We start from the raw sequence: 113771 nt of genomic DNA on the forward strand, positions 1-113771 counted from the left end.
ACGGCGAGTTCGGTCAGGTCGACGTGGTGCTGGTGCTCGGCGCGAACGACGTGGTGAACCCGGCAGCAAAGAACGATCCGAAGTCACCGATCGCGGGCATGCCGATCATCGAGGCGTACAAGGCGCGCACGGTCATCGTGAACAAGCGGTCAATGGCGGCAGGCTACGCGGGCCTCGACAACGATCTGTTCTACATGGACAAGACGATGATGGTGTTTGGCGACGCGAAGAAGGTGATCGAAGATATGGTGAAGGCGGTGGAGTAACGCCGCTTCGGCGGTTCGCCGCTTGCCTTGGGGCGGGCGGCGAACCGTCGGTCATGCAAGCCTGGACACGTCTGCATCCTTACCGCGGCTTCGCATTCACGTGCCGCAGCCAATCCGCCAACCGTCGTCCTTCCTGATCCGGATACGTTTCGAGCACCTGAAGATCCCGGATCCTCTCCAACCCGAAATTGCGGAAATCGCTGCGCAATTCGCACCATGCGCCAAGTGTCCAGCGCGCGCCCCAATAAGCCAGTGCCAGCGGCCACACGCGCCGCTCGGTCGCCGCGCCATTCGCATCGGTATAGGCGAAGCTCGCCACCTGACGTGCATCGATCGCCCGATGCAGCGCGTCCACCTTCGCTGAAAAATCCGCCTTGATGTGAAACGACGGCGCGAAGATCGCCAGACGTTCGAGCGTTGCGCGCTTGTCGGCGGGCATCGCCGAGGCGATCTTCGCCAATGCCCCGCGCGCACCGCTCGCGAAACCGGCGCCGCCCCACGATTCGAGCATCCGCGCGCCTGCTGCGAGCGCGGCCAGTTCATCGGCGGTGAAGGTGAGGGGCGGCAGGCTCGCCGCGCGGCTCAACCGATAGCCGATGCCCGCCTCACCTTCGATTGGCACGCCTGACAGTTGAAGATCGCGCGTTGTTGCGCGTCGCGTTCGAATACGGACAGACGACGTGCGCCTTGTCGATCAGAGCTTGCGCCTGTTCGCGGTCCATACCCGGCAGCGAGATGATGAGTTCGACTTCGATGCCGAAGCCAAGGTACAACACGGCTACCCGCGCTTCCGGACGACGATTCGGATCGGGCCGGCGAGCGTTTACGCGTTCCGTGCGCCCCGAGGTACACGATCCTCATCGCGCGCATTTGAACTAGACTTGGAACACGTGCTGTGCTGGCATTGCGCCGGGCACGCGGTCATGATCGCTCGCCATATAGGCGGAACGGAAACCTTGAACTGGAGCGTTAGCCATGAGTGAACCGTGCATTATCTCCGTTGCCATCACTGGCTCAGTTCCACGCAAGAAGGACAACCCGGCTGTGCCGATCACGATCTCCGAGCAGATTGAAAGCACGCACGAAGCGTACGAAGCCGGCGCATCGCTCGTTCATCTGCACGTGCGTGACGAACAGGAGAACTCCAGTTCCGACCGGTCCAGTTTCGCCGCTCTCCAGGAGGGCATCCGCAAGCACTGCCCCGACATCATCATTCAGTTTTCGACAGGCGGTCGTGGCCGTTCGTTCGAGCAACGCGGCGCGATGCTCGATCTGCGCCCGGATATGGCATCGCTCGCCACGGGTTCTGTCAATTTTCCGACTACGGTCTATGAAAATCCGCCGGACTTTGTGCGTGCGCTTGCGCAAATGATGCTCGACTACGATGTCAAACCGGAAATCGAGATCTTTGATCTGGCGATGTTGTACAGCACTGTGGACCTCGTGCAACAAGGGCTGCTGAAATCTCCTGTACACGTTCAGTTCGTGATGGGTGTAAAAAACGCGCTGCCCGCGCGTCGCGAGATTCTTGAGTTCGAGGTGCAACAACTCAAGGCACTCCTGCCGCATGCAACGTGGACCGCCGCGGGTATCGGACGGCATCAGTTGGAAGTCAATTACTGGACGCTTGAAATGGGCGGGCACTGCCGCACGGGTCTGGAAGACAATGTGCGCTGGGACAAGGACACGCTGGCGAAGAGTAATGCGCAACTGGTCGCGCGGGTGGCCTCATTGTGCGGCGAATATGGCCGGCCGGTGGCGAGCGCTGCCAAAGCGCGTGACATGCTGGGTCTTCCGGCCAGATAGGCCGCCGGAATGCGCCACCGTCTCGCCCAGCGTCCGGTCGCACGGAATGGCGCGTTCAATGCTCGAACAGTTCAAGGTGCCGGGCGTGGTATTGTCGCGTGAGACCCCCCTCGCGTGAAACGCGCGATCGCGTCAGATTGTGTGATCAGACTTTCAGGAGACAACATGGCCGCGCCGTTCAACATGCCGGATGAGTTCGTCCAGGGATTCTTCAAATCGGGGCAGACGCTGCTGCGGGCCTACACCGGCGTAGTTGGATACGCCGGCGACGCGCCGTCCGTCCCCGCAAGTCAGCCGGCGCTCGCGCTCGCGCAGGCCCAGGCGCATTACTGGCAACAGCAGATGGCGCTTTATATGGGCATGATGGCGAGAGCCACGGGCGTGACCCCGGAGCCCACCGTTGCGCCCGAGCGCGGCGACCGGCGCTTCAGTTCGGACGCCTGGCGCGACAACCCCTGGTACAGCCTGCTCAAGCAGACGTATTTGTTGAATTCGCGACTGCTGAACGACATGGTCGAAGCGGCGGGTGTCGGTGAACAGGAGAAGCACAAGCTGCGCTTTTACGCGCGCCAGTTCATCGACTCGATGAGTCCCGCCAACTTCGCCGTCACCAACCCTGACGCTATTGAGGCCGCCGTCGAGACGCAGGGCGAAAGCCTGCGCGCGGGCTTCGCCAACCTGCTCGAAGACTTGAAGCACGGACGCATCTCGATCACGGATGAAAGCGCCTTCGAAGTTGGCCGCAATGTGGCGGTGTCGAAGGGATCGGTGGTCTTCGAGAACGAGCTTTTCCAGTTGATCCAGTATGCGCCGCTCACGGACAAGGTTGCCGAGCGGCCGCTCGTGATCGTGCCGCCTTGCATCAACAAGTTCTATATCCTCGATCTGCAGCCGGAGAACTCGTTCGTGCGCTTCGCGTGCGAGCAAGGGCAGACGGTGTTCCTCGTGTCGTGGCGCAACCCGGATGCGGAACTTGGCCACACTACGTGGGACGATTACGTCGAGAGCGGCGCGATCAAGGCGATCGAAGTTGGCCGCGCGATCAGCGGCGCCGACAAGGTCAATGCGGTCGGCTGGTGTGTCGGCGGGACGATATTGTCGTCGGCGCTCGCGCTGCTGCGTGCGCGCGGCGATGAATCGGTGGCGAGTCTCACGCTCCTCACAACGATGCTCGACTTCAGCGATCCAGGCGACCTCGGCGTCTTTATCGATGAGCAGGGTGTGTCGCAGCGCGAGCAGACAATTGGGCGGGGCGGTATCTATTCTGGCGGCGAACTCGGTTTCGTGTTCCAGACGCTCCGCGCCAACGATCTGATCTGGCCGTATGTTGTGAACAATTACCTGAAAGGCGGCGCGCCGCAGGCGTTCGACCTGCTCTACTGGAACGCCGACAGCACCAATCTGCCCGGCCCGATGTATGCCTGGTATCTGCGCAACATGTATCTGGAGAATAACCTGTGCAAGCCGGGCAGGCTCTCAATGTGCGGCACGCCGGTGGATTTGGGCCGTATCGACATCCCGAGCTATGTCTTCGGAACGCAGGACGATCATATCGTGCCGTGGAAGGGCGCGTATCGCTCGACGCAACTCGTCGGCGGTGACACGCAGTTCGTGCTAGGCGCCAGCGGACATATCGCGGGGGTGATCAACCCGGCATCGAAGAACAAGCGCAGCTACTGGACCGACGGCGAGCTCGGCACCGATCCGGATGCGTGGCTCGAATCGGCGAAATCGCAGCCGGGCAGTTGGTGGACGCACTGGAGCAACTGGTTGAAACCGCATGCGGGCAAGGAAGTCGCGGCGCCGAAAAAACTGGGCAATGCGAAGTACAAGCCGATCGAACCGGCGCCAGGCCGTTACGTGGCCAAGCATCCGCCGGAATTGACGGACGCCTGAAAGACGAGTTTCCGCGTCGCGGCGACCACGTCCGGGAGGCCGCCATAGTCAGTTTGATCAGGGTTGGCCCGCCTGCCGTTCGGTCGACGTCGTCATTTCGCCCGGGCGGCGCAGCATTTTGTCGACTTCGCCCGCGTGCATCTCTTCGATATGGATCATCTGACGGGCGAACTCCTCGAGTGCCACGGAGCGGTCCTCGACCAGCGCGAGCAGTTCGCGATAAAGCGCCAGCGCGAGGTTCTCGGCTTGCAGCGACTCGCGCAGGATCGACGCGATATCGAATGTGTGCGAGTCGAGGAGGGGGCCGATCGCAAGCGACGGATAGGCGCCCAGTGTGGTGATCCACTCTCCGACCTGCTGTGCGTGCAACAGCGATTCGTCGGCCTGCTCGCGCAGCCAGGAGATGATCGGAATGCGTCCGAAGCCGAAAACGAGAAACGAATAGTGCGTGTATCGAACGACGCCGGCTAACTCGGATTCGAGAATCCGGTTCAGCACGGCAACGACATCTTCCTTGTCGATCTCTGCCATTTGGTATCTCCTTTTATGGCACCGCAACAGACGCACTCCGCCACTCGCCCCTCGCATCACGCCATAGGGTTTTGGCGGATATTGATTAAATGTAGTCCCGCAAGGCGATTGCGCAAGGGGTTAATTCATGGGTCAGCCGGTGTCACCACCGGCTACTGGCAACACCGTGCCCGTGATATAGCTTGCCTCGTCTGAAGCGAGGAACAGAATCGGCGCGACCTGTTCGTCGATGCTGCCGTAGCGCTTGAGAAAGGTTGATTCAGTGACCTGCTTCACCGCGTCGCCCATCCAGGCCTTTTCCTGCTCGCTGTCGCCGGCGGTATTGCGAGGGACGCGTCGCGGCGGTGCATCGGTCCCGCCTGGCGCGGTGGCGACCACACGGATGTTGTGCTCCGCGTACTCCATCGCCAGCGACTGCGTCATCGCGTTGACACCGCCCTTGGCCGCCGAATACGGTACGCGGCGGATACCGCGCGTGGCGTTTGAGGAGACGTTGACGATGGTGCCACCGCCACGCTTGAGCAGGTGCGGCAACACAGCATGGCAGGCATACAGCGTGGGCATAAGTGAACGGCGAATTTCCGCGTCAATCTGCTCAGGTTCGAACTCAGCGAATGGACGCATGCGAATCGCGCCACCGACGCCATTGATGAGGATGTCGATGCCGCCAAACTTGCGCACGGCAAAAGCCATCGCCGATGCCGCGCCTTCGTACGTCTCGAGGTCGGCGACGAAGCCTGCCGTCTCCGCGCCACTTGCTTCGGCAGCCACTTCGGAGACGAACTCGGCGCGGTCGACGAACAGCACCTTGCCGCCTTCAGCGGCCGCACGAAGCGCTACGGCGCGACCAATGCCCTGTGCAGCGCCGGTGACGACCATGACCTTGCCGGCAAATCGTTGCGTGCTCATACGGTCCTCGGTGCTGCGTTAGGAGTGAACTTCTCGTAGTGGAAGCTGTTGGGCTTCACGCCGTTATCGTCGAAATGCTTACGCACTGCATCGACCATCGGTGGCGGCCCGCACAGGTAAACGTCGACATCACCCTCATTCAAGATCTCGGCGGGCATGTGCTGCGTGACCCAACCTTTGCGGGGATGGGTCGAATCCGTGTCGGCGACGACGGTCGAGTAGGTGAAATTCGGCAACTTCGCCAGGTACGCTTCGATTGCATCGACCTGCACCAGGTCGAGGTCCCGGGTCACGCCATAAATCAGGTGGACCTTCTGCTGCGAATCAGCACGCGCGAGCACTTCCAGCATCGACAGGAACGGCGCCAGACCCGTACCGCCAGCGAGGAACAGCAACGGCCGCTCCACGGCGCGCAGATAGAAACTACCGAGCGGCCCGGTCAGTTCCAACTTGTGGCCTGGCTGTGCGGAATCGAGCCAGGTGCTCATCACGCCACCGGGAATCCTCTTGATCAGAAAACTGACTTTCGATCGCCCCGGTGCCGATGAGAAAGAATACGAACGATGCTGGCCGCTGCCGGGAACATCAATGTTGACATACTGACCCGGCAGGAATGCCGGCGCGCTCGCATCCACGTCCAGTTCGAGCACGACGGCCGCATCATTGTGCGGCTCCACCTTCGATACCGTCGCGGCGAACCTGCTCTGTTCAGTTTTGCACGCGGTGGAAGAGGCCGGCACTGCAATCACACAATCGCTTTGCGGCACCATCTGGCAGGTGAGCACAAGGCCACTGTCTTTTTCGTCTTCGCTCAGTGCGTCGTCGATGTAATCGTCGCCAAGGTCGTAGGCGCCGCTTTCGGCGCGGCACTTGCAGGTACCGCACACGCCATCGGAACAATCCATTGGTAGGTTAATTTTCGCGCGAAAGGCGGCATCAAGCACCTTCTCGCCCGGCTTGCATGCGACGAAGCGGGTCACGCCGTCCTCGAAGTTCAGTGCAATGTTGTAGCTGGACATGTTGTCTCCTCTACTTCCAGTTTCCTCCCGCCGCTCGACATCAAACGTGGTAAATGTCGAGCACCTGGCGGATGTAGTCGTTCTTCAGCACAATTTTCTTGCTGGCAATCAACAACGCATCGTCGACCTTTCGCAAAGTAACGAACATCGTGCCGAAGAAATGGTCGTTGATTCTGTAGCGGTGGCTGAGCGTGTTGAAGTTGTAGCGCACGTCCACTTCGTTGCCGCGTTCGGCCAGCACTTCCACATTGGTGATGTTGTGGCTGGTCCGCGGTTCTGGCATCGACGCACTACTGCGTTCGGTCTTGATGCGGAACACCCGGTCTTCCAGGCCGCCACGGTCCGGGTAATACATCAGCGAGATCTGACTCTCGTGGTCATCGGTAAGCTGGTCGTCGTCATCCCACGCCGGCATCCAGTAGGTGACGTCTTCGGCGTAGCAGGCGAGCCAGTCGTCCCACTGGCGGTCATCGAGCAGGCGCGCTTCGCGGTACAGCACGGCGCAGATTGTCTGGTAGTCGAAGCTCATGCCAAGGCCTCCTCTTGTTCCTTTTTCAGTCCGTCGCGCATCACTTGCACCCAGTATTCGTGCTGGCACACAAACAGGCCTTCGTCTTCGCTGCGCTCGCCTGAGATAACCGGCTTGATACCCATAGTCTTCGCATTCTCGTCCGGGCCATCGACCCACAACGGCGCCCCGCGCGAAAGGTCGTTCCACATCGCCGTGGTGCCGGCATAGCCCGCCTGGCAAGCGCGGAACTCTTCAAGGTCATCCGCGGTGCCCATTCCCGTGACGTTGAAGAAATCCTCGTATTGGCGAATGCGGGTAGCGCGGTCGGCTGCGCTCTCACCCTTTGGGGCAAAGCAGAAGATGGTGACCTCAGTCTTGTCTACGCTGATCGGGCGTACCACGCGAATCTGGGTGCTGAACTGGTCCATCAGGAACACGTTCGGATACAGGCACAGGTTTCGAGTCTGGTTGACAATGAAATCCGCCTTTACTTCGCCGACGCGTGCCTTGATTTCTTCGCGGTACTGATAGACCGGTCGCACCTCCGGGTTCATCGTCTTGGTCCACAACAGAATGTGGCCGTGGTCGAACCCGTACACGCCGGCTACCGACTTGCTCCAGCTGTTCGCATCCACAGCCTTCGTGCCATCGACCTTGCGGCGGTCCATCGTCGCGGCGTAGTTCCAGTGCACGGTGCTGACGTGGTAGCCGTCGCAACCGTTCTCCATCTGCATCTTCCAGTTGCCGTCGTAGATGTACGAGGAATTGCCGCGCAACACTTCCAGCCCGTTCGCGGCCTGGTCGACGATTTGATCGATGATGACCTTGGTCTCGCCGAGGTAGTCCTCCAGCGGTACCGCGTCTGCGTTGAGGCTACCGAACAGGAAGCCGCGGTAGCTCTGGAAACGCGCAACTTTCTTCAGGTCGTGCGAGCCGTTGGTATTGAACTGCACCGGGTACTCGGTGGTCTTCACGTCCTTCACTTTCAGCAGCTTGCCCGTGTTAGCGAAACTCCAGCCGTGGAACGGACAGGTGAAGGTGCCTTTGTTGCCGTGCTTTTTCCGGCAAAGCATGGCGCCTTTGTGGGCGCAGGCGTTGATGACCGCGTGCAGTTCGCCGCTTTTGTCGCGCGTGATCACGATGGGCTGGCGGCCAATCCAGGTGGTGTAGTAGTCGTTGTTGTTGGGAATCTGGCTTTCGTGCGCCAGGTACACCCAATTGCTCTCGTAGATGTGTTTCATCTCGAGCTCGAACAAATCGGCGTTGGTGAAAATATCGCGGCGGCAACGGAATACACCGTTTTGCTTGTCGTCCTGAACGGCTGTATGCAGCAGTTCATCCAGTTGCGAGGCTTTGTCGATAATTGCAGACATGAGTACTCTCCCTACGCGTGCGCCAGGTGATGGAGCACGCGCATCGGTGTCGAAAGATTCTTGCGAAAAATTGAGCGGCAGCAGGGGTGCGACGTAGCAGCCGCGTTCAGCGGTCAGGCGGTAGCAGATGCACGCAGGCGATGGACGACCTGATTGTCCTTGCCCTGAACCAGCGGAGTCAACTCGATGTTGAACTCGATTTCCTTGTACGCATCAGCCTTCATACCCAACGAAGGGCCGCCGGTCTTTTCGACGACATGCGGAATCAAATCCTCGCGGGTGGCGTAGGCGAAGTCATCCCAGATCAGCGGGTCGCCCTCGATATTGATTTGCGTCGTCAGCTTGCGGTACTTGTCGGTGGTGACGAAGAAGTGCACGTGCGCCGGACGGTTGCCATGGCGTGCGAGCTTGTTCAACAGCTGCTGGGTCGCGCCCTGCGGCGGGCAACCGTAGCCCACCGGCATGAGCGTACGGAATTCGTACTTGCCGTCGGCACCGGTGCTGACCGCACCGCGCAGGTTGAACTCGCTCTGTGCGCCGGTTGGGTCGAAGTGCGAATAGAAGCCTTTTGAATTAGCGTGCCAGCATTCGACCACCGCACCTGCGACGGGGTTGCCGTCCGGGCCGGTCACGGTGCCGCGGATGACCAGCGGGCCCGCATCCTCGTCCGGATTGATATCAATCTTCGATATGCCATCGCGCACTGGCGCACCGGCGACATACAGGGGACCTTCGATGGTACGCGGCGTGCCACCGATGTCGGCCTCCTTGTCCGCGGCATCCATGCGAATGTCGAGATACTTCTCCAGACCGAGACCTGCGGCAAGCAACGCCGCTTCGCCGTCCTGGCCGAGCTTGTTGAAATAATGAACGCCGGCCCAGATTTCGTCGGGCGTCATGTCAAGGTCGTCGATGGCCTTGAACAAATCGCCCAGCAGGCGATGGACGATCTGCTGGGCGCGAGGACTGCCGTCCTGGCTACCGACGTTAGCCGCCGCCTTCAGCAGGTCCTGCGCTTCCTTCGTATCGAACACTTTGACGCTCATGTCTGCTCCTGAATCTCTATTTTCTTTGGGGTAAACCCTTGTTTTTGCGCCCGCTTGAATATGCTTGAGAGGTATAATGGGTGCTGAAACAGAGTGTGAATGCAGAATAATGGACGCCGGAAGGCCCCGTCCAACACTGATTTAGTATCGGTCTATATCCACGAGGTATTGAAATGGAGCTGCGGCATCTGCGCTATTTCGTCGCCGTAGCCGAGGAACGCAATTTCACGCGCGCGGCTCAGCGACTGAACATGGCCCAGCCGCCTTTGAGCCGTCAGATACAGCAGCTTGAAGAGATTCTTGAGGTGCAGCTATTCCAGCGCGACTCGCGCCCGTTGAAGCTAACGGAGACGGGTAAGTTCTTCTATGCTCATGCCGTTCAATTGCTGGCTCAGACGTCGGAACTCGAATCAATGACGAAGCGCGTGGGCAACATTGAGCGCAGCCTCTCTATTGGTTTCGTGGGTTCGACGTTGTACGGCATGCTGCCCAAAATCATTCGGCGCTTCCGCGACGAGAACACGACAGTCGAACTCAGCCTCCACGAGATGTCGACGATGGACCAGATTCGAGCGCTGAAAGACGGTCAGATTGATGTCGGGTTCGGCCGTATCCGGCATGAGGACGCAAACATCCGTCGGGTGGTTCTTCGCGAGGAGAAGATGATTGTTGCATTCCCGGAGGGCCATGCACTCTCGTTGGGCAAGCCCGTCCTCGCGCTCAGCGATCTGGTCAACGAGACCCTGATTATTTTCCCTAAGGCGCCGCGGCCCAGTTATGCAGACCAGGTGCTGTCGGCATTCGCAGACCGTGGTCTCAAGCCTCGCCGGATATATGAAGTACGAGAGTTGCAGATTGCGCTAGGCCTCGTCGCAGCGGGGGAAGGAATTTCTGTCGTTCCGAGTAGCGTGTACGGCCTGAAGCGAGACGATGTGAGTTACAAAGAACTGGACGACCCCACTCTGGTTTCCCCAATCATCATGAGCACGCGAATGCTCGACGAGTCGCGGGACCTTCAGGAAATGCTTGAACTCATCTATCGGCTGTACGAGGAGGAAAAGATAACCTATGCGCCCCGCAACGACTTCGGGCGGTGATACTCACTTACCGTCCGACGCCCACGAGCATGAATCCTTCCAGATAGCCTGAAACGATCGACCGGCGTGTACTAGAGTGTACTTACGACGCCTTCAACGGAGTTTCTTCCATGGATACTCATTCGATTCTGGGCATGATTCACGCGGAAGAGGCTTTACTGGTCTCCATCGTGCGGTCGTTACCACCGGACATCAGACGCGCGGTCGCCAACGATTTCCATGAGCAAGTTGAACTCGCCGGGACTTCGCATCTGAATCCGACAACCGATCGAGAAGCGAGCGACGCGTTCAAGGCTCACCTCAAAAGATTGTCGATCATGCTTGCCTCGCTGTCGTGAGGAGAAGCCGATCAGTCCGAGGCGCCACGTGTGGCGTGCGCGCGCGAATTTAATGGTTCGCTGCACATTGCGAGGCAGGCGTTGAAGGGCCATTAGCCACTTGAAAAGCGCGCACGGCTCATGCTGATCCTTTTCATTGCTCCCGCTGGTTTGTTTCGCGATGGCGTCGCGCGTCTGCTCGGCGACGTGGCCGACGGCGCCGAAGTGAAATGCGCCGACTACGCGTTGAGCCCTATCGAGAGCGGGCAAACGGTCGACATACTCGTGCTCGACGGTGACTACCTGCCGGAGGCGCTCACTACCGCAAGCGCTTCTCATCACGGTGCACCGAACCGGCCCATGCTTGCACTGCTGACATCGGTCGATCCTCAGACCGTCGAGCAATTCATTTCGGCTGGCGTAGCAGGTCACCTGGGTAAGTCGGAGTCCAGCAATGCACTGGTCGGTGCACTGCGCCTCCTCGCTGCCGGCGGGCGATATCTGCCATCGGCCATTCACTGGTCAGCGGCCACCGCGGCTACCGCTTCCATCGACGCGCTGCAAAGGTCCGCCGTCGCAGCCGATCCCGATCCCCACTTTCTGACGCCTCGCCAACTGCAGGTGCTGGCGCTCGCGGCGCGCGGCGATTCGAACAAGTCGATTGCGCGACAGTTGAACATTACGGAAGGCACCGTAAAAGTGCACTTATATACGGTGTACAAAGCACTAAAGGTCGGAAGTCGGGGGCAGGCGAGCGTTGCCGCAGCGCGCTTGCAGAAGGTCGGCGATGTGCAACTTCACCAGGCGCTCGACGGCCAGCTTTCGATCAGCCGGCTGCTGGCTTATACAACGCCCACCCGTTTTCAATCCGGCCATGTCCTCTTTCACAAAGATGACCGAAGCGATGCGCTTTACTACGTGGTGCGCGGAACGGTCATGCTCGAGGAGATCTGCACCGAGGTGGGGCAGGGCGCGATTCTGGGCGAAATCGGGCTCTTCTCTCCGGATCATCGGCGCACGTGCACGGCGCGTTGCAAGTGCGAATGCGAGCTGCTGGTGGTCTCGGCGACCGACGCGATGCGACTTTATTATCAGGACCCGGAATTCGCCACCTATTTGATCCACTTGATTACTCGCCGATTGGAGGCCGATAAGCTGCGCACGAGGTGTTAATCGCGACTGCCGAACGTCTATTGCGGAGTCGGTATTCCAATGTGATTCGACTTTGTCCGATATCGACTGACATAAAGCGGATGGCGGGTAAAGAAAGCCGTTTTTCCAATGCTTTTTTGACCTATAACACATACCAATCGCCAGTCTGCTGAAGACGTCGGGCGCGCGTTCGCCTCGCCCTGTCAGGCGGCGAGATTCACTATTTCGAGCATTTCGGCTCAGCGCTGAAAGGTTGCGCATGCGTGGCCGCGGCTCTTCTGACGTGACATTCGAAAGCATGCGCAGGGGCGGTGAAGTCCGTTGCGTATAAGACCCGTGCACGCCAAAAAATGGCTTGAATAAAAGTGATGGCAGATTTCCCCCGTTCACCGGATGGACTGGTTTGTGTCGTTCGCGCCGTGCTGTTTATGGATCTCGTTGAATCCTGCAGGCTGATGCAGGATAACGAGGTCGAAGCAGCGGGGCGATGGCGCGCGTTCAAGGCGCAGATCGAGAATGAGTTGGTGCCTGTGCATGGCGGCCGCCTGATCAGAACTGAGGGCGACGGACTCATGGTCACGTTCGTCCGCCTGCAGGATGGACTCGCCGCGACCTTTGCGATCCAGCGCGCGTCGCGCGAGGTCAACGCAGGCGAGCCGGCGAGCAAGCACATGCTCTTGCGGATGGGCTTGCACATCACGGAGTTGTACGAAGACGAGCGTGACGTGTACGGCCGCGGCGTCAACCTGGCTGCGCGCCTGTACACGCTGGCGGGACCCGGAGAGATCGTGGTGTCCGCGCAGGTACGGGATCAGCTGACTTCCGAACTGGACGCGGAAATCGATGACCTCGGCGAATGCCACCTGAAGCATTTCGAGAATCCGGTGCACGCCTATCGGATCGGTCCGCCCGGTCCACATCCGCTGATCGAGCGTGGGGCCGCTTTTTTGCCAGAGCTGCGGCCCACCATTGCGGTGATTCCGTTCGTCTTGCGTGGCGGCGACGTCGAACAGCAGATGCTCGGCGAAGTGCTCGCCGATGAGATCATCTCCTCCTTGTCTCGCACGGCCGAGCTTCAGGTGATCTCGCGTTTGTCCACGACCGCGTTTCGCGGGCGCGGTGCGTCACTCGACGAAATCAGCGGGTTTCTCGGCGCGCGCTACATACTGTCGGGCGCATATCGAACGTCGGGAGATCAGTTCGTGCTCGTCGCCGAGCTCGCCGAGGCCAAATCGCGTCACATTCTGTGGACTGAGAGCATCCGAGGCCGCACTTCCGAGATCATGCTCGGCGAAGACGAACTCATTGGCCGGGTGGTCGGCGAGGTCAGCAATGCGATCATCAATCGCGAACTGCATCGGGCACGATCGCAGGCGCTGCCCACGCTCGAAATCTCGACACTGCTGATGAGCGCCATCGTGCTGATGCACCGCGGCGTGGCGTACGACTTCAACCGCGCGCGGGACATGCTGGAAGTGGTGATCGAACGCGCGCGCAGACAGGCCTTGCCGCATGCATGGCTCGCCAAGTGGCATGTCTTGCGCTTCAATCGCGGTTGGACCGATGACCGCAGCGGCGAAGCCAATGTGGCGCTCGAATGCACGCGACGCGCGCTCGACGCCGATCCTGAGTGTTCGCTCGCGTTGACCATCGACGGATTCGTGCACACGAATCTGCTCAAGCAGTTCGACGTCGCGCAGCAGCGCTACGCCCTCGCGCTCGCGGTCAATCCCAACGAATCGCTTGCATGGCTGCTCAAAGGCACGCTGCACGCATTCGAAGGCGAGGGCGAGGAAGCTGTCGACGCAACCGAGCGTGCCCTCAGGCTTTCGCCGCTCGATCCCTTGCGCTATTTCTACGAATCGCTAGGCGCAACGGCCGCGCTATCCGCAGGCCGCTACGAACGCGCGGTGGAACTGGCGCAACGGTCCCTGCGGGTGAACCGGACCAACACGTCCACGTTACGCGCGTTGGCGATCGCGCAGTCGCTGCTCGGCAACCTCGAGGCGGCGCGTTCGACGGTCGGCGAAGTGCTAGCCATCGACCCGACGCTGACGGTGCAACGTTATCTCGAGCGCTCGCCTAGCGGCGCATACAAGACCGGCAAGATCTGGTCGGAGGCACTCCGTCAGGCGGGATTGCCTGACTAGATAGAAGAAGCAATGAATGCGGTGCTGGATCCCTGAGAGAGGAGACATATCGTGAGCGGACTTGGCGGTGCGGGTGGGGCAGGCGGTGCGGGCGGCGCGGGTGGTGCGGGCGTTCCGCCCGGTGGTGGCGGCGCGGGTGGCGTCTATGATGCGGGCGGCGGCAATGCGGGCGACGCGCGGCTTCTCGCGGAAGCGCTGATTGGGCACCGGGACGGGATAGTGGGCAGTTGGCGGCTTCCGGAACTGGTCACGCTCAACTTGGATAATCAGAAACTGCAGAATCTCCCCAAACCGCTGGCGCTCGACGATCCGGCTCAACTGTGGCGATGGGAACCCTGGGTGCGCGCGACGGTGTTCGATTTCGAACTGCTGACCAATCTGAATTTTTCGTCTCCCGACCCTTCCATCGCCATGCTGTCTCACCGGGCAACCGCAGCAACCGCGGCAACCGCGGCAAGCGGCAAGGACGTGGAAATCGTCTCCTTGAGCAGGCCGGGCGTGGACGTCTTCAAGAAACAACTCGAATGGTTGGATTTCTATTCGGACCTGCGCGAGGACCGTACTGCGGAGATACTGTGTCAGATGGGTCCGCAAGTGGCGTTCTGGAGCACCCTTATCTATCTGCAGCCGAGCCGCACGCCGAAGACGCTCGAACTGCTCGATACCGTCGTGCGATTCGCGATTTTCGTGGAACTTCGCTTCAAGCATGCGATAGCGGCGCAAAGGGCCATCGAGTACTCGACCCAAGTCCAGCCGATGATTCAGACGCCGGGTCATGGCTCGCTACCGAGCGGCCATTCGACCCAGGCGTTTATTATCGCGGTGGTGCTGTGCGCATTGTTCGATGCGCCGCCCGGCTCCGTATTCCGTCAGCAGGCGATGAGGCAGGCGTACCGCGTCGCGGTGAATCGAACGGTGGCGGGTGTGCATTTTCCGATCGACAGTATCGCGGGGCACGTGCTCGGCACGTCGCTCGGGGAATACTTTGTCGCGCGGTGTAGACGCAAGGTTGACGGTGGCGGCACGATCACTTCCCGCCAATTCAAGGGCAAGGATATCGACGCCAATGATTCGCGCGGCAACCCGGATTTCGACTATCACGAGCCGCTGAGCGACAAGGATGTCACCACCTATATCGCGAACAAACCGGGTATGAACGAGGAACAGGCGCGAGCCTACTTCTCATTCATCGGCTGGGAGTCTAAGGAAAAGGACGTGGATGGATCCGACATTCTGTGGTGGCTATGGAACCAGGCGAAGAGCGAGTGGACGGGTAAGAGTCTCGAGAACACGCGTTAGCCGTAAGCGTGCCGATGCGTGCAGAAAGGGTGGCATACGAGGTGACATATGAGCTGGAAATCCTGGGCGGGCGGCGGCGCGTGGAGTGGGCTCAACTGGACCGGACGCCCCGCTGACAGCGCCTGCGCCGACCCCTATCTGGCGTGGGCGGACACAACGGCATTTGCTCATCTCGGAGGGGAACGCACGTGGGTACGCGTCATCCTCGAACTGGAAGCGCACTGGCCAGTAGATGGCGCTCTGCCACTTACCGCGCAGACGTTCGCGGAGAGTCTGGAAAAAGAGAACGTCGCGTGGAAGGATTGGATTCGGGTATCGACCGTCTATCGCTTTCCGCCGCATGATCTGGAAGCGTCGCGCTTCCTGACGGCCATCGTGGCCAGGAAGTTCTTCACCGAAATCGATGGCGCCATGAAGGGTGTCGTGAAGCGCTTCGAACTCGGGATGCCGATCGCTCCTGACGACGCGGCGCAGTCTTTGGCTCCCGGTCCCCAAGCGCCTGTGCCGGGAACGGCGCCCGTCTTCGGTCCCGCCGCACAACCCGGTGCCGCGTCTACTGACGCTTCGGACCAGCCGCACGCCGTGTTCATGGGTGTCATGGACGATGGACTGGCGTTCGCTCACGAACGCTTTCGTTGCATCGCCGATAATCCATCGACCCGCATCGAATACTTCTGGAATCAGGATGACGCGGCGGCGGGGGCGCTCGACGAGCACTACGGGCGTGAGCTAGACCGCGACAAGATAAACGGCTTGCTTGATCGATGTGTGCGCAAGGGCCTCCTGGATGAAGACGCCGTGTACCGGCTCAACGGTTACGTCGGTGCACGCAAACGCTGGGCGCACGGCACGGAGGTCATGGATCTCGCGTGCGGTGTGAGGCCCAACAAGATCGAGGCCGCCGCGTTGACCCTGAAAGGGGAGCGGACCGGAACAGTTCAACCGCCGCGTATCCTGTGCGTCCAGTTCAAGACGGCAGGGCGAACGATTCGCGACACGTCCGGGCTCTGGTTCGCCGTTCACGCACTCGACGCGATCCGCTACCTCCTGCGTCGCGCCGACGATCTTGCCAAAGGCGCGGAGCACTCGGTTGTACTCAACCTGAGCTACGGCTATATGGCGGGTCCGCACGACGGCAGTTCGATCATTGAAAGCGCGATGGACGAACTGATCGGCCTGCATCGCGATCTATCCATCGTCGTACCCGCAGGAAACAGCAACCTGCTCCGCTGTCACGCGACACTCCCGGTTGATAGCGGAACGTTGCGCCGGATCACGTGGCGCGTCTTGCCCGATTGCGCTACGCCTGGTTTTCTCGAGATATGGTTGCCGAAGGATGCCGATACATCCAGCGTGACCGTTCAGATTACTCCACCATGGGGAGACAGGAGCCCCGTGTTTCCCGTCAAGAATCTCTATACATGGCAACCGGGGCGCAATGTGCTGTGCACGGCGGTCTATCTGGAGCGCGTCGCGACGGGGGACCGCAATATGATCCTGATCGCACTCGCCCCCACGACGATGAATCAGCCCCGGCGGGATCCGGCGCCGGCGGGCAACTGGACCGTGACGCTGACGAACGGGTCGGGTGACGATCTGGAGATTCATGCATGGGTGCAGCGGAATGAAACGGCCTACGGCTATCCGCTGCGGGGTCGCCAGTCGCGCTTCGAGGATCCGGCGTACAAGCAGTTTGTTTTCGGGGCCCACGTCCGGGACTTCGACGAAGGCAATCAGCTGACCTGGATCAAGCGTAGTGGCACGTTGAGTTCCATTGCGACCGGCGAGCACACCGTCGTGGTAGGTGGCTATCGCAGGACTGACGGACGCGCTGCGACCTACTCATCGACTGGACCTTCTCTTCGGCAGACGAAGCGATCCGGCCCGGATGCGGCGGCTGTCAGCGAAGACTCCGTCGCATGCGCAGGCGTGCTGGGCGCGAGTACGCGCAGCGGCTGTCTCGTTGCGCTGAGCGGAACCAGCGCAGCGGCTCCGCAGGTGGCCCGCTTGCTGGCGAGGCAAAAAATCATCGCGTACGCGAATGGATTGCAGCCCAATGTTTTCACGCCTCAGCTTTCCGCTCGTGCATGGGTCGCACACGAGGCGGACTCCCTCGATCCGGTGCCGGACGCGCCGGTCCCTCACCTGCTAGGCCCATGCTTCGGCACGTTGAATCCACCGCCGGTACCGATCCCTCAACATGCCTATGTGCCGCGCCCGCCTGAGATTCGGACAGGCTCTGGCAGGTTGCCTTCGCCGCGCTGGAAGAAAAGAGGTATCAAGCTGTAGCGAAGCCATAACGCGTCGAGGACCGGGTCTTCTTCACCCGGCCCTCGTCGTGTGTCACGTGCGTTCGCTGCCGGGATCCGGAGCGGACAGAAAGGTCATTGACCTCCCTTGAAAAGCTGCTGGAGCCTCGCCTGTTCTCCGTTGTGCTGCGAGCGCACGAGGTCCTGATAGACATCGGCGCGGGTTTTGCCCTGTTGAACCGCGGCGCCGCCCGACATCGAGTTGGTCGACATGTCTGGTCCTTCCGAACTGTTCACGATTTCGGCTGCCGTCGGCGGCTGTTGCGTGGTGGTTTCCTGCGCGTTTGCCTGCCATGAGCACGCGCAGAGCACGCCGCTGACCAGTAGAAGTGCTGTCTTCATTTTGACTCTCCTTTAGAAATGGCGGCGCATGGACCCGCTGCGCCGAACCGAAGCGCCGAGGTGTGCCGTGTCCAGGGAGAAAGCGGGTCGCTCCGTGGAACGGAGTGAGTGCAATCGGGCGAGGTTGCAGAGACGCCTAGGTTGATTGCAGTATGTGTGTCGGGCGCGGGCTCGGCTATATGGCATTGGTGATAGACGACGAAGGACGGTGGATCGCTGATCGCAACCCCATGACCTTCTGCTGCGGCAGTGAGCGTCAATTCAAGTCGAGCTTCGAGTGCGTCGATGTGTTCGAGTTCGACGCCAACGGACTGGTCGAGCGCATGATAATTGTGTACGACACTTGATTTAAGCCAACGGCACGAGAAGGGTATGAAGTGCTGGACCGGGCTACATCAATTCCGAGGCTCCACGTTCGCCGTTGCGACTGCGACGTGCGCGATACCCGCGTGGCCGATTTTGGCGAGCAGATTCGCAACAGTGCCGAATGGTTGGCTTTGATCGGAACGCAGGTTCACCACAGTCAGGTCACTTCGCGCGGCGATGCGCCGGAGCGTCGGCTCCAGTTGGTCCGCGGCGATGTCGCGGCCGTCGATCGCGAGCTTGCCGTGCGCATCGAGGCTGACTGTCACCGCGTGATCGCGCGCTTCGGGCGCGCCGGCTGCGACTTTCGGCAGATCGATATGCAGTGTTTTGGTCAACATCGGAGCCATGACCAGAAGAATCACGACGAGTACCAGCATGACGTCGACAAGCGGCGTGATGTTGATTTCAGCGAGCGGCTCGTTCGTGTCTTTTGCGTTCGAACGGGAAATCATGTGAGTACCTCGGCCCGATGAGCGCTGGTCACCGCGCGAAAGCCATTGCGTTGTGCCACGTTGACCAGATCCGCGGCGTAGTCTTCGAGATCGGCAATCGAGATGTGAACGCGGCGCACAAAGAGGTTATAGGCCAGCGCCGCGGGGATGGCGACGGCGATCCCGATTCCCGTCGCAGTCAGTGCTTGCCCGACCGGGCCGGCGACTCCTTCGATCCCGCTCGCGCTGCCTACAGCGACCGCGTGCAGTGCATGGATGATGCCGAACACCGTGCCGAACAGCCCGATAAACGGCGCGGTACTGGCAATCGACGCAAGCAGTGTCAAGCCCCGTTCAAGCGCACGCCTTTCTCTCTGGATCTGCTGGTTCAGGAAGCGATCAAGCAGTTCGTGGCGGTCCCAGGCCACGAATTCCGCATTGGCCACCGTCGTCTCCGCGGGGGCGGTTCCCGACCATGCGGCGAAGCCGGCGCGCGCCACGCGCGCCTTCGGACACTCCGATGCGTGTGACGGACTTGCGGGCATGCCGGACGGATCGCGCTCGGCGGCGCTCCAGAAAAGCGCTGTGAAGCGCCGGTTCTCAGAAGCAAGATGCCAGTACGCGCAGCCTTTGTACAAAATCAGCAACCACGTCAGTAACGAACAGGCCGCGAGCAGGCAAAGCGAAGCGTCGACAATGAGCTGTGTGGCGAAGTCAGACATGTTCATAGTCAGGTTCCAAGTTTGAATTCGATGGGTACCTGGACCCATCCGTCGATCGCCTGATCGCCACGTCGGGCCGGCGCAAAACGCCAGTTGGTGACGGCTTCGAGTGCGGCGTCATCGAGCGACTCGTGCCCGCTCGATGACGCAAGTTCGACGTGGTCTGGCCGGCCGCTGGCCAGCACGTGGACCCTGAGTCGCACGGTGCCTTGCCAGCCGTGTTGTTGAGCCACGCCTGGGTAGGTCGGTGGAGGATTGCGCAGGTAAGCAGCGCCGAAGCTGGGTTCGGTGAGCGGTTCCGGCGTCGGCTGGGCGTCCGGTGATTTTGCGGGCGAGGCATTGAGTGGTTCGGGACCGGCATCGGTGGACACCGGTTGTGGCGTCGTAGTCGAGGGCGCGGGCTGCCACTTCGATGCATCGTTCGGCGCGATCTTCGCGAGCGGTTTTGATGGCGACGTCTGAGCGGTGTTTCTCGGGGCGGCTAGTTCTCTTGCACGGCGCGGCGAGATCGAGCGCGGTGGGACGGGCGATGGCATAGCCGGCGCCAGGCCGGCGGCGCGTCCCGCAGGTTGCGTTGAAATCATGACCGGTGGCGGCACGGCAGCACCTACGTCGAATTGCAGGTCGAGCGCATGCGGCGCCGTGTACGCCGGATTTTCCACAGACACTCGCCATGCCTTGAGCGCAACCGTGCAATGGACGGCAAGCACGACTAGCGCAATGGCATGCGCGCGCGCTCCTCGAAGGTCGTCGAATGCGCGGGTGGTGTGCGGTGGCAGTCGACACGCTGCGACGCGCACTGGCGGGTTCGCCGCCGCGGCACGCTGCAGGCTGCGCACCCTGCGCCGTACCGCGTTTGCACTTTTCAGCGTTGAAGTGATCATGCGTGCCACCCCCAGATTCTGATTGCCAATTGGTTCGCAACATGCGTGCCGGTCGTGGGGACGCGCATGCGGCCATATTTCGATCAGGCGCGGTTCGAAGGTGTGCGTTCAGTGTCCCCGTTCGGAACACCGCTGTACCAATTCGACACAGGTGTCACGTGAGCAAAGACAAACGCGGTACAGCGTTCGACATCGCATCGCATAGCGTCGATGTCCGGCATCGATGTTGCTTGGGAGTGGGCACATCGCAAACCGCAGTCAAAGAACATACCGCGCACGTCCATGAAGCCGATGCGCGCCACGGAGGAGACACATGAAGTCGCATCGCGACGATTGGCGGCGCACGCGCATTGCCGCCGCCATAGCGGGCATGCTCGCTATGGCCCAAGGTACTTGCGCAGTGGCGCAAGACGAACCCGCGTCGTCGCCCTCGCAGGTGATGCCGGTCGTGACCGTGGTCGGCACGGCGCCGCTAACCGGGCTCGGCATGCCGCTCACCGAAGTGCCCGCCGCCGTGCAGATCGTCAGCGCGAAGGACATCGACGCGCAACACCCGAATACCATCACGGCCTATCTGGAGAAGAACGTCACAAGCGTGACGCTCAATTCGAGTCAGGGCAATCCGTATCAGCCGGACGTCAACTATCGGGGCTTCACCGCTTCGCCGCTTCTCGGCACACCCCAAGGCCTGTCGGTGTTCCAGGACGGCGTACGGGTCAACGAGCCGTTCGGTGACGTGGTCAACTGGGACCTGCTCGCACAATCGGCGATCGAGCGCATCGAGGTGATGCCCGGGTCCAATCCGCTATTCGGTTTGAACACGCTAGGCGGAGCGATCGCCATCACCACCAAAAATGGCCGCGACAACCCTGGCGGCAGCCTCGAAGTGGAGGGCGGCTCGTTCGGACGCAGGAGCGTGGTCTTCACGCAAGGCGGCCAGCTGGGACACTTCGACTATTTCGTCACCGCCAACGACGAAGCCGATCAGGGTTGGGCCGACCATAATCCAAGCCGCGTGAAGCAACTGTTCGGCAAAGTGGGTTATACGGACGCGCGCACCACCGTCGAACTGAGCCTCACCGCAGCCGACAACCAGTTGCAGGGAACGCAGACCATTCCGCGCTCGTTTCTCGACAATTCTCGCCAGGCGTACACGTATCCCGACGAGAACCAGAATCGCGCGATCATGCTGGACCTGTCGGGCAAGCATGACTTCAGCGATGCGTTGCAGCTCTCCGGCGATGCGTACTATCGGCACTACAACAACGACAACCTCAGCAGCAACGTCAATGGAGATTACGGTTCCATCGATCCGGCGACGGGTGCGATCGATACGGTACCCGGGCAAAACGTGCACTCCGTGATCGCGCAGGACAGTTATGGATTCGCACTGCAATTGAGCGTCACGGGAAAAGTCGCGGGGATGGACAACCAGTTGATGGCAGGCGTCAGCGGCGATTTTGCGAACACCGGCTTCACCCAGTACTCGCAAGATGCGGCGTTCACCGCGGATCGTCAGACCGTTGGGACCGACGGTTACACGTTACAAACCGACGCATCCATACGCAACAGCAATCTCGGTGTGTTCGTGACCGACACGCTTTCGTTGACTCGCACGATCGCCGTGACGGCCTCTGCGCGCTACAACCACGCTAGTGTCGATATCGAGGATCTCAGCGGCATGCAGCCCCTGTTGAATGGCTCGCACAGTTTTTCGCGGATCAATCCCGCGCTAGGGGTGACGTATAACCCGGTTCCCTGGCTGACGGCTTATGCCAACTACAGCGAGGGCATGCGTACGCCGACCGCTATCGAGCTGGCCTGCGCCGACCCGGCTGCGCCCTGTTCGTTGCCGAACGATTTCATTGCTGACCCCGCGTTGAAACCGGTCGTATCGCGGACGTTCGAGGCGGGCGCGCGTGGAACGCTATCGTCGGCAATTCATTGGAGCGCGGCATTGTTCCGCACCGATCTTCAGGATGACATAGAGTTTGTCAGCAGCAATGGGGCTTCGACCTCGACCGGCTATTTCCAGAACGTCGGCACCACGCGGCGGCAAGGTTTTGAACTCAACACACGGATGCAGACAGGCCCGCTTACCGTGAACGCAAGCTATACCTATCTGCGCGCAACCTATCAGAGCAGCTTTGTCGAGCAAAGCGCGAGCAATTCGAGCGCCAACGCTCAAGGCAACATTACGGTGCACCCGGGCGACCGTATCCCCGGCATTCCGGACAACACGTTGAAGCTGCGTGTGGATTATGCAGCTACCGCAAAATGGAACGTGGGTGCAAACATTCTGTATCGCAGCTCGATATTTGCCCGTGGAGACGAGGACAATCAGGACAGCAATGGGCGTATCGCAGGCTATGCGACCGTCGATCTGGACACGAGCTATCAGGTGACGAAGCAACTGCAGCTGTTCGCGCACGTGAACAATCTGTTCGACAAACGCTACGCCGACTTCGGCATCCTCGGGCAGAATGTTTTCAATGGCCCCGGCCATTCGTTCTCGCCCGATGCGGTGTCCAACGAACAGTTTCTCGGTATGGGCGAGCCGCGTGGCATATGGGTTGGATTGCGCTATGCGTGGAAGTAAAGCGGAGATGGTGGCTGGCGTATATAAATCACTTGTCTGGAGCGGGCCTCACACCACTCCAGATCCGTACTGCGTTAGAAGAAACCCAGCGGCTGCTCACTATAGCTGACGAGCAGATTCTTGGTCTGCTGATAGTGGTCGAGCATCATCTTGTGCGTTTCGCGACCAATGCCGGACTGTTTGTAGCCACCGAATGCCGCATGCGCCGGATAGGCGTGGTAGCAATTCGTCCACACGCGGCCTGCCTGAATCTGGCGGCCGAAGCGATAAGCGCGCGTGCCGTCGCGCGTCCACACGCCGGCGCCGAGACCGTATAGCGTATCGTTGGCGATTTCGAGCGCCTCCTCTTCGTTCTTGAATGTCGTCACCGACACCACTGGACCGAAGATTTCTTCCTGGAAGATACGCATCTTGTTGTGACCGCGGAAGACGGTCGGCTTCACGTAGTAGCCCTTGCTCAGCTCGCCGCCGAGCGTGCTGCGTTCGCCGCCGATCAGACACTCAGCGCCTTCCTGCTTGCCGAGATCGATGTACGAGAGGATTTTTTTGAGCTGTTCCTGCGAAGCCTGCGCACCGATCATGGTCTTCGTGTCGAGCGGATGCCCTTGCGTAATCGCGGCAACGCGCTTCAAAGCACGTTCCATGAAGCGGTCGTAGATCTTTTCATCAACCAGGACACGCGACGGGCACGTGCACACTTCACCCTGATTCAAGGCGAACATCGCGAAGCCTTCGAGCGCCTTGTCGAAGTAACCGTCGTCGCGATCCATCACGTCGGCGAAGAAAATGTTCGGGCTCTTGCCACCGAGTTCGAGCGTTACCGGAATGATGTTCTGGCTCGCATACTGCATGATCAGGCGGCCTGTGGATGTTTCGCCCGTGAAAGCAATCTTCGCGATGCGCTTGCTCTGCGCGAGCGGCTTGCCGGCTTCGAGGCCAAAACCGTTGACTACGTTCAGCACACCCGGCGGCAACAGGTCCTGAATCAGTTCGATCAGAACCAGGATCGACGCAGGTGTTTGCTCGGCAGGCTTGAGCACGATGCAGTTCCCGGCAGCCAGCGCAGGCGCCACCTTCCACACGGCCATCAGAATCGGGAAATTCCACGGAATGATCTGACCGACTACACCGAGCGGTTCGTGGAAATGATAGGCCACGGTATCGGCATCGATCTCGGAGATCGTCCCCTCCTGCGCACGAATGCAGCCGGCGAAATAGCGGAAGTGGTCGATCGCGAGCGGGATGTCGGCAGCGAGCGTTTCGCGGATCGGCTTGCCGTTGTCGATTGATTCGGCAAACGCGATGCGCGAGAGGTTCTGCTCCATGCGGTCCGCAATGCGGTTCAGGATCGTCGCCCGCACGGCCGGCGCGGTATCGGCCCAGGCTTTGCGGGCGCGGTGGGCCGCATCGAGGGCGAGTTCGATATCTTCTTCTGTTGAGCGCGGGATCGACGTAAAGGGTTCGCCGGTGATAGGCGATACGTTGTCGAAGTATTCTCCGCGCACCGGCGGAACCCATTGGCCGCCGATGAAATTGGCGTACTGCCGCGCATACGGAAATTCGACATCGAGAAACTGCATATCTGCGTGGTTCATGCCTGACTCCTCCAATGATTGTGTGACGGGTGTCGATGGAGAAGGCCCGCGTTGGCTCGACGTATCCGCCGTGCTGACGCTCTTCATCGTGCGGAGCGTTCAGCGAGAAGCGTGCCATTCGGTCCCGTCCGCGCCGTGGCGGGCGTCAGGCGCATACGGATGCCGAGCACCACGCGCGACGCATACGTCGCCGCGAGTGGATTGCCCCCACGAACCGTTTGCTACGTCCGTCGGGCAACTGTCATTTTTAGCAACACATCCTTGCTCGACTGCGCCAGCGTGCAACACCGGATGTCACTCCGTCACGACTGCGCAATCGCGTAGCGGCGCCCGTCCTTATGAGCCGCGACGGCGCGCGGCGACGTCACGGCCAATGGCACGCGACTTGCCTTGAATGGTCAGCAGCCAGTCTGCGTTCACTAGACGATGGCGCCGCCGCACGGGCCTCGCGTCGACAACTCAACAGGAGACAAGGATGAAAGCACGTTTAAGTTCGGCGACGCGGCCCAAGGCGCTTGCGATGGGCGTGGCCGCCGCCGTCAGTCTGATACTCGGGTCGGCCGCGGTGGCCGACGACTATCCCCCCGTCACCTACGAGCGTTTGACGGCCGCACAAAGCGACCCCGGTTGGCTCACGTATTACCGCACCTATAACGGTCAGGCGCATTCACCGCTCAAGCAGATCGACGCAACCAACGTCAAGAACCTCAAGCAGGTGTGGAGCTACAAGTTCCCGGCGGATTTGCAGCAGGGTTTCGAAGCGACTCCGATCGTCAATGGCCGCTACCTGTTCGTCACCACGCCGAAGGACAACGTGTATGCATTCGATGCCGTAACCGGCAAGCAACTCTGGAAGTTCGAACCGAAGCTCGGCGCGGAGTCATTCAAGACGGCATGTTGTGACGTCATTAACCGCGGTGTGGCGTTGTACGGCAAGAACGTCTATGTCGCGATGCTAAGCGGCGATGTCGTCGCACTCGACGCAAAGACAGGTGCGCTCGCCTGGCGCAAGCAGATGTTTGAGCCGGGTCTGGGTTATGCATTCTCCCTTGCGCCGCTCGCGCTCGACGGCGCGTTGGTGGTGGGCAGTGCGGGCGGGGAATACGGCGCGCGCGGCTTCATCGCGGCATTGAATCCTGACGATGGCAACGTACTGTGGAAGCGCTTTACGATACCCGGAGCCGGCGAGAAGGACGGCGACACATGGCCGAACGGCATGCAGGAACATGGCGGTGCGCCGGCCTGGCTGACGGGCACCTATGACGCCGCATCGAAAACGCTTTACTGGGGCGTCGGCAACCCGGGACCGTGGCTCGCCGATCTGCGGCCGGGTGACAACCTGTATTCCGATTCGCTGCTCGCACTCGACCCCAAGACGGGCAACATGAAATGGCATTACCAGTACACGAAACATGACACATGGGACTACGACGGCGTCAATACACCGGTGCTTGCCACGATCAAGTACCAGGACAAGGAGTACGACGCCATCATCCATGCGGACCGCAACGGCTTCTTCCACGCGATCGATCGCACGACCGGCAAGCTGATCTACGCGAAGCCTTTCGTGACAGCGAGCTCGGTCACTGGCTATACAGCGGATGGCTCGCCTATCCAGGATGCCTCGAAATATCCGAAGGCCGGCACGACAATCGAAACCTGTCCGAGCTTCCTCGGCGGCAAGAACTGGTGGTCGGTTTCGTACGATCCGGACAAGCATCTCGCGATCGTTCCGGCGTTGCATGCGTGCATGTCGCTGTCCGGTAAGTCGGTGAACTACATGGAGGGGCTGCCTTACCTTGGCGAAGGGTTCGAGATCAAACCGGAACCTGGCAGCAAGGGGTATGGCGAACTTCAGGCTATCGATGTCAATACCGGCAAGAAAGTCTGGAGTCACTGGAGCAAGCTGCCGTGGAATGGCGGCGTAGCGACCACGGCGGGCGGACTTGCCTTTAGCGGCTCGCTCGACGGCCACCTGTATGCATTCGACGAGGCGACCGGCAAAGTGCTGTGGCAAAGCCCGAAACTCGCCAGCGGGATCATTGCTCAACCGTCGGTGTTCGAAGTCGACGGTCAGGAGTATGTCGCCATTCTTGCCGGTTATGGTGGTGCGAACCCGATCTGGGGCGGCCCGATGGCGAAGGCTGCGGAGAAGGTCCCACGCGGCGGCACGCTGTACGTGTTTGCGCTCAACCACGGCTGATGTTCACCTGGCTGCCACAACAGTTTGCCCAACGCGACATTTGCGCAAACCGTCCAGCCGTGGCGGCCCGGCCTTTCCCGGAAGCAAGATCATGAAGACTCGACTTAATTCGTTCGCTCTCGCCGGTATGCTGCTGGCTACGGGCACACTCACGCCAGGACTCGCTAACGCGGGGGTGCGCGTTTGCACGTTTCCCGGCAGTCCATCGGCCGCGCTCGACGAGGCGGTGGCGCGCGAAGCGTTTCACACGGCGGGTATCGCGCTGTCGCTTGCACCCGGAGGATTCGACGGGAGTGACGACGACGGCGTGTCGCTGAAGGAACTCAACAAGGCGCTTGCGCACAAATGCGACGTCGTTGCCGGATTTCCACGCTCGACAGTCGCCGACGGCTCCGGCAGCAAGCTGACCTTCTCGCGCGGCTATCTGCACTCCGGCTACGTCAGTGTCACCACGCGTGAATCGTCGACGCAGGCCGGCGGCGCGGAGGTGGTCGCGGCAACCTATGCGAGCCCCGCCCAACTGATCGCCGTGCAGCAGCCTAACGTCAGGCTCGATCTGGAGAACACGGCGGCACTCACCGTTGATGCGTTGGCGAGCGGGCATGCGCAACGCGCGATCGTCTGGTATCCCGCGGTTGTGGCCTATACGATTACACATCCGGAGCAGCACTTTCAGATCGCGAGCACTGTCTCGCCGTATGCCGACTGGCATCTGGTGTTCGCGTTTGGGAGGAGCGGCGCAGCGTTACAGCCGCGCATCGACGCCGCGTTGGACAAGATGGCGTCCGATGGCAGACTGGCAGCATTGACCCGCAACTGGACACTCCCCGAGGCGGCTCAGGCCGCGCGGCCGTCCGCGGCCACGTTTGCCTATCGCGACGGCCCCGGCCGCAGCGATGCGGCGTGGCGAATGACCTTGGCAGCCGATCACGGGTCGCAGCAGGGTCGCTTCATCAAGGTCGATGCGAGCGCGACAGCCGACGCCCCTGGTTTCGACCGCGCGCAGGTGGCGCACGGCAAGACCCTGTACGCGAGTGCGTGCGCGAAATGCCACGGTCCCGGCCTGCAAGGATTGAATGCGCCCGCGTTACGCGGTCCGGCCTTTGCGCCGGCGGCAAACGCGAAGCTGACCATCGGCGGGGTGTACGGATACATGACGAATAATATGCCGGCTGATCGCCCCGGCAAGCTGAAACCGCAGGACTATGCTGACATCATGGCATTCCTGCTCTATTCGAATGGCTATAGCGCCGGCGCCACCAAGCTGACGGACGACAATGCCAAGGCGTCGAAGACGCCGCTCAACGCGGGCACTTCGCAATAGTTCGATCGCTTCAACAGCCTTGATTGGCGTCATTTGATTGACGCCATAAAAAACCCGGCGATTCTCCGTTATTCACGGGAATCACCGGGCTTTCTCGAACCCGCAACCTAATCCAGAATCATCCCAAACGCAACGAGTTATCCCTGCTGCGGAAAATCAGCGGATGTACCTCGTCGTCACGTGCCGGCCGCCGAGCCAGCGTCACCACCTGCTCGATTTGCCCGTGATGCGCCGACTTTGCGCACACCGGGTCCGCGGCCGCGGCGTCTCCTGTCAGCAGATACGCCTGGCAGCGGCAGCCTCCGTGATCGGTGTCGCGCTCGTCGCAACTCCGGCACGGCTCGCGCATCCAGCCATCACCACGAAACGCATTGAACGCATGGCTGCGGTACCAGATTTCCGCCAGTGAAGCGTCCTGCACGCGGGGCAGGTCCAGACCCGGCAGCGAGTGTGCCGCGTGGCATGGCAGCGCAGTGCCGTCCGGCGCGATGCCGAGAAACACTGAACCCCAACCGTTCATGCAGGCCTTGGGCCGTATCTCGAAATAATCAGGGACCACGAACAGGATCCGGCAGTGATCGCCGACGCGTTCGCGGTACCGGTTGACTGTCGCCTCGGCCTCCTCCAACTGCTCACGGGTCGGCATCAACTGGTCGCGATTGAGCATCGCCCAACCGTAATACTGTGTGTTCGCCAGCTCGAGGTAGTCGGCGCCCATCTCGAGCGCCATGTCGATAATCTGCCCGACGTGCGGCAGGTTATAGCGATGCAGCACGCAATTGAGCACCATCGGGTAGCCGTGCGCCTTGATCAGGCGCGCTACGCGGTGTTTCAACTCGAAGGTCTTCGTGCTGGACACGAAATCGTTCAGTTCACGCGTCGAGTCCTGGAAGGAGAGCTGGATGTGGTCCAGCCCCGCCTCTTTCAAACGGGCGATGCGCGTCTCGTTGAGCCCGACACCCGAGGTAATCAGATTCGTATAGAAGCCTAATCCTCGCGCATGCTCGACCAGCGTTTCGAGATCGTCACGCACCAGCGGCTCGCCGCCGGAGAACCCGATCTGCGCGGCGCCCATGCCGCGCGCCTGCGTGATCACGTCGCGCCAGGTGTCGGTATCGAGCTCCGCGCCGTGACTGGCGAAGTCGACGGGGTTGTAGCAGAACGCGCAGTGCAACGGGCAGCGGTACGTGAGTTCCGCCAGCAGCCACAATGGCGGGGAAGGGCGAGCGCCTGGGAAGTCGATGGTGGTTTCCATGTCAATCCAGCCAGCCGCGTTGCCGCGCATGGTCAATGAAGCGATACACATCGGCGGCAAGGTCCGACACACTGAACAGGTCTTCCAGTTCGTCGATGATGTCATCCAGTTCGCGGGTGCCGTCGCAGCGCGCCAGAATTTCGCCCGCACTCGGATTGAGTTTGACCATGCCTTCTGGATACAGCAATACGTAGGCATCCTGTGCGTCTTCCCATTGCAGGCGAAACATCGGGCGCAGATGCGGCCGCAGGCTGGCGTAGTGGTCGGGGTGTGGGGCGTTCATACGGGGTACGCCTTTTCAATGGCGTCGAGCATCGACCAGAGAATGTCTAGCTTGAAGCGCAGGATGTTGAGGGCATGCTGTTGGGCGTCCGGGGTCTTGAAGTGATTGAGCGTGACGTCGAGCCCGTGCTCGACATCGCGCTGGGCAAGCGGAATACGGCTGCGAAAGTACTGCAACCCGTGAGCGTCGATCCATGGATACAGGTCGGGCCAGCCGGCCAGACGATCGCGATGAATCTGCGGCGCGAACATCTCGGTGAGCGAGGAGCAGACTGCCTCCTGCCACGGCGCCCGCCGGGCGAAATTGACATAGGCGTCGACTGCGAAACGCACACCGGGCAGCACGTGTTCGAGCGACCACAATGTGTCGCGGTCGATGCCGACCGCGTCGGCGAGGTGCGCCCATGCTTCGATGCCGCCGGGGTTGTCGCCGTAGCCATCGTGATCGTGCAGCCGTTCGATCCACAAGCGGCGGGTCTGCCGATCCTCACAATTGGATAGGATCGCGGCATCTTTCAGCGGGATGTTGATCTGGTAATAGAAGCGGTTGGCGACCCAGCCGCGAATCTGCTGAGGCGAACACTGGCCACTGTTCATCCGCTGATTGAAAGGATGATGAATATGATAGTGCGCGCCGAGCGCGCGTAGACGCGCTTCGAACTCGTCCGGCGACCAGGGGACGGTGTGGGTAACAGCGGTAGGCAGCGGGGCGTTCATGGCTATACCTGGAATTGCATTCCGTCGTGTGCCACTTCGATACCGCGTGCGCGTATCACGGCATGTTCGGGGGAATGCGGGTCGAGAATTGGGTTGGTGTTGTTGATGTGAATCAGCACCTTGCGTGTCGCGCTGGGCAGCGCGTCGAGCAGTTGGACCATCCCTGACAAACCGCGATGGCCGCACTGTGCGAGATGGCCCATGTCGGCCGCGAGGTGGGTCGACAGGCCGAGGTCGATCATCTCGGTCGCGGACCAGAACGTGCCGTCGACCAGAACGAGTTGCGCGGAGCGCATCGCGGCGAGCACAGGTTCCGGCGCGCTCGCGAGCCCCGGTGCATAGAAAACGCGTGCACCGGTAGCAAGGTTCTCGATCAGCAGTGCGATGTTGTCGCCGGGTGCGGCTTCGGCGCGGCGCGGCGAATAGGGCGGCGCCTTGCTCTCGATCGGCAATGCGGTGAAGCGGATGCCCTCCACCGGCTCGACCGTGAACGGTTGATCGAGCGCGATCTCGTGGCGCTCGACGCCGCAGTAATGGTCGAGCAGCGGAACCAGCGGCAACCCGGTGGAGAGATCGGCGAGCACCGGCGCACAGGCATACAACGGCAAGGGCGTGGTGCGTTCGCGCAGCATCAGCAGACCGGTGACGTGATCGATCTGCGCGTCAATTAGCACGACGGCGGCAATGCCGCTGTCGCGAATCGAGCGGGCGGGTTGCAGTTCCGGATTCGCACGCAACTGTGCGAGCAGATCCGGCGAGGCGTTGATCAGAATCCAGTCTATGCCGTTATCGCTCACTGCAATCGACGACTGGGTACGCGGCAACACGTCGCCGGTCTGATAACGGGCCCGGTTGCAGTTCGCGCAGTTGCAGTTCCATTGCGGCAGTCCGCCGCCTGCACCCGAACCGAGAATCTTGATTTTCATGAGCCGTGCTCCGGGCGCCGCCGCGCACACTGACTGACTGCGACAGGCGGGCGGCGCTTCATCGTTGCTTCAGCGATTGGCGATATACATCGTGATTTCAAAACCGAAGCGCAGATCGGTATAGGCGGGGGTGGTCCATTGCATGGCTGTCTCCTTGGATACGACATGTGATTGAGGAACCGCATAGAGAAAGCGGTCATATCGATCAAATGCAAGGTCTGTGCCGGGCTTGTCAGGCGCTGCGTTCGGCGCACCCGACGCACGGCCAGCGTTTTGCATCCCGAACGAATGCATTGTTTGACGTCGATGCACGGTTTGCCGCGCGGAAATTGACTAATTCGTCTGGCGAGTGGAACAGCGCGCTGTTCAGTTCGAGGACACCACTGTTGCAAATTGGAGCATCTGTGACGCAAACGGTCAGACCGCGTCGTCGGCGTTGTCCACACCGTGCAGCGGCAGTTTGCGGTAGATCGTATTGCGCGACACGCCGAGTGCGCGGGCGGCGGCCGACACGTTGCCGCCATGCTGCGCAACCGCCTTGGCGATGGCGTTGGCGGCAACGTCTTCTAGCCGCCCGCTTGGTAGCGGTAAGGTGTCCGTGGTGCCCGCAGGCGCGGCGGCAGCGCTGCGCACGTCGTCAAAGAAGTCGTCGGGCAAATGCTCGCGCCGGAGCTCGCCGTCCGCATCGACCATGGCGGCGGCGGTCCGCAGAAGATTGCTGAGCTGACGAAAATTGCCGGGCCACGCGCATTGCTCGAACAGCGCCATCACCTCGTCGGCGACGCTTAGTCGTTGCCCATCAGCGCTTTCGGATGATGCGGATTGCAGCATCTTCTGGATCACCGCGGACAGATCCGTGCGCTCGCGCAGCGGCGGCAATTTCACCACCAGTCCATTCAGGCGGTAATACAGGTCCTCCCGAAACCGGTTCTGCACGATCATGTCACGCAGGTCGCGGTGAGTTGCACAAATGATGGCGACATCGACCGGTATCGACTTCGAGGAGCCAAGCGGATTGACGAGGCGCTCCTGCAGCACGCGCAGCAAGCGCACTTGCAGCGGATAGGGCATGTCGCCGATCTCGTCGAGAAATAGCGTGCCGCCGTTGGCCTGCAGCAATTTGCCGATGGCGCCTTTGCGCCGCGCACCGGTGAAGGCGCCTTCTTCATAGCCGAACAACTCGGATTCGATCAGCGTTTCCGGTATTGAAGCGCAGTTGACCGCAACGAACGCACCCGATCGGCGCGGCGAGTCGTTGTGGATCGCCTGGGCGAGCAGTTCCTTGCCGGTGCCGGTCTCACCGGTGATCAGGATCGGGATGTCCTTGCCGATTACCTTGCGGACTTTGGCGACGACCGCCGCGATCTGCGGGTCGCCGGTGTCCAGATAGCTGAGTTTCGACAGCGCGCTCGCGGCCGGGAGGGATGGCGCCATGCGTTGCGCGGGGCGTGACTCGCGATGCTCCTCCGGCGGCCAGGCATGATCGGCGCGCGTGGCACGCCGGAATTCGACGTGTGCGCATACCACCGCACCGTTGCATAGGTTCAGCGACAGATGCTGGTCCCGGCTGACGCGCAGACGGTCGATCAGTTGCGCGCTGGTGAGGCCGAATAGCGAGGACAAGGTATGCGCGCGCAAACCCGTGAGCGGCAATCCCAGTTGGAATTGCGCACTACGATTGGCCGACAGGAAGCGGCCATCGCAGGTAAACGCGGCGATGCCTTCCATCAAGGTGCCGAGAAATTCGGGCCTGCCGTGAAAGGCAATTTGCAACGTCTCGCGAAAGGTATTGGTAAACAGATGATTCTCGATCATCTGTACGGACATCTTTGCCAGCGCCATGGTGTGCTGGTGATAGCTGCGATGGTCGCCGGTCACGTCGAGCACGCCGATCAGATCGCCGTACGGATCGAGGATCGGCACGCTGGAGCAGGTGAGAAAACGATTGGCAGCCAGATAGTGTTGTTCGCCATGAACGACCGTCGGACAGCGCTCGGCGAGCGCCGTGCCGATTGCGTTCGTGCCTTGCCGGTCTTCCGCCCAGTTCGCGCCCGGACGCAGCGCGACTTTCTCGGCTCGCCGGAGAAAATCATCGTCGCCGATCGAGTGAAGAATCAGCCCTTCGGCGTCGGTCAGCACGATCATGCTCTGCGTGTTGACGATCTGCTCGTGCAGCGTTTCCATCACAGGCGTGGCATGCGCGCACAGGACGCGGCTTTGCTCGAGTTTTAACGTGAGTTCAGCCGCCGGCAGCACGTCATAGTCCGGTCGCATCGCGGCGCTCAAGCCGAAAGTTTCGGAGCGTTCGTGGGATTTCTGAATCGACGGCGTGAGCCATCCGGCCTCACGAGCCGCCATGGGCGTTACGGCGTGACTGACATCATCGCGCATTGTCTCCTCCTGCTGGTCAGCCCCGGTCGCCTCGCCGGGGTCGTACTGGTACAACAATAAGCAAATCCTGAGCCAGGTTGGCGGTCATCGCGCGCCGGCAGCGTGTCATTGCCTATGTGGTTGCGCCGTGGCGGGGCGGTCGGTCTGGCCGGTTTGCCGCAGCCGCTCAGGCGATGCGAGATTACGCATATTCATCCCGATACGCCTAAGCGGCTTGATTTGAATCAATGTTGGTGAAATGCGTTGCCGTCTTCGAGAAACGTCGGGTTCGCGGCCAGTTACGCCAGCGACAGCGTGTGCGCCATTGATACAAATCAATTCACGGGTGAGGCAAGCGCAGATGATGAATGTGCGACTGCCGTCAGCCTGGGCGTGGCGCGCAGTCAGTGCGGCTCGAACAGACGTTGCGCCGACAGCGCGGTTGATCCGCCATGACGAGCGAATTCGTAATCGACTTACCAGAGAGGGTGGTCATGTACAAAGATATTCTGGTGGCACTGGATGGCAGTCACGCGTCGAAGGGTGCGCTAAAGGAAGCGATCCGCATGACAAAGCTGGCTGGCGGAACGATGACGGCGGTGTACGTGCTCGACCGTTTCGCGATGTTTGCCTATTCGGCCAATTACGACCAGTTTGCGATGGTCGAGGCACTACGCGCTGAAGGCGATCGAATACTGGCGGAGGCGCATAAGGAGGCGACTGAGAGCAACGTTGCGTGCAAGGTCGATACCGCCGAGACGGACAACATCAGCGAAGACGTCGCGAGTTGCTTGCTGCGGTACGTACAGGGGCACAGCGTGGATCTTGTCGTGATGGGCACCCACGGACGTCGCGGAATGCGGCGCATGACAATAGGGAGTGTCGCTGAGCGATTTCTTCGGTCCTCGACCTGCCCGGTGCTGCTGGTTCGTGACGCGATCGTTGAAACCCGGTCGAACGGCGCGAAATAAGGGCATCGCGAAAAAATACGCTACCGGCGCTGCGCGAGCATATCGTCGACGACCGGAACAGCAGCGAGAGTAAGCAGTACGAGCGCAAGGGGAATGGTCGCTACAAATCCCAGCTGCTTGAAGCCTACGGCGCCTGTCAGGCCGCCTGCGAGGAACGACAATAAGAGCGATCCGAGGATGCGCAGTTTCTGGCGATCTGCTCGGACTGCGCTCCCGCTCGTTGCGCCAACGTTCCAGTAAAAGAACTTGCCGAGTTCGATGCCGATGTCCGTCACGAGGCCGGTGACGTGCGTGGTGCGGATCTCCGCTTTTGAGATCTTGGTGATCATGGCATTCTGCAAACCCATCACATAGCACAGAAGACAGACGGTCGCCGGTACGAAAAGGACGCGATGGGTCTCGAGATGGGTGCCAAGCAGCCCAAAGCAGAGGAGCAGCGTAGCCTCGAGCATCAACGGCATGGCATAGAGGCTGCGCAATTGCCGGCGACGCCCCCAGTTGATCAGGATGGCGGACGTGGCGGCCCCGAAAAGAAACGACAACAAGGCGCTCAATCCCGCAACAACCGAATTGATTTCGCCGAGCGCAAGGTTGTCGGCGAGCGACGACACAATACCGGACATGTGAGAGGTGTACTGCCCCACAGCGAGGAATCCGCCGGCATTGGCCGCACCGGCGACGAAAGCGAGCGATCGTCCGAGGCGCAGATTCGCCGCGTCGCTGCGCTCGGGTTTCGTGAATCCTCGAAGATAGTTGATCGGCATGCCGGCATTTTATCAGTGTGAGCGGCGGCGAGATGGCCGCCGCCTGCTTTCAAGCGCCTCGGAGTCCCTCGGTGACCGTGATGGTCAGGTCGATCTTCTGAACGACGGTTCCCACCGGCAGCACCGTGTGCCCATGAGTTTCGTTGATGATCTCAGCCGCTGACAGGTAGAAAGCCAGCAGCGCCGTCAGCAGACCGAGGTAACCGCCGGCGTGGTGCAACCACACAAGGCCGGTCCATTCGCTCGCTGCCAGCACGAAGAACGTGATCCACAGAGACAGAAACACCAGTTGCAATGCGCGCGGCGCACGCCGTGTCGCGACCCACATATAAAGCGTGAACATGCCCCACAGGAACAGATACCAGCCGACGAACGCCGCAGGCACAGTACCGTGCAGGAACAGCACGAAGAGGGCGAGCGACCACCAGAACGCACCGTAGCTCAGAAAGGCCGTCGCGCCGAACGTATTGCCGCGCGGTATTTCCATGAGTCCGGCGAGTGCCTGCGCGGTACCCCCATAAGCGAAAGCGACGGCGAGCACCATGCCCATCGAATCGCCGCTGAACCAGCCGGCGTTGATCATGCTAAGCAACCAGGTCGTCAAGGCAAAACCGGCGAGGCCGAGTGCCGCGGGATTAGGGGCTTTGATATTCATGATGAATTCCTCATGCAAAAAACAGAAGTAGACATAGCTTGCGCGACTGTCGTGAAGACTAGCGCCGCGCAAGGGTCACATCGCAATCGAACGCTGCAGCGCCGGAGCGCCGGACCGTTCAGATCGAATCGGCGAACTGGGAAATGACGGCGGGATTCTCGACAGTCGACGTGTCCTGCGAAATTGCTTCGCCTTTCGCGACTGAGCGCAACAACCGGCGCACGACCTTGCCAGAGCGCGTCTTGGGCATGGCGTCGCCGAACCGGATGTCTTTCGGCTTTGCGATCGGACCGATTTCCTTGGCGACCCAGGCGCGCAACTCGTTCGCTATGCGCTTCGCCTCTGCGCCGGTGGGCCGCGCCGTTTTCAGAACAATGAAGGCGACGATGGCTTCGCCGAACGTTTCATCCGGACGGCCGACGACCGCAGCTTCAGCGACCAGCGGATTGGCCGCCAGCGCCGACTCGATTTCCATCGTGCCCATGCGGTGGCCGGACACGTTCAGCACGTCGTCGATACGACCGGTGATCGTGAAGTAGCCTGTGTCCCGGTCGCGAATCGCGCCGTCGCCGGCGAGGTACAGCTTGCCCCCGAGTTCGTCGGGGTAATAGCCGTTGCGAAAGCGCTCAGGATTGCCCCAGATCGTGCGGATCATCGACGGCCACGGCTTGCGGATGACGAGCATGCCGCCTTGTCCGTTGGCCACTTCATGGCCGGTTTCGTCGACGATCGCCGCATCGATGCCCGGCATCGGCAGCGTGCACGATCCCGGCACGAGCGGCGTAGCGCCCGGCAACGGCGAGATCATGTGGCCGCCTGTCTCGGTCTGCCAGAACGTGTCGAGCACCGGACAGCGGCCACCGCCGACATGTTCGGCGTACCAGTTCCATGCACTCGGGTTGATCGGCTCGCCGACCGTGCCGAGAATGCGCAAGCTGCCCAGGTCGAAGCTGCCAGGATGCACAGCGGTGTCAGCGTCGGCGCTCTTGATGAGAGACCGGATGGCGGTCGGTGCGGTGTAGAAGATGCTGACCTGATGGCGCTGGATCATGTCCCAGAATCGGCCCGCATTCGGATAGGTGGGCACACCTTCAAAGATGACCTGGGTTGCACCCACTGCGGTCGGGCCATAGCAGATATACGTGTGACCGGTGATCCAGCCGATGTCTGCGGTACACCAGAAGACATCGGCCGGCTTGATGTCGAAGGTCCATTTCATCGTCACGGCGGCCCACAGCAGATAACCGCCGGTGCTGTGCTGAACGCCTTTGGGCGCGCCGGTCGACCCTGATGTGTACAACACGAATAGCGGATGTTCAGCGCTGACCCATTCCGGCTCGCAGGTATCAGGTTGGTTTCGTTCGAGCTCGTGCAACCACGCGTCGCGCCCCGCGATCCAGGGGATCCGGCCGCCGGTACGCCGATAGATGATGACCGTTTTAACGGCTTCGGCGCCGCCCATCGCAAGGGCTTCGTCGACGATCGTCTTGAGCGGCAGTGTCTTGCCGCCGCGCACCTGTTCGTCGGCCGTCATCACGGCCACCGCGCCGACATCGACCATCCGTTCATGTAGCGATTTGGCGGAAAAGCCGCCGAACACAACGGAGTGCGGCGCGCCGATGCGTGCACACGCCAGCATGGCAGCGACGCCTTCCACTGACATCGGCATGTAAATCACCACCCGGTCGCCTTTCTTCACGCCGCGCTCGCGCAGCGCGTTGGCGAGTCTGCACACGCGGTGATAGAGCTCCTGATAAGTGACGCGCGTGATCTTGCCGTCGTCCGCCTCGAACACGATGGCCGTTTTGTCGGCGAGTCCGTTGGCGAGGTTGCGATCCAGGCAGTTGTATGAAGCGTTGAGTTCGCCGTCTTCGAACCATTGATAGAACGGCGCGTTCGCCTCGTTCAGGACTTTCGTGAAGGGCCGGCGCCACTCGAGATGCTCTCTGGCAAGGCGCGCCCAGAACGCTTCGTGATCGCGTTCGGCCTCGGCCACGAGCGCATGGTAAGCCTCCATGCCGTCGATGCTTGCGTGCTTGAGCGCGGGGATCTGTGGCGCCGTAGTCCTGGGTTGGTTAAGTTCGATGGTAGACATCCGGTGTCTCCTCACGTGAAAGTCAAGGATAGGGCGAGGCCTGAAACGGCGAGTCGCTTGAAGGAAGGCTCTTGATGGCCGTGGTGCAGATGCGTGCGTGCAGGTCAACTATGACCGCGCGGCCGATCGTGCGGTTGATGCACATCAAGGGAAGGACTGAGGGGGAGAGCGGCCGGTGCTTGATGCAAATCAGCCGCAATACCTCCGGCGGGGCGATGATGAGTTCGTCATTGACTGTTCGCGAATGTCACGCCGGTACGCAATCGCTTCATGCTGGTGGCAGTGTCGACAACGCTCACGGGTCATCGTGGGCGGCGAAGATGCCGTCTTCCGGCTCCGTGTTCTCGTGGTCGACACATTGCACGTGCCAATGGCCCGCCATCAGCGATCTGCTGCCCGCATCCGGGCACCATTGCGCGCGTCCGGTTTCGCCCTCGAATGGCCCGGACGTGGCGTTCAGATCGAGCCCTTCGAGTACGCAGCAGGGCGTCGAATCGAGCGGCCCGCAGATGAGCGTGTTGCCGCAATCGACGTGCAACGCGCCCCATTCGGGCAGTTCGAGGCCCATATGACCCTCGCGTGACCATTGACGTGTTTCATTGTCGAGCCACAGGATGGCGAATGCCATCGGATTGACACGATCGAAGGTGTCGAGGTGGATGGTGAGGCGCATGAGGTTCTCCGTACATTTCACAAACATGTGCAAACCAACTGGGTGGCTATTGACTCAACACCCACTGGACCAACGTGTGAGCATCTTCCGGTGTCAACGGGCCGCCGCGATCCGCGGGCAGCGGCATGGCCATGTCGCCCCAGTGCGCCTTGCCGCCGAGTCGCAGCTTGTGCTCGAGCATCACGCCGGCGTTTGACACGTCGCGATAACGGTTCGCAATCTGCTGGAACGATGGTGCGAGAAAAGGCACGTCCCGGGTGTGGCAGAACATGCAATGCTGTTGATCGACGAGTGCCGTCGGCTCGGACTGGGCAAGCGCTGCGCCGCTTGCTGCGAGCAACAGCGCAAGTGTGCTTGCAGTGAGATAGGGCAGGTGCGGGGCATTCACGAGACACACTCCATGACAGGTTCTGAGTTCAGTGTAGGGTCGGTGCCGCCCGCGCGATTGACTCATCTACACGCGCGCGAGACCTTCGAGGTCGAGAATCCTGATCTGCTTGCCATGCGTATCGACCAAACCATCTTTCTGGAACTTCGAAAACATGCGGCTGACGGTTTCGAGTTTCATCCCGAGGTAGCTACCGATCTCCTCGCGTGTCATGCGTAAATTGAACGTGGCCGGCGAGTAGCCGCGTGTCTTGAGCCTTCCTGACAGGTTCAACAGGAAGGCGGCGAGCCGCTGGTCGGCGGACATCGTACCGAGCAGCATCATGAGTGTCGCCTCGCGAACGATCTCGCCGCCCATCAGACGATGGACGTGCTGCTGCACCACCTTCACCTCGCGGCACATGACTTCGAGCAGATGAAACGGGATGATGCAGACGTTGCTGTCCTCGATGGCGATCGCGTCGCAGCTGTGCCGCCCTGAGCAGACGCCGTCGAGACCGAGCGAATCGCCGGGCAGATGAAAGCCGGTAACCTGTTCGCGGCCGTCGCGATGCATGACGACGGTCTTGAACGAGCCGGCGCGGATCGCATAGATGCTCTGGAACGAATCGTTGGCGCGGTATAGCGATTCACCGGCTTTGATCGTGCGGGAAACGCACATCAGCGACTCCATGCGCTCCAGTTCGGCCGGCGTCAAGCCTTGTGGCATGCAAATCGCGCGCAGCGAGCAGCTCGAGCAGCGCGGGGCGGGGCGGGCCGGTACTGACGGCGCGAGCGCGGAATGGCCTGAGGCCGGCAGTGGGACACGCTGCAGCGGCATGATTTCAGAATATTCGGCGACGTCAGACATGATGTGCTCCTGTGTAATTGAGGCCACGCGCGCAATGCGCGTGGGCAATCCGCGTGATCGTGTCGCATGCAAGATCGAACTCGCTGGTCTTGTCGAAGAAGTAGTGCGCGCCAGCCGCGACGCATGCCTGCCTGAACCACATACTTGAGTGATTCGTCAGCACGATCGTGATCGCCGGCGACATGCTCTTCGCGAGACTCACCAGCAGTTCGATACCGGTGCCGACAGTCAGGCGCAAATCCAGGACCACGACGTCGGCTCTGGTGGTGTCGATGCCGGTGAGCGCGGCGCCTGCTTCCTCAGCCTCGCCGACGATCTCGACACCATCGATTGCGCCTAATCGCGCCGCCATCCGTTGTCTGATCGGGATCGTGTCTTCAACGAGGAAAACGCGCAGTGCTTGCAGGGACGGGCTGGAGTTCATGGCTCGAAGTATCGGCCGCGCTGTCTCAAAATAAAATCGGCGGCGAACGAACTTCGGGTAGGCGAGCGCGAAGGCGTGTAGGGAATTTCCTACACGCGGCGAATGCGAGGGTGGAGGTCGTCGCGCGACCGGCGAATTGATGTGACGATTCGATCTGGCTGTGCGGCCCGTGCACCGCCCCGGAACTAGATTTCGTCGTCTTCCCCGAGCAGCTTATGGCGCAGCGCGTAACGCACCAGTGCGGCTTCGTGCGGCATCTGCATTTTTTCGAGGATACGTGTTTTATAGGTGCTCACCGTTTTGCTGCTGACACACAACTCCGTGGCGATTTCGGTGAGGGTCTGACCTGCGGCGATACGGCGGAATACATCGAACTCACGGTCGGACAGGCGCTGATGGGGTAACGTGTCGGCGGGCTCGTTCAGGCTCTGTGCAAAACGTTCGGCCATCGCGAGACTCACGTAGACGCCCCCGGATGCGACCTTGCTGACCGCGGCGACCAGTTCGGCACTGGCGCTTTCCTTGGTTAGATACCCTGATGCGCCCGCTTTGAAAGCGCGTACCGCGTATTGCTGCTCCGCATGCATGGTGAGCACGAGAATCCGCAGCGCCGGCTTTTCCTCCTTGATCTGTTTGATCAGCTCGACGCCGTTTCGTCCCGGCATCGACAGATCCAGCACGAGCACGTCTGCAGCGTTCGAGCGGGCCAGCGCAATCGTGCTGACGCCGTCATTGGCTTCGCCGACCACCTCGAAGCCGCTTGCGCCTTGCAGGATATGCCGCAGGCCATCACGCACCAACGTGTGATCGTCTGCGATTAGCACTCGAATCATGTTTGCATCTCCTGCTGTTGCACCGCCAGTATCGGAAAGGTAACGGTCAGCGCAAAGCCCTTGTCATTGGAAGTATGAATTTCGACGGTGCCGCCCAGCATGTGTGCACGCTCGCGGATACCGAGCAGGCCAAACGATTTCTCGCCGGAGGTGGGCGAGCGGTTCGCGCCATGACCGTTGTCCGCGATCTGCAACACGCAAACGCCCCCTTCGACGCGCACCGTCAGCGTGACGAGTGTCGCTTCCGCATGCCGGGCGACATTGGTTAGCGCTTCCTGCACGATACGAAATAGCGTCGTTGCGCCCGTCGGCGTAAAGCTGGTATCGCCGACTTCGATTCGGCGCTCCACATCGATGCCGTAGCGGTTTGTAAAGTCATTGGCGAGCCATTCGATGGCTGGAACCAGACCGAGATCGTCAAGCATGACCGGGCGCAGATCGGCAGCGATCCGGCGCACCGAGGCGACCGTCGCATCGATCAGCCGGCGCATCCCACGCAGTTGCTGCAGCAGGCGTGGTTCAGCCGTGGTTTCAAGCGCCTGTTCGACCGAAGAGATGTCCATCTTGAGGGCGGTCAATTGCTGCCCAAGGTCGTCGTGCAACTCGCGTGCGATGCGGGTTTTTTCTTCCTCGCGAACTTTCTGCAGATTGGCAGAGAGTTCGCGTAGTTCCTCGCGCGATTGCCGCTGCGCATTTTCCGCTTTGACCCGCTCGGTGATGTCGCGCAGCATGACCGTGTACAGCTTGCCATCGCCGTCGCGGATCTGGGAGATCGACGCTTCGATAGGAAACTCTTCGCCGTTGCTCCGTAAGCCGAACAGTACGCGCTGCCTGCCCATCTGCCGGTCCGAAACGCCCGTCACGCCGAACTGTTCGACATGCCGCTCGTGTCCCGCACGAAAGCGCTCGGGGATGAAGCGTGAGAGCGACGCGCCAATCGCTTCCATCGCGGAGCATCCAAAAACCTCTTCAGCCATTGGATTGAAGATAACGATGTTCTGTCGTTCGTCGACCGTGATAATCGCCTCCATCGATGACCGGATGATGCCCATCATGCGTGCCTCGTTCACGCTCGACCGGCTGCGCGCCTCGCTTGCTGCGGCGGACCCGCCGCCGCGTTCGTGGGTAATCAGGAAGGCCATGGCGCTGAACAGGCATGCTGCCGCAACGCCGGCGATCAGCACCGTGGTTTCTGCAAATTCGTCCTCGGCTCGCAGATAGCGGCTGCTCGTCGTGTAGGACAGCGTGATGGGCACACCACCGACGCGCAAGGTATCGGATCTACGGATGACAGGCGTCGTCTCCGCCAGGTCGTCGTCGGCCGCGGCGGACGAATAAAGCAGCGTGGCAGGCGTTCCACTGAATACCTGCAGATCAATGCGCCGTTGCCGGGCGAGGGCGTTATCGAATACACGGCTGGTGTCCAGCGCCGCTACCAGCAGCCGCTTGATGCCCGCGCGGCGCGCTTGTGAAGTCGACGGCAATCCGGCGTCCGAATACACCGGAAAATAGAGGTAAAGACGAGGATGAGGGTTCGAGTCGGTATCGCCGAACGGCGCGGCGTCCGCGTCGAGCGCGCTTGCCCCTGTATCGATGGCGTGCAGCAACGCCGTACGGCTCGCGGGAGCGCTAGCCAGGTCGTAGCCGGCTGGCATTGCATCGATGGTGACCGGCGCCATCTGGGTAACCGGCACGATCGGTTGCGGCGCGGCGGCTGGTCCGGCCACGTTACCGGTGCCGCCCGTCAGGCGGGCAATACCGGCGGCGTCAACATCCGCGTAGCCAAGCGCGCGCACCACAGACGATGTTTCATCCAGATCGAGTTGTGCGACATATCGGCGCCAGGCGTCGGCATCGGGCGCCGGTGCGACGGAGAGCAAGCCGCGCGCGCCGCGCAGCAACGATTCGCCCGTGGTGAACTCGCGCTGCAGAGCAGCGGTGATATGCACAGTATTCTGATCAAAGCGGCTGTTGGCGGCGCGCAATGACTGCTCGCCGACCCAGCGCCACGCAGCGAGCGCAGCCATAAGAACGACAGCAAATGTGACTGCCGCGACAAGCACGGGACGCCGTTCGGGCGGGGCAACCCGCATGGGCAAAGGCAATTTTTTAGTGAAGGGCGTCTTACCGCGAAAGGGCATGTGCGCCTCATTGGATGGTGGGCAATCCGCCACGCTGGCTGATGGCGCAGGCGCGGATCGGCAAACATCACCGTGATTTTCGTTAATTGCAGCCAGCCGGAACAACGCGTGCGCTGCCTATTGTGCGCGGTTTGCACGGATCGTGCCAGTATGCAGCCAACTCACCGTGGAAGCCGCGCCGCGCACGAATGTTGACGGACAGTGAGCCGCTGGCGCTTGATCCTTATCAAGCGCTTAAAGTTGCGCGAGGGGCTATACCGCGCAATTCCTGAATGGTCAGATCAGTGCGACATCAGCGCCGGCACGGTCATCGACTGAAGCAGGGTCCGGGTGACGCCGCCGAGCAGCCGTTCCTGCACGCGCGCATGCCCATACGCACCCATCACCAGCAGATCGATATGACGATCGGCCAGCGTGTTCAGCAGCAGCGCGCCCGTGGGGACGCCGGCCACCTTGGGCGCGGCCGCAAATCCCGCCTGTATGCCGTGCCGGTCAAGCCAGGCGGCGACGTCGATGCCGGCTGGCGCTTCGCTACCCGGGTGACGCTGCAGGGTTATCACGGTGACGAATTTCGCGCGCTTGATCAGCGGCAAGGCATCGGCCATCGCCCGGGCGCTCTCGCGGCCACCGTCCCACGCGATCAGTACGTTTTCGGCGAACGAACGGATCGTCCCGGCATAGGGCAGCACGATGGCGGGGCGGCCAGAGGCCATCAGCACGTCCTCGATAAAGTGGCGCGCGATATAGGACGAAGGGTCGTCCGGATCATCCTGACCGAGGATGAGGAGGTCGGCATGACGTGCGTGCAGGATCGCTGCTTCTATCGCAGGCCCTTCCGGCGCCCGCCATTCCACGCTGCGCCCGGCTCGTTCGCCCGCCGCCAGGAAGCGTGCTTGCGCGCCTTTGAGATTGGCATCGTGTTGCGTTTCGCGAGTCGCGATCAGTGCGCGTTCGCCGTGAAGAAACATCGGTTGCGCCAGATCCTGACAAACCACGTACAGTCCGATCAGATGCGCGTCGTGCCGGCTGGCCAGTTCAAGTGCGAATTCGGTCCGTGCAGCGCTATGGGTGCTGTCGTCGAGATGCACCAGCAGGGTTTTGCAGTTCATGACGGTTCCCTGATCGGTTCGGCTGCCTGTGCGTTGCTTGTCACAGGTTTGGCGCTGTGCGCCGGGATCATTAGCACCGCGCACTGCGCGATGCGCAGAAAACGTTCGGCGACACTGCCGAGCATTAGCCGCTGGAAGCCCCGCCGCCCGTGCGTGCCCATTACCACCAGGTCGGCCTTAGAATCGCTTGCTGCGTGCAGTATGCAATGGGCGATGTCGTCGCCCGCCAGGTCGGTTTCGGCGATGCGCGGCGTGCCTTGCACGCCGGCCCGCTTCATGCTCGCGACTGCGCCGTCGATCACATGCGCGCCTTCCTCGAGCAGTGCTGTGCGCAAGTAGGACGGATCGTATCCGGGTGCGTCATACGACATCAACGGGACATCTACGACAAAAAGAGGTTGTAGCTTTGCGCCGGCATCGCGCGCGAGCTGCAATGCTGCTTCAAGGGCGTGCGCGGACGTTTCACTGCCGTCGACGGCAACCAGAATCTGTTGATACATGGTGAACTCTCCTGGATGGAGCTGGCTTGAGGGACTCAAGGTCCCGGTTCATCAATGCGACATCAGTACCGGCACGGTCATCGATTTGAGGATCGTGCGGGTCGCTCCGCCCATCACCAGTTCCTGCCAGCGGGCATGCCCGTAAGCACCCATCACGAGCAGATCCGCACCGATCGCGGATGCCTGCGACAACAGCGCGTCGCCGATCGACGCGTCGTTGGCGACGTCGATGTCTTTGACCTCGACGTTGACGCCGTGCCGCGCGATGAGCGTCGCGATATCCGCGCCAGGAATGCGCGAGCGCGGCTCGTCACGCGCGCCGTTGATGGTGACGACCGTGGTGGTCTTCGCCGCGCGCATGAATGGCAGCGCGTCGTGTACCGCACGGGTGGCTTCGCGGCTGCCGTCCCAACCGACCATCACATGCGCACCGGGCGACGTGACGCTGCTGGCGTACGGCACCAGCAACACCGGCCGGCCTGCGGACATGATCAGGTTTTCAGGAAAAAAATCGCCGACGTACGATTCCGGATCGCCAGGATCGTCCTGGCTGGCGATGATCAGATCGGCGCACCGGCCGCGATGCGGCACGGCGAGGCTGGCCGGGGCGTCGGCGGTGATCCACTCGCCGGCCACCTCGGCTCGGCTCAGTTCCGCATGAAAGAGCCGTTCGAGCGCGCCGCGGTGTTCCTCGCGCAGCTGTTCATGCGTAACGTAGTATTCGGCGGTTCCGGCCATCACGTAGAGCGAGCGCGGATCGGGCGTGAACACGGCAAACACGCCGGTCAGATGGGCGTCGAACTGCTTGGCGAGCCGCAGCGCGAGTTCGAGCCTGGGGTGCGCGCGCTGACTCGTATCCAGGTGAACGACGATGGTCTTGTAGGTCATTGCAACGCTCCAGAAGTGGGTGAGTGGCGCATGAACGCGTGATGTGAGTCTGGGAGCCGGGTAGTCACCGTTGTTGATTCAGATCAACGGCTTAATAGCGTGCGCAACACTTCATCTGGGTGCGCCGACGGCGATCCGGCAGATCCTGGTTTACACGCACACGACACGCGTGCCTGCCGTGCCGCTCGCCATCGCTTCGATGCGATCGATCGAGCCGATGACTGCCGGCCGGTGCGCGAGACGAACTCGCACGCCGCCTCGACCTTCGGTCCCATTGAACCGGCCGGGAAAGACATCGACCGGAGTCCCGCCACCGACACCTCGCGCAATACACATTCGCAGGGCGTGTGCCAGTCGGCATAAACCGCATCGACATCGGTCGCGATCAGCAGCAGATCGGCGCCGACGTCGGCCGCAAGCAGCGCGCTGCACAGGTCCTTGTCGATCACAGCCTCCACACCGCAGCGAGTCCGGCCGTCCGCTGAGACTGTGACCGGAATTCCGCCGCCGCCGGCCGCGATGATCACGGTATCGTGGTCGAGCAAGCATTGAATGGGCTGAAGCGCCGCGATGCGTCGCGGTTTCGGCGACGCGACGACGCGCCGGAAACCGGCGCCGTCCCGAGCGACGGTCCAGCTGGTGCTGATCACCAGACGTTCGGCCTGCGCCTCTGTGTAAACGGGACCGATTGGCTTGGTGGGGTGAATGAAGGCGGGGTCGTCTGCGTCGACCTCGACGCGCGTCAGCAACGTCGCCACCTGGCGGTGCGGCGGCAATGCGTTGGCCAGTTCCTGCTCGAGCAGATAGCCGATCATGCCTTCCGACTCGGCGTCGAGCACATCCAGCGGCGCCGCACCAGTTGCACCCGCGGCGGCGGCCTGCAATGCCAGCAGACCGACCTGAGGGCCGTTGCCATGCGCGATGACCAGCTGATTGCCGTCGGCAAGCCGCGCGATCTGCTGTGCGGCACGGCGGATATTGGCGATCTGGTGGGACATCGTCATCGGCTCGCCGCGCCGAAGCAGCGCGCTGCGGCCCAGTGCGATCAGAATGCGCATGATAGTTCCTTAAGCGAGTGTCGCCACGAGTACCGCCTTGATCGTGTGCATGCGGTTTTCAGCCTGCGAAAACACAATCGGCGCATTCTTGGCGGATGAGCCGCACGCCCGTCACATCGCCGCGCGTTGGCCGAAGTTGTTACAGAGCGCTTCAGCGAAGCGTTTGAAGGCGTGCAGCGAGCCCGCGATTCTTTGGTATTTCTCCCGGCCGATTTGCCCGTCCAGCGTGATCAGCATCCCGGACGCAAAAAGTATCGTTCGGCATGGCCGCTCTCCTTACAGGTCAACCGCGGCGCGCTTATCGAGGGCGTCGCGAGAACTTTTGATTGCTGCTGTCCTGAAATTCAGTATGGGTCAGCGCATGGCAGATAGAAATGAGGTGGCGCTGAGCCTTGCGTAGGGTGTCCTGCGCTCTTGTCGGGAATTTCCTACACGTCGCGGCGTGCTAACGGCGCTCGAAGTCATCGCTTGACATGGATCATGAGAACGCGCCCAACCCCACCTATGCTCGTGGCATGCACCGGGAAGGATGTCAGGAATCGCGAGGCGTCATTTCTCATACGTTTGATGGAAGTCACTTTATCGGTCGATCGCGGCGGTATCGTGGGACTATCTAAAAAGCGGCCGCAAGGAATCCTCGATATGCCGACTCATTCAACAGCACCGTCGCCAGCGAGACAGCCCGCCGTAAGCGACGGCTGCGTTGTCGCTGTGCGGGGTGCAGTCGTCGACGTCAGGTTTGCGGGTGATCAGCTTCCGGCCATCGACGACGCGCTCCTCATCCTGCCGGACGATCTCGCGCCGGTTCTCGCCGAAGTTCAAGCCCATCTGAGCGAAACAACGGTGCGAGCGCTGGCGCTGCAATCGACGGCGGGATTGCGGCGCGGCGCGCGCGTGCGACCCTGTGGCGGTCCCATTGAGGCGCGGGTCGGCGAGGCGGTGCTCGGCAGGCTGCTCGACGTCACGGGCGCGACCCGCGACGACGGCGCGGCGCTTCCCGCGCAGATCGAGCGCCGTCCGATTCATCGTGCAGCGCCCCCGCTCGCCGCGCAGACCGGCGCCACTACGCTGTTTTCGACCGGCATCAAGGTGATCGACCTGCTTGCGCCGCTCGCCCAAGGCGGCAAGGCGGCGATGTTCGGCGGTGCGGGCGTCGGCAAGACCGTGCTGGTCATGGAATTGATCCATGCGATGGTCGAGCGCTATCAGGGGATTTCGGTGTTCGCAGGCGTTGGCGAACGCTCGCGCGAAGGGCACGAGATGCTGCTCGACATGCGCACGTCGGGCGTGCTGGCGCGCACGGTGCTGGTGTACGGCCAGATGAACGAACCGCCTGGCGCACGCTGGCGCGTGCCGTTTACGGCATTGACGATCGCCGAGTATTTCCGCGACGAACGCCGGCAAAACGTACTGCTGCTGATGGATAACGTGTTTCGCTTCGTGCAGGCGGGCGCCGAGGTGTCGGGCCTGCTGGGGCGCATGCCTTCGCGAGTCGGCTACCAGCCGACACTGGCGAGCGAAGTCGCCAGTCTGCAGGAGCGCATTGTGTCGGTCGGCGACGTATCGGTCACGGCAATCGAGGCCGTGTACGTGCCCGCCGACGATTTCACTGACCCCGCCGTGACCGCGATCGCCGCGCATATCGACAGCATGGTCGTGCTGTCCCGTTCAATGGCCGCCGAAGGCATGTATCCCGCCATCGATCCGATCGCGTCGTCGTCGATCCTGCTCGATCCGCTCGTGGTCGGCGAGGAACATGCGGCGGTCGCGACCGAGGTGCGCCGGATCATCGAGCACTACCGCGAACTGCAGGACGTGATCTCCTTGCTCGGTATCGAGGAACTAGGCGCCGAAGACCGCGCCCTCGTAGGGCGTGCGCGGCGCCTGCAGCGTTTCCTGACCCAGCCGTTTGCCGTGACCGAAGCCTTCACGGGCGAAGCAGGCCGTTCCGTGGCAGTCGCCGACACGATCGCCGGCTGCAAGGCGATTCTCGCCGGCGAGTGCGATACATGGCAGGAAAGCTCGCTCTACATGATCGGCACGCTCGACGAAGGCCGTCGCAAGGAAGAGGCTGCCGCCTCGCAGGACGTGGCGGCGCACGGCGTGGAGCCAGTGCAATGAGCGCCGCGCCGTTGATCCTGACTGTGGCGACGCCGCTGCGGGTATGGTTCGACGCTGTCGAGATCGTGTCCCTGCGCGCGGAAGACGCAAGCGGCTCGTTCGGCATCCGCGCCGGACATGCCGATTTCGTGACGCTGCTGACGCCGTCGGTGGTCCGCTGGACCTGCGCGGACGGTACGACGCGTTATTGCGCGGTCGATGGCGGCGTATTGTTGGTATCGCGCGGCGTTCAGATATCGATCGCCTGCCGCGAAGCAATCTCCGGCGATTCGCTGGAAAATCTGGAAGCGGGGGTCCGCAGCCGTCATGCCGACGAGGACGACGCGGCGCGGCGTGCCCGTGTCGAGCAATTGCAACTGCATGCTCGCGCCGTGCGTCAGATGTTGCGCTATCTACGGCCGCGCCCGGGCGCCGACGGTGGCGATGGACCCGGTATGCGAGCTCACCCACGATGAATCCACATCAGATCGATGAGCGCAAACCGCCTGACGACAGGATGGCCGGCGCGGCTCGCCAGGCCGCCGAGCTCGATTCGCGCGGACGCGCTGAACCGGAGCCGTCGCTGGGTAGCAGGCTCGGCCAGATTGGCATCCTAGGGTGGGCCATTGTCCTGCCGACGCTGATGGGGCTCGCGATCGGACACTGGCTGGACCGGACCTTCGGCACGCGCGTGTTCTTCTCGGCACCGCTGCTGATGATCGGCGCCGCGATCGGTTTCTGGTCGGCATGGAAATGGATGCATCGTCAGCAACGGGGGCGCGATGACTAGTCCGCTACCGTTGATCGCACAGTTGTCCATGGGACTGACGCTCGGCACGTTGTCCGGCGCGTGGCACTTCATGTCGCTGCGCTGGAACTGGCCGCTCTTCGCCGAGGGCCGCGCGGCCGCGGCGCTGGCGTTACAGCTTGCCCGCTTCGCGCTCACCGGTGCGCTGCTGTTCCTGCTCGCGCACGTCGGCGCATTTGCGCTGCTTGCCGGCATGGCCGGCTTTCTGCTCGCACGCGCCATCGTAATGCGACGCCATGGAGGCCGGCCATGACCGCTTCGCCGCTGGCCACGGCGCCGCTCCTGCATCTCGGTCCGCTCTCGATCACTGAGCCCGTGATCGCGACCTGGGCAATCATCATCCTGATGACCGCGGTGTCCGCCTGGCTGACCCGCAACCTGTCGCTCACGCCGGGCAAGGTGCAAACCGTGCTGGAGCTGCTGGTCGAGACGATCGATCAGCAGATCCGCGACACCATGCAAACCGGTCCCGCCACCTATCGCGCTTTGATCGGCACACTGTTCCTCTTTGTGCTGATCGCCAACTGGTCCGCCCTGGTGCCGGGTGTGACACCGCCCACCGCGCATCTCGAGACGGATGCCGCGCTCGCCCTGATCGTGCTGGGTGCGACGATCTTCTACGGCATTCGCACGCGCGGCACGGCGGGGTACTTCGCTGCTTTTGCCGAACCGAGCTGGGTCATGATTCCGCTCAACGTCGTCGAACAGATCACGCGGACGTTTTCTCTCGTGGTGCGCCTGTTCGGCAACGTGATGAGCGGTGTGTTCGTGATCGGCATCATTCTTTCGCTCGCCGGCCTGCTCGTCCCCATTCCGCTGATGGCATTGGACCTGCTGACGGGCGCCGTGCAAGCCTATATTTTTGCCGTTCTGTCGATGGTGTTCATCGGTGCTGCGATCAGCGATACCCATCATCCCGTTAGTGTAAAAAAGGGCGAAGCCTCATGAATAACCTCATTGAAATCGTCAGCATCGCCGCCGCGGCGCTCGCCGTATCGTTCGGCGCGATCGGCCCGGCGCTTGCCGAAGGCCGCGCCGTCGCAGCCGCGATGGATGCCATCGCGCGGCAGCCCGACTCGGCCGGCACCGTGTCTCGCACGCTATTCGTCGGGCTTGCCATGATCGAGACAATGGCGATTTATTGCCTCGTGATCGCCTTGCTCCTGCTGTTTGCCAACCCGTTCGTGAAATAGGCGGCGGTCATGCGAATCGACTGGTCGACGCTCGCGCTGCAGACGATCAATGCCCTGGTCCTGATCTGGCTGCTGGCGCGGTTCCTGTTCCGCCCGGTCGCGGGGATCATCGCCGAGCGCCAGAAGGCGGCGCAGACGCTGATCGCGGACGCCGACGCGGCGAAGCGCGCGGCGGTTCTGGAGCGCGATACAGCGGCTCGCGAGACGCAGCAGCTTGTCGCTGCGCGTGGCGACGCCATGAAAGCGGTGGCCGCGGACGCGGCGGCGGAAAAGGCCGCCTTACTGGCTGCCGCGCAAGCCGATGCGGACAGGCTGCGCGCGGCCGCCGACGCCGAAGCCGAGGCCGCGCGTGTCGAACAGGACAAACTCGTCGCGGTTCGGGCCACGCAGCTCGCCGTCGACATCGCGGCAAAGCTGCTCGCGAAGTTGCCGGAGAACGTGCGCGTGAGCGGTTTTGTCGACGGTCTCGCCGAGGCCATTGCACAACTCCCCGAGCCGGTCCGCGCGCAGCTCGGCGCAAACGGCGTGGCGCTTACGGTCGCCGCGCCGCGTGCGCTGAGTCCGCAGGAGCTGGAGCATTGCCGCACGGTGCTCGCAGCGTGCCTGAACCGGGCGGTGTCTCTTGAGGTCGAGGTCGATCCGCAATTGATTGCCGGGCTGGAACTGCGGGCCGCCCACGCCGTGGTGCGCAATAACTTCGGGGCCGATCTCGCGCAGATCAGGGCGGCGCTGCTGGGTAGCGAGCATGTGCCCAGCTGACATGGCCGACGACCCCTGGCTTGCGGCGCAGCACAACACGCTGGCCCGCACCGCTGTCACCCCATACGCCGAGACGCTCGGACGGGTCGAGCGGTGCGGTGACGGCATTGCGTTTGTCTCGGGACTGCCGGACGCGGCCCTCAATGAACTGCTCCATTTCGACAGCGGCGCGACGGGCTTTGCCCACACGCTGGACGCTGACCTGATCAGCGTCGTGCTGCTGGACGACGGGACCGGGGTCGAAGCGGGCGCGCGCGTGACACGCACCGGCGCCGTGCTGGAGGTGCCGGTCGGAGAAGGGTTGCTCGGGCGCGTGATCGATCCGCTCGGGCGGCCGCTCGACCGTGACGAGCCAATCGTGGCGACAACGCGCATGGCAGTCGAACGGCCGGCGCCGGCGATCATCGAGCGTGACCTGGTTAGCGAGCCGGTCGAAACCGGTGTGCTCCTCGTCGATGCGCTGTTCGCGATCGGCCGCGGGCAGCGGGAACTGATCATCGGTGATCGCGCCACCGGCAAGACCGCCCTGGCCATCGATGCGATCGTCAATCAGAAGCAGTCGGACATGATCTGCGTGTATGTCGCAATCGGCCAGCGCACGACCGCCGTGCAGCGGGTGATCGAATCCGTGCGTCAGTATGGTGCCCCCGAGCGCTGCATCTTCGTTGTCGCCGCCGCGGCATCGGCGCCCGGGCTGCAATGGATCGCACCGTTTGCGGGCTTCACCATTGCCGAGTACTTTCGCGATCGCGGACAGCACGCGCTAATCGTCATCGACGATCTCACCAAACATGCTGCGACGCATCGCGAGCTGGCGCTCCTGACGCGCGAACCGCCGGGACGCGAGGCCTATCCTGGCGACATCTTCTATGTTCATGCCCGCCTGCTCGAGCGTGCGGCGAAGCTTGCAGCAAAACTGGGGGGCGGCTCGCTGACTGCGCTGCCGATTGCGGAAACCGACATGGGCAACCTGTCCGCGTATATCCCGACGAACCTCATTTCGATCACGGACGGCCAGATCGTGCTGGATGCCGGACTGTTCGCCGCGAACCAGCGGCCGGCCGTCGATGTGGGTTTGAGCGTGAGCCGTGTCGGTGGAAAGGCGCAGCATCCGGCGTTACGCGAGGTGTCGGGGCGCCTGCGCCTCGATTACGCGCAGTTCCTCGAGCTGGAAATGTTCAGCCGCTTCGGCGGTCTGACGGACGCGCGTGTCGCCGGCAAGATCGCTCGCGGGGAACGTATCCGCGCGCTGATTGCACAGCCGCGCTTCAGCGCTCTGCGTACCGTCGAGGAGATCGCGCTGCTCACCGCACTGTCGGAGGGCGTATTCGACGCGGCGCCGGCCGGGATCGTTGCCCAGGTGCGAACGCAACTGGCGGCGCGACTGCAGAGCCAGCGCGTGCAATCCGAACTGGCGAAAGCACGCGCGGGCTCGCCATCCGCCCCGTTTAACGCCGAGGTACAGCGCGCGCTGGTCGCCACGGTTCGCGAACTTGTTCAGCAGTTGACGCCCCCAGCCACTAGCGGCACGTCGGGCATAGGGAGTGCGCGATGAGCGGCAAACTCAGCGAAATCGAATCGCGCAGCGCCACTGCCCGGCAACTCGACGCCGTGATTGGGGCAATGCGCGGTATCGCGGCAGCCCGCTCGCGCGAAGCGCAACGGAGGTTGCCCGGCATCCGTTCTTCGGCTTCGACAGTCGGTGCCGCGATCGGCGCCGTACTCGCGCACGGTGCCGGGGCGCCAATGCGCGTGCCGGAGCGCGGCACGCAGATCGTCATCGCACTGTGCGCGGAGCAGGGTTTTGTCGGCTCGTTCAATGAGCAGATACTCGAGCGCGTACAGTCCCGCCTCGCGTCGGCGCCATGCGAGTGTCTGCTCGTGGGCGCACGCGGCGAGATCGCGGCAAACGAACGTCGCCTCGCATTTTCCTGGCGTTCGCCGGCCGCCTCCCATGCCGACGATGTGCCCGCACTCGCCAGCCGTATTACCGACGCACTTTATCTACGTCTCGACCAACGGGTGGTCACCGAAGTCTCGGTCATCCACGCGGTGCCAGGCATCGCGGCCCATAGCGAGATCGTCGAGCATCGCCTGATTCCGTTTGATTTTTCGCGCTTTCAGGTCGTGCGGCGCAGTCAGCCGCCGTTGCTCACCCTGCCTTCTGACCGCCTGCTTGCGGGACTGGTCGAAGCGTATATCTATGTCGAGTTGTGCGAGGCATTGATGCTCTCGTTCGCCGCGGAAAACGAAGCGCGCGTGCGCGCCATGCTGGCCGCGCGCGCCAATGTGAAAGAGACGCTGGAAGCCCTGACGCAGAATTACCGCCAGGTCCGTCAGGATGAAATCACGGCGGATATTGTGGAACTGGCGGCGAGTGCAGGTGCCGCCGTCTGAGCAGCGATGCCTCCTGCTGCGCCGTGCGAGTCGTCAGCCGCGTTGCATGGCAGTGACTAGCGGTCTCGTAGCGTCGAAAATGCCTTGTAGACGACCCGGGGATCATGCTGGCCCTTGTAGACCTCGGGCGCCGCGAGATCGAGTCCGAGCAGCGCATACACCGCGTTCTGCGCCGAACGCACCGAGTATTCGACGGTGAACACGACGTCGTTGGGCAGTTCGCAGAACTGCCCGGTGAAGGCGAGGTTCTGCCAGCCTTCGGGCACCACAGCAGGCCGATCGCCACGGCTGCGCGGCAGGAACTGGCTCGTGATGAATGGCATCAGGCAGGGGATGCAGTTGGCGTGTTGGAGGATTCGGGAAGACTCCGCCTCCACCCGCAAATGACCAAGCATCTCCGTCAGGATCTCCCGGCCGGTGCAGGCCAGCATGGGTTTGCCGACAAAATCGCCGGGCTCGTCGACCCGCAAACCGTAGCCCCACAACACCTGCACGTCCGCGGGTTGATCGATGAAATGCGGCTGATGTGGCAGCACGATCGACGCCAGCCAGCTCGATTCCGGAAAGGTAATCAGGCCACCTTCACCCGGCACATTGCCGGTCAGGTCGCGGATCAGCCGGAACAGCGTCGGGTCTCGCAAAGTCACGGTGAACGACAGCCACTTCGAGGCGTCGACGTGATCCGCGAAGACGGACGGTTGGCCGAACTCGGGGCGGCCCGCGGCGATGGTTTTCCAGAGGTGCCAGGCGCCGGTGTCGTCGGTGCTGTTCAAAGCCGCGGGGCGGTCCATGGCGCCCAGGCTGGAAGCGGCTGTCATGGAGCCGAGCGTGACGATGACTTTGTCTGCCGGCCCTACCGGCAGTTCAATACGCTGATGCGCGGTTTCGCAGACAATGCCGCGCACGCGCTTTTCCGCACCGGTTTCGTCGAACAGCAGATTCGTGACCCGGGTGTCCGGCCGGAACGCAACGCCGTGCTCGTCCAGCCAGCGGCGCAATGGCCGGATCATCGAGTCGTACTGGTTGTAGACCGTACGCATGATGCCGTGCAACTGGTTAAACCCGGCCGACATATGGGCGAAGCGCAGCAGATAGCGCCTGAGTTCGACCGCGCTATGCCACGGTTGAAAAGCGAAGGTCGTGCACCACATCAACCAGAAATTGGTCTCGAAGAAGGACGAATCGAAGTGGTCCGAAATCCGGCTATTGCCGAGCATCACTTCGGGCTCGATCGACAGGCGGCCCAGCGCCAGCAGATGTTTTTCGTCGAGCCCATATTCGGGCGTGTCTTCGCGTTTGCCGTTTCTGACGAGCCGCGACGTCGATGAGGTTCTGATTGTCTCGTTCCAGTCGAAGATCTCCTGCGTCACGCTCTTGCTGTCATCCAGCGTCGGAATCGATGAGAACAGGTCATAGGTACACAGATACTTGCTTTCGAGCATGCGCCCGCCGCGTACGACGTAGCCGCCTTCAGCGGTGCCGGCGCCGTCCATGCTGCCGCCGGGTTTGTCGAGCGCTTCCAGAATGATGATGTCGCAACCGCGCACATGCCCGTCGCGAATCAGGAACGCCGCTGCCGCTAACGAAGCGATGCCGCCGCCGACGAGGTAGAACTTGCCACTTGCAGGGTCGTGGACGTCGAGGTCGGCGTCCGCGCGCAGTGCTGCTGCGTGGATCGGGTCAGAGTTTTGCACGTCGATCTCCTTTTCATGTTCGCCACTATCCGAATGCAGTCGGACCGCTCCGAGGCGTATTGCGGACGTTGCTCCAACATACCCGCTGTGTCGGCGTGCCGATTGAGTTGGATCAAGCCGCGATCGCAGCAACACTTTTGATCGGGGCGGACACGGGGCGATTTGCTTCATTCGCTACGGCTGCTCATGTGGCGAAAATCCGGCGCATTTCGCTGTTTTGTGATCCTTATCAAGAACACCTGAAAGCACGTTCATACGATGGTCCACCACAGGGCGTCGTCCGCGTGGCCAATCAGCGTCCTAACCTCGAATTCGGTGGCGAAATGAACGAGCGTTTTCGCATTGCGGGCCTCGGCGGAGTCGATCCCCATGACAACGCGCGGGCGGTGCGTGCATGGCGCTGGCTACAGTGGGTGCTGTTGGGATTCAGCCTGCTCGCCATTCCCGCTTTCTACTTCGAACTGGCCGTCGATTTGCCGCTGCTGCATCCGGCGGGCCGGGCGCTCTACGCCTGTATGGCGGCCGGGTTTGCCGTTTCGCTCGCCTGGATGGCCCATCTGAGCCGCCATCCCAGGCGGTTTCTCATGCGAAACCGTTACGACCTGTTGATCACAATGGGCGCGGCGGCCAGCGTCGCATGGGGCGTGTCCACGTGGTCGTCGCTCGAATGGGTGCTGCGCATTCTGTTCGTGGGACTGGTGGCGGCGCGTATCGCCGTGGCGCTGCGGGCGTTTTTCTCGCCCAATCGCTTACTTTTGCTGTTGGCAATTGCTGCGGTCCTGCTGGCGTCGGCGGGCGCGGGCTTTTATTGGCTCGAGCCGAGCGTGCACAGCTATGCCGAGGGCGTCTGGCTGGCGTTCGAAAGTAGCGCGACGGTCGGCTTCGGCGACATGGCGCCGACCACGCCGGCGTCGCGGGTTTTCGCGGCCTTCGTGGTGTTGCTTGGCTACGGTCTGCTGTCGCTGGTGTTCGCGAGCATTGCGGCGATCTTCGTCGAACAGGAGGAGCGCCTGCTGCGCCGTGAAATGCATCGCGACATCAAGACCTTGCAGGCGGAAATCGCGGCGCTGCGAAGGGAGGTGGGCCGCATCGGCACCCAGGCGCACGTCGACGAGGAGGCTATCGGGCGCGATCGTCCGCCTGAATCGCACTGAGGGGGAGATGCACAGCAATCCGGAAGCCGGCGCCGGGTGGCGGCAATGGCGAGTTCTCGTCCGGGCTTGTCCGATGCGACGTCTTCAGGTGTATAGAAAACAGAAAAATGACGGCCGATGATTTCGTCGGCGGAATAGCCCTTGATTTTGCGGGTGCCGCTGTTCCAGTTCGCCACGCAGCTCTAGCCAGTCAGGCGACTGTGGGCCGCCGTCCGTCTGATGTCTTGACCGGCGTGCCCTGTGTTGCTGGTTCGGGAAACCGAAGCCGACGCCGACGCCTGAGCACAACTCAACTGGGGCAGGGCACGCTCACGATAAGTATGGCCAGGTGCGCGCTTGATACAGGTCAACGGGCTTTCGCCGGCACCCCCTACATTGGACGCACTGCTGCCTCGCGATCAATGGCAGCGCCACCCGTTGCGGCACAGAGCCGTTCGCCTCAAGGAGATCAGCATGTCAGTTAAGCGCGTTGCATTCATCACCGGCGGCATGGGCGGGCTCGGCGCCGCCATTAGCCGGCGTCTCCATGCCGCCGGCATGGTGGTCGCCATGTCGCACTCGGAACGTAACGATCATGTCGCCACCTGGTTGATGCGCGAACGCGACGCCGGTCGCCACTTTCACGCCTACGAAGTCGACGTGACCCGTTTCGACTCATGCGCACATTGCGCCGAGCGCGTCCTGAGTGAATTTGGTTCGGTCGACATTCTCGTCAACAATGCCGGCATCACGCGCGATTCGACCTTTGCCAAAATGAACAAGGACGACTGGGATGCGGTGCTACGCACCGATCTCGACGCGCTGTTCAATATGACCAAGCCCTTGCTCGGCGGAATGCTTGAGCAAGGCTTCGGGCGCGTCGTCAATATCGGCTCGGTGAACGGTGAGCGCGGCGCCTTCGGGCAGACCAATTACGCGGCGGCTAAAGCCGGGATTCACGGCTTTACCATGTCGTTGGCGCTGGAAGTCGCGAAACACGGCGTAACGGTCAATACCGTTTCGCCTGGCTACCTGGAAACCGCGATGACCGCAGCCGTGCCGAAGGACGTGATGGAAACGAGAATTCTGCCGCAGATTCCGGTGGGCCGGCTCGGTCAGCCTGACGAAGTCGCTGCTCTGATCGCATTTCTCTGTTCTGACGATGCGGGCTTCGTCACAGGCGCGAACTTCGCGATCAATGGCGGCATGCATATGGGCTGAAGGAGGGGGCGCCAGCCTCGCTGCGCGCGGTCGGCGGAAATTGACCGAGGTCATTCATTCCGCTGCGTGAGCGCCGATACGTATCGCTTGATTCATATCAATCGAGTCTGCGTGAGCCAGCCTAAAGTCGGTCGTACAGCACGCTCGTTTCGATCAATGGAGGTAACCCTTATGAAAGCGCTCGTGTATCACGGTCCCGGTAAGAAATCGCTCGACGATCGGCCCATTCCCAAGCTCGCCGCACCTGGCGACGCGATCGTCAAGATGACACGTACCACGATTTGCGGCACTGATCTGCATATTCTGAAGGGCGACGTGCCGACTTGTGAGCCAGGGCGCATTCTCGGCCACGAGGGGGTCGGCATCGTGCAGGAGGTCGGCGCTGCGGTGTCGGCGTTCAAACCGGGCGACAGGGTGCTGATTTCATGCATCTCGTCGTGCGGCAAATGCGACTACTGCCGACGCGGCATGTATTCGCATTGCACCACCGGCGGCTGGATTCTCGGCAACAAGATCGACGGCACCCAGGCCGAATACGTGCGCATTCCTCACGCCGAGACGAGTCTGTATCCGATTCCGACCGGCGCCGATGAAGAAGCGCTCGTGATGCTCTCGGACATCCTGCCCACCGGCTTCGAATGCGGCGTGCTAAACGGCAAGGTGCAACCGGGCAGCACGGTGGCGATTGTCGGGGCGGGCCCGATCGGTCTCGCAGCACTGCTAACCGCACAGTTCTATTCGCCGGCGCAGATCGTGATGATCGACCACGATGCAAACCGTCTTGAAGTGGCGAAGCGCTTCGGCGCCACCGCGTGCATCGATAGCGGCCACGCCGATCCGGTTGCCGCTGTGATGAAGCTGACGGAGCAGATGGGCGTCGACTGTGCGATCGAGGCGGTTGGCATACCGGCTACGTTCGAGTTGTGCGAGGCGCTCATTGCGCCCGGCGGCGTGATTGCGAATGTGGGCGTGCACGGCGTGAAAGCCGAGCTGCACCTTGAAAAATTGTGGGATCGCAACATCGCGATCACGACGCGCCTCGTCGATACCGTGAGCACACCGATGCTGCTCAAAACCGTTCGCTCGGGCCGCATCGACCCTGCGCGGCTGATCACGCACCGCTTCCAACTCGAAGCTGTCGCCGGTGCTTACGACACTTTCGACCGCGCGTCCGAGACGCATGCGCTGAAAGTCATCATCGAGGTGTCCTAGCCGTTGAGAAAACTCGATCCATGATGATGACGCATCAACAAGGAGCGACTCATGACAATCTCGGGTAACGTGAGCGACGGCGACTGGTCGGTCGCCGCAACCACACATCGCACAGCAGGCGGCTTCAATTGCTCGATCCAGTTCAGCCATCACACGCCAGAGGGAATCTTCAAACATGAGTTCATCCACAGCAATGTATTTCCCACGGAGCGCGAAGCCGTGCTTGGCGGTTTGCGCGAAGGCATGGACTGGGTGAGGCTCAAAATGTCGAACACGTTTTCGATTGAGCCTCGCGAATCTTCTGTTGAGCCTGAGTGATGTCTGTCACACCCTCCTTATCTATCACTTCGCAGGGCGCTGTCACAGCGGACGGATCGACAGGTACACGCAACGACATTCGAGATGATCCATGTCAAACGACAGGACGCCGTGCCGGCCTAATCTCAAACCATACGAGGGCTTGCCGGCGTCCGGATACTGACGATCGAGAAGGACCGGCCCCCCGAATTCAAGGATCCTAACTGTTCAGGAGGCTTACCATGCGCGCATCCGATGTCATGACCAGCAACGTCATATCGGTCACGCCCGACATGACCGTGCGAGAGGTGGCCAGAATGTTTGTCGACAACGGCATCAGCGGCGCGCCGGTCCTGGATCCGGACGGCCATGTCGCCGGCATGATCAGCGAAGGGGATCTGCTTCGCCGCAGCGAAATCGGCACCGAGGAGCGCACGCGAACTTCGTGGCTCGATCTCTGGTCCGCGAGCCATGAAGCAAGGGACTACATCAAGACCCATGCGGTGAAAGTGCGCGACGTAATGACCGCGGGCGTGGTGAGCGTTCAGCCCGAAACACCGCTCGGCGAAGTGGCCGGCATTCTCGAGACGCGGCGCATCAAGCGCGTGCCCGTGATGAAAGCGGGGCGGCTCGTGGGCATCGTGAGCCGCGCCAATCTCGTGCAGGCGCTGGCAAGCGTACCGGACGAGCCGTCAACGGATGTGACGCTCTCGGACGCCGAGATCCGCGCCATGTTGATGGGCGAACTGGCGGGCCGTAAGTGGAGCTTCGCGGGACGCAATATTGTCGTCACCGACGGAGTCGTGCATCTGTGGGGCATCTTCCATTCGATCGAAGCCGTCGACGCGGTTCGTGCGGCGGCGCAGAACATACCCGGCGTCAAGCGCGTGAAGGATCACACCGAGCCTTATCCGGTGATGCCGGGCATCTAGCGGACGGCCACGGAAACGGGTCGGCATTCAACATCGGAGGCGCGATGGGCTCAGCGCATTCCCGCGCAATGGCTCAGTACGAGGTCGAGACATGTGGAAAACGATCGCATGGGCAGTCATGCCGCTCGTCGCTGTCCAGGCAACTCGGCGGGGTTGACAGGCAGATCGCCGTCACACGAAAAGCATACAACGAGGCCGCCGCGCACTGATTTCGGCACGCTGCGCGGCTCGATGCGAGCGTGAAACGCGCCGCAATGACCCCGCCGCGCTTCTCGGGAGTCCTTGCTGCGCCGGCGACTGTCAGCGTGAAAATCGATCCATGCATTGTGCGCTGAGCGAGCTGATATGAAATGCATCCGCCTGCCGGTTGATTTGACCACGGCCCTGTTCCTGCTGTTCCTGCTGATGACGGCCGGTCTTGCGGCCTGCACCACGGCAAACCAGATGATTGCGTTCCGGCAGACCGAAACGCAGCTTGAGGAGGCGCGAGAACAGGCGCGGGTGACCTGTAGTTCACGCGCGGTGTGCGATCAGATATGGAACCGCACGCGGCTTTATGTGGAGCTTTACTCGAGAACGCCGATCAACCGCCTCGACGAATCGGTCATCGAAACAGAAGCGCCCCACGAATCGGGCATTGCCTATTTCTGGGCCGAGCGGACCACCGATGAGAGCGGCACGACGACAGTCCGGCTGAAAGGCATGTGCCGCGGCGTGTACGCGAGTGATGGCGACCCGGCATGGACTTACGGAATATGCGCGGACGAGATCAGGCATGCGGAGATGAATTTTCGCGGGGTAGTAGGCGAAGTGCAGTGACGTCCACGATATTTCCTTAGCCGTATCCCCACCCGGAGTTCCGTCATGCCTCGCGATAAACTATTGGTGCCGCTGCTCGAGATCGCACAAGGGACGGCGCTGAGCGAAGACGATCTTGCTCGCATGGTAGGCGATGAGATAAGTCGTCTGTCGGCCGGCGCGCGTGTCCACGACTATATTCAGGTCATTGCGATCAAGCGCGTATCCGACAAGGTGAGGCAGAGCGCCTCTCACCACCGTGCCAACGGCAACCATCACGCAAGAGAGGTGTGAGATGCGGGCAATGGTATTCGATGATACCGGCGGTCTCCTACGCGACCTGCAGGTTCCAGATCCTGTGCCGGCTGCGGGCCAGTTGCTGATCGATGTCCACGCATGCGGTATTTGCCGTACCGACCTGCATCTGATTGACCACGAACTGCCCCATCCAAAGCAGCCGGTGATCCCGGGCCATGAAATCGTCGGCACTGTTGCGGCGGTGGGGGCCGGAGTAAGTGGTTTCAGCGTGGGTGAACGGGTCGCCGTGCCATGGGTAGGCTACACATGTGGCCACTGCCGTTACTGTCTCTCCGGTCGCGAGAATCTGTGCGATGAGCCGGGTTTTACGGGCTATACGATCGACGGCGGTTACGCCGAGCGAACGGTCGCCGACAGCCGTTACTGCTTTCATCTGCCTGACCGATATTCGGACGTGGAAGCGGCGCCACTGCTGTGCGCGGGACTCATCGGCTATCGCACGCTGGCCATGGCAGGCGACGCAGAGCGGATCGGCATCTACGGCTTTGGCGCAGCCGCGCATATCGTCGCCCAGATCGCGATTCATCAGGGGCGCACGGTTTATGCCTTCACGCGTGACGGCGACGTGGCGGCTCAACAACTCGCGCTGCGCCTCGGCGCGACGTGGGCCGGCAGCAGCAACGAAGCGGCGCCGGACGAACTCGACGCTGCGCTGCTCTTCGCGCCAGTCGGTGCGCTCGTGCCGATCGCGCTGAAGGCGGTGGTGAAAGGCGGCATTGTGGTGTGTGGCGGGATTCACATGAGCGACATCCCGTCCTTTCCGTATGACTTTCTATGGGGCGAGCGTCGCGTGGTGTCGGTGGCAAATCTCACGCGCGAAGACGGGCTGGCGTTCATGCGTCTGGCCGCCGAGATTCCGCTCGACATCGAAACGACGCGTTATCCGCTGGGCGAGGCCAACCGGGCGCTTGCCGATCTGCGGGAGGGGAAGCTGACGGGGGCCGCGGTGCTGGCAATCCGCTAACGAGGCTGGATCAAGCCGTTTCGGTTCCCTTGCGACCGCAGCCGGATTCACGCGACCCTCCGGTTCAGCCTCACCTCTTCATTACAGTCATGCTGCCTCGCGGGCACGTCCGTGAAGTCGACGAATCCCAGGTCAACAGGCTTCTTGATCTTGTACGCAAATCGCCCGGCCAGATAGATCACGGAAATATGGGTTTCGATTCGCCGGATGCGCCCTGCCGGATGGCGATACGAGCAGGGGCGCTGCAACACTGCGTCGATGCGCGACCAAGCGCGGCGGGCAGCGTGGTCGGCGCCCGGCGTGCATGCGGTCATCGACAATCTGACGGTCGGGTAGTGTGCGACCGGGAGCCGCGCGTGGCCTTGCGCTGGACGCGCGGCACATAGGGACTTCCCATTGGCCTGCGTCAACAGGGCGGCCGCTGCATTGCATAGTCTGAGGCGTAGGGGGACGGAATCGCCGGAACCCGTATCCGGGAGCGGACGTGATGACTCAGGATGTGGTTTCCGTCGACGAAACCACACCGTTGAGCGAGGTGGCGAACGGAGCACAAGCTTCGGGGGAACGGGACATCATGTATCAGAAGATTCTGTTAGCGGTAGACGGAAGCGACACATCGAAACGAGCCACGGAAGAGGCATTCCGGATCGCGGCGTTGGCTCGCGCTCGCGTGCACGCGTTATACGTCGTAAGCAAATGGGGGATCGCTCCGTATGCCGGCTACTATGAACCGGAGGCGCTCGGCACAGTGCTGCGAGAAGACGGCCGGCTAGCGTTGGAAGCGGTGCGCGTGGCGATGGCCGACCGGGGGATCCCGGGCGATATCGAAATCGACGAAACGCAAAATGCCGCCGACGATATCCCGAGCTGTCTCGAACGGTGCATTCAGCGGCAGAAGATCGATCTCGTTGTGATGGGAACACACGGCCGGCGCGGCGCGAGCAGGATCGTGCTGGGTAGTGTGGCCGAGCGTTTACTGCGCATTTCGACCTGTCCCGTGTTGCTTGTGCGCTCGCCTGGCAACGAGACTGCGCAGGGCGGGCAGGGTGCCCACGGTTAAGCCAGGACCTCGGAAGGACCGGTCGCGGCAGGTCTGGGAGAACAGAGATGGGAGTCGGCATGCAAATCGTCTATCTCGGCTTTGCCGGGACGTCGCAGATCGAGGGCGAGGCGGCTACGCAGCTGGTGCGCCTCGAACGGTTCAAAAGGTTTATCGCGGGTTGTCACCTAGCGATCGAGGCTATTCGTGAACGGCCGGGAGGTGCCGGGGCCAGCGCGCCTGCCAGCGATATCCGTTGTCCGGTTTTCGACGCGCGGCTCGACCTGATCATGCGTAACGGCGAACTCGTGCCGATCGAGCATTGCCTGAACTCCGATCCGAACGTAGCGGTACGGACCGCATTCGATGTCGCTGAGCGGAAACTCGACCGACGCCCGATTTAAACGTGATGCCAGGCAAACTTGCGTTTGTTCCAGGGCTATGCCTGTTTTTCCCGACACTCCGTTAGGAGGGAGTCATGTATGCAAATATTCTGGTGGCAGTGGACGGCAGTGAAGCGTCGAAATATGCGGTAAGTGAGGCTATCCGGATCGCCAAACTGTCGGGTGGCAAGCTGACGGCTGTCCACGTGCTGGACCAGTCTGCTGCGTTCACGTATGCGGGTGCCTGCGATCCGCATCTGCTGACCGACACGGCGCGGCAGGTAGGACACAGGTTCCTCGACGAGGCTTGCGCAAAGATGCAGGCGTTCGACGTGACGGGTGATTCCGAGATCATCGAGACGCAAGGCCTCGGCGAGGACGTTGCTAGTTGCCTCGCTCGCTGCGCCTCCCGGCTTGACGCCGAGCTTGTCGTGATGGGCACGCATGGGCGGCGCGGCATGCGACGCATGGTGATCGGCAGTGTCGCGGAGCGTTTCCTGCGGCAATCGACGTGTCCAGTGTTGCTGATCAGGGAAACGTGGACCGGTGCCTGAGAGTTGTTCAGGGAGGCATGGTGGCCGTTCACATTCGACATTTGTCGCGGAGCGCCGCACGCACGACCTGCCGGTACCCAAGCTCCCGCAATCCGCCAAACAGCCGGCCGAATACCCCTCGCTTCGCCCAATTGATTTCCACGTCCCGCGCTACACTTGATTCCACAGACGAAACAGACTCGAATGTGACCGCCATTTCGTCGAAGTCGCGGGCAAAGCCGGGGCCGTTTAGTCCGAGGCCGCAGCCCTTTCGGTTACCCCATTCTGACGGATGTCAATATGATTCCACTCGGTGCAGCATCCACGCTACTCAGCGGCGTGAGCAGCGCCATCCGTTCCGGGCTGTCGGCGCTGACGGGCCAAAGCTCCGCAAGTGAATCAAACCAGTCGAGTTTTGCGGCACACCTCAAGACCGCAACGTCACAAAGCAGTCTTGGAAAAAGCGAGCATCACCATCACGCATCTGGCGCACGCAGCGCAATAAACGCATTGGCAAATTCTTCGCCCTCGCTGTTACAAGGCACGCCTGGTGCCGGTATGAGACCGGGTGTCGCGACCGGCTCCGTCATCAATATCAGTGCCTAAACGGGCACCGAAGGCCGACTGGATGATGCATTGGCAAAAAGCGTTGCCCTTAAACGAGCCGCGCAAAAATCGTCGCCTCCTGGTAACCCGTTCAATGAATCGAGTCCCGGGTGCTGACGAGACTATGCGAGTCCATCCAGTCGTATGATCCACTGCTGTGGGCCCACGCCCAGTTCCTTGCCGCTTCACGTTTTTTGCCGACCGCCTGTGCGACCTCTTCGGAGGGCGAACCTTCGTCATGCTTGTCGTTCGTGCGCTCAGCGCGGCCGATGTTTCTTGAGTTCGATGAGTCGTACTTCATTGCGATTCCTGTTTGAGATTGCTGTCAACGCGCATCAATCCTGCTCCACCAGCTCGTCGTGCATCGACGCTGCGAGAAGCTCGGCGAAGCGCTCAAGCGCCGCGACTGAGCCGTACACTGTGCGGTACTCCTGACGTCCAATCTTCGCGTCAAGAACCACCGTCATTCCCGATTTCCGAGCCAGGTCAAGGATGTCCATCTACTGCTCCACATCGTTGAATCATGCGATTCAGTTAGCACTCTGATGCGCGTGAACGGTTTGTCCATACAATCCATTCTAAGCACTATGCGCTGGACATCAACGCAGCCACGGTGAATTCACAGTTTTCAAAACGACAACAATAGAGACCGCAGCCGGATGCGGCGAGGCCCCATCCGCATTCCGAATGCGATGAAATGCAAATCGTCGGAAGATTGGCCGCGAGGTTATCCGCGATTGCATCGGCCACGCGGGTCTGATTGCAGGCAACGCAGGTTTGATGTTGCGCCAGTTCTGCAGGCGGACGGGCTCCGGATAAAAATCGTTCGTGCCCAGATGTCGATATTGCGTTCAAACGCGAATTCGGGCGCATGCATGCCAATCACGACGAGTCCCCGATCCCTGTATTTCTGCGCGCACGCTTTCACGTACGGCAGCATGGTCCGCTGAAATCGCGTGAGCCGGTTTCGCGTTGGGCGAGCTGTGGCTGCGGTGTTATCGGCCGAAGTAGACCGGCTTCATGCCGTCATTCGTCGCGACGTGCGCCGCTACGGGGCCACCTGACGCCGACGAACCGCCTACCACCCCGCCCATGCCGCTTGTCGCGTCATTTTGCGCAGCCACGCGGGCTTCCGCAGCCTGAATATCGTTCGGATAATATGCGTCGGCGCTGCGGCCGGGGTTATAACCCGCCTTTTCGAGCTGAACCAGTTCGGCGCGAACTTGCGCACGGGTCACCGGTTGGCTCGACTGGGCGAAAGAGGCGAGCGGAGCGACGAGTGCGGCGGCAACGACAGCGGCTTGAATGAGCGATTTCATGATGCGTTTCTCCAGAGTGAGTTCTGTCCTACCAGAAGGACGCTCGGATATCGGGGACCACAAGGCGCAGTCTGATTAGGATCTGCGAGGTGGAAAGCATGTCGATTCCGGCGTTGATGCATTGGAACTCGCTGAGGTATCTGGCTTGTGTCGGAAAAGCCGGTCATTTGCAATGTTGTGTATCACTCCAGCCGGTAGATACATTGCGACACAAATATCGCTCTGGTTGGCGTTTGCGGGCACGATGACCACTGCAACGCGCAATGGCAGGGCGAATGCGCAGCGTAAAGGTCCCCTGCCAAGACTGCTCTTGCGGGCTCTGTCACGTTGGCGTGAACGCGAGCGCGGTATGCGAGGTTTTCGGATTCCTGAACGCACGCAGATTTTCCTACCGCGACCGCTTCGAGCAATTTAAGAAGAAACGCACCAGTGCGGTCTAACTCTCGATTATTCCGACGTCTTCCGACCATGACCTGCCGTTCGGCCGCGCTGTCATCCTGACGTTCGGGTGTCGATTTCGCACGGAAAACGGTCGTTTTCAATCGCTCACGATGTGAGTCGCAAAGTCGGCCGAAGCGCTAATCCAACCATCGACGTGCAATGCACGTCGAGTCTCCGGCAATCGGACAAGCGCAGTCGCCCCAAACGATCGCTAGCAGAACCGGTCATAAGCAAGCATCTCGGTGAATCCGCGTCCCGTGCCAGCAAACGCGCTGCGCCGTTGACGGTATTCATCCACGCAACCATCTGATTGAGTCGGATCACCTCGCCAGGGAAGTGACGGCGAACCACGCAAACGTGACGTCTATGCCAAAAGAGGTAGGCAATCCGGGTGATGGATTCCACCGCTTTGTCAACCAGACTACAGGCGTGCGATTGACCTCCGTCAGCGGCAATTCCTGAGAGGGCAACCACTTCCATCACCCTTTATAGAAGAGGTATCAGATGCGATCCAATACTCTCCCTTCCTTGCGCTCCCTGCTTGGCGTGCTGGTCTTCAGCTCGCTGGCGATCGGCGTCACGGAACGCAGCAATGCCGTCGCCGCCGAGCCCGTCAAAAATGTGGTGCTGGTCCATGGCGGCTTCGTCGACGGTGGCGGCTGGGAAGCGGTGTACAAGCTGCTGAAGGCCAAAGGCTACAACGTCAGCATCGTTCAGAATCCCACGACCACGCTGGCCGCCGATGTAGCGGCGACGAAAGCCGTGGTGGACGCGCAGGATGGCCCCGTGGTTCTGGTGGGCCATTCATACGGCGGCGTGGTCATCACGGAGGCCGGCAACGACCCCAAGGTCTCGCGCCTCGTCTACATCGCCGCGTTCGCCCCGGACAAAGGCGAATCCGTTCAGAAGCTCATCGCCAACCCGCCTGCTGGCGCGCCGGTGCCCCCCATCCTGCCGCCGGTCAATGGCTTCCTGATGCTGGACAAGGCGAAGTTCGCCCAGGCGTTTGCTGGCGACGTGAAGCCTGAGCGTGCCGCGTTCCTGGCGAACGCCCAGGTGCCATGGGGCGTGGAAGCGCTAGCGGGTGAAGTTACCACGCCGGCCTGGCGTGAGAAGCCGAGCTGGTATCTGGTCACCACCCACGACCGGATGATCCCGCCGGATGCCCAGCGCGCAATGGCCAAGCGCGCAGACGCCACGGTGGTTGAAGCGCCGGGCAGCCATGCCGTGTATGAGTCGAGGCCGGCTGACGTTGCGGCGCTCATCGAGAAGGCCGCCTCGACGAAGGAATAAGTACGTCGCAGTACGCTGCAAAACGTCCTTCGGGCATCGACCCGGAGGGCGTTTTGCCTCGCAAGAAGCGGACAGAGCAATTGAGTCCTGCAGCAGATTCCGGATAGCCCGGTTACCCAGGTCCCCCTAGACTTCCATCAACAGCTGTGTGATTCGGTGATTGGCGTCTTTAGCCCCCGGTCCAGCCGATCCCGCCTGCGAGCGCAGTGAGCGGGTGGCTGACTGAGCGAAGAAGCGTCAATGCGAACGAATCTGCAATAGCGGCCTACTAGATTGGAGACATGGTAATGAGCTTTAACATCGCGCTCAATTTCGAGGACGGCGTAACCCGCTTCGTCAACTGCGGCAGTACAGAATCCGTGGTAGACGCGGCCTATCGCCAAGGCATCAACATTCCGATGGACTGCCGGGAAGGTGCCTGCGCCACGTGCAAGTGCCGCGTCGAATCCGGTAGTTATTCGCTCGGCGACTACATCGAAGATGCGCTCAGCAGTAGTGAAGCGGATCAGGGCTACGCGCTGGCATGCCAGATGCGACCGACGGCCGATTGCGTCGTGCTCGTGCCGACCAGTTCAACCGCCTGCAACACCAGGCAGGAAAGCTACGTTACCCAGATCAAGGAAGTGAGTCGCCTCTCCGACAGCACGTTCTCGCTCGTGCTTCAGGGCGATGGCCTGAAGGACCTGGTGTTCCTCCCCGGCCAGTACGCCAACCTGCAGGTTCCGGGCGAGGAGCAGCGCCAACGCGCCTACTCGTTTAGTGCGATGACGGCACGCAGCGACAGTGTGACGTTCCTGATTCGCAATGTCCCAGGCGGCCTGATGAGCAACTTCCTCAAGGAGCGGGCGAAGCCGGGGGGCGAGTTGATCATGCACGGGCCGTTCGGGAGCTTCTACCTGCGCCCGCTGGTGCGCCCGCTCCTCATGCTGGCAGGCGGCACGGGCCTCGCGCCGTTCCTCGCGATGCTCGACAAGATCGTCGCGGCCGGCAGCAGCCCGTTCCCGATTCACCTGATTTATGGCGTCAACACCGACCGGGATGTCGTAGAGATCGACAAGCTCGAGGCTTTCACGCGTGCGATCCCGAACTTCACTTTCGAAGTCTGCGTCGTGGACGCAAACAGCGAGCGGCCGAAGAAGGGCTACGTCACGCATCACATCGAACCCGCGCACCTCAACGACGGCGACGTCGATATCTACCTGTGCGGCCCTCCGCCCATGGTCGAAGCGGTTGCCCAGTATCTACGCGATGTGGACGTAAAGTCAGCCTCGTTCCATTTCGAGAAATTTGCCGCGAGCATCAGCTAGCTGGCCTTATTGACCGACCCGCATGCTGCGTCAACCAACCCGTGTTCGGGTCGTAAGTCCAGAAGGCGTGGTGCAACACATTTAAAGCAGGAGTGCTGATGGATATCACCGCTGATCTTGATTGGAACGACCGTCATTTAATTGGGCATCAGGCGATGGATGACAGTCATCGGGAGTTCGTGACGCTGGTGAACGCGATCCTCCATGCGGACGACTGTCAGCTCCCTGCAGCGCTGGACGCTTTTGTCCGTCACATCGAGGCGCATTTCGGGCTTGAAGAAGATCTTATGAGGACGTCCCGCTACCCGGCGACGGACTGTCACATCGAGGAGCACGAGAAGGTGCTGGCGTCAGTGCGCGAGGTGCAGGTGCTGGTGAACGCCGGCAATGCCGAAGTAGGCCGCGAACTGGCGGAGGCTCTGGTGGACTGGTTTCCGGGGCACTCGGACTATATGGATTCCGCGCTCGCGGCCTGGGTCGTGAAGAAAGCCACTGGCGGCGCGCCCGTTGTGTTGCGCCGCGCGATGCAACTCACTTGACCTTGCCTGGTGAAGAAAAGGTAACGACGGATGCGATCCCGGCGCCAGGCGTAGACCATTCAATCGATCGCAGCACAGTCATCGGCAGTTGAAAGGAGATTTCATGTCTATCGTACGAACAGAGAAAGAGTGGCGAGAATTCGTCACAGGTTGCCTGGACTTCCGTCCGGACGACAACATCTACCGGGTGGCCCGGGCCATGTTTACCGAACCCGAGCTGTTCGAACTCGAGATGGAGATGATCTTCGAGAAGAACTGGATCTACGCCTGTCACGAGAGCGAGCTCAGCAAGCCGCATGACTATGTCACGATGCAGGCCGGGCGCCAGCCGATGATTATCACGCGCAGTGCGAACGGAGAGCTGAACGCGCTTGTCAATGCGTGCGCACATCGAGGCGCAACGCTGACCCGGATGAGCAAGGGACATCAGTCGACGTTCACGTGCTCATTTCATGCATGGACGTTTCGCTCCGACGGCAAGCTGCTGAAGGTGAAGGCACCGTCCGAGTACCCCGAGGGATTCGACCTTTCCCAGCGTGACTTGAAGAAGGCCCGCGTCGCGAGCTACAAGGGTTTCGTTTTCGTGAATCTCGATAACGAGGGCACGATGTCGCTGGAGGACTACCTGGGCGATGCCACGGCCTTTCTCGACCTGATGGTCGCGCAGTCGCCGACGGGCGAGCTCGAGGTGCTGCCGGGCAAGGGCCACTACACCTACGCCGGCAACTGGAAGCTGCAGAACGAAAACGGCCTCGACGGCTATCACGTCAGCACCGTGCATTACAACTACGTCTCCACGGTCACGCATCGCATGGAAATCAACGCGAAGAAGGGCTCGGACATCAACAACACGCTCGACTACCGCAAGCTCGGGGCCGGCGACGACGCGACCGATGACGGCTGGTTCTCGTTCCCCAACGGCCACAGTGTGCTGTTCAGCGAAATGCCGAATCCAGAGGTGCGTCCTGGCTACGCAACCATCATGCCCCGCCTCGTCAAGGAGTATGGCCAGAAGAAGGCGGAATGGATGATGAACCGGCTACGCAACCTGAACGTCTATCCAAGCCTGTTCTTCATGGATCAGATCAGCTCGCAGTTGCGGATCATTCGACCGGTCGCCTGGAATAAGACTGAGATCCTCAGCCAGTGCATTGGCGTCAAGGGCGAGTCCGACGCGGATCGGGAAAACCGCATCCGCCAGTTCGAAGACTTCTTCAACGTCTCCGGCATGGGGACGCCCGATGATCTGACCGAATTCCGCGAAGCCCAACGCGGTTTCCAAGGCCGGATGGAGAAGTGGAACGACATCTCCCGAGGCTGCGACAAGTGGATAACGGGCAGCACGCCGAATGCCGAAACGCTAGGCATCGCGCCTGTTCTCACTGGTGCGGAGCTGACTCACGAAGGGCTCTACGTCAACCAGCACGGCGCGTGGCGGGATGCGCTCGTCAAAGGACTGGAAGCCAAGATCCGCAACGCCGAAGGAGCGAAGCAATGATGGCCGATTTGCAACGAAGTGTGGAACAGTTCCTGTACCGGAAGTCGGAACTGTGCGACAGGCGTCAATGGGTTGACTATCTGGAACTGTTCGATGAGAACTCGGAGTTCCACATTCCCCAGTGGGACTCGGAACATGTGTACACCACCGACCCGAAGCGCAGCATGTCGCTGATCTACTACGCGGACCGCGCGGGTCTGGAAGACCGCGTGTTTCGCCTAGGGACCGGCAAGTCGGCGGCCTCGACGCCGTTGCCTCGCACTTTGCACCAGATCAGCAACGTGATGATTCAGCAGGTTTCCGATTCGCAGCTGGAAGCGAGGTGCAAATGGGTTACCCACGTCTATCGATTCGGGCAGTCCTCATACTTCTACGGGGATGCAACGTATCTTCTGAAGCCGGTCGGTTTTAGTTGGGTAATCCTTAAGAAGCATGTCGTTTTGCTTAACGACACCATCGATTCCGTGCTCGACTTCTATCACGTTTAAGCAGGGGGCGAAGCGCGAATCACGGCGCCTCCTCCTTTCGGCGCCGTCGCCAGCATTTCAGATGCGAGCCGGGGTCAGCGTTGCCGCTTTTTCTGGGTGTCACGCGGCAACTCATTGAATCGCGCGAAATAGTATGCAGAGAAGCGCCCGAGATGGCCGAAGCCGAACATCAGCGCGGTGTCCGTGACGCTTGCTGCGGGGTCGAGCAGCAGGCGGGCCCGGACGGCATCGAGGCGCATGTTGCGAAGCAGCTCCATAGGCGTCACGCCGTGATAGCGATGGCACATCACGTTGAGCGTACGGAAACTGACGCCGGCCACGCGTGCCAGATCTTCCAGCGATATCGGCGCGTGAAGCCGCGACTCGATATATTCGAGCATGGCGTCCATCTGCCTGATGCCGCCGTCGTGCGCGCTGGAATCGCTCCGCATGCTGCGGGAGTCGGCGGGTAGGAGCGCTGCCTGCGAGGTGGAGAGTGCGCTTTGATGGAGAGCCAGGAACAGCGCCAGATTACGTTCGAAGTGATCACGCCATTCCGCCCGTATTCCGGGGTCGCCTGACATCGACGAGATGTTAAGCAGCGACTGAACCAACAGGTCCCATTGCGAGCCGAGCTGCCGCGGGAGGACAAGGCCTGGCATGAAGCTGATGGTCTCGTCCTCCGCTTTCCCGGAAACCTGCTGGAGCAGCGAATTGGGAATCCGGACGATCAACTGTTGGGTGCCTCGCATCCAGCGAAGCCGGACGTGTTGCCTCGGCGCGAGCATGGCCGTGCGGCCTTCGGCAACGCTCATGACGTGCCCGTCGCACTCGAATTCCGCGCACCCGGAGAGTGAGGTATGCAGCAGGGTGAAGCCGTCGAACGGGCGCGGCGTAACCTCCACTTCGGCGCCGTACCGCAGCTCATATATCTTCAGTTGATTCAATTCCCCCTTGAAGAGTGCCACATCCGGTGCGCCTTGCTTCCAGCGCAGCACGTGATCGCTCAATTCCCGTGTGACGTAGTCGTGCGCCTCCACGTGCTTGTCGGACCTGAACAGGCAGTTCCGGTGCAGCGCCTCGAGTACCTCGGTCTTGGGGGATAACGCCATGTTTGCTCCGCTGAGTTTCGAATGCCAGGCGGCATCCGCACAGTCAGAGATGCTTGCCCGTTAGCTCAAAAATTGCGCGCAAGGCACCTACCGGGATCATAAGGTTTGTGCATGAACTTGTCTTGGACTCTGCAAATAGAGGATAGATCAGGATATCGGTGCAGCAAAAATCGGATAGGGGTGGATAGGGCGGGGAGAGCGTAAGCATCGTTGAAATGGTTTGAAACGCCATCGGGATTCATGTGTTCCCACCCACTCGGGCGCAGCGCTAACAAGGTCTAACAACCCACCGCGCAGGATTTGATAGTCTTGAAGCTTGATGGAACTGTAAGCAGTGGGGTGAATCATGGTCCAATTGACCATACGTTCAACGGCCTGGCGAGAAATTGCCGGTGATATCGGCATTTCTTTTGTGGATGCAGTCAACGACTTTGACGCTGAGCGCCTGATCGACCTTTTCGCCCAGGAGGCGCATGTGAATGACCAGTTGCGCGATTTTTGGGGAAAGGACGCCATTGCCAACTGGATACGCCGCGAGATTGTCGGAGAGCGGTTCTGCATGGCCGTGATCGAGGCGCGATTGCATTTTGGCGATCTCATTCTCTCGGCCGAAGTGGGCGGCGATTTCGATAAAACCGGACTGCCGTCCCCGTTGATATTGAATTTTATTTTTTCCTTTTTCGACGGAAAAATCGTCCGACTCATTATTTTAGTGACGCGCCCAGGGGAGACGGAGCCTGACGTCAGAGTTGTCGGTACCTAGTCTTTCCCCCCGGTTGCGACCTTGCAATTGCGGGCTGTCCGCAAAGATCTCTCCAACCTCCCCCGATATCGCTGGAAGACCCCGCTCGGGCAGCCGGCGTGAGTTTTCGCACGCTGAACGCGCTATGCCATCGCTATTGCGGGGTTACCCCTATGGCGTTGCCGCTCAACATACGTCTGGATGCCGTCGTCTTCGATTATTTGCGTCTATTGACTATATGAAAATAGATAAGATCTGTATGCGCGCCAGTATTGCCTCCATCAACGGCGAGGACAGTATTGTCATCCGGATTTTGCTTTCCGGGCGTAGGGTGTTTATCCACTTTTTGCGAGCTTTTACATAAGCTCGATGAAGCGCAATATCATCTGCGTTCTGAAGACCTTGCGCATAAGAATCGACTGGCGAGCAACGCGTACTTGGGATTCGTGGAAGGGGCGAAGTTAGTCATCAGAACGCGAACAAACCTTGGGAATCGGGCCCGGGGATAGGGGACTTGCTGCAATGCAGAAAAAAGCAGAACAGGGCACCGCGTGGCGAGCCTCCTTTGGCCCGTTCACTTTGTCTCCCTCGGAGCGCCTCCTTGCGCGAGATGGTTTGCCGGTCCGGCTTGGCGGGCGGGCGCTCGACATACTTGTCGCGCTTGTCGATTCCGCAGGGGCGGTAGTCAGCAAGAAGGACCTGATTTCTCGCGTCTGGCCCAACGTGGTCGTCGAGGAGGGGAGCCTGCGCTTTCACATTGTTGCCATCCGCAAGGCGCTTGGGGAAGGGGAAGGCGGCAGTCGCTATATCGTCAACACGGCTAACAAGGGCTACACGTTCGTTGCCATCGTCGAGCGCCACGAGCTCGACACGCCGGCCAATTCGACTTCTGCCGGCACGCTCAAGTCTCTGCCGGCCCCGGCGACGCCCATAGTCGGACGCGACGAAGAGGTTGAAGCGCTCGTCGCGAGCCTTCAGCAGCGGCGCCTTGTTTCGATCGTCGGGCCAGGCGGTATTGGCAAAACCACAGTAGCGATCGCGTCCACCCATTCGGCAGCGGGGCAATTCAACGGTGACGTGCACTTTGTCGACCTGTCGGTAAGCTCGGAGGCGGGACTCGTGCGCTCATCCGTAGCAGGCGCAGTCGGCCTTCAGAACCGGCTGGACGACCTGGCGGCGCTGGCAACCCATCTGGCCGAGCGCAACACGCTCATCGTTCTGGACTGCTGCGAGCATGTCATCGCTGCCGCCGCAGAGCTTGCCGAGGTGCTGGTCCGTACCTGCCAGCGGGTCCACATTCTCGCCACCAGCCGCGAGCCGCTACGTGCCGAGGGTGAGTTCGTCTATCGCCTGCAGCCTTTGGCTTTTCCCCATGAAGGCGAGGGAACAACCGCCGCCGCAGCGCTTGCATTCCCGGCGGTCAAGCTGTTCGTGGAGCGCGCCGCCGCGAGCCTGTCAGGCTTTGAACTCAAGGATAGTGACGCTCCGTTGGCTTCGCAACTGTGCCGCCAGCTGGACGGCATCGCGCTTGCAATCGAGTTGGCGGCTGGCCGTATTGAGGCCTTGGGCCTCAAGGCAATCACGTCGCACTTCGATGCCAGTGTCAGGCTGATGTGGCATGGCAGGCGCACCGTCGTTCCACGTCACCAGACGCTACGTGCAACGCTTGACTGGAGCTTCAACCTCCTTTCGGACGACGAGAAGCGTATCCTCCAAAGGCTCTCGGTATTCGCTGCACGTTTTTCACTCGACGCAGCCGTCGAGGTCTCCTGCTTTGACTACGAGAAGTCGCTAGCTATCGAGCTGATCGCGTGTCTGGTGTCGAAGTCTCTGGTCACGGTCGACGCGGGTGAAGCGACGCTTCGTTATGGCATGCTGGATACGACGAAGTCCTACTGCTGGAAGAGACTATGTGACTTTGGCGAAGAAGCGTCCGTCTCGCAGCGCTTTGCGGACTACTTCGGGGCCTGGGTGCAACAGTACGCGTCCGGGAACCTGGGGAAGGACGAGCTTGACCTTGTGGCGTTGGAGTTGGCTAACCTGCGAGCAGCGCTGGAGTGGTATTTCCGGAGCGACGAGCATACTTCGGACGCTGTCAGGCTTGCGGCCGCGCTGTGTCCTCCGCTGCTCCAGATGTCGAACGTGGCTGAGTGCTCTCGATGGGCTCAAGCCGCTCTCTCGCGGATGCCGGCGGCATTTGCCGGTTCGCATTTTGAAATGCACCTGCAAGGCTCGCTTGGCCAATCGCTAATGTTTTCTAGAGGTGGCGATGAAGCCGAAACGGCGTATCGCCGAAGCATCGAGGTCGCCGAACAGTTGGGCGATTTCCGCAGCATGCTTCATCTGCTCAACGGCTATGCGGTTCTGCTGCATCGAGATGGGCGGTATACCGATGCACTTTCGATTGCCCGCAAGACGCAGTCGCTTTTGCACGAGGTGAACGATACGGAGTCGCAAGCCATTGTCGATTCCCTCATGGGCGTGGCGCTGCAGCTCGTCGGCAATGTCGAGGAGGCGACGCATTATTTTGAGCGTTCCCTCGTCCGAAGCTCCGTTGCATCATCCAGTACGAGGTCCAAGCTCGGCTTCGACTTCCACATCCGGGCCTTATGCGGCCGGGCGCGTAGTTTGTGGCTCACCGGGCACTACTCGAAGGCTATGACCGTCGCCGACGAGACCATCGCAAAGGCGCGAGAAGCCGGCCATGCGGTCACCTATTGCATCGCGCTCATCTGGGCCGGTTCAGTGCATTTCCACGCCCGAAATCTCGCGCGTCAGCAGGAAATCGTCGAAACGATAGAGCAGGTTGCACGGCAACACTCGCTCACGCCGTATGCCACCTTCGCAAGTATGGAGCGTGGGCAGTTGCTGATTGCCAGAGGCCGCCCAGCTGAAGGTGTCGAACTCATTCGAAACGCGGTCGACATACTCCACCAGTGCCGCTACGAAATGGTGACCAGCGTCTCGCTGGCCACCATGGCCATTGGGCTTTCCGACATGTCGCTGCACGCTGCTGCTATCGAGATGTGCGATGAGGTCGAGACACTCATCCGCGGTTGTGGCGATTTCCTTCGCATGCCGGATCTGCTGTTTGCGCGAGGGTATTGCTTCGCGGCTGCAGGTCAGCGAGAGCAGTCAGAAAAAAGCTACCTGGCGGCGATCGAACTGGCACGTTCGCAGGGGGTGAAGTCGGGCCAGGTTCGGGCGGCCGTCGCGCTTGCCCAGCAGCTGATGGGCGACGGCCGCCACGACAACGCCCATCGTTTGCTTCGTCCGCTTGTGGAGGACGCCGGCGACGAGACGTCACTAGATCTCTCCCTCGCGCGAAGTCTTCTTGGTCAGGCCTCTTGACGAAATTTCCGTGACTTGCCACATAACCGTTTCCCCGAAAATGGGACTAGGCGTAGCTCGGTAGCGGCGAAGCAGGGCGCAGCCAGGCCGTCGCGTAGGAAGGCGGCTTGACGCGTCCCGACGGGGTGTCCGGCATATCGATGAGACCGCGCTCCGTTGCGATGCGCGCGGCCTCGGTTCGGCAACTGGCGTCCAGCTTGGACATGATTGACTTGACGTGAGTCTTCACGGTCCCGACAGCGATCTCCAGGTCACGCGCGATCGATTTGTTGCATAGGCCCATGGTCAGTAGCCGAAGCACCTCGTCTTCACGGCTCGTCAACATGTCACGCTGGGAGATCTGGGCCAATAGCCGCGCCACCGGCGGACACAGATAGGTGCCGCCGCGGGAAAGCGCCCGGACACCCGCAAGGAGGTCGCACACCGGTGAGCTGGTCAGCACGAAGCCATGAATGCCTTGCTCCAGTGCGCATCGCACCGCATGTTCGCGAGCCTGGGTGGAGATCACGAGGATACGGGCGAGTTGAAGGCTTTCGTGGAGATCAAAGCGCCGGCCATCCTGCACAAATCTGGCCGCAGTTGAGCTGTCCGCGACCACGACGTCGACAGGTCGATTGACAGAGACGCACTCTGCATCGATGACCTCCATGTCCGGCTCAGCCGCAAGGGCCGCGCGAACGCCGACTTGCAAAAGCGGCTCCGCAACGCATACGAGTACCGCGACCCGCTGCTCGGTTTCGTGCTGACTCATTTCACTCTCCTTGGCTTTGGCAAGTGACTTTGCCGTACCTTCATCTTTGCCAGGAGCGCCAGAGGAGTCGAGTTATCCGTTGTTGGTACTTGCGAGGCTGGCGTGAACCAGGTCCCCGGTATGCACGCTCCTTGGGAGATAGCGCTTGAGGAGCCGCCCGGCGGTGCAGACTGCCGGTCGTCCCGTTAGATCTTGTTAGCGCGCTCGTTAGGCTGCAAACGAGCCGCCGTTCGATTGGCGAAGACCCTCATCCAAACCGAACACAATAGACAGGCGGCAAATGCGCTGAAATCAATTGCCAGCTTTCGCCGCCGTCGTCGGACGTCCATAGCGAGCCGGTGGTCGACCCCATCGCGAGGCGCATGCCAGAGTCATCTACAGCGAGGCCGTGCCGATACACGAGGTCATACGCCGGTGCAGGCGGCAAGCCATTCGAGAAACGGTCGAACGTGCGGCCGCCGTCGCGTGTGCGCGTGACGACGAACCGGCCGTCCACCGGGATCCGGCACTGGTCCTTCACGGCGGGCACGAACCACGCGGTGTCCGGCTCGTGCGGATGCACGGCAACCGCGAAGCCGAAGCTCGATGGCTGCGCTTCGATTCGCTGCCAGTGTGCCGCGCCGTCGGTCGAGCGGAAAATTGCGCAGTGATGCTGCGTCCACATCACATCTGGATTTGCAGCGCATTGTACGACCCGGTGCGGGTCTTGCACGTTGGCATCGCCGCGCCGCTCCGGCGGCATGTAGTCAGCCTCCATGCCCTCTGCAGTCACACGCCAGGTCGCGCCGCCGTCGGCGGTTTGCCAGACGCCGCCGCACGATACGCCGATTGTCACATGCCGGCTGTTGCGTGGATCAACCATCACGGAGTGGATGCCCGGCGCGTCGTAGCCGCCTCCGAACCATTCGCGGCGCTCCGGGCGATCCCACAGCGCACGGTTGAGCACCCATGTGTCGCCGCTATCGCCGGAACGGAAGAGCCCGCCGGGAATCGTGCCGGCCCACAAGACGCCCGGCTCGTCCGGGCCACCGGTTTCGAGCGACCAGATTTGTTGAAGCGTCCAGGCAGGGGGGGGCGGACTGGGCGCGGCAGCGCTCGCATTGTCCGCGCTCGTGTCAGCGCCGGTGTCTGCATTCGCGTTTGCGCTGTCACCGGTACGTGGCTCGTCGGCAGGCTGCGGCGGGTAGACGGGAACCGCGCACTCTGCCCAATCCGCCGTACCCGCGCACTGGCGATGCAGCTTCACGCCGAAGTGGCCGAGATTGAGCGCCGCATACAGCGATCCGTCGCGTGAATCAGGCAGCACCATGCTCACCGGCTCGCCGGCGAAATGCAACTCACCGAACGCCCAGCCGCCCTCGCCATTGGCTTTCAGAACGAACAGACCCTTGCGGGTCGCGACAAGCAAGCGATCGCTCATGTCGAGTGTCTCCTGTGTCGACCAGAGTTAGCGCTTTAGCGCTTACTCTGGTCCCATACGAATGGCTCCCTTACCCGCCCGACAGCGCCTGTACGACGTAAACCCGGCTTTGCTCGCCGAGCGCATCGGACAGATGTTGTCGGTCGCGCACCCGCCGGCCGTCGACAAACACGGCGAGATGCCGCCGCAGTGAGCCCTGATCGTCAAGGATGTACCCGCGTAGTCGAGGTTGCGCGGCGAAGACCGCCTCGAGCGCTTCGCTCAGCGTGCGCGCGTCGATCTCGCGCTCGGGCGTTGCGATATGCCGCTGAATCGAAGCAGCGAAGAAGATATGCGCCATGGCGGAGTAGCGTCGCGGGGATGGCAGTGTCCGTTGGTTCTGTAGTTTAGACGATTCGCCGGTTGCTTCGGGGCATCGTCATTCACCAGACGATAAGCGACATGTTTCACCGTCCTTCACGGATGGACATCTAACTTCTCGCCGACAACAGCTCGATGCGCTTGCGCTGCAGGAACCGGCGCACGGCCGGATCGCGCTCGAGTCCGATCGCGAGATCGTACGCGCCGAGCGCTTGCGTCCTCGCGCCGGCACGCGCGAGCAGATCGGCACGCGCGGCCGAGTACGGCTGGTACTCGGCCAGCCGCGGATCGTCCGCATACGGCTCGAGCGCGTCGAGCGCCGCTTGCGGGCCGTCCCGTTCCGCCTGCGCGAGCGCGCGGTTCACCGCGACCACCGGCGATGCTGCAATCGCGAGCAGCGCGTCGTAGAGCTGCACGATCTCGTCCCAGTTCGGGTGATGCGTCAGGCAGCGGTGGACGTGCGCCGACTGCAGCGCGGCCTCGAGCTGAAAGCGTCCGATTGCGTTGAATGCGCTTGCGCGCCGCAGCAATGTGTTGGCTGCGTCGATCATCGGCGCGTTCCATGTCGCCGGATCCTGAGCCGACAGCGGCACGTAGTCGCCGGCCGCATCGCGTCGCGCATCGCGCCGCGCCTGCGCATACAGCATCAGCGCGAGCAGACCAAGCGTCTCTGGCTCCTCGGGCAGGAGCTCGACGAGCAGTTGTGCAAGAAACAGCGCCTCGCCGGCGAGATCGCGCCGCTCGGTATCGCCGCCGACCGGATCGGTCCACCCTTCCGCATACGCTGCATAGACCGCTTCCAGCACCGCAGCAAGCCGATCGGGCAACTCCTCGCGCTCTGGTACGCTGAATGGAATGCCCGCTTCGCGGATCTTGTTCTTCGCCCGCACCAGGCGCTTGCTCATCGCGGCGGGCGACATCAGGAACGCGGACGCAATCGTCTTCGCTTCGAGCCCCAGCACCACCTGCAGCATCAGCGGCGTGCGAATCGCGGCCTCGAGCGCAGGGTGCGTGCAGGCGAACAGCAGCGCAAGCCGCCGGTCGGGCAACATGCCTGCTTCACGCTCGTCGATCTCGTCGGCGAGGATCGCAAGCTGGTTCGTCACTTCGTCGCCGACCCGGCGATGACGCGCGCCATCGAGCGCCCGGCGGCGCGCAACCGTCATCAGCCACGCTTCGGGATTCGCCGGGCAGCCGCGCTCCGGCCAGTCCGCGAGCGCGGCCGCAAACGCGTCGGCCAGCGCGTCCTCGGCCGCGGCGACGTCGCGCGTGCGCATCGCCAGTAGCGCGACGAGCTTGCCGTAACTGCGGCGAGCGACCGCCTCGGCAATCGAATGCGCGGTGCCGTCAGCGTCACGGTCGCCGCCGGACGGACTCATGCAGCAGATGGCGCGTCGTAGGGGGCAGTCCAGACCGGGCGCACTTCCAGGAGGCCGTAAGCCGCACCGGGACAACGCGACGCCCACGCGATCGCCGCGTCCAGGTTGGGCACGTCGATCAGGTAGTAGCCGGCGAGCTGCTCCTTCGAATCGGAATACGGTCCGTCAAGCACCTGCGGTTTGCCGTCGACGAGCCGCACCGTGGTGGCCGTGCTCGTGTGCTGCAGCCGGTTGGCGCCCATCAGCACCTCCGCTTTTTTCAACGATTCGGTGTACGCCTGATAGGCGGCAACCCCTTGCTGCCGCTCGCTGTCGGTCATCTTGTTCCAGCCGTTTTCTTCCGAATAGATCATCAATAGATATTGCATATGAGCCTCCGTCATGGGGTTAAGGCGGGTGAATTACATTGTGCCGCCATTACAATGACGCTCGGACCGCATGCTGATGGACAGGTGGCGTCGAAAAAATCGCAGCCTTGCGAGATGGCAGTTGTGTGCCAGCAGGATGAAGCAGTACCCGGCCAACGCCGGCTACTGGAGGTCGCCATCGGAATTATCGGCCTGCAACGTCAAGCGCGTCACGAACTCTTTCGACAAAAATACAGCGACCGCGCAATCTGGTGAGCCTACTTTCTCGTTCGCTATGCAACCGCGCTATTGCTGATCGCTTCGCCGATTTGCGTTAATCCCGGAGGCCTTTCCGTTAATAAGCGCGATGAAGCGAATCAACACATTAAGCACAAAAGTACCGATCTGTGCCGATGGATTTTGTGCGCCTATGTCGAATTGCGAGTGCATTTGTGGAGTTTTGTCCAGGGGGCCGCAAGATGTGCAACGCATAAGCTATGCTGCGCGTCGAGCCATGCAGGGTGCAAGGATGCAGTTCAGTAATTACCGTAATCGAAACTCAACTGTGGAAGCCAGCCGATGGTTTGTGCCAGGTGATCACCCGCGCGTGGAACGCCAGGGGCCGATGTGGGCCGTTGCCACACCGGAGGGGTGGCGCAAGGTGAACCCAGGCGACTGGATATTGACGGATGGCACGGGAAACTCGTGGCCGATGGGGGACCGGGAGTTTCGTTATTGCTACAAGCTTGTTGAAGACCGATTGCCAGATCTTTGAGCGTTGCGGGTTGTACACGGTTCCGGCACTGACCCTCGGAGTGGGCCGGAACCCATTCGCCGGCCCGAATCGGGCCGGCTTTTTTTTTAGGCACTTTGCGCAAGCGCTACCCGTTGCGCCCAGGTTGCGGGATTAGCCCGCCGCTGTCCGCATCACCCGATATTCGCGTCACACGCGTTCCATGCTGCGCCCATAGCTGGCCGGTGAGAACGCAGCGGTCAGCGCAGCCATTGCCACGATCACAGCAAGGTGTATCGACCATGCAGTGGCAAAGCTGCCGCCGGCGTCACGCAGCCAGCCGATCAGCCAGGGGCCGGTTGCGACGATCAGGAAACCCACCCCCTGCACGAACGCAGCCAGCGCACCCGCGCGCTGGGCGTCGGGTAGATGGTCGAGGGTCACGATCAGGCTCAACGAGAAGAAGCCGCCCAGCCCCACGCCCGAGCACGCTACCAGCGACCACGGCGCGAGCGCCGGGAGCGCCGCAAAGCCGGCGAACCCCGCGGCCTGAAGCGCCAGGGTTAGCCACAAGGCCCCACGCCGGTCCACAGTGCGGCGGGCGAGCATCGGCATCGCGAGCGCCCCTGCCGCCTGGAATATGGCCATCCACGCGAGCAGGTTGCCACACGCCTGGGGGCTCATTCCCATTTGCCGGTAAAACGACGGTAGCCATGCGACCAGGCTCGAATAGCCGCTATTGGCCAGACCGAAAAACGCCGCGAGTTGCCAGGCTCGCAGATTGCCGAAAAAACGCGTGATCGGGATCCGAGCCGCGCCGACGGGCGCTGCGCCGTGTGGCGCACGCGCGAGCCACAGCGCGAGCGTGCCGAGCGCCGGCACGGCCCACACGGCGAGTGCGAGATGCCATCCGCCATGCGCGGCGAGCCAGGGGCTTGCCACCGCGCCGAATGCGCCGCCGCCGACCAGCGCCGCCGAATAGAGTCCCATCGCGAGCGGCACACGATCGGGAAACCAGCGCTTGGCGAGGCCCGGCATCAGCGCCTGGATCAGCGCCACCCCGGCGCCAGCGACGCCGGCCCCGGTGATCAGGCTTGCGCTATCGCCAGCCCATAGGCGCGATGTGCAGCCGGCAGCGAGCAACAGCAGCGCGGCGGCGAGGGCGGGCTTCTCGCCGAAACGCCGTGCCAGCCCAACGCCCACGCCGGCAACCACGCCCATCAGGACGAAGGGCAGGGTGGTCAGCATCGCGGCGGCCCTAAAGCCAAGGCCGGTGTCGTTGCGCACGATGTCCAGCACGGGACCGACGGAAGTCAGGAAGGGGCGCAGGTTGAGGCCCACCAGCACCACCAGCACCAGCAGAACCAGCGCGCCGGGCGACGCCGCGACCGAGCGGGATAAGTGCGTGGCGCCTGATTTCATGGGAATCATTGATCGAGTGACTTCATGTTGATGAGCTCAGCCATGCATTCAAGCCGTCCCTCCCGCCGCCATACTATGTACTTTGCGTAGCAAGTCTGCTGTGGCGGAAATATGGATGGCAGTCTGTGCCATTTCTCGCCACTTTGCTGGACCCAGAGAATGGCATTGACGATCTCGCGAACATCCCGACGGGGACGCCCGCGCGCTGAAGCCGGCTCAGGCGCCACAAACAGGTGTTGGACACGCCTCCAGTCGGTATCGGAAAGAGGGATAGCAATCATGGATTTCAGTCGCTTCGGGATGCCGTCTGGCGCGCCTTTTCCGTAGATTTTGAACGCCGGATGCGCGGCGTCAAATCGATTGGCGTTGGCGCGTTCCAGCCGTATTTCAGTGCCGCCATGCGTATCGAGAAGCCGATAACGATGGTGATCAACGCGGCCGGTGCGGTGGCGACGTGCAGGCTAACGATTAGCACAACATAGAGTGTGCTTGCGATGCCCGCAGCGATCGCGTAAATCGGCCCGGGAAGCACGAGTTGAGGCCGCTCGCCGGCGAGGATATCGCGCAGCACCCAGCCGCCAATCGCGTTAATGAGGCCGATCAGAATCGCCCCCAGCGGGCCCAGTCCCGCATGAACGGCCATGGTGGCGCCCAAAACCGCGAAGAAGCCGATCGAGAGTGCGTCGAACACGACGAGCAACGGATGCACCCATCGGATCATCGTCGAAAAGAAGAAGCCTGCGGTTGCGCACACTAGCACCGCAAGCAGGAAGCTGACATCGGTGAGTATCACTGAGGGGCCGTTTTGCAGCAGGACATCGCGCATCAGGCTGCCACTGACGCCCGTGCTGAAGGCAAGGCATAGCACACCGCTCAGGCCGAACCGGCGCTCAACGGCGAATAGCGCGCCGCTGAGTGCGCCGACCGCAGTCGCACCCACACTGACAATTGAAGGTCCGGTGGCAAGATCAATCATCGCTGCAGGTCGCGGTTGCGACGCCGGCCTTGTGGGCCTGGCGATCGGCGTGATAACTGGAGCGGACGAGCGGTCCACACGCCGCGTGAAGAAACCCCAGTTCACGCGCGGTGGTTTCGAACTCGCCGAACGTCTCTGGCGTGACATAGCGAAGGACGGGCAGGTTACCCTCACGCGGTTGTAGATACTGCCCGATCGTCAGCATGTCGACGTGATGGCGGCGGAGCTCGCGCATGACTTCGACGACCTCATCGTCCGTCTCACCCAATCCGAGCATGAGTCCCGACTTGGTGGGCACATCGGGGCAGCGCTGCCTGAACTGCTCGAGCAATTTGAGCGAGTGGGCATAGTCGGCCCCCGGCCGGGCCTGACGATACAAACGTGGAACAGTCTCCAGATTGTGGTTCAGCACGTCGGGTGGCGTAGCCTGGAGAATGTCGAGTGCGACGTCCAGCCGTCCGCGGAAGTCGGGAACCAGCACTTCGATGGTGGTGCTGGGCGAATGTTCGCGGATGGCGCGGATGCATTGCGCGAAATGCTGCGCGCCCCCGTCTCGCAGGTCGTCCCTGTCCACGCTGGTCACGACCACATACTTGAGCCCCAACGCGACAATGGTCTGCGCAAGGTGCAGCGGCTCATGCTCATCGGGCGGCTTGGGTTTGCCATGAGCCACGTCGCAGAACGGGCAGCGCCGCGTGCACAGGTCGCCCAGGATCATGAAGGTCGCCGTGCCTTTGCTGAAACATTCCCCGATGTTGGGGCAGGAGGCTTCTTCGCAGACCGTATGTTGTCCATGTTCCCGCAGGACGCGTTTGACGTCGCGGAACGTGTCGCCGTTAGACAGCCGGACATGAATCCAGTCGGGTTTCTTGAGCGCAGCGGCCGGCGCTGTTTGATCCTGGATCGGCCATACGCGCCTCGTTTTGTCTACGCCGCGCTGGCGTTCGGGGATGGAAGCCATCGTATTTCCTTAAATGTCAAAGCCAGAAGGCCAGCGGGGCATCGGCAGATCGCCCTGCTGGCGAGCGCTCTGAGGCGGCATCAACCACGGCGACGGCCGTCATGTTGACGATGCGCTGCACGGTCGACGACGGCGTCATGATATGAACCGGTTTCGCCGCGCCCAGCAGGATGGCGCCGACCGTGATGCCGCCGCCAGCCGCCATCCGCAGCAGGTTATGCGCGATGTTCGCCGCGTCGACGTTGGGCATGATGAGCAGATTCGCTTCTTCCAGCAGACGCGATTCAAGACAGACGTCGTCGAGTATGGCTTTGGACAGCGCCGCGTCGCCACGCATTTCGCCGTCGACAGCAAGCGTGGGGGCCCGTTCCTGAACCAGCGCCAGCGCCTCGCGCATCTTCTGCGCCGACGGCGCGTTCGAACTGCCGAAACTCGAATGGGACAGGAGCGCGACGCTCGGCGTGATGCCGAAACGCCGCACGGCCTCGGCCGCGAGCAGCGTCATTTCCGCGATCTGTTCCGCGCTCGGGTCGAGGTTGACGTGCGTGTCGCAGATAAAGAGCTGGCGGTCCGGCAGAATCAGCATCTGCAGCGCGGTGAACGTGTCGACGCCAGGGCGCATGCCGATCACATCGTTCACGTACTTGAGATGGTCGGCATAGGTGCCATAGGTGCCGCACAGCATGGCATCGGCTTCACCCCGTCGCACCAGCATGGCGCCGATCAGCGTCGTACGGTTGCGCATCTCGTCTTTCGCGAGGGCACGCGTCACGCCCTTTCTTGTGACGAGGGCGTAGTACTCATTCCACGTCTCCTGATAGCGCGGATCGTCGAGCACGTTCACGCATTCGCAGTTCTCGCCGAGCTTCAGACGCAGTCCGAAGCTCTCGATGCGCTCGGCGATGACGTTCACACGGCCCACCAGCACCGGATGCGCAATGCCTTCGTCGACCACGATCTGGGCGGCGCGCAAGACCCGTTCTTCCTCGCCCTCGGCATAGACCACCCGTTTCGGGCTCTTTTTTGCCGCTGCGAACACTGGCTCCATACTGCTTCCGGACTGATAGACGAAACGCCGCAACTTGAGACGGTAGGCCTCGAGGTCGGCGATCGGATGCGTCGCGACGCCGCTGTCCATCGCCGCCTTGGCGACCGCAGGCGCAATCCTCTCGATCAGCCGAGGATCGAAGGGCTTCGGAATCAGGTATTCCGGGCCGAACCGCAGACCCTGAGCGCCATAGGCGCTGGCGACCACATCAGGGATTTCGGCATGCGTGAGATCCGCCAGTGCACGTACCGTGGCGAGCTTCATCTCCTCGTTGATCGTGGTCGCGCCCACATCGAGTGCGCCGCGGAAGATAAACGGGAAACACAGTACGTTGTTGACCTGGTTCGGGTAATCCGAGCGCCCTGTGCCTATGATGGCGTCCGGCCGGACGGCCTTGGCCTCTTCGGGCATGATCTCCGGAATAGGATTGGCCATCGCCAGGATGATAGGGTCGCGCGCCATCTGCTTGACCATGTCAGGCTTAAGTACACCGCCCGCCGAAAGGCCCAGGAAGATGTCAGCGTCAGCCATGCTGTCAGCGAGCGTACGCAGATGAGTCTCTCTCGCGTAGCGTGCCTTGCTCTGATCCATCGATTCCTTGCGTCCAGCATAGACGACCCCCTTGCTGTCGATGACCAGAATGTTTTCCTTGCGCAGCCCCAGGCTGACCAGCAGATCGAGGCAGGCGAGGGCGGCGGCGCCCGCGCCGGAGCACACCAGCCTGGCGCTGCCGATCTCCTTGTTGACGCATTTGAGGCCGTTCAGGACGGCCGCGGCCGCCACGATCGCCGTGCCGTGCTGGTCGTCATGGAACACCGGAATCTTCATGCGCTCGCGCAGCTTCTGCTCGATATAGAAGCACTCGGGCGCCTTGATATCTTCGAGATTGATGCCGCCGAACGTCGGCGCGAGGCTGGCGATGATCTTGACCAGTTCGTCAGGGTCCTGCTCGTCGATCTCGATGTCGAACACGTCGATGCCGGCGAACTTCTTGAAGAGGCACCCCTTGCCCTCCATCACCGGTTTGCTGGCCAGCGGACCGATATTGCCTAGCCCGAGCACGGCCGTGCCGTTGGTGACGACGGCGACGAGGTTGCCGCGCGCGGTGAGGTTGTAGACCTCGCCAGGATTGTCGGCGATCGCCGTGCATGCCTCGGCCACGCCAGGCGAGTAGGCCAGCGCCAGATCGCGCTGGGTCGCCATGGGTTTGGTCGGTGTGACGGAAATCTTGCCGGGCGTCGGAAGGCGGTGGTATTCAAGCGCGGCATCGCGCAGGTTTTCTGACATGGTGTGTGTTCTCCTGTTTGGGCGTTGTCGCCTCTTTCTTGCCGGCAATGGATCGGCCGATCGCGCGCGAAGATCGCTGGGGCCGCGCCGATCGTTTCGTCAGGCGCGGGCCTCATTCCTGAGACGGCGTGGCGCGTTAGCTCTTTTTGCTTGAACCGGAAGCCGGCGCTGCTTTGTCGGCACCGGGAAAGCCACTTGCCGCCGTTGCCTGACTGGCCAGCTTGAAGAGATGTTCCGCCGCGCTATTGGCCGCTGCCATGACTGTTTGCAACGCATTCAATGGGGACTCGCCTGCGGACAATGAGGTTAACGCTTTCTGCGCGGCAGCCGGGTAGTCCTGGCCGACTCCGCCAAGACTCTGGTTGAGCAACTCCATTAGTTGAGTGCGTGACTGCATGGCGGTTTCGTAGACTTCCTTCGACGTGCTGAGCAATGCCTCAGTGTTCTTCGTGGCGAGCCGGGTCCGCAAGGAGGCGATTTCCTGAGGATCGGTCGTCCCGGATAGCGCGCTGGCGATTTCCGCGCTCTCATTCAGCGCGCGGCGGGCGGCGTCCATTTGCAGACGGATCAGACGCTCGGCGCCGTCCAGAGACAGCTCGGCGAAACGCGTGGACCTTTCCAATTGTTGTTTGGCGGCGGCAGACAGGTCTTCAGGTGATTTGAGCATGACGATCTCCTCGGTGTTAGGGGCGGTAATGCATTCGATGCGATTGACCGGAAGCCAGTTAGCCGCTTACTTCTTCTTCATTGGCGGCAGATCGGTACAGACGCCTTCGAACAATTCCGCGGCCATGCCGATCGATTCGCCGAGCGTCGGATGCGGGTGGATGGTTTTGCCGATGTCCGTCGGGTCGCAACCCATCTCGACCGCAAGGCAAACTTCGCTGATCAGATCGCCCGCGTGCGTGCCGACGATGCCGCCACCAATACAGCGGTGGGTGGTTTCGTCGAACAGCAGTTTGGTAAAGCCTTCATCGCGTCCGTTGGCAATCGCCCGGCCGCTGGCCGCCCAGGGGAACACCGCCTTGCCGTACTTGATGCCTTCGGCCTTGCATTGCTCCTCGGTCTTGCCTGCCCACGCCACTTCGGGATCCGTGTAGGCCACCGACGGAATCTGTCGCGCGTCGAAGTAGCTCGCCTCACCGGCCGCCACCTCCGCCGCCACATGCGCCTCATGCACGGCCTTGTGCGCGAGCATCGGCTGGCCGACGATGTCGCCGATCGCGAAGATGTGCGCGACATTCGTGCGCATCTGGTTGTCCACCGGAATGAAACCCCGCTCGCTCACCGCGACGCCGGCCTGTTCCGCGTCGATCTTCTTGCCGTTCGGACTGCGGCCCACGGCGACCAGCACGAGGTCGTAAGATTGCGGCTCGGAGGGCGCCTTCTCACCTTCGAAGCTCACCTCGATGCCTTGCGGCGTCGCCTTGGCGCCTACCGTTTTGGTTTTCAGCATCACGTTGTCGAAGCGCGACGCGTTCATCTTTTCCCATACCTTGACCAGATCGCGGTCGGCGCCTGCCATCATGCCGTCGAGCATTTCGACCACGTCGATGCGGGTGCCGAGCGTGGAGTAGACGGTCGCCATCTCGAGACCAATGATCCCGCCGCCGATCACCAGCATGCGCTTCGGCACCGATTGCAGCGCCAGCGCACCGGACGAATCCACGACGCGCGGATCGACGGGCATGAAGGGCAGGGGGACGGCCTGGCTACCGGCGGCGATGATCGCCTTCTGGAATCGCACGACTTTCTTTGCGCCGGTCTTCTCCTGACCGTCGCCTTCGGTGAGATCCACTTCGAGATGGTGCGGGTCGAGGAAGCGGCCGCTGCCGCGCACCACTTCAACCTTGCGCGCCTTGGCCATGCCGGCGAGGCCGCCGGTCAGCTTCTTGACGACGCCTTCCTTGAAGCCGCGCAGTTTGTCGATGTCGATCTCCGGCGCGCCGAACGAAATGCCATGGTGGGCCATCGCTTTCGCTTCATCCACGACCGACGCGGTGTGCAACAGCGCTTTCGACGGAATACAGCCGACGTTCAGGCACACACCGCCTAGCGTCGCATAGCGCTCGACCAGCACGGTTTTCATCCCCAGATCGGCCGAACGGAACGCGGCCGAGTAGCCGCCGGGTCCGGCGCCCAGCACCAGCATCTCGCACTCGATATCGGCCGTGCCGGCATAGGAGCCGGCCGGCAGCGGCGCTGCGACCGGAACCGCGGGGGCTGCCGCAGCAGGTGCGTGAGCAGCAGGGGCGGTCGGCGCGGCGGCCGTCACGCCGGTCTTCAACGTGAGGATCACGCTGCCTTCGCTCACCTTGTCGCCGACCTTGAGCTTGATTTCCGCGACGGTGCCCGACAGCGGCGCGGGCACATCCATTGTGGCTTTATCCGACTCGAGCGTCACGAGTGGGTCTTCTGCACGGATGGTGTCGCCGACTTTGACCAGGACTTCGATCACCGGCACTTCGCCGAAGTCGCCAATGTCGGGAACGCGCACATCGACCGTCTCATAGACGCCGGCCGCGCCATAGTCCGCTGCAGGAGCGCCCGCCGCAGTGGGGCGGCCGCCTTCGGTGATCTTCTCCTTCGGCGCTTCGGCGAGTGCGGCACCGGTGGCTTCGAGCGTCAGGATCGTCGTTCCCTGGGATACCTTATCGCCCACCTGGATTCTGATTTCCTTGACGACGCCGTCGCGCGGCGCCGGCACTTCCATCGTGGCCTTGTCCGATTCCAGCATGACCAGCGGGTCTTCGGCCTTGATCGGGTCGCCTACCTTCACCAGAATCTCGATGACCGGCACGTCGGTGAAATCGCCGATATCGGGAACCTTCACTTCGATCGCGTTTGACATGGTTTCCCCTTAGACCAGGACGCGCCGCAGATCGGCGAGCAGGTTGGCAAAATAGACGTTAAAGCGCGCGGCCGCGGCGCCGTCGATCACCCGGTGATCCCAGGACAGCGAGAGCGGCAGTGTGAGCCGCCACGCGGATTGCTTGCCGTCGGGCGACACCTGTTTCCAGTAGGATTTGCACACGCCCATGATCGCGACCTCGGGCGCATTGATGATCGGCGTGAAGTACGTGCCGCCGATGCCGCCAAGCGACGAGATCGTGAAGCTGCCACCCTGCATCTGGTCGGGCTTCAGCTTGCCCTCGCGGGCGAGTTTTGCCAGTTCGCCCATTTCCTTGCCGATCTCGATCACCCCCTTTTTGTCCACGTCGCGGATCACCGGCACCACTAAGCCGTTGGGCGTGTCGGCGGCGAAACCGATGTGGTAATACTGCTTCAGTATCAGGTTGTCGCCGTCGAGCGACGCGTTGAACTCGGGGAATTTCTTCAGCGTGAAGGCCGCTGCCTTGATCATGAAAGCGAGCATGGAGAGCTTCACGCCGGCCTTCTCGTTTTCCTTGTTCAACTGCACGCGGAAGGCTTCGAGGTCGGTGATGTCGGCGTCGTCGTGGGTGGTGACGTGCGGGATCATCACCCAGTTGCGATGCAGATTGGCCGCGGAGATCTTCTTGATGCGCGCGAGCGGCCGGGTTTCGATCGCGCCGAATTTCGTGAAGTCGACCTTGGGCCACGGCAGCAGGTCGAGCCCCGCACCGCCTGCCGATGCAGAGGTGGCTGCAGCCGGAGCCGCGGCTGCGTTGCCACGTTTGGAAAATGCTTCGACATCCTGTATAACGATGCGGCCCTTGTCGCCGCTGCCGGACACCTTGCCAAGATCCACGCCGAGTTCGCGCGCCAGTTTGCGCACAGCCGGTCCGGCATAGGCCAGCCGGAACGCGGCTTCGTCGATTGCGCCGGTGGCGGGCGCGGCTGCTGCAGCGGCAGCCGCGCTTGCTGCTGCCGGAACCGGCGCGGGAGCCGCCGCGGCCGCGCTGCCGGCTGCGACAGGTGCGGAGCCCGTGGCGAGCGTCAGGATGACAGCACCTTGCGACAGGTTATCGCCGACCTTGACCAAGATGTTCTGCACTACACCACCCAGCGGAGCGGGCACTTCCATGGTCGCCTTGTCCGACTCCAGCGTAATGAGCGGATCCTCCGCCTTCACGGTATCGCCCACCTTGACCAGCACTTCGATCACCGGCACATCCGTGAAATCGCCGATATCCGGCACACGCACCTCGGCCACGCCGGCAGGCGCACTGACCGCTGCCGGCGGCGGCGACACGGTCGGCACGCTGGCAGCCGCCGGTTCGCCTGCGGCACCCAGGCTCTCGAGTAACATGATCAGCGCGCCTTGCGAGACCTTGTCGCCCACTTTGATCCTCACTTCCTTGACGATGCCCGCTTCCGATGAAGGCACTTCCATCGTGGCCTTATCGGATTCGATCGTGATCAGTGGATCTTCGACCTTGATGGTGTCGCCAGCCTTGATCAGTACTTCGATGACCGGCACATCGTTGAAGTCGCCGATGTCCGGAATCTTGATTTCTTTAATAGTTGCCATGTCTTCCCCACGAACGATTCGATGTCGATGCGTGAGGTGACACCGTAGCCGGCATCACCTCACGCGACTTGTCTGATTGCGAGCGCAGACTGCGCGCGACTAGACAGTCCAGGGATCGGGCCGCTCGGTATCGAGGCCGTACTTTTTGATCGCTTCCTCGACTTTCGCGTGCTTGATCACGCCGTCATCCGCCAGCGCCTTCAGGGCAGCCACGGCGACGTAGTAGCGGTTCACTTCGAAGAACTCGCGCAGCTTGACCCGATAGTCGCTGCGTCCGAACCCGTCGGTGCCCAACGTGACGTAGCGCCTCGGGATATGCTCACGCACCTGGTCGGCGAAATTGCGCATGTAGTCCGTCGAGGCAATGACCGGGCCGGCATGTCCTTCGAGACACGCTTCGATATAGGGCAAGCGGCGCGTTTCGGTCGGGTGCAGCAGATTCCAGCGCTCGGTGCTCATCCCGTCGCGGCGCAGCTCGTTGAAGCTGGTCACGCTCCAGATGTCGGCGCTCACGTCGAAGTCGTCACGCAGCAAGTCAGCGGCCGCAATCACTTCGTTCAGGATCGTGCCGCAGCCCATCAACTGCACGCGCGCAGCGTTCTTCGCTTTGGGCTTGCCGCCGTCCCTGAACAGATACATGCCCTTGACGATGCCTTCCTCGGCGCCTTCCGGCATGGCTGGCTGTTTGTAGTTCTCGTTCATCAGCGTGATGTAGTAGTACACATCCTGCTGCTCCAGCATCATGCGGCGCATACCGTCGCGGACGATCACCACTACCTCGTAAGCGAAGGTCGGATCGTAGGACACGCAGTTGGGAATGGTGGAGGCGAGGATCTGGCTGTGGCCGTCCTCGTGCTGCAAGCCTTCGCCATTCAGCGTCGTGCGTCCCGCCGTGCCGCCCAGCAGGAAGCCGCGGCAGCGCATGTCGCCGGCTGCCCAGGCGAGATCGCCCACACGCTGCAGACCGAACATCGAGTAGTAGATGTAGAACGGGATCATCGGCACATTGTTCGTGCTGTACGACGTTCCCGCTGCGATCCACGAGCACATTGCGCCGGCTTCGTTGATCCCTTCCTGCAGCACCTGACCGGACTTGTCCTCGCGGTAATACATCAGCTGGTCGGCATCCTGCGGCTTGTAGAGCTGCCCGACTGCCGAGTAGATGCCGAGCTGGCGGAACATGCCTTCCATACCGAAGGTACGCGATTCGTCTGGCACGATAGGCACGACATGCTTGCCGATCTGCTTGTCGCGCACGAGCGTTCCGAGCATCTGCACGAAGGCCATCGTGGTGGAAATCTCGCGCTCGCCCGAATCCTTCAGCAGCCGTTCGAACGTCGACAGCGGCGGAATCTCGAGCGGGTCCGACTTGCGCCGGCGTTGCGGCAAGTAGCCACCCAATGCGGCCCGGTGCTCGCGGAGGTACTTCATTTCCTCGCTGTCTTCGGGGAAGCTGATGAACGGCATGTCGGCGAGTTGCTCGTCCTTGATCGGGATCTGGAAGCGGTCGCGGAACTGCGTGAGCGATTCATGCGTCATCTTCTTCGCCTGGTGGGCGATCATCTGCCCCTCGCCCGATTCGCCCATGCCATAGCCCTTGACGGTCTTGGCGAGAATGACGGTCGGTTGGCCGCGATGCTTCGTGGCAGCCGAGTAGGCCGCGAACACCTTGGCCGGATCATGGCCGCCGCGACTCAGGCGCCAGATCTCGTCGTCGCTCATGTCGGCGACCAGTTCTTTCAATTCCGGGTACTTGCCGAAGAAATGCTCGCGCACATAGGCGCCGTTCTTCGATTTGAAGTCCTGATATTCGCCGTCGACGCATTCTTCCATGCGCTTGAGCAGCAAGCCGCTCGTGTCCTTGGCGAGCAGGCGGTCCCAGCCGCTGCCCCAGACGACCTTGATCACGTTCCAGCCGGCGCCGCGGAACACGGATTCCAGTTCCTGGATGATCTTGCCGTTGCCGCGCACCGGGCCGTCGAGCCGCTGAAGATTGCAGTTGATGACGAAGACGAGATTGTCCAGCCGCTCGCGCCCGCCGAGCGAGATGGCGCCAAGCGACTCAGGCTCGTCGCATTCCCCGTCACCGAGAAACGCCCACACCTTCCGGCCTTCGGTTTTGGCAAGGCCGCGTCCTTCCAGATATTTGAGGAAGCGTGCCTGATAGATGGCCATCAAGGGCCCGAGACCCATCGAGACGGTCGGGAACTGCCAGAAATCGGGCATCAGCCACGGATGCGGATAAGAGGGGATCCCCTTGCCGCCGGCTTCCTGCCGGTAGTTGAGCAATTGGGCTTCGCTCAAGCGTCCTTCGATGAACGCGCGACCGTAGACGCCCGGCGAGACGTGACCCTGCACATAGACCAGATCGCCGCCGTGCTGTTCCGTCGGGGCGTGCCAGAAGTGACCCCATCCGATGTCATACAGCAGCGCGGAAGACTGGAAACTGGCGATGTGGCCGCCCAGTTCGGAGGAATCCTTGTTGGCGCGCAGGATGATCGCCACGGCGTTCCACCGGACCGCCGAGCGGATCTTGTGTTCGATCGCGCGGTTACCCGGGGATAGATCTTCCCGCTCAACCGGGATGGTGTTGCAGTAGGCCGTGGTGAGCGTCGACGGACTGTAGGCGCCCTGGCGCCGGGCGTCCTGTACCAGCGTCTCCACCAGATAGTTCGCACGCTCGTTGCCGCGGTGTTGCTGTACTGACCTCAGGGCGTCGAGCCATTCAGTGGTTTCCAGAGGGTCTTTGTCCGGCATCGTTTCCATAAGTGTCTCACTCCCTGCTCTGGTCTAAGATGAAGAGCGCTCGTCTCTAAGGATTCGCGCGAGAAAAGCTTGATCTGGATACCTTGTTTAAAACATAGGTATCCTTATTTCTGTGGTTTTTAATGGTCTAAGCAATCCGTTTCATGGTGCGGGAGTTCGTTGCGCTTAAGCGTTAATCGGGCTTGCAGTGACAGATTCCGGCGCAGGCGTCTGATCGAATGCGGTTGGATTGCGCCACCACTCGTCCTGGAAGGCTTCCTTGAGGAACAGGATTAACTCTGTCACCTTGACCGGCACCAGTTTCGGCGATGGATACACCGCATGGATTTCCTGGTCGGGGAGCACATGGTCGGCCATGATCTGCCGCACGGCGCCGGTGGAGATGGCCTCTGCCGCGACATAGTGCGGGACGATCGTAATGCCCATGTCCGCGCGAGCCGCTGTGACTAGCGACGAAAGGTTGTTCGACCGTAAGCGCCCGTGGAGAAACACCGAAACCCGTTCTCCGGATGGCGTGCGCATGCGCCAATAGTCATCCTCCTGAACACTGCTATAGATCAGGCAGGCGTGGCGCGACAGGTCGGTATGCGTTTTCGGCTCGCCATACTGCGTCAGATACGCCGGTGACGCCACCATGACCCATGGATTCAGGCCGAGATAGCGGCCGCCCAGCGACGAGTCGGCAAGCGATCCAAGGCGTATCGCGACATCGAGACCCAGGGCGACGAGGTCGACATACCGGTCATCGTGATTCACGTCCACGCGCAGGTTCGGATGCGCCTGCATGAATTTAACCAGGAGGGGAGAGACGATCCTCCGCCCGAACGTAAGGGAAGTCCCTACCCGTATGAGACCCTCCACGTGGGTATGCCGGCCCAGCACGACGTCCTGTGCTTCTTCATAGTCGCGTACCACGTCTTTGCATTTTTCGTAGTACCGAGCGCCTATTTCCGTGACACTGACCGCGCGCTGATTCCGGTTGAGCAGCCTCGCGTTGAGTCTGCCCTCCATGGAGTTGATGTGCTTGGTCACGGTGGGCTGGGTCAACTTCATTTCTCGCGCTGCTCTCGAAAAACTTCCCATCTCGACCACGCGCATGAAGATTTGCATTTCCATGAGGCGATCCATGTCTACACTCCATTTGTGTCGTCATTACATCAAAGCTTTGCGTTGTCGTGGGGGCGCTTTCCTGCGGTGCAATGGAATAACTGTTATGCAATCCGTTCGCATTGTGGCGCCTCGAGGTCGGACTTAACATCCGGTAAAGCCTCAACCCCCAAAACCCGGAGAAGGTGATTGCCATGACCCGTATGACCGCCGCAGATGCTGCCGTATTAGTGATGGAAAAAGAGGGCATTACGCATGCCTTCGGGATTCCGGGCGCTGCCATCAATCCCTTGTACGCAGCCATGCAGCGCCGCGGCAGTATTACCCATACGCTGGCGCGCCATGTAGAAGGTGCTTCACACATGGCAGAAGGGTATACCCGCGCCGAGCCCGGCAATATCGGGGTATGTATCGGTACCTCCGGCCCGGCAGGGACCGACATGATCACGGGTCTCTATTCCGCGCAGGCCGACTCGATCCCGATTCTTTGCATTACCGGCCAGGCGCCGCGTGCCCGTTTGTACAAGGAAGATTTCCAGGCGGTGGATATCGAATCGATATCCAAGCCGGTGACCAAGTGGTCGGTCACCGTGCGCGAACCGGCGCTCGTGCCGCGCACCTTCCAGCAGGCTTTCCATCTGATGCGTTCCGGGCGCCCGGGACCTGTGCTGATTGATCTGCCGTTCGACGTGCAAATGGGTGAAATCGAGTTCGATATCGACACCTACGAGCCGCTGCCGGTCTACAAGCCGCATGCCACGCGCGCGCAGATCGAGAAAGCGTTGACCATGCTCAACGAGTCCGAGCGGCCGCTGATTGTGGCGGGCGGCGGCATCATCAATGCCAATTCGCCTGAGTTGCTGGTTGAATTCGCCGAGGCGACCGGCGTGCCGGTCATCCCTACGCTGATGGGCTGGGGCACCATCCCCGACGACCACCCGCTGATGGTGGGCATGGTCGGCTTGCAGACCTCGCATCGCTACGGCAACGCCACGATGCTCGCGTCCGACTTCGTGCTGGGGATTGGTAACCGCTGGGCGAATCGTCATACAGGTGGGGTCGAGACTTACACGCAAGGGCGCAAGTTCGTGCACGTGGACATCGAGCCGACCCAGATCGGCCGCGTGTTCTGCCCGGATCTGGGCATCGTCTCGGATGCCGGCGCCGCCCTCGCGTTGTTCGTCGAAGTGGCGAAGGAATGGAGAGCCGCCGGCAAGCTCAAGGATCGCAGTGCGTGGCTCGAGCAGTGCCACGAACGCAAGCGCACGCTGCTGCGCAAAACGCACTTCGACCAGGTGCCGGTCAAGCCGCAGCGCGTCTATGAAGAGATGAACAAGGTCTTCGGCAAGGAGACCTGCTATGTCAGCACCATCGGCCTGTCGCAGATTGCAGCCGCGCAATTCCTGCATGTCTACAAGCCGCGCCACTGGATTAACTGCGGTCAGGCGGGCCCGCTCGGCTGGACCATCCCGGCGGCTTTGGGGGTGTGCGTGGCTGACCCGTCGCGTCAGGTGGTTGCGCTGTCGGGCGACTACGATTTTCAGTTCATGATCGAGGAACTGGCGGTGGGTGCCCAGTTCAACCTGCCCTACATTCATGTGCTCGTGAACAACTCGTATCTGGGTCTGATTCGCCAGTCGCAACGCGGCTTCAAGATGGACTACTGCGTCCAGTTGTCGTTCGAAAACGTGAATGCGCCGGAGATCGGTGAGTACGGGGTCGATCACGTGGCTGTCGTCGAGGGCTTGGGATGCAAGGCGATCCGCGTGTTCAAGCCTGAGGACATTCGGCCCGCATTGGAGCAGGCGCAGAAGTGGCTGAAGGAATTCCGCGTGCCGGTGGTCGTGGAAGTCATTCTGGAGCGCGTGACCAACATTGCGATGGGCACCGAGATCGACAACATCACCGAGTTTGAGGACCTGGCCGAAGACCCCGCCGCCGACGCGCCCACTGCGACCTCATTGCTGGATTGACGGCTCGCGAACGGTGTAAGCCGTAGCGGTCAGGCAAGCTTGCCTGACCGCGCGGGGCTGTCGGGAGTTGATGCGCATGCATGCAGGTCAGTCAATCATGATCTGCATACCTAAATGTAATGGGGTCTCACCATGCCAAAGTTCGCGGCCAATCTCACGATGCTCTTCAACGAGGTCGATTTTCTGGATCGGTTTGGAGCCGCCGCGCGTGCGGGTTTCAAGGGTGTCGAGTATCTGTTTCCCTATCCGTATCCGAAGGGGCAACTCGTCGAAGCGCTTGAAAGGCATCAGCTCGTTCAGGTGCTTCACAACTTGCCGGCAGGCGACTGGGCTGCGGGAGAGCGCGGCATCGCCGTGCTGCCGGAGCGCGTCGGCGAGTTCCAGGACGGAGTGGGTGAGGCGATCGACTACGCCACCGCGCTCGGCTGCAAGCAGGTGAACTGCCTCGTCGGTCTCACGCCGCAAGGGGTGGCGCCGGACAAGATCTACGAGACCCTGGTCGGCAACCTCAGGTTCGCGGCTGGGCAACTGAAGCAGGCCGGCATCCGGCTGCTGATCGAGCCGTGCAATACCCGCGACATCCCGGGCTTCTACCTCAACCGGTCGCGGCAGGCGCTGGACATCATCGCTGACGTGGGTTCGGATAACCTGGCCTTGCAATACGACATCTACCACATGCAGATCATGGAGGGCGACCTCGCGCCCACCATCCACCGCAATCTGCCGAACATCGCTCATATGCAACTGGCCGACAACCCCGGTCGCAATGAACCCGGCACGGGCGAGATCAACTATCCGTTCCTGTTCGATTTCATCGACAAGGCGGGCTACGAGGGTTGGATTGGCTGCGAATACAAGCCGGCTGGCACCACCAACGCAGGTCTTGGCTGGATCAAACCATATCTGGTTTAGAGAAAAGTTTTAGACAAAAACCGACACGGAGACAGCAACATGAAACTCGGATTTATCGGACTGGGCATTATGGGCGCCCCGATGGCGGAGCACCTGATCGCCGGTGGACATCAGGTCTATCTGTACAGCATCCCTAGCGTGCCGCAGGCCCTGGTGGAAAAGGGCGGCATTGCGTGCGCGAGTGGCAAGGAGGTGGCGCAGCAGGCCGACGTCATCATCACGATGGTGCCCGATACGCCGCATGTGGAAGCGGCGCTGTTCAGCAAGGACGGTGTGGCGGAAGGTCTCGCGAGCGGCAAGCTTGTCGTGGATATGAGCTCCATTTCGCCGATCGCCACCAAGGAGTTCGCGAAGCGCATCAACGCGCTTGGCTGCGACTACCTGGATGCACCTGTGTCCGGCGGCGAGGTGGGGGCGAAGAACGCCACCTTGTCGATCATGGTGGGCGGCCCGGAAGGCGCGTTCACCAAAGCACGGCCACTGCTGGAGCTGATGGGCAAGAACATCACGCTGGTGGGCGGTAACGGAGACGGCCAGACCACCAAGGTCGCCAACCAGATCATCGTCGCGCTGACCATCGAAGCGGTGGGCGAAGCGCTGGTATTCGCGTCCAAAGCCGGCGCCGATCCGGCCAAAGTGCGCCAGGCGCTGATGGGCGGTTTTGCCTCGTCGAAGATCCTCGAGGTGCACGGCGAGCGCATGGTCAAACGTACGTTCGAGCCGGGTTTTCGCATCGAACTGCACCAGAAGGATCTGAACCTCGCGCTGCAAACCGGCAAGACGCTCGGCGTGTCGCTGCCCAACACCGCCACTGCGCAGGAACTGTTCAACGCCTGCGTCGCGCATGGCGGAGCGGCCTGGGACCACTCGGCAATGGTGCGCGCGCTGGAGCTCATGGCCAATCACGAGATTGGCTAACGAGCATGCGCAGGCATTCGACGCTACCCATCTCCCGACCTACGCAATACAGAGACCAACCATGAACCCGTCACCTCGCGATCTGCTGCGCAGGATGTTCGATGCCGCCGTCAACGCTGCCCAGCCGGTGCATTGCATCCCGCCGCATTTGCCGGCGCGGCCCAAGGGGCGTCTGATCGTGATCGGGGCCGGCAAGGCCTCGGCAGCGATGGCCCGGGCGGTCGAGGATCATTGGGACGGTCCGCTGGAAGGTCTGGTAGTGACGCGTTACGGTTACGCGGTGCCGTGCCAGCGCATCGAGATCGTCGAGGCGGCGCATCCGGTGCCCGATGCGGCCGGACTCGCTGCGGCCACGCGCATCGTGGAACGGGTGCGGGGTCTCACGCCCGACGACCTGGTGCTGTGTCTGATTTCCGGCGGCGGCTCGGCGTTGCTCGCGCTTCCCCATGAGGGCATCACGCTGGAGGACAAGCAGCAGGTCGTGCGCGCGCTGCTCAAATCGGGCGCCACCATCAGCGAGATGAACTGCGTGCGCCGGCACCTGTCGGCGGTGAAGGGCGGCCGGCTTGCGGCCGCCTGCCACCCCGCGAAGGTCGTCACGCTGCTGATTTCCGATGTGCCGGGCGACAACCCGATGGACATCGCATCCGGCCCCACGGTCCCCGATCCGACCACCTGTGCCGACGCGCTCTCCATCATCAAGCGCTACGGCATCGACGTACCGGCGAGGGTGCGCGCGCTACTCGAAAGTGGCGAAAGCGAAACCGTCAAACCCGGCGACCCACGCCTCGCGGGTATCGACACACGCATGATCGCCACGCCGCAAATGGCCCTGGAAGCCGCAGCGCACATCGCGCGTGAAGCCGGCTTTGCCAGCCATATCCTGGGCGACAGCATCGAGGGCGAGGCAAGCGACGTCGGCAAGGTGATGGCCGGCATCGCGCTGCAGGTCGCGCAGCGCAACCAGCCGTTCCAGCCGCCGTGTGTGCTGCTCTCAGGCGGTGAAACCACGGTAACCGTGCGCGGCGAAGGGCGCGGTGGACGCAACGTCGAGTTTCTTCTTTCGCTCGCCATTGCGCTTGGCGCTCAACCCGGCATCCATGCGGTGGCCGGCGATACAGACGGCGTGGACGGCCTGGAGGAAATTGCCGGCGCTTTTGTTGCCCCCGATACGCTCGCCCGCGCCTGGGCCCAGGGTATCAAACCTCGCGATGCGCTCGCCGAGAACGACGGCCATGGTTTCTTCGAGGCGCTTGGCGACTCGATGGTGACCGGGCCGACGCTGACCAACGTGAATGACTTCCGCGCCATCCTCCTCACTGAAAACGTCGCAAGAGAGAACTGATATGAGCACCGACACGCGCCGCAACCGCAATGCCAAGATCGTCGCCACGCTGGGTCCGGCGAGTGCAGACCGGGCAACCATAGAAGCCCTGTTCCATGCTGGCGCGGATGTTTTCCGCCTCAACTTCAGTCACGGAACGCACGAAGACCACAAGCAGCGGCTCGACACCATCCGCGAGATCGAGCGCGATCTGGGCCGGCCGATCAGCGTGCTGCTCGATCTGCAGGGACCCAAGCTGCGGGTCGGCACCTTTGCCGACGGTCCTATCCAACTGGCGGCCGGCGACAGCTTCCGGCTCGATCTCGATCGCAGCAAGGCGGGTGACAAGACCCGCGCCTCGCTGCCTCACCCTGAAATCTTCGCCGCGCTCACCGAGGGCACGGACCTGCTGCTCGACGATGGCCGGGTGCGCCTGCGCGTCGAGCGCTGCGGTCCCGATTTTGCGGAGACGCGCGTCATCAACGGCGGCCCGCTGTCGGACCGCAAGGGCGTCAATGTCCCCGGCGTGGTGTTGCCGCTGTCCGCGCTGACCGAGAAGGATCGCAAGGACCTCGACTTCGGCCTCACGCTGGGGATCGACTGGATCGCGCTGTCTTTCGTGCAGCGTCCGGAGGACATTCGTGAGATCAAGGAAATCGTCAAGGGCCGCGCCGGGATCTGCGCCAAGCTGGAGAAACCGGCGGCGATCCATAGTCTGGAGGAAATCGTCGCGGAGACCGACGCCGTGATGGTGGCGCGCGGCGATCTGGGCGTGGAGATGCCCGCCGAGCAGGTGCCGGCGATCCAGAAACGCATCGTGCGGGCCTGCCGCAAGGCCGGCAAGCCGGTGATCGTGGCCACGCAGATGCTCGAGTCGATGGTCAGCGCGCCGGTGCCCACGCGCGCCGAAGCCTCCGACGTGGCCACTGCCATCTATGACGGCGCCGACGCGGTGATGCTGTCGGCCGAATCGGCTTCCGGCAAATATCCGGTGGAGGCGGTGAGCATGATGAGCAGCATCATCGCCCAGACCGAGGCGGACCCGCACTACCGCGAAGCGATCGAAGCGTCGCATTCGGCGCCGCGCGCGGATCTGGCGGACGCCATTGGCTGCGCGATGCGGCGGGTGGCGGGACTGCTGCATGTGGCAGCCACGGTCGCCTATACCAGCTCCGGCTATTCCGCGCTGCGCATGGCGCGCGAACGCCCCGAGGCGCCGATCATCGGCATGACGCCGCGGCTCGCCACCGCCCGACGCCTCGCCCTCGTGTGGGGTGTGCATTCGGTGCTGTGCAACGAGGTGGAGAGCGTCCCCGAGATGAGCGATCTCGCCTGTCAGACCGCGGTGAAGGAAGGGTTCGGCGAGGCCGGCCAGACCATCGTCATCTCCGCGGGCATGCCCTTCGGCACCGCCGGCACGACCAACCTGCTGCGCATTGCGCAGATCTAGAACGGTAGTGAATGGTGGCTTAACTTGCTTCTGAGGAAGAAATGTCAATGGCAAAGATCCAGGATATTCGCGGCTACGAGATTCTCGATTCACGCGGCAACCCAACGGTGGCTGCGGAAGTCGTGCTCGATTCCGGTGCGCGTGGCGTAGCGGCGGTTCCGTCCGGCGCCTCGACCGGTAAGCGCGAGGCACTTGAGCTGCGCGATGGCGACCCGAAGCGCTACGGCGGCAAGGGCGTTCAAAAGGCGGTCGCGCACGTAAGCAGCGAGATCCGTAGCGCGCTAAAGGGGCGCAACCCGGCTGACCAGGCCGGCATCGATCAGACGATGATCGAGCTGGACGGCACGTCCACCAAATCGAGTCTCGGCGCCAACGCGATCCTCGCGGTTTCGCTGGCGACGGCTCACGCCGCCGCGGCCGACGCGGGACAGCCGCTCTATCGTTACCTTGGCGGCGATCGGAAACCGCTGTTGCCGGTGCCGATGATGAACGTGATCAACGGCGGCGCGCATGCGGACAACAAGGTGGACGTGCAGGAGTTTCTGATTCTGCCGGTGGGCGCGCCGAGCTTCAGCGAGGCATTGCGCTACGGCACCGAGGTGTTTCATGCGCTGAAGCGCCTGCTGCATGACCAGGGCCTGAGCACGTCGGTGGGCGACGAAGGCGGCTTCGCGCCGAATCTGTCGTCCAACGAAGAGGCGCTCGACATCCTCATGCGGGCCATCGAGCTGGCCGGATACCGGCCGGGAAAGGACATCTATCTGGGCGTGGATGCGGCCAGTTCCGAGTTCTATAGTGGAGGTAACTACCGCCTCGAAGCGGAAGACAGGACCCTGAGTTCCGGGCAGTTCGCCGACTTTCTCGCCGACTGGGTACACAAATACCCGGTGCTGTCGATCGAAGACGGCATGGCGGAGGAGGACTGGAGCGGCTGGAAGCTGCTGACCGACCGGCTGACGAAAACCGTGCAACTGGTGGGCGACGACGTGTTCGTCACCAATCCCGAGATTCTCCAGCGCGGCATCGACGAGGGCGTCGGCAACTCAATCCTCATCAAGGTCAACCAGATCGGCACGCTGACCGAAACGCTGGCGGCCATCGATCTCGCGCGTACCGCTGGCTATACCACCGTGATCTCGCACCGCTCGGGGGAGACCGAGGACGTCACCATTGCCGATCTGGCCGTCGCCACCGCAGCAGGGCAGATCAAGACAGGCTCGTTGTCCCGCTCGGACCGGGTGGCGAAGTACAACCGGCTGCTGCGCATCGAAGCGGAACTGGGAAGCGCGGCCCGCTACGCCGGACGCGAGGCCTTCCCGGTCCTGAAATAGCCGTCGGTCGCGGGGCCCGCTGCGCGTTGCGCGCGGACCCCGTCATCGAGCGGCAATAAGACGGCAACACGGCAGCAAAAAGGCGGCAATCAAGCGCCGATCGAGCGCTCACTCGCGTCTCGACAAATCATATCGTTGGAGGAAGACATGCCTAAATTCTTTAAGTCGCTATTCGGCCAGGTGGTCATAGCGCTGATACTCGGCATCGTGCTCGGTGTCTTTGTTCCCGAATTCGCGATCAAGCTGAAACCGCTGGGCGATGGCTTTATCAAGCTCGTCAAGATGCTGATCGCGCCTATCGTGTTCTGCGTCGTGGTGCACGGTATCGCTGGCGCGGGCGATCTGAAGAAGGTCGGCCGGGTCGGCGGCAAAGCGGTGCTGTATTTCGAGGTGATCACTACCGTCGCGCTTGCTCTCGGTCTGGTACTCGGCTACGTCCTGAAACCGGGCGTGGGCATGAATATCGATCCCAAAACCCTCGACGCGTCCGCGCTCAGTTCATACCTGACGACGGCCGCACACGTGAAGAACACGGGCGCCGCCGAATTCCTCATGAGGATCATTCCCGATACCTTCATTGGGGCGTTCGCCAACGGCGACGTGCTGCAGGTGCTGCTGATCTCGATCCTGTTCGGCTGTGCGCTGTCGCTGCTGGGTGAGACGTTCAAACCGGTCACCAAGTTCATCGAGCAGACTTCGCACGTGCTGTTCAAGATCATGTTCTTCATTGTCAAGCTCGCCCCGCTCGGCGTACTCGGTGCGATCTCCTTCACGGTGGGCAGTTACGGCCTGGGCTCGCTCAAGCAACTGGGTTACCTGGTCGGCACGTTCTACCTCGCCGTGGTGCTGTTCGTTATTTTCATCAGTGGCGGTGTGCTGCGCTTGTGCGGGTTCAATATCTTCAAGTTGATCCGGTACATGAAGGACGAACTGCTGGTGGTGCTGGGCACGGCTTCTTCCGATAGCGTGCTGCCCCAGATCATGAGGAAGCTGGAGCGGCTGGGTATCAAGGATTCCACCGTGGGGCTCGTCATTCCTACCGGCTATTCGTTCAACCTCGATGCGTTTTCGATGTATCTGACGCTGGCAGCGGTGTTCATCGCTCAGGCGACCAATACGCCGCTGTCACTCAGCCATCTGCTCATCATCCTCGGCGTGGCGATGATCACCTCCAAGGGCGCGCACGGCGTCCCGGGCTCGGCCATCGTGATCCTGGCAGCGACGCTTTCGGCCATCCCCGATATCCCGGTGATCGGTTTGGTACTTGTGCTGGCAGTCGACTGGTTCATGGGCATCGCCCGGGCGTCCGGCAACATGATCGGCAACTGTGTGGCCACCGTGGCCATCGCGTCATGGGAAAAGGACATCGACAAGGCAAAGGCGAGGCGCGTCCTCAACGGCGAAGTGGAAGTCGATCTCGACGAGCATGTCGAGGACTTCCTGCCTGCCGTAGGCACGGCGAAATAAGCCGCGTCGGACAAATGACGTCACCTTTTTTTACGGAGGTAGCACATGGATGAAATCGTCATCGTGGCAGCCGGACGCACGGCGGTAGGCAAATTCGGCGGTTCGCTCGCCAAGGTTGCCGCCACCGACCTGGGCGCACACGTCATCAGGCAATTGCTTGCAAAGATCGGCGTCGGGCCCGATCAGGTGAGCGAAGTCATCATGGGCCAGGTGCTCACGGCCGGCGTCGGGCAAAACCCCGCGCGCCAGGCATCGATACGCGCCGGTCTCGATCCGATGGTTCCGGCGATGACCATCAACAAGGTATGCGGGTCCGGTCTCAAGGCCACCCACCTGGCCGCGCAGGCCATCAAGTCGGGAGACGCCGAGATCGTGGTCGCCGGCGGCCAGGAAAACATGAGCGCATCGGCGCACGTGTTGCCCAACTCGCGCGACGGCTTCCGCATGGGGGACGCGAAACTGGTCGACACGATGATCGTCGACGGGCTGTGGGACGCGTTCAATCAGTATCACATGGGCACTACCGCCGAGAACGTCGCGAAGCAATACGGCATTTCGCGTCAGGAGCAGGACGAGTTTGCTGCCCACTCGCAGCAGAAAGCCGAGGCTGCGCAGAAGGCGGGCAAGTTCAAGGACGAGATCATCGCGCTGGAGATTCCTTCGAAGAAGGGGCCGGCGCTGTCCTTCGACACCGATGAATTCATCAAGGCCGGCGTCACGGCCGAGGCGCTCGGCGGCCTGCGCCCCGCGTTCGCCAAGGACGGCACGGTCACCGCGGGCAACGCATCGGGTATCAACGACGGCGCAGCCGCCGTCGTGATGATGCCGGCCTGGAAGGCCGAGATCCTTGGGCTGAAGCCGCTCGCGCGCATCAAGGCTTATGCGTCGGCCGGGGTGGACCCGAGCGTGATGGGCATGGGCCCGGTGCCGGCCTCCCAATTGTGTCTGAAGAAGGCCGGCTGGACCCCGCGTGACGTGGATCTGATGGAGATCAACGAAGCGTTCGCGGCCCAGGCGATCGCAGTGAACAAACAGATGGAGTGGGATACGAGCCGGATCAACGTGAACGGCGGGGCGATCGCGATCGGCCATCCGATCGGTGCCTCGGGCTGCCGCATCCTGGTGACACTGATCCACGAAATGATCCGCCGCGACGCGAAGCGCGGGCTGGCCAGCCTGTGCATCGGCGGAGGGATGGGCGTGGCGCTTGCCATCGAGCGTTAGTCGTTAGTCAGTACTCGAGCACACCAGTCACAGTATCTAGCGAGCAGACATCATGACTCTTACCGTTAATACCCCGCAGGAATTCGTCACCCGTTGGCTCAACCTGGCGCAACCGCGCCTTGGCGCCAAGCCCTTATCCTGCACCGACGAGTGGTTCGCGCCGGCCGAGCGCATGTTGAGCCCCGACCCCGCGGTGTTCATCGTCGGTAAATTCGACGACCACGGCAAGTGGATGGACGGTTGGGAAACGCGGCGGCGCCGTGGCGGCGGCTACGACCAGTGCGTCGTCAAGCTGGGGCTGCCTGGCATCATCAAAGGCGTGGAGATCGACACCAGCCACTTCACCGGCAACTTTCCGCCGGCGGCGTCGCTCGACGCGTGCTACAGCGACGGCGATCCGACCGACAGCACGGTGTGGCAGGAGGTGGTGCCGTCGGTCAATCTGCAAGGCAATTCGCACCACTATGTGTCGGTCGACGATGAGCGCACCTGGACTCACGTTCGCCTGAACATCTATCCGGATGGCGGCGTCGCGCGCCTGCGCATTCACGGGCAGGTTCAGTGCAACTGGGACAAGCGCGATCCGCAGGCCGTGGTCGACCTCTGCGCGGTGGAAAACGGCGGCCGGCCGATTGCCTGGAACGACTCGCACTTCGGGCCGCCGCATCCGCTGTTGACCCCCGGCCGCGGCGTCAATATGGGCGACGGTTGGGAAACGCGGCGGCGCCGCGAGCCGGGCAACGACTGGCTGATCATCGAGCTCGGGCATCTGGGCACGATCGAGGACATTGTCGTCGACACCGCCCACTTCAAGGGTAACTTCCCCGACCGCTGTTCGATCCAGGCGGCTCACGTGACCGGCGGCACCGAGCAATCACTAATCACACAGAGCATGTTCTGGCCTGTGCTGCTGCCCGAACAGAAGCTGGGCATGGACGCGATCCACAAGTTCAGCGAGCAGGTGCAGAGCATCGGCCCGGTCAGCCACGTGCGCCTGAACATTTTCCCGGACGGCGGGATCAGCCGTTTGCGCCTATTCGGCAAGATCGCCTGAGCGCCAGGGAGGCAAACGCCATGTCATCGCAAACACTGGAGTTGATGCCGTTGACGCACGAAGCCTTTGCGTCGTTCGGGGATGTCATCGAGTACGAGGGGCGTGATTTTTTCCATATCAACGACAAGATGGTTGAGCGGTATCACGACCTTGCACGCGTGGATACGCAGGAGGCGGGTGGCCGGACGCTGATCAGCTGGCTGCGCGCCCAGCCGAATACGTTTCCGTCGACGGTCAAGTTTGTCGAGCGTCACCAGCTATCGAGCCAGGCATTCATTCCGCTCGATACCAATCCGTTTGTCGTGGTGGTGGCGCCGCGCGGCGACACGGTCAAGGTCAGCGATCTGCGTGCCTTCGTCACGAACGGCAGGCAGGGGGTGAACTATCACCGCGGCGTGTGGCACCACGTGCTGCTGGTGCCGAAGCGAGCCATGCAATTCATCGTGGTCGATCGCGGCGGACCCGAACGCAACTGCGATGAATTCTGGTTTGGGGAAGAGGAGCAGCCCATGCTCAAGGTATAGCCTGGCGCATGGACGTATCGACCTGGCGCGGCTGGCGCTCATTGCCGGTTTCGCCAGCTAGCGGAAACGGTGGCTAAAACGGTGGCTGAAGCGGACGCCGAAACGGACGCTGATCGTGCGGTATCGGCGACCCGGCCATCCGATCACAACAATGATTTTGGAGGAGTTCAATCATGGCAGAACGAGTGGTACTGGTAACCGGCGGCATGGGCGGCCTGGGCGAAGCGATCTGCGCAAAGATGGCGGACGCTGGTTATCGCGTCGCTACGACGTATTCGCCCGGTAACAAGAAGGTCAACGACTGGCTGGCGACCATGAAGGAGAAGGGTTACGACATCGTCGCCGTACCCTGCGACGTGACCGACTACGAATCCTGCGCCAAGGCGGCCGCCGAGGTTCAGGCGAAACTTGGGCCGATCGATATCCTGGTCAATAACGCCGGCATCACCCGCGACATGACCTTCAAGAAGATGGACAAGATCAACTGGGACGCGGTGCTTCGGACCAATCTGGATAGTTTGTTCAACATGTCGAAGCCGCTCGTCGACGCCATGGTCGAACGCGGCTGGGGGCGGGTGATCAACGTGTCGTCCGTCAATGGCTCCAAGGGTGCGTTCGGGCAGACGAACTACTCCGCGGCCAAGGCCGGCGTGCATGGTTTCAGCAAGGCGCTGGCCCTGGAAGTGGCGAAGAAGGGTGTCACGGTGAATACCGTGTCGCCCGGCTATATCGGCACAGCGATGGTGACGGCCATTCGGAAGGACGTGCTGGACTCGAAGATCCTGCCGCAAATTCCGGTCGGGCGGCTTGGCAAGCCGGATGAAGTAGCGGGCTTGATCATCTACCTGGCTTCCGAAGAGGCCGCGTTCGTGACCGGCGCCAACATCGCCATCAACGGTGGGCAGCACATGCAGTAGCAGTGAGACCGGCGAACGCCGGTTTGTACCCATCGATAGGCAGTCGCACGCCATTATCCTGACCCACGCGCGCTGGAAAACGGTGCGCCGGCGGGATCCCTGAGAGGCGATTTCGTGAGTCGCGTCACCACGGTCTGCTGACTGCGGGGGGCGGCGCGCGAACCGCCTCAACCCCAGGAGGACTTATGCTTTACCAATGGCATGAATTACAGCGTGCGTTTCTGAGCCCGCTGACTGCCGGGGCGCACGCTGCCTCGAACTCGTTCGCGAATCCGGCCAGCCCGCTTGCCTATGTGCCTGGCGCCAATCGCCTGTCGGCCGGCTGCGAGTTGCTGTACCGGTTCGGCAAGGACTACGAAAAACCCGAATTCAACCTGCGCCAGATCGTCAAGGGCGGTCACAATATCCCGATCATCGAACAGACGATCATCGAGAAGCCGTTTTGCCGCCTGCAGCGCTTCAAGCGTTTCGCCGACGACAGCCGGACGGTCGCGCAGATGAAAGACGAGCCGGTCGTGCTGGTGTGCGCACCGCTGTCCGGCCATCATGCCACGCTGTTGCGCGACACCGTGCGCACGCTGCTGCAAGACCACAAGGTGTACATCACCGACTGGATCGACGCGCGCATGGTGCCGACGAGCGAAGGCGCGTTCCATCTCGACGATTACGTCGCTTACATCCAGGAATTCATCCGCCACATCGGCGCGAAGAATCTGCATGTGATTTCCGTCTGCCAGCCGACGGTGCCGGTGCTCGCCGCCATCTCGCTGATGGCGAGCCGCGGCGAAGCCACGCCGCGCACCATGACGATGATGGGCGGGCCGATCGACGCGCGCAAGAGCCCGACTTCGGTCAACTCGCTCGCCACGGAGCATTCGCTCGGATGGTTCGACAACAATGTGATTCACACCGTGCCGCCAAACTATCCGGGCAGCGGGCGCAAGGTCTATCCGGGTTTCCTGCAGCACGCCGGCTTCGTCGCGACGAACCCCCAACGGCACGCGGCGTCGCACTGGGATTACTACCAGAGCCTGCTGCGCGGCGACGAAGACGACGCCGAGGCGCACCGCCGTTTCTATGACGAGTACAACGCCGTGCTCGACATGGCCGCCGAGTACTACCTCGACACGATTCGCGTCGTGTTCCAGGAATTTTGTCTCGCGGAAGGCACGTGGGACGTCGCGGGCGATCGCGTGCGTCCGCAGGACATCAGGAAGACCGCGCTTCTCACGATCGAGGGCGAGCTCGACGACATCTCCGGCGACGGCCAGACGCGCGCGGCACACGCGTTGTGCAGCGGCATTCCGGAAGAGAACAAGCGTCACTTCACCGCGGAGAAATGCGGCCACTACGGCATTTTCTCGGGCCGCCGCTGGCGCACGATTGTTTATCCGCAATTGCGCGACTTCATTCTCGAGCACAACCAGGCACCGAGGCAGATAGCCAGGCGCGATGCCGAAAAGGTCGAAGCGTAAGCGAGCCGCGCGCCCCTGGAAAACGTGCTGATTGCATGCATCCGGCCTGTGAAGATACGCAAGCCGTGCATCAGCAGATTGTCATTCGCATCGTTGTAGCCCGACCGATCAAGGAAAAATTATGGCGATCCCGCTTGCGCTGCCCAAGGGTATGGAAATCACGGCTGAGATCAGGCCGGGCTTCGAAACGATCCTCACGCGCGACGCGCTCGAACTCGTCGCGAAGCTGCATCGGACATTTGAGCCGCGTCGCCAGGCGCTGCTGCAGGCGCGCGTCGAGCGCGCGAGGCGGCTCGATGCCGGCGAGCGCCCCGATTTCCTCCGCGAAACGAAGAGCGTGCGCGAAGACGACTGGAAGATCGCTCCGTTGCCGCAGGATTTGCAATGCCGTCGCGTGGAAATCACCGGTCCGGTCGAGCGCAAGATGATTATCAACGCGTTGAATTCCGGCGCGGATTCGTACATGGCGGACTTCGAGGATTCGAACGCACCGAGCTGGGATAACCAGATCAGCGGCAACATCAATTTGATGGATGCGGTACGCCGCACGATCTCGCTGGAGCAGAACGGCAAGTCGTACGAGCTGAACGACAGGATTGCCACGCTGATCGTGCGGCCACGCGGCTGGCACCTCGACGAGAAGCACGTGATGGTCGATAGTCAGCGCGTGTCGGGTGGTATTTTCGATTTCGCGCTGTTCCTGTTCCATAACGCGAAAGAACAGATCGCGCGCGGCACCGCGCCGTACTTCTATCTACCGAAGATGGAGAGCCATCTCGAAGCGCGTCTGTGGAACGAGATCTTCGTCGCCGCACAGGACGCCGTTGGCATTCCACGTGGCACGATTCGCGCGACCGTGCTGATCGAAACGATCCTCGCCGCGTTCGAAATGGACGAGATTCTGTACGAGCTGCGTGAACACAGCTCGGGCCTGAATGCCGGCCGCTGGGACTACATCTTCTCGGCGATCAAGAAGTTCAAGAACGACCGCGATTTCTGTCTCGCCGACCGCTCGCAGATCACGATGACCTCGCCGTTCATGCGTGCCTACGCGCTGCTGTTGCTGAAGACCTGCCATCGCCGCAACGCACCGGCAATCGGCGGCATGAGCGCGCTGATCCCGATCAAGAACGATCCGGCAGCCAACGACCGTGCCATGGTCGGCGTGCGCTCGGGCAAGGCGTGCGATGCGAGCGACGGTTACGACGGCGGCTGGGTCGCGCATCCGGGCCTCGTGCCGGTCGCCATGAAGGAGTTCGTGAACGTGCTCGGCGACAAGCCGAATCAGATCGTCAAGCAGCGCGACGACGTGCTCGTCACCGCGAAGGATCTACTCGATTTCCGTCCGCAAGCGCCGATCACCGAAGCGGGCTTGCGCAACAACATCAACGTCGGGATTCACTACCTGGGTGCGTGGCTGGGCGGCAATGGCTGCGTACCGATTCACAACCTGATGGAAGACGCGGCCACTGCGGAAATCTCGCGCTCTCAGGTTTGGCAGTGGATCCGCTCGCCGAAGGGTGCGCTTGACGACGGCCGCAAGGTCACCGCGGAACTGGTGCGTGATCTGACGAAGCAGGAACTCGACAACGTGAAGCGGGCAGTCGGTGGCGACACGAAACTGTATGAACGCGCCGCGCAGATCTTCGAAGCGATGTCGACATCGGAACAGTTCACCGACTTCCTGACGCTGCCGCTCTACGAGGAGTTCTGACAAGGCGTGTGCGTGACGACTGCCCTTTCAGGAAAACATCGAACGCGTGTAAGACAGCAAGCGAGGCACGATTTCCTCTTCCAGCCGCGCCACCGTCCAGTCCCGTTTCGGCGCGGACACCACCATGGCGCCGAGCACCTGACCGTCGGCTTCGACGATAGGCGCGGCGACGTTGACTTCGAACATGATCGATTGCTGGTCGGTGAACGCATAGCCCTTTTCGCGCGCGGCGACGATGGCCCGTTGCAGCGTGTCTTTGTCGGTAATCGTGAACGGCGTGACCGGCTTGGGCGTGCTGCTCGCGAGGACGGCGTCGAGCCGCTCATCGTCCAGCGTTGAAAGAATCGCGAGGCCGCCCGACGTACTGAGTGCCTGTAGCCGTCGGCCGACGAATGCAGTGTGGTAGTCGGCGTGCGGATGGCTTTGTACGTGCAGCAAGTGAACGATGTCGTTGTCCGCCAGTATGCAAAACGAGCAGCGCAGCCCGCAGTGGTCACGCAGCTGCACCAGACGTGGCCAGATCGTCTTGATGATGCGGTTGCTCATCTGGAAGTTGAACAGCATGTCGAGCGTCTTCACGGTCAGCCGGAAGGTCTTGTGCCGCGCATCTTTCTCGACGTAGCCGCACGCCATCAACGTGTCGACGATGCGCTGGACGGTCGCAACAGGGAGTCCGGTCAAGCGGTGCAGGGCGGTCAGCGTAGGTACCGAGTTGGCGGGCGTGAACGCTTCGAACACCCGGAAACCGCGCGCGACTGACGCGATGAACAACGGATCGTCTTCGTCTTCTTCGGGGGCCGCCAATGCGTCCTTGCCTTCGGCCGGGCGCGATACCGCGCGCGACCACGTCTGGATCCTGAGGTTGGAGAGCGCGCGCGCGGTGGCCAGCACGGGCTGCACAAACTGGCTGACCAGATCGTCCTCATTCACTTCGCCAAGCCATCCGGATACCGATACGGCGGCAAGACACTCGCCAT

At 61.9% G+C, this 113771-nt stretch carries 108 protein-coding genes and 5 pseudogenes (1 of these 113 running past the window's edge); 56 read left to right on the forward strand and 57 right to left on the reverse strand.

The genetic code is table 11. The annotated features are described in order from the left end of the window. A partial coding sequence (locus GNZ12_RS13995; protein WP_172310882.1) for an NAD(P)(+) transhydrogenase (Re/Si-specific) subunit beta occupies window positions 1–266 on the forward strand: 266 nt, incomplete at its 5' end. A 79-nt stretch (window positions 267–345) separates the two neighbouring features. On the opposite strand, the pseudogene GNZ12_RS14000 reads toward GNZ12_RS13995, so the two are convergent. Both GNZ12_RS14000 and GNZ12_RS14005 read right to left on the reverse strand, forming a co-directional pair. Continuing rightward, window positions 346–912, reverse strand: a pseudogene (locus GNZ12_RS14000) (helix-turn-helix transcriptional regulator); the annotation flags it as partial. Next, window positions 872–1042, reverse strand: coding sequence for an OsmC family protein (locus tag GNZ12_RS14005; RefSeq protein ID WP_235993736.1), 171 nt, complete (start codon window positions 1040–1042; stop codon window positions 872–874). The pseudogene GNZ12_RS14000 and the gene GNZ12_RS14005, both read right to left, overlap by 41 nt. Window positions 1043–1241: 199 nt before the next feature. Here GNZ12_RS14005 and GNZ12_RS14010 point away from each other — a divergent pair, with 199 nt between their 5' ends. Beyond that, on the forward strand, window positions 1242–2072 hold the full coding sequence (locus tag GNZ12_RS14010; RefSeq protein ID WP_120304553.1) for a BKACE family enzyme: 831 nt from the start codon (window positions 1242–1244) through the stop codon (window positions 2070–2072). Between the two features lie 165 nt (window positions 2073–2237). Then, window positions 2238–3968 carry a class I poly(R)-hydroxyalkanoic acid synthase gene (phaC, locus tag GNZ12_RS14015; protein ID WP_172310883.1) on the forward strand — a complete coding sequence of 577 codons (1731 nt, stop codon included), beginning with the start codon at window positions 2238–2240 and terminating at the stop codon, window positions 3966–3968. A 57-nt stretch (window positions 3969–4025) separates the two neighbouring features. Here phaC and GNZ12_RS14020 read toward each other — a convergent pair whose 3' ends face one another. From GNZ12_RS14020 to catA, 6 genes are all read right to left on the reverse strand, one after another. After that, window positions 4026–4499 (reverse strand): ferritin-like domain-containing protein, encoded by a 474-nt coding sequence (locus GNZ12_RS14020; protein WP_120304552.1) that lies wholly within the window; start codon window positions 4497–4499, stop codon window positions 4026–4028. Window positions 4500–4631: 132 nt separating this feature from the next. Beyond that, window positions 4632–5408, reverse strand: a complete 777-nt coding sequence (gene benD / locus GNZ12_RS14025) for a benzoate diol dehydrogenase BenD (RefSeq protein WP_172310884.1) — start codon at window positions 5406–5408, stop codon at window positions 4632–4634. After that, on the reverse strand, window positions 5405–6427 hold the full coding sequence (gene benC, locus GNZ12_RS14030) for a benzoate 1,2-dioxygenase electron transfer component BenC (RefSeq protein WP_172310885.1): 1023 nt from the start codon (window positions 6425–6427) through the stop codon (window positions 5405–5407). Before benC (GNZ12_RS14030) ends, benD begins: the two co-directional genes overlap by 4 nt. Window positions 6428–6467: 40 nt before the next feature. Continuing rightward, window positions 6468–6956 (reverse strand): benzoate 1,2-dioxygenase small subunit, encoded by a 489-nt coding sequence (gene benB / locus GNZ12_RS14035; protein ID WP_172310886.1) that lies wholly within the window; start codon window positions 6954–6956, stop codon window positions 6468–6470. Next, window positions 6953–8311, reverse strand: a complete 1359-nt coding sequence (locus GNZ12_RS14040) for a Rieske 2Fe-2S domain-containing protein (protein ID WP_172310887.1) — start codon at window positions 8309–8311, stop codon at window positions 6953–6955. Before GNZ12_RS14040 ends, benB begins: the two co-directional genes overlap by 4 nt. Before the next feature lie 113 nt (window positions 8312–8424). Then, window positions 8425–9357: a catechol 1,2-dioxygenase gene (gene catA / locus GNZ12_RS14045; RefSeq protein WP_172310888.1), complete on the reverse strand. Its 933-nt coding sequence runs from the start codon at window positions 9355–9357 to the stop codon at window positions 8425–8427. 173 nt (window positions 9358–9530) lie between these two features. Here catA and GNZ12_RS14050 point away from each other — a divergent pair, with 173 nt between their 5' ends. The 6 genes from GNZ12_RS14050 (at window position 9531) to GNZ12_RS14075 (ending at window position 17661) form a co-directional block, all read left to right on the forward strand. Further along, window positions 9531–10454 (forward strand): LysR family transcriptional regulator, encoded by a 924-nt coding sequence (locus GNZ12_RS14050; protein WP_172310889.1) that lies wholly within the window; start codon window positions 9531–9533, stop codon window positions 10452–10454. 110 nt (window positions 10455–10564) lie between these two features. Further along, entirely contained in the window at window positions 10565–10792 is a 228-nt protein-coding gene (locus GNZ12_RS14055; protein ID WP_074283223.1) for a hypothetical protein, read from the forward strand. A gap of 186 nt (window positions 10793–10978) precedes the next feature. Next, window positions 10979–11944 (forward strand): LuxR C-terminal-related transcriptional regulator, encoded by a 966-nt coding sequence (locus GNZ12_RS14060; protein ID WP_328806000.1) that lies wholly within the window; start codon window positions 10979–10981, stop codon window positions 11942–11944. A gap of 347 nt (window positions 11945–12291) precedes the next feature. After that, window positions 12292–14073: an adenylate/guanylate cyclase domain-containing protein gene (locus GNZ12_RS14065; RefSeq protein ID WP_172310891.1), complete on the forward strand. Its 1782-nt coding sequence runs from the start codon at window positions 12292–12294 to the stop codon at window positions 14071–14073. Window positions 14074–14124: 51 nt separating this feature from the next. Next, on the forward strand, window positions 14125–15372 hold the full coding sequence (locus tag GNZ12_RS45275; protein ID WP_172310892.1) for a phosphatase PAP2 family protein: 1248 nt from the start codon (window positions 14125–14127) through the stop codon (window positions 15370–15372). 48 nt (window positions 15373–15420) lie between these two features. After that, the gene (locus tag GNZ12_RS14075) at window positions 15421–17661 is read left to right on the forward strand and encodes a S8 family serine peptidase (RefSeq protein ID WP_172310893.1); all 2241 of its coding nucleotides are present in this window, start codon (window positions 15421–15423) and stop codon (window positions 17659–17661) included. Between the two features lie 95 nt (window positions 17662–17756). On the opposite strand, the gene GNZ12_RS14080 is transcribed toward GNZ12_RS14075, so the two are convergent. Then, on the reverse strand, window positions 17757–18023 hold the full coding sequence (locus GNZ12_RS14080; protein ID WP_172310894.1) for a hypothetical protein: 267 nt from the start codon (window positions 18021–18023) through the stop codon (window positions 17757–17759). 272 nt (window positions 18024–18295) lie between these two features. On the opposite strand from GNZ12_RS14080, the pseudogene GNZ12_RS14085 reads away from it, so the two are divergent. After that, window positions 18296–18370 (forward strand): annotated as a pseudogene (locus tag GNZ12_RS14085) (nuclear transport factor 2 family protein); the annotation flags it as partial. A gap of 48 nt (window positions 18371–18418) precedes the next feature. Here GNZ12_RS14085 and GNZ12_RS14090 read toward each other — a convergent pair. Genes GNZ12_RS14090 through GNZ12_RS44350 form a run of 3 tightly spaced genes read right to left on the reverse strand, consistent with a single transcriptional unit; the run spans window position 18419 to window position 20426 of the window. Continuing rightward, window positions 18419–18841 (reverse strand): ExbD/TolR family protein, encoded by a 423-nt coding sequence (locus tag GNZ12_RS14090; RefSeq protein ID WP_172310895.1) that lies wholly within the window; start codon window positions 18839–18841, stop codon window positions 18419–18421. Then, entirely contained in the window at window positions 18838–19548 is a 711-nt protein-coding gene (locus GNZ12_RS14095) for a MotA/TolQ/ExbB proton channel family protein (protein WP_328806001.1), read from the reverse strand. Before GNZ12_RS14095 ends, GNZ12_RS14090 begins: the two co-directional genes overlap by 4 nt. A 2-nt stretch (window positions 19549–19550) precedes the next feature. Continuing rightward, a complete protein-coding gene (locus tag GNZ12_RS44350) occupies window positions 19551–20426 on the reverse strand; it encodes an energy transducer TonB (RefSeq protein ID WP_235993725.1) in 876 nt (291 codons plus the stop codon). Window positions 20427–20739: 313 nt separating this feature from the next. Here GNZ12_RS44350 and GNZ12_RS14105 point away from each other — a divergent pair, with 313 nt between their 5' ends. Next, the gene (locus GNZ12_RS14105) at window positions 20740–23025 is read left to right on the forward strand and encodes a TonB-dependent receptor (RefSeq protein WP_172310896.1); all 2286 of its coding nucleotides are present in this window, start codon (window positions 20740–20742) and stop codon (window positions 23023–23025) included. A 74-nt stretch (window positions 23026–23099) separates the two neighbouring features. Here the strand turns inward: GNZ12_RS14105 and adh are convergent, their stop codons facing one another. Next, a complete protein-coding gene (gene adh, locus GNZ12_RS14110) occupies window positions 23100–24620 on the reverse strand; it encodes an aldehyde dehydrogenase (protein ID WP_172310897.1) in 1521 nt (506 codons plus the stop codon). A 475-nt stretch (window positions 24621–25095) separates the two neighbouring features. On the opposite strand from adh, the gene GNZ12_RS14115 reads away from it, so the two are divergent. Both GNZ12_RS14115 and GNZ12_RS14120 read left to right on the forward strand, forming a co-directional pair. After that, entirely contained in the window at window positions 25096–26823 is a 1728-nt protein-coding gene (locus GNZ12_RS14115; RefSeq protein WP_172310898.1) for a methanol/ethanol family PQQ-dependent dehydrogenase, read from the forward strand. Between the two features lie 91 nt (window positions 26824–26914). Beyond that, window positions 26915–28147 (forward strand): c-type cytochrome, encoded by a 1233-nt coding sequence (locus tag GNZ12_RS14120; RefSeq protein ID WP_172310899.1) that lies wholly within the window; start codon window positions 26915–26917, stop codon window positions 28145–28147. 118 nt (window positions 28148–28265) lie between these two features. Here GNZ12_RS14120 and pqqE read toward each other — a convergent pair whose 3' ends face one another. The 6 genes from pqqE to GNZ12_RS14150 all read right to left on the reverse strand — a co-directional run bounded on the left by pqqE (window position 28266) and on the right by GNZ12_RS14150 (window position 33718). Next, entirely contained in the window at window positions 28266–29432 is a 1167-nt protein-coding gene (gene pqqE / locus GNZ12_RS14125; protein WP_407947702.1) for a pyrroloquinoline quinone biosynthesis protein PqqE, read from the reverse strand. Then, a complete protein-coding gene (gene pqqD / locus GNZ12_RS14130; RefSeq protein WP_172310901.1) occupies window positions 29404–29685 on the reverse strand; it encodes a pyrroloquinoline quinone biosynthesis peptide chaperone PqqD in 282 nt (93 codons plus the stop codon). Before pqqD ends, pqqE begins: the two co-directional genes overlap by 29 nt. Further along, the gene (pqqC, locus tag GNZ12_RS14135; protein WP_172310902.1) at window positions 29682–30401 is read right to left on the reverse strand and encodes a pyrroloquinoline-quinone synthase PqqC; all 720 of its coding nucleotides are present in this window, start codon (window positions 30399–30401) and stop codon (window positions 29682–29684) included. The genes pqqD and pqqC overlap by 4 nt, the downstream gene beginning before the upstream one ends. A 2-nt stretch (window positions 30402–30403) precedes the next feature. After that, complete coding sequence (pqqB, locus tag GNZ12_RS14140) at window positions 30404–31327, reverse strand: pyrroloquinoline quinone biosynthesis protein PqqB (RefSeq protein WP_172310903.1); 924 nt, start codon at window positions 31325–31327, stop codon at window positions 30404–30406. Between the two features lie 69 nt (window positions 31328–31396). Then, on the reverse strand, window positions 31397–31471 hold the full coding sequence (gene pqqA, locus GNZ12_RS14145) for a pyrroloquinoline quinone precursor peptide PqqA (protein WP_006410019.1): 75 nt from the start codon (window positions 31469–31471) through the stop codon (window positions 31397–31399). 273 nt (window positions 31472–31744) lie between these two features. Beyond that, entirely contained in the window at window positions 31745–33718 is a 1974-nt protein-coding gene (locus tag GNZ12_RS14150) for a sigma-54-dependent Fis family transcriptional regulator (RefSeq protein ID WP_172310904.1), read from the reverse strand. A 473-nt stretch (window positions 33719–34191) separates the two neighbouring features. On the opposite strand from GNZ12_RS14150, the gene GNZ12_RS14155 reads away from it, so the two are divergent. Continuing rightward, complete coding sequence (locus GNZ12_RS14155) at window positions 34192–34668, forward strand: universal stress protein (RefSeq protein WP_063497950.1); 477 nt, start codon at window positions 34192–34194, stop codon at window positions 34666–34668. A 20-nt stretch (window positions 34669–34688) separates the two neighbouring features. On the opposite strand, the gene GNZ12_RS14160 is transcribed toward GNZ12_RS14155, so the two are convergent. The 15 genes and pseudogenes from GNZ12_RS14160 to GNZ12_RS45025 form a co-directional block, all read right to left on the reverse strand. Continuing rightward, window positions 34689–35432 (reverse strand): YoaK family protein, encoded by a 744-nt coding sequence (locus tag GNZ12_RS14160; protein WP_172310905.1) that lies wholly within the window; start codon window positions 35430–35432, stop codon window positions 34689–34691. A gap of 49 nt (window positions 35433–35481) precedes the next feature. Beyond that, a complete protein-coding gene (locus GNZ12_RS14165; RefSeq protein ID WP_172310906.1) occupies window positions 35482–36087 on the reverse strand; it encodes an acetate uptake transporter in 606 nt (201 codons plus the stop codon). A 118-nt stretch (window positions 36088–36205) separates the two neighbouring features. Beyond that, the gene (gene acs, locus GNZ12_RS14170) at window positions 36206–38182 is read right to left on the reverse strand and encodes an acetate--CoA ligase (RefSeq protein WP_172310907.1); all 1977 of its coding nucleotides are present in this window, start codon (window positions 38180–38182) and stop codon (window positions 36206–36208) included. 295 nt (window positions 38183–38477) lie between these two features. Further along, window positions 38478–38855: a DUF3564 domain-containing protein gene (locus GNZ12_RS14175; RefSeq protein WP_172310908.1), complete on the reverse strand. Its 378-nt coding sequence runs from the start codon at window positions 38853–38855 to the stop codon at window positions 38478–38480. Between the two features lie 46 nt (window positions 38856–38901). Beyond that, entirely contained in the window at window positions 38902–39195 is a 294-nt protein-coding gene (locus GNZ12_RS14180) for a c-type cytochrome (protein WP_407947703.1), read from the reverse strand. Window positions 39196–39309: 114 nt separating this feature from the next. Beyond that, window positions 39310–40092, reverse strand: a complete 783-nt coding sequence (locus GNZ12_RS14185; RefSeq protein WP_172310909.1) for a helix-turn-helix domain-containing protein — start codon at window positions 40090–40092, stop codon at window positions 39310–39312. Next, window positions 40085–40516, reverse strand: coding sequence for a response regulator (locus tag GNZ12_RS14190; protein WP_172310910.1), 432 nt, complete (start codon window positions 40514–40516; stop codon window positions 40085–40087). Before GNZ12_RS14190 ends, GNZ12_RS14185 begins: the two co-directional genes overlap by 8 nt. A gap of 185 nt (window positions 40517–40701) precedes the next feature. Beyond that, on the reverse strand, window positions 40702–41349 hold the full coding sequence (locus tag GNZ12_RS14195; RefSeq protein ID WP_172310911.1) for a response regulator: 648 nt from the start codon (window positions 41347–41349) through the stop codon (window positions 40702–40704). Further along, a complete protein-coding gene (locus GNZ12_RS14200) occupies window positions 41346–43376 on the reverse strand; it encodes a sensor histidine kinase (protein WP_235993726.1) in 2031 nt (676 codons plus the stop codon). Before GNZ12_RS14200 ends, GNZ12_RS14195 begins: the two co-directional genes overlap by 4 nt. Window positions 43377–43771: 395 nt before the next feature. Then, entirely contained in the window at window positions 43772–44599 is an 828-nt protein-coding gene (locus GNZ12_RS14205) for a universal stress protein (RefSeq protein ID WP_172310912.1), read from the reverse strand. Then, complete coding sequence (locus GNZ12_RS14210; protein ID WP_172310913.1) at window positions 44596–45099, reverse strand: universal stress protein; 504 nt, start codon at window positions 45097–45099, stop codon at window positions 44596–44598. The genes GNZ12_RS14205 and GNZ12_RS14210 overlap by 4 nt, the downstream gene beginning before the upstream one ends. Window positions 45100–45150: 51 nt before the next feature. After that, window positions 45151–45987 (reverse strand): universal stress protein, encoded by an 837-nt coding sequence (locus GNZ12_RS14215; RefSeq protein WP_172310914.1) that lies wholly within the window; start codon window positions 45985–45987, stop codon window positions 45151–45153. Window positions 45988–46137: 150 nt separating this feature from the next. Further along, window positions 46138–47045 (reverse strand): annotated as a pseudogene (arcC, locus tag GNZ12_RS14220) (carbamate kinase). 9 nt (window positions 47046–47054) lie between these two features. Beyond that, window positions 47055–47132: pseudogene (locus tag GNZ12_RS45280) on the reverse strand (ornithine carbamoyltransferase); the annotation flags it as partial. Window positions 47133–47156: 24 nt separating this feature from the next. Continuing rightward, window positions 47157–47282: a hypothetical protein gene (locus GNZ12_RS45025; RefSeq protein ID WP_268959031.1), complete on the reverse strand. Its 126-nt coding sequence runs from the start codon at window positions 47280–47282 to the stop codon at window positions 47157–47159. Window positions 47283–47687: 405 nt separating this feature from the next. Here GNZ12_RS45025 and atpD point away from each other — a divergent pair, with 405 nt between their 5' ends. From atpD to GNZ12_RS14270, 9 genes are read left to right on the forward strand one after another with little or no spacing between them, the layout of a single operon-like run. After that, entirely contained in the window at window positions 47688–49166 is a 1479-nt protein-coding gene (gene atpD, locus GNZ12_RS14230; RefSeq protein WP_172310915.1) for a F0F1 ATP synthase subunit beta, read from the forward strand. Further along, entirely contained in the window at window positions 49163–49621 is a 459-nt protein-coding gene (locus tag GNZ12_RS14235; protein WP_172310916.1) for a F0F1 ATP synthase subunit epsilon, read from the forward strand. Before atpD ends, GNZ12_RS14235 begins: the two co-directional genes overlap by 4 nt. Further along, window positions 49618–49935 carry an AtpZ/AtpI family protein gene (locus GNZ12_RS14240; protein ID WP_063496131.1) on the forward strand — a complete coding sequence of 106 codons (318 nt, stop codon included), beginning with the start codon at window positions 49618–49620 and terminating at the stop codon, window positions 49933–49935. Before GNZ12_RS14235 ends, GNZ12_RS14240 begins: the two co-directional genes overlap by 4 nt. Further along, complete coding sequence (locus GNZ12_RS14245; RefSeq protein WP_172310917.1) at window positions 49928–50206, forward strand: N-ATPase subunit AtpR; 279 nt, start codon at window positions 49928–49930, stop codon at window positions 50204–50206. The genes GNZ12_RS14240 and GNZ12_RS14245 overlap by 8 nt, the downstream gene beginning before the upstream one ends. Continuing rightward, window positions 50203–50901, forward strand: coding sequence for a F0F1 ATP synthase subunit A (locus GNZ12_RS14250; RefSeq protein WP_172310918.1), 699 nt, complete (start codon window positions 50203–50205; stop codon window positions 50899–50901). The genes GNZ12_RS14245 and GNZ12_RS14250 overlap by 4 nt, the downstream gene beginning before the upstream one ends. Further along, complete coding sequence (locus GNZ12_RS14255; protein ID WP_012427417.1) at window positions 50898–51146, forward strand: F0F1 ATP synthase subunit C; 249 nt, start codon at window positions 50898–50900, stop codon at window positions 51144–51146. Before GNZ12_RS14250 ends, GNZ12_RS14255 begins: the two co-directional genes overlap by 4 nt. Before the next feature lie 9 nt (window positions 51147–51155). Next, window positions 51156–51905, forward strand: coding sequence for a F0F1 ATP synthase subunit delta (locus GNZ12_RS14260; protein ID WP_172310919.1), 750 nt, complete (start codon window positions 51156–51158; stop codon window positions 51903–51905). A 1-nt stretch (window position 51906) separates the two neighbouring features. Then, window positions 51907–53460: a F0F1 ATP synthase subunit alpha gene (locus GNZ12_RS14265; RefSeq protein WP_172310920.1), complete on the forward strand. Its 1554-nt coding sequence runs from the start codon at window positions 51907–51909 to the stop codon at window positions 53458–53460. Further along, window positions 53457–54302, forward strand: a complete 846-nt coding sequence (locus GNZ12_RS14270; protein WP_172310921.1) for a F0F1 ATP synthase subunit gamma — start codon at window positions 53457–53459, stop codon at window positions 54300–54302. Before GNZ12_RS14265 ends, GNZ12_RS14270 begins: the two co-directional genes overlap by 4 nt. Before the next feature lie 56 nt (window positions 54303–54358). Here GNZ12_RS14270 and GNZ12_RS14275 read toward each other — a convergent pair whose 3' ends face one another. Next, window positions 54359–55996: an oleate hydratase gene (locus GNZ12_RS14275; RefSeq protein ID WP_407947700.1), complete on the reverse strand. Its 1638-nt coding sequence runs from the start codon at window positions 55994–55996 to the stop codon at window positions 54359–54361. A 323-nt stretch (window positions 55997–56319) separates the two neighbouring features. On the opposite strand from GNZ12_RS14275, the gene GNZ12_RS14280 reads away from it, so the two are divergent. Continuing rightward, on the forward strand, window positions 56320–57150 hold the full coding sequence (locus GNZ12_RS14280; RefSeq protein ID WP_172310923.1) for a potassium channel family protein: 831 nt from the start codon (window positions 56320–56322) through the stop codon (window positions 57148–57150). A 41-nt stretch (window positions 57151–57191) separates the two neighbouring features. Here the strand turns inward: GNZ12_RS14280 and GNZ12_RS45765 are convergent. Continuing rightward, window positions 57192–57326 (reverse strand): annotated as a pseudogene (locus GNZ12_RS45765) (histidine kinase); the annotation flags it as partial. A 277-nt stretch (window positions 57327–57603) separates the two neighbouring features. Between GNZ12_RS45765 and GNZ12_RS14285 the strand changes: the two are divergent. The 7 genes from GNZ12_RS14285 (at window position 57604) to GNZ12_RS14315 (ending at window position 62871) form a co-directional block, all read left to right on the forward strand. Continuing rightward, window positions 57604–58350, forward strand: coding sequence for a beta-ketoacyl-ACP reductase (locus GNZ12_RS14285; RefSeq protein WP_172310924.1), 747 nt, complete (start codon window positions 57604–57606; stop codon window positions 58348–58350). A 171-nt stretch (window positions 58351–58521) separates the two neighbouring features. After that, a complete protein-coding gene (locus tag GNZ12_RS14290; protein ID WP_172310925.1) occupies window positions 58522–59562 on the forward strand; it encodes a zinc-dependent alcohol dehydrogenase family protein in 1041 nt (346 codons plus the stop codon). A gap of 51 nt (window positions 59563–59613) precedes the next feature. After that, window positions 59614–59880 (forward strand): UDP-glucose 4-epimerase, encoded by a 267-nt coding sequence (locus GNZ12_RS14295; RefSeq protein ID WP_172310926.1) that lies wholly within the window; start codon window positions 59614–59616, stop codon window positions 59878–59880. Between the two features lie 221 nt (window positions 59881–60101). Continuing rightward, window positions 60102–60791, forward strand: coding sequence for a CBS domain-containing protein (locus GNZ12_RS14300; RefSeq protein WP_172310927.1), 690 nt, complete (start codon window positions 60102–60104; stop codon window positions 60789–60791). A gap of 345 nt (window positions 60792–61136) precedes the next feature. Continuing rightward, window positions 61137–61610, forward strand: coding sequence for a hypothetical protein (locus GNZ12_RS14305; protein WP_235993727.1), 474 nt, complete (start codon window positions 61137–61139; stop codon window positions 61608–61610). Window positions 61611–61655: 45 nt separating this feature from the next. Then, window positions 61656–61883, forward strand: coding sequence for a DUF3562 domain-containing protein (locus tag GNZ12_RS14310; protein ID WP_172310928.1), 228 nt, complete (start codon window positions 61656–61658; stop codon window positions 61881–61883). A 1-nt stretch (window position 61884) separates the two neighbouring features. Continuing rightward, window positions 61885–62871: a zinc-dependent alcohol dehydrogenase family protein gene (locus tag GNZ12_RS14315; protein ID WP_172310929.1), complete on the forward strand. Its 987-nt coding sequence runs from the start codon at window positions 61885–61887 to the stop codon at window positions 62869–62871. A gap of 47 nt (window positions 62872–62918) precedes the next feature. Here the strand turns inward: GNZ12_RS14315 and GNZ12_RS45525 are convergent, their stop codons facing one another. After that, window positions 62919–63185 carry a hypothetical protein gene (locus GNZ12_RS45525; RefSeq protein ID WP_407947701.1) on the reverse strand — a complete coding sequence of 89 codons (267 nt, stop codon included), beginning with the start codon at window positions 63183–63185 and terminating at the stop codon, window positions 62919–62921. 260 nt (window positions 63186–63445) lie between these two features. Between GNZ12_RS45525 and GNZ12_RS14325 the strand changes: the two genes are divergently transcribed. The 4 genes from GNZ12_RS14325 (at window position 63446) to GNZ12_RS14340 (ending at window position 65432) form a co-directional block, all read left to right on the forward strand. Beyond that, window positions 63446–63931, forward strand: coding sequence for a universal stress protein (locus GNZ12_RS14325; RefSeq protein WP_172311009.1), 486 nt, complete (start codon window positions 63446–63448; stop codon window positions 63929–63931). Window positions 63932–63990: 59 nt separating this feature from the next. Then, on the forward strand, window positions 63991–64314 hold the full coding sequence (locus GNZ12_RS14330) for a hypothetical protein (RefSeq protein WP_235993728.1): 324 nt from the start codon (window positions 63991–63993) through the stop codon (window positions 64312–64314). A 74-nt stretch (window positions 64315–64388) separates the two neighbouring features. Then, window positions 64389–64847: a universal stress protein gene (locus tag GNZ12_RS14335; RefSeq protein ID WP_172310932.1), complete on the forward strand. Its 459-nt coding sequence runs from the start codon at window positions 64389–64391 to the stop codon at window positions 64845–64847. Between the two features lie 279 nt (window positions 64848–65126). Continuing rightward, window positions 65127–65432, forward strand: coding sequence for a hypothetical protein (locus GNZ12_RS14340; protein ID WP_172310933.1), 306 nt, complete (start codon window positions 65127–65129; stop codon window positions 65430–65432). Window positions 65433–65523: 91 nt separating this feature from the next. Here the strand turns inward: GNZ12_RS14340 and GNZ12_RS14345 are convergent, their stop codons facing one another. From GNZ12_RS14345 to GNZ12_RS14355, 3 genes are all read right to left on the reverse strand, one after another. Continuing rightward, window positions 65524–65733 (reverse strand): hypothetical protein, encoded by a 210-nt coding sequence (locus tag GNZ12_RS14345; RefSeq protein ID WP_172310934.1) that lies wholly within the window; start codon window positions 65731–65733, stop codon window positions 65524–65526. Between the two features lie 34 nt (window positions 65734–65767). After that, window positions 65768–65932: a hypothetical protein gene (locus GNZ12_RS14350; RefSeq protein WP_172176461.1), complete on the reverse strand. Its 165-nt coding sequence runs from the start codon at window positions 65930–65932 to the stop codon at window positions 65768–65770. A gap of 495 nt (window positions 65933–66427) precedes the next feature. Continuing rightward, window positions 66428–66751 (reverse strand): DUF4148 domain-containing protein, encoded by a 324-nt coding sequence (locus tag GNZ12_RS14355; protein ID WP_172310935.1) that lies wholly within the window; start codon window positions 66749–66751, stop codon window positions 66428–66430. Between the two features lie 945 nt (window positions 66752–67696). Between GNZ12_RS14355 and GNZ12_RS14360 the strand changes: the two genes are divergently transcribed. The 5 genes from GNZ12_RS14360 to antB all read left to right on the forward strand — a co-directional run bounded on the left by GNZ12_RS14360 (window position 67697) and on the right by antB (window position 72317). Further along, window positions 67697–68485 (forward strand): alpha/beta fold hydrolase, encoded by a 789-nt coding sequence (locus tag GNZ12_RS14360; protein ID WP_172310936.1) that lies wholly within the window; start codon window positions 67697–67699, stop codon window positions 68483–68485. Between the two features lie 287 nt (window positions 68486–68772). Then, complete coding sequence (benC, locus tag GNZ12_RS14365; RefSeq protein ID WP_172310937.1) at window positions 68773–69792, forward strand: benzoate 1,2-dioxygenase electron transfer component BenC; 1020 nt, start codon at window positions 68773–68775, stop codon at window positions 69790–69792. Between the two features lie 98 nt (window positions 69793–69890). Next, on the forward strand, window positions 69891–70331 hold the full coding sequence (locus GNZ12_RS14370) for a bacteriohemerythrin (protein ID WP_172310938.1): 441 nt from the start codon (window positions 69891–69893) through the stop codon (window positions 70329–70331). A 103-nt stretch (window positions 70332–70434) separates the two neighbouring features. Continuing rightward, entirely contained in the window at window positions 70435–71829 is a 1395-nt protein-coding gene (antA, locus tag GNZ12_RS14375; RefSeq protein ID WP_172310939.1) for an anthranilate 1,2-dioxygenase large subunit, read from the forward strand. Beyond that, window positions 71829–72317, forward strand: a complete 489-nt coding sequence (gene antB / locus GNZ12_RS14380) for an anthranilate 1,2-dioxygenase small subunit (protein ID WP_216673213.1) — start codon at window positions 71829–71831, stop codon at window positions 72315–72317. Before antA ends, antB begins: the two co-directional genes overlap by 1 nt. A 74-nt stretch (window positions 72318–72391) precedes the next feature. Here antB and GNZ12_RS14385 read toward each other — a convergent pair whose 3' ends face one another. Next, window positions 72392–73336 carry an AraC family transcriptional regulator gene (locus GNZ12_RS14385; protein ID WP_328806002.1) on the reverse strand — a complete coding sequence of 315 codons (945 nt, stop codon included), beginning with the start codon at window positions 73334–73336 and terminating at the stop codon, window positions 72392–72394. Window positions 73337–73754: 418 nt separating this feature from the next. Here GNZ12_RS14385 and GNZ12_RS14390 point away from each other — a divergent pair, with 418 nt between their 5' ends. Both GNZ12_RS14390 and GNZ12_RS14395 read left to right on the forward strand, forming a co-directional pair. Further along, window positions 73755–74171: a nuclear transport factor 2 family protein gene (locus GNZ12_RS14390; RefSeq protein WP_172310942.1), complete on the forward strand. Its 417-nt coding sequence runs from the start codon at window positions 73755–73757 to the stop codon at window positions 74169–74171. 501 nt (window positions 74172–74672) lie between these two features. Continuing rightward, window positions 74673–77501, forward strand: coding sequence for an ATP-binding protein (locus GNZ12_RS14395; protein ID WP_172310943.1), 2829 nt, complete (start codon window positions 74673–74675; stop codon window positions 77499–77501). A 46-nt stretch (window positions 77502–77547) separates the two neighbouring features. On the opposite strand, the gene GNZ12_RS14400 is transcribed toward GNZ12_RS14395, so the two are convergent. From GNZ12_RS14400 to GNZ12_RS14420, 5 genes are all read right to left on the reverse strand, one after another. After that, complete coding sequence (locus tag GNZ12_RS14400) at window positions 77548–78252, reverse strand: response regulator transcription factor (RefSeq protein WP_172310944.1); 705 nt, start codon at window positions 78250–78252, stop codon at window positions 77548–77550. Between the two features lie 247 nt (window positions 78253–78499). Next, window positions 78500–79672 carry a WD40/YVTN/BNR-like repeat-containing protein gene (locus tag GNZ12_RS14405; protein WP_172310945.1) on the reverse strand — a complete coding sequence of 391 codons (1173 nt, stop codon included), beginning with the start codon at window positions 79670–79672 and terminating at the stop codon, window positions 78500–78502. Window positions 79673–79742: 70 nt separating this feature from the next. After that, entirely contained in the window at window positions 79743–80012 is a 270-nt protein-coding gene (locus GNZ12_RS14410; RefSeq protein WP_172310946.1) for a MoaD/ThiS family protein, read from the reverse strand. 130 nt (window positions 80013–80142) lie between these two features. Then, on the reverse strand, window positions 80143–81411 hold the full coding sequence (locus GNZ12_RS14415) for an RNA polymerase sigma factor (protein WP_172310947.1): 1269 nt from the start codon (window positions 81409–81411) through the stop codon (window positions 80143–80145). After that, window positions 81408–81779 (reverse strand): YciI family protein, encoded by a 372-nt coding sequence (locus GNZ12_RS14420; protein WP_172310948.1) that lies wholly within the window; start codon window positions 81777–81779, stop codon window positions 81408–81410. Before GNZ12_RS14420 ends, GNZ12_RS14415 begins: the two co-directional genes overlap by 4 nt. Between GNZ12_RS14420 and GNZ12_RS14425 the strand changes: the two genes are divergently transcribed. Then, complete coding sequence (locus GNZ12_RS14425; RefSeq protein ID WP_172310949.1) at window positions 81780–82034, forward strand: hypothetical protein; 255 nt, start codon at window positions 81780–81782, stop codon at window positions 82032–82034. A 667-nt stretch (window positions 82035–82701) separates the two neighbouring features. On the opposite strand, the gene GNZ12_RS14430 is transcribed toward GNZ12_RS14425, so the two are convergent. From GNZ12_RS14430 to GNZ12_RS14475, 10 genes are all read right to left on the reverse strand, one after another. After that, complete coding sequence (locus GNZ12_RS14430; RefSeq protein WP_172310950.1) at window positions 82702–83913, reverse strand: cyanate transporter; 1212 nt, start codon at window positions 83911–83913, stop codon at window positions 82702–82704. A gap of 5 nt (window positions 83914–83918) precedes the next feature. Further along, entirely contained in the window at window positions 83919–84194 is a 276-nt protein-coding gene (locus GNZ12_RS45530; RefSeq protein ID WP_172310951.1) for a transposase, read from the reverse strand. A gap of 5 nt (window positions 84195–84199) precedes the next feature. Beyond that, window positions 84200–84889, reverse strand: coding sequence for a trimeric intracellular cation channel family protein (locus GNZ12_RS14440; protein ID WP_172310952.1), 690 nt, complete (start codon window positions 84887–84889; stop codon window positions 84200–84202). Then, window positions 84882–85850, reverse strand: coding sequence for a lipoyl synthase (gene lipA, locus GNZ12_RS14445; protein WP_172310953.1), 969 nt, complete (start codon window positions 85848–85850; stop codon window positions 84882–84884). The genes GNZ12_RS14440 and lipA overlap by 8 nt, the downstream gene beginning before the upstream one ends. Window positions 85851–85866: 16 nt before the next feature. Further along, the gene (locus tag GNZ12_RS14450) at window positions 85867–88185 is read right to left on the reverse strand and encodes an NADP-dependent malic enzyme (protein ID WP_172310954.1); all 2319 of its coding nucleotides are present in this window, start codon (window positions 88183–88185) and stop codon (window positions 85867–85869) included. A gap of 136 nt (window positions 88186–88321) precedes the next feature. After that, a complete protein-coding gene (locus GNZ12_RS14455; protein WP_172310955.1) occupies window positions 88322–88852 on the reverse strand; it encodes a phasin family protein in 531 nt (176 codons plus the stop codon). Window positions 88853–88918: 66 nt separating this feature from the next. Then, a complete protein-coding gene (lpdA, locus tag GNZ12_RS45030) occupies window positions 88919–91036 on the reverse strand; it encodes a dihydrolipoyl dehydrogenase (protein WP_172310956.1) in 2118 nt (705 codons plus the stop codon). A gap of 9 nt (window positions 91037–91045) precedes the next feature. Next, complete coding sequence (gene aceF, locus GNZ12_RS14465; RefSeq protein ID WP_172310957.1) at window positions 91046–92638, reverse strand: dihydrolipoyllysine-residue acetyltransferase; 1593 nt, start codon at window positions 92636–92638, stop codon at window positions 91046–91048. Between the two features lie 99 nt (window positions 92639–92737). Further along, the gene (gene aceE / locus GNZ12_RS14470) at window positions 92738–95404 is read right to left on the reverse strand and encodes a pyruvate dehydrogenase (acetyl-transferring), homodimeric type (protein WP_172310958.1); all 2667 of its coding nucleotides are present in this window, start codon (window positions 95402–95404) and stop codon (window positions 92738–92740) included. A 165-nt stretch (window positions 95405–95569) separates the two neighbouring features. After that, window positions 95570–96532, reverse strand: coding sequence for a LysR family transcriptional regulator (locus GNZ12_RS14475; protein ID WP_172310959.1), 963 nt, complete (start codon window positions 96530–96532; stop codon window positions 95570–95572). A gap of 173 nt (window positions 96533–96705) precedes the next feature. On the opposite strand from GNZ12_RS14475, the gene gcl reads away from it, so the two are divergent. The 13 genes from gcl (at window position 96706) to aceB (ending at window position 112794) form a co-directional block, all read left to right on the forward strand. After that, the gene (gene gcl / locus GNZ12_RS14480; RefSeq protein ID WP_172310960.1) at window positions 96706–98484 is read left to right on the forward strand and encodes a glyoxylate carboligase; all 1779 of its coding nucleotides are present in this window, start codon (window positions 96706–96708) and stop codon (window positions 98482–98484) included. A gap of 132 nt (window positions 98485–98616) precedes the next feature. After that, entirely contained in the window at window positions 98617–99396 is a 780-nt protein-coding gene (hyi, locus tag GNZ12_RS14485) for a hydroxypyruvate isomerase (protein WP_172310961.1), read from the forward strand. Between the two features lie 39 nt (window positions 99397–99435). After that, on the forward strand, window positions 99436–100314 hold the full coding sequence (glxR, locus tag GNZ12_RS14490) for a 2-hydroxy-3-oxopropionate reductase (protein ID WP_172310962.1): 879 nt from the start codon (window positions 99436–99438) through the stop codon (window positions 100312–100314). A gap of 61 nt (window positions 100315–100375) precedes the next feature. Then, complete coding sequence (locus GNZ12_RS14495) at window positions 100376–101659, forward strand: glycerate kinase type-2 family protein (RefSeq protein ID WP_172310963.1); 1284 nt, start codon at window positions 100376–100378, stop codon at window positions 101657–101659. Window position 101660: 1 nt separating this feature from the next. After that, window positions 101661–103088 (forward strand): pyruvate kinase, encoded by a 1428-nt coding sequence (gene pyk / locus GNZ12_RS14500; protein ID WP_172310964.1) that lies wholly within the window; start codon window positions 101661–101663, stop codon window positions 103086–103088. 47 nt (window positions 103089–103135) lie between these two features. Beyond that, on the forward strand, window positions 103136–104419 hold the full coding sequence (eno, locus tag GNZ12_RS14505; RefSeq protein WP_172310965.1) for a phosphopyruvate hydratase: 1284 nt from the start codon (window positions 103136–103138) through the stop codon (window positions 104417–104419). A 147-nt stretch (window positions 104420–104566) separates the two neighbouring features. Then, window positions 104567–105886, forward strand: a complete 1320-nt coding sequence (locus tag GNZ12_RS14510; RefSeq protein WP_172310966.1) for a C4-dicarboxylate transporter DctA — start codon at window positions 104567–104569, stop codon at window positions 105884–105886. Window positions 105887–105931: 45 nt separating this feature from the next. Beyond that, on the forward strand, window positions 105932–107110 hold the full coding sequence (locus GNZ12_RS14515; RefSeq protein WP_172310967.1) for an acetyl-CoA C-acetyltransferase: 1179 nt from the start codon (window positions 105932–105934) through the stop codon (window positions 107108–107110). A 52-nt stretch (window positions 107111–107162) separates the two neighbouring features. Then, entirely contained in the window at window positions 107163–108164 is a 1002-nt protein-coding gene (gene alc / locus GNZ12_RS14520; protein WP_172310968.1) for an allantoicase, read from the forward strand. Window positions 108165–108184: 20 nt separating this feature from the next. Further along, window positions 108185–108688: an ureidoglycolate lyase gene (locus tag GNZ12_RS14525; protein ID WP_172310969.1), complete on the forward strand. Its 504-nt coding sequence runs from the start codon at window positions 108185–108187 to the stop codon at window positions 108686–108688. Between the two features lie 173 nt (window positions 108689–108861). Further along, a complete protein-coding gene (gene phbB, locus GNZ12_RS14530) occupies window positions 108862–109605 on the forward strand; it encodes an acetoacetyl-CoA reductase (protein ID WP_172310970.1) in 744 nt (247 codons plus the stop codon). A gap of 185 nt (window positions 109606–109790) precedes the next feature. Further along, complete coding sequence (locus tag GNZ12_RS14535; protein WP_172310971.1) at window positions 109791–111080, forward strand: polyhydroxyalkanoate depolymerase; 1290 nt, start codon at window positions 109791–109793, stop codon at window positions 111078–111080. A gap of 121 nt (window positions 111081–111201) precedes the next feature. After that, complete coding sequence (aceB, locus tag GNZ12_RS14540; RefSeq protein ID WP_172310972.1) at window positions 111202–112794, forward strand: malate synthase A; 1593 nt, start codon at window positions 111202–111204, stop codon at window positions 112792–112794. Window positions 112795–112821: 27 nt separating this feature from the next. Here the strand turns inward: aceB and GNZ12_RS14545 are convergent, their stop codons facing one another. Then, window positions 112822–113771, reverse strand: partial view of an IclR family transcriptional regulator gene (locus GNZ12_RS14545; protein ID WP_172310973.1) — the 3' portion only. 640 nt of this gene lie beyond the right edge of the window; only the last 950 of its 1590 coding nucleotides appear in the window; the start codon falls outside the window, past its right edge; its stop codon occupies window positions 112822–112824.

The sequence above is a fragment of the Paraburkholderia solitsugae genome, assembly GCF_013177695.1.
GTDB lineage: Bacteria > Pseudomonadota > Gammaproteobacteria > Burkholderiales > Burkholderiaceae > Paraburkholderia > Paraburkholderia solitsugae.

Coding starts and splice junctions, on each gene's coding strand:
- GNZ12_RS14040 (WP_172310887.1), bottom strand. CDS start 8,311: ATGTCTGCAATTATCGACAAAGCCTCGCAACTGGATGAACTGCTGCAT.
- alc (WP_172310968.1), top strand. CDS start 107,163: ATGACTCTTACCGTTAATACCCCGCAGGAATTCGTCACCCGTTGGCTC.
- GNZ12_RS14475 (WP_172310959.1), bottom strand. CDS start 96,532: ATGGATCGCCTCATGGAAATGCAAATCTTCATGCGCGTGGTCGAGATG.
- benC (WP_172310937.1), top strand. CDS start 68,773: ATGAGCTTTAACATCGCGCTCAATTTCGAGGACGGCGTAACCCGCTTC.
- GNZ12_RS14245 (WP_172310917.1), top strand. CDS start 49,928: ATGACTAGTCCGCTACCGTTGATCGCACAGTTGTCCATGGGACTGACG.
- acs (WP_172310907.1), bottom strand. CDS start 38,182: ATGTCTACCATCGAACTTAACCAACCCAGGACTACGGCGCCACAGATC.
- benD (WP_172310884.1), bottom strand. CDS start 5,408: ATGAGCACGCAACGATTTGCCGGCAAGGTCATGGTCGTCACCGGCGCT.
- pqqB (WP_172310903.1), bottom strand. CDS start 31,327: ATGAAAATCAAGATTCTCGGTTCGGGTGCAGGCGGCGGACTGCCGCAA.
- GNZ12_RS14105 (WP_172310896.1), top strand. CDS start 20,740: ATGAAGTCGCATCGCGACGATTGGCGGCGCACGCGCATTGCCGCCGCC.
- glxR (WP_172310962.1), top strand. CDS start 99,436: ATGAAACTCGGATTTATCGGACTGGGCATTATGGGCGCCCCGATGGCG.
- GNZ12_RS14115 (WP_172310898.1), top strand. CDS start 25,096: ATGAAAGCACGTTTAAGTTCGGCGACGCGGCCCAAGGCGCTTGCGATG.
- phbB (WP_172310970.1), top strand. CDS start 108,862: ATGGCAGAACGAGTGGTACTGGTAACCGGCGGCATGGGCGGCCTGGGC.
- GNZ12_RS14525 (WP_172310969.1), top strand. CDS start 108,185: ATGTCATCGCAAACACTGGAGTTGATGCCGTTGACGCACGAAGCCTTT.
- GNZ12_RS14185 (WP_172310909.1), bottom strand. CDS start 40,092: ATGTCTGACGTCGCCGAATATTCTGAAATCATGCCGCTGCAGCGTGTC.
- GNZ12_RS14080 (WP_172310894.1), bottom strand. CDS start 18,023: ATGAAGACAGCACTTCTACTGGTCAGCGGCGTGCTCTGCGCGTGCTCA.
- GNZ12_RS44350 (WP_235993725.1), bottom strand. CDS start 20,426: ATGATCACTTCAACGCTGAAAAGTGCAAACGCGGTACGGCGCAGGGTG.
- gcl (WP_172310960.1), top strand. CDS start 96,706: ATGACCCGTATGACCGCCGCAGATGCTGCCGTATTAGTGATGGAAAAA.
- GNZ12_RS14165 (WP_172310906.1), bottom strand. CDS start 36,087: ATGAATATCAAAGCCCCTAATCCCGCGGCACTCGGCCTCGCCGGTTTT.
- GNZ12_RS14270 (WP_172310921.1), top strand. CDS start 53,457: ATGAGCGGCAAACTCAGCGAAATCGAATCGCGCAGCGCCACTGCCCGG.
- GNZ12_RS14450 (WP_172310954.1), bottom strand. CDS start 88,185: ATGTCAGAAAACCTGCGCGATGCCGCGCTTGAATACCACCGCCTTCCG.
- GNZ12_RS14010 (WP_120304553.1), top strand. CDS start 1,242: ATGAGTGAACCGTGCATTATCTCCGTTGCCATCACTGGCTCAGTTCCA.
- GNZ12_RS14075 (WP_172310893.1), top strand. CDS start 15,421: ATGAGCTGGAAATCCTGGGCGGGCGGCGGCGCGTGGAGTGGGCTCAAC.
- GNZ12_RS14215 (WP_172310914.1), bottom strand. CDS start 45,987: ATGACCTACAAGACCATCGTCGTTCACCTGGATACGAGTCAGCGCGCG.
- GNZ12_RS14325 (WP_172311009.1), top strand. CDS start 63,446: ATGTATCAGAAGATTCTGTTAGCGGTAGACGGAAGCGACACATCGAAA.
- GNZ12_RS45025 (WP_268959031.1), bottom strand. CDS start 47,282: ATGCTGATCACGCTGGACGGGCAAATCGGCCGGGAGAAATACCAAAGA.
- GNZ12_RS45525 (WP_407947701.1), bottom strand. CDS start 63,185: ATGACCGCATGCACGCCGGGCGCCGACCACGCTGCCCGCCGCGCTTGG.
- GNZ12_RS14390 (WP_172310942.1), top strand. CDS start 73,755: ATGGTCCAATTGACCATACGTTCAACGGCCTGGCGAGAAATTGCCGGT.
- GNZ12_RS14420 (WP_172310948.1), bottom strand. CDS start 81,779: ATGCAATATCTATTGATGATCTATTCGGAAGAAAACGGCTGGAACAAG.
- benB (WP_172310886.1), bottom strand. CDS start 6,956: ATGAGCTTCGACTACCAGACAATCTGCGCCGTGCTGTACCGCGAAGCG.
- GNZ12_RS14350 (WP_172176461.1), bottom strand. CDS start 65,932: ATGGACATCCTTGACCTGGCTCGGAAATCGGGAATGACGGTGGTTCTT.
- GNZ12_RS14410 (WP_172310946.1), bottom strand. CDS start 80,012: ATGGCGCATATCTTCTTCGCTGCTTCGATTCAGCGGCATATCGCAACG.
- GNZ12_RS14495 (WP_172310963.1), top strand. CDS start 100,376: ATGAACCCGTCACCTCGCGATCTGCTGCGCAGGATGTTCGATGCCGCC.
- GNZ12_RS14395 (WP_172310943.1), top strand. CDS start 74,673: ATGCAGAAAAAAGCAGAACAGGGCACCGCGTGGCGAGCCTCCTTTGGC.
- GNZ12_RS14205 (WP_172310912.1), bottom strand. CDS start 44,599: ATGAACTGCAAAACCCTGCTGGTGCATCTCGACGACAGCACCCATAGC.
- GNZ12_RS14200 (WP_235993726.1), bottom strand. CDS start 43,376: ATGGCTGCGCTCGCTGCGTGGCGCTGGGTCGGCGAGCAGTCATTGCGC.
- GNZ12_RS14370 (WP_172310938.1), top strand. CDS start 69,891: ATGGATATCACCGCTGATCTTGATTGGAACGACCGTCATTTAATTGGG.
- GNZ12_RS14155 (WP_063497950.1), top strand. CDS start 34,192: ATGTACAAAGATATTCTGGTGGCACTGGATGGCAGTCACGCGTCGAAG.
- GNZ12_RS14315 (WP_172310929.1), top strand. CDS start 61,885: ATGCGGGCAATGGTATTCGATGATACCGGCGGTCTCCTACGCGACCTG.
- antA (WP_172310939.1), top strand. CDS start 70,435: ATGTCTATCGTACGAACAGAGAAAGAGTGGCGAGAATTCGTCACAGGT.
- pqqC (WP_172310902.1), bottom strand. CDS start 30,401: ATGAACGCCCCGCTGCCTACCGCTGTTACCCACACCGTCCCCTGGTCG.
- GNZ12_RS14535 (WP_172310971.1), top strand. CDS start 109,791: ATGCTTTACCAATGGCATGAATTACAGCGTGCGTTTCTGAGCCCGCTG.
- benC (WP_172310885.1), bottom strand. CDS start 6,427: ATGTCCAGCTACAACATTGCACTGAACTTCGAGGACGGCGTGACCCGC.
- GNZ12_RS14055 (WP_074283223.1), top strand. CDS start 10,565: ATGGATACTCATTCGATTCTGGGCATGATTCACGCGGAAGAGGCTTTA.
- eno (WP_172310965.1), top strand. CDS start 103,136: ATGGCAAAGATCCAGGATATTCGCGGCTACGAGATTCTCGATTCACGC.
- GNZ12_RS14150 (WP_172310904.1), bottom strand. CDS start 33,718: ATGCGCGATGATGTCAGTCACGCCGTAACGCCCATGGCGGCTCGTGAG.
- GNZ12_RS14345 (WP_172310934.1), bottom strand. CDS start 65,733: ATGAAGTACGACTCATCGAACTCAAGAAACATCGGCCGCGCTGAGCGC.
- GNZ12_RS14095 (WP_328806001.1), bottom strand. CDS start 19,548: ATGAACATGTCTGACTTCGCCACACAGCTCATTGTCGACGCTTCGCTT.
- GNZ12_RS14250 (WP_172310918.1), top strand. CDS start 50,203: ATGACCGCTTCGCCGCTGGCCACGGCGCCGCTCCTGCATCTCGGTCCG.
- GNZ12_RS14195 (WP_172310911.1), bottom strand. CDS start 41,349: ATGATTCGAGTGCTAATCGCAGACGATCACACGTTGGTGCGTGATGGC.
- antB (WP_216673213.1), top strand. CDS start 71,829: ATGGCCGATTTGCAACGAAGTGTGGAACAGTTCCTGTACCGGAAGTCG.
- GNZ12_RS14290 (WP_172310925.1), top strand. CDS start 58,522: ATGAAAGCGCTCGTGTATCACGGTCCCGGTAAGAAATCGCTCGACGAT.
- GNZ12_RS14235 (WP_172310916.1), top strand. CDS start 49,163: ATGAGCGCCGCGCCGTTGATCCTGACTGTGGCGACGCCGCTGCGGGTA.
- GNZ12_RS14455 (WP_172310955.1), bottom strand. CDS start 88,852: ATGCTCAAATCACCTGAAGACCTGTCTGCCGCCGCCAAACAACAATTG.
- GNZ12_RS14330 (WP_235993728.1), top strand. CDS start 63,991: ATGCAAATCGTCTATCTCGGCTTTGCCGGGACGTCGCAGATCGAGGGC.
- GNZ12_RS14240 (WP_063496131.1), top strand. CDS start 49,618: ATGAATCCACATCAGATCGATGAGCGCAAACCGCCTGACGACAGGATG.
- GNZ12_RS14400 (WP_172310944.1), bottom strand. CDS start 78,252: ATGAGTCAGCACGAAACCGAGCAGCGGGTCGCGGTACTCGTATGCGTT.
- pyk (WP_172310964.1), top strand. CDS start 101,661: ATGAGCACCGACACGCGCCGCAACCGCAATGCCAAGATCGTCGCCACG.
- GNZ12_RS14190 (WP_172310910.1), bottom strand. CDS start 40,516: ATGAACTCCAGCCCGTCCCTGCAAGCACTGCGCGTTTTCCTCGTTGAA.
- lipA (WP_172310953.1), bottom strand. CDS start 85,850: ATGGCTTCCATCCCCGAACGCCAGCGCGGCGTAGACAAAACGAGGCGC.
- GNZ12_RS14300 (WP_172310927.1), top strand. CDS start 60,102: ATGCGCGCATCCGATGTCATGACCAGCAACGTCATATCGGTCACGCCC.
- GNZ12_RS14050 (WP_172310889.1), top strand. CDS start 9,531: ATGGAGCTGCGGCATCTGCGCTATTTCGTCGCCGTAGCCGAGGAACGC.
- GNZ12_RS14440 (WP_172310952.1), bottom strand. CDS start 84,889: ATGATTGATCTTGCCACCGGACCTTCAATTGTCAGTGTGGGTGCGACT.
- GNZ12_RS14090 (WP_172310895.1), bottom strand. CDS start 18,841: ATGATTTCCCGTTCGAACGCAAAAGACACGAACGAGCCGCTCGCTGAA.
- GNZ12_RS14425 (WP_172310949.1), top strand. CDS start 81,780: ATGAGCCTCCGTCATGGGGTTAAGGCGGGTGAATTACATTGTGCCGCC.
- lpdA (WP_172310956.1), bottom strand. CDS start 91,036: ATGTCAAACGCGATCGAAGTGAAGGTTCCCGATATCGGCGATTTCACC.
- GNZ12_RS14310 (WP_172310928.1), top strand. CDS start 61,656: ATGCCTCGCGATAAACTATTGGTGCCGCTGCTCGAGATCGCACAAGGG.
- GNZ12_RS14305 (WP_235993727.1), top strand. CDS start 61,137: ATGAAATGCATCCGCCTGCCGGTTGATTTGACCACGGCCCTGTTCCTG.
- GNZ12_RS45530 (WP_172310951.1), bottom strand. CDS start 84,194: ATGATTGCTATCCCTCTTTCCGATACCGACTGGAGGCGTGTCCAACAC.
- pqqE (WP_407947702.1), bottom strand. CDS start 29,432: ATGCGCGGCAACGCGGCTGGCTGGATTGACATGGAAACCACCATCGAC.
- pqqD (WP_172310901.1), bottom strand. CDS start 29,685: ATGAACGCCCCACACCCCGACCACTACGCCAGCCTGCGGCCGCATCTG.
- hyi (WP_172310961.1), top strand. CDS start 98,617: ATGCCAAAGTTCGCGGCCAATCTCACGATGCTCTTCAACGAGGTCGAT.
- GNZ12_RS14415 (WP_172310947.1), bottom strand. CDS start 81,411: ATGAGTCCGTCCGGCGGCGACCGTGACGCTGACGGCACCGCGCATTCG.
- GNZ12_RS14335 (WP_172310932.1), top strand. CDS start 64,389: ATGTATGCAAATATTCTGGTGGCAGTGGACGGCAGTGAAGCGTCGAAA.
- GNZ12_RS14280 (WP_172310923.1), top strand. CDS start 56,320: ATGAACGAGCGTTTTCGCATTGCGGGCCTCGGCGGAGTCGATCCCCAT.
- GNZ12_RS14260 (WP_172310919.1), top strand. CDS start 51,156: ATGCGAATCGACTGGTCGACGCTCGCGCTGCAGACGATCAATGCCCTG.
- adh (WP_172310897.1), bottom strand. CDS start 24,620: ATGAACCACGCAGATATGCAGTTTCTCGATGTCGAATTTCCGTATGCG.
- GNZ12_RS14175 (WP_172310908.1), bottom strand. CDS start 38,855: ATGCGCCTCACCATCCACCTCGACACCTTCGATCGTGTCAATCCGATG.
- GNZ12_RS14020 (WP_120304552.1), bottom strand. CDS start 4,499: ATGGCAGAGATCGACAAGGAAGATGTCGTTGCCGTGCTGAACCGGATT.
- GNZ12_RS14430 (WP_172310950.1), bottom strand. CDS start 83,913: ATGAAATCAGGCGCCACGCACTTATCCCGCTCGGTCGCGGCGTCGCCC.
- GNZ12_RS14360 (WP_172310936.1), top strand. CDS start 67,697: ATGCGATCCAATACTCTCCCTTCCTTGCGCTCCCTGCTTGGCGTGCTG.
- aceF (WP_172310957.1), bottom strand. CDS start 92,638: ATGGCAACTATTAAAGAAATCAAGATTCCGGACATCGGCGACTTCAAC.
- GNZ12_RS14405 (WP_172310945.1), bottom strand. CDS start 79,672: ATGAGCGATCGCTTGCTTGTCGCGACCCGCAAGGGTCTGTTCGTTCTG.
- aceE (WP_172310958.1), bottom strand. CDS start 95,404: ATGGAAACGATGCCGGACAAAGACCCTCTGGAAACCACTGAATGGCTC.
- atpD (WP_172310915.1), top strand. CDS start 47,688: ATGCCGACTCATTCAACAGCACCGTCGCCAGCGAGACAGCCCGCCGTA.
- GNZ12_RS14255 (WP_012427417.1), top strand. CDS start 50,898: ATGAATAACCTCATTGAAATCGTCAGCATCGCCGCCGCGGCGCTCGCC.
- GNZ12_RS14340 (WP_172310933.1), top strand. CDS start 65,127: ATGATTCCACTCGGTGCAGCATCCACGCTACTCAGCGGCGTGAGCAGC.
- GNZ12_RS14510 (WP_172310966.1), top strand. CDS start 104,567: ATGCCTAAATTCTTTAAGTCGCTATTCGGCCAGGTGGTCATAGCGCTG.
- GNZ12_RS14210 (WP_172310913.1), bottom strand. CDS start 45,099: ATGTATCAACAGATTCTGGTTGCCGTCGACGGCAGTGAAACGTCCGCG.
- phaC (WP_172310883.1), top strand. CDS start 2,238: ATGGCCGCGCCGTTCAACATGCCGGATGAGTTCGTCCAGGGATTCTTC.
- GNZ12_RS14160 (WP_172310905.1), bottom strand. CDS start 35,432: ATGCCGATCAACTATCTTCGAGGATTCACGAAACCCGAGCGCAGCGAC.
- GNZ12_RS14295 (WP_172310926.1), top strand. CDS start 59,614: ATGACAATCTCGGGTAACGTGAGCGACGGCGACTGGTCGGTCGCCGCA.
- aceB (WP_172310972.1), top strand. CDS start 111,202: ATGGCGATCCCGCTTGCGCTGCCCAAGGGTATGGAAATCACGGCTGAG.
- GNZ12_RS14065 (WP_172310891.1), top strand. CDS start 12,292: ATGGCAGATTTCCCCCGTTCACCGGATGGACTGGTTTGTGTCGTTCGC.
- GNZ12_RS14120 (WP_172310899.1), top strand. CDS start 26,915: ATGAAGACTCGACTTAATTCGTTCGCTCTCGCCGGTATGCTGCTGGCT.
- catA (WP_172310888.1), bottom strand. CDS start 9,357: ATGAGCGTCAAAGTGTTCGATACGAAGGAAGCGCAGGACCTGCTGAAG.
- GNZ12_RS14265 (WP_172310920.1), top strand. CDS start 51,907: ATGGCCGACGACCCCTGGCTTGCGGCGCAGCACAACACGCTGGCCCGC.
- GNZ12_RS14515 (WP_172310967.1), top strand. CDS start 105,932: ATGGATGAAATCGTCATCGTGGCAGCCGGACGCACGGCGGTAGGCAAA.
- GNZ12_RS14285 (WP_172310924.1), top strand. CDS start 57,604: ATGTCAGTTAAGCGCGTTGCATTCATCACCGGCGGCATGGGCGGGCTC.
- GNZ12_RS14355 (WP_172310935.1), bottom strand. CDS start 66,751: ATGAAATCGCTCATTCAAGCCGCTGTCGTTGCCGCCGCACTCGTCGCT.